Origin of the sequence: Spiroplasma endosymbiont of Dromius quadrimaculatus, assembly GCF_964031155.1 — a bacterium.
Taxonomy (GTDB): Bacteria; Bacillota_I; Bacilli_A; order Mycoplasmatales; family Nriv7; genus Nriv7.
The window spans coordinates 1153429-1268771 of the sequence record NZ_OZ035010.1 but is presented as its reverse complement, the minus strand read 5'-3'; the positions used below and the strand labels follow the sequence as shown (position 1 = coordinate 1268771).

The following is a 115343-nucleotide window of genomic DNA, read 5'->3' as shown; positions in this document are numbered from 1 at the left end:
TGAAGAAGTTAAATTAAGAAACTATGAAAGTTCATTGCAAGCATCATTATTAGGTGATAAAGTATTGCCAGATATGTATTTAACTTTATTAGAAGTTGGAAAAGCATATATTCATTTATATCGGCGTTTTATTAAAATTAAACAAAAATATTTTCAATTAGATAAGTTTTATGCAACTGATAGTCATTTATTAATGAATAAAACAGAAAATAATAAGTATACTGTGGTGCAAGGGATTGCAATGGTAAAAGCAGCTTTTCAGCCATTGGGAGCAGAATATTTAACGATGTTAGATATCGCTTTATTACCAGGGCGAATTGATTATTTTGAAGATACTAACAAACGCAGTGGGGCATATTCGTCATCAGGTAAAGGTGTTGAACCAATTATTTTAATGAATTGAGATGATTCATTACGATCTGTTGCTACCTTAGCACATGAATTAGGTCATTCCGTACATACATTATTTTCTAATAAGTATCAACCGCCTAATTTAGCACAATATCCGATTATTTTAGCAGAAGTGGCATCAACTTTTAATGAGCATCTTTTATTTAAATATCTGTATACGCAAGCTAAAGAAAAAGATGAACAAATTTATTTATTGGAAACAAGAATTAATGATTTAATGGCTACTTTCTTTCGTCAAATTCAGTTTGCTAAGTTTGAATGGGAAGCTCATAAAATAGTTGAACAAGAGCAGCCGATTAATGCTAGTATTTTAGCAAAACTGTTTAAAGATGTTTCAATTGAGTATGGTTATGATGTTTATGATGAAATTGCTGATGATGGCATTTATGTTTGACCACGAATTTTACATTTCTTTAATTCCCCTTATTATGTTTATAAATATGCTACTTCGGTGACAACTTCGTTTAAGTTATATGATGATTTTGAAAAGGGCAATAAAGATAACATTTTGAATTTTCTTAAAGCAGGGGGTCATAAAGAACCAATGTTAATTTTGCAAGATGTTGGTATTGATTTAGCACTGGAAGCAACCTATGTGCCGTTAATGGAGCATTTGGAGCAACTATTGGATGAATTGGAAAAATTATTACAGCTTTAAAATAACAACTAAATTAACTTGTATAAAAGATGTTAAAAGTCAGAAGTAAACTTCTGACTTTTTTAAATTAGTTTTTAAAATGGGTCACAATGTCATTTTTAGAAAATAGTTTCAATGGAAATCATTTAATTTTAGATATAATAATGTCATTATAAGGTTAAGAAAAATATTTATATTTTAAGGGGTTGATAGTTTTTAAATTTATCAAGGAAAGTTTAAAAAATATAAGTAATTAAAAATAGAGAGGTAGTTGCTAAATGCTTAGTCTAAAATCAGGTGAGAGACTTATACAAAAACCAGTTTTTTTAAAAATATTTTATTTAAAACTAGCAATATATTTATTATTATATATTTTGTTGCTAATTCCGATTTCTAATCGCAATGAAACATTTTATAATTTTTTTAAATTAAAATCAGCGGTTGGCGAATATGCTGATTATGAAGTTAGTACAATTATTAATTGAACATTTTATAGTTTTTTAACAATGGTGCTATTGACAATGATATATAAAAATTATTTGCGATATCGCTTTTTTGCTTTATTAGTGCTAGTTCTAATGTATGTAACATTGGTAATGACTATTCTTTTGGTATTAGTTAAGGGGGATTTCTGTGTAAAAAAGACAACAGGGTTACTTTTAACTTCAATCATAAGTTTATTAATTTATTTGCCAGCATTAACTCTTAATCTTGCGTATTTACAATTAAAAGATAAATAAAATTATTTAATAGTTGGAAGGACATGAATAGTTATGTTGGGGGAAAAATTATTATTAATTATTATTTTGCCAGTCTTTATGAATCATATTCCTAATATGAAACCAATATTTAATTCTAATTTAAAAAAAGAAAATAAAAATTTAACTTGAAAAAGTATTGAGACTTTAAGAAATGATTTATTTTATGAAATAAGTAAGTTGGATACCAATAGTAAAGAATTACTACGACAATCTTATTATTATAAATTAATCAGTAATCAAGATTTAATTGAATTTTCTGAGATTAATAATTTTGTTAATCAACTTATCCAAATAGATGTTTTAATAAAACAGTTTCAGGTAAATAATCAATTATTTATTGCACCGGATATGAATATTATTAAAAATCCCTATTGCATTTGAAAAGATGAAATTGGTGAACCATTAATAAATGAGTTTGATGAAAGTATTGTTAAAATGTTAATGGCTAACGAGATTCGTTATTTAGATCGCAAAATTATAACTAAAACAAATTGAGATGGTTATTGAACTACAGCATATTATTATAATTTTTATATTAATAATTGTGATTTGCTGACATATTATATATTTCAAACTGGTAATTTTGATGATTTATCTTCTATCCAAGAAGAGGCATTGTTTTCAAGAATTAAAACTTTAAAAAATTTCAATTATTGAGAATTAATTGATAATTCTGATAGCTATGTGAAAGAAATTGTTAAAAAAACATTAGGTGGATTATTAACGATTGTTAATTATTTACCAATTCCTGGGAAACTATTTATTAGTGCCTTAAAAGGTGTATTTTTTGCTTATAGTGCTTTAGATAAAATGGATAAAAAAAATTATTTATATTATGTTTGAGGCTCATTATTTATAAGTCAAAAAAAATTAGATATTTTAAAATATATGATTACTGCTAGTAATAATTTTAATAACGGGATTAATGTTTTTTGACGACAAGGTTGACTAGATGATCAAAGTTTAATTGTTAAACAAATGAGTCCGAGTGAAAAGCATATTAAAACATATAATAAGTATGATATTGTAAAAACTCGTTATACTGATTGTACAAAGCAGTTAGTATCAAATCGTTCACGATGAAGATGTTATGATACTTGAACAAATTCGTGGGATGAAGGTAACGGTTTATATCCGTTTTTGTAAAAACTAAAAATGTAGAATTATGAACATCAACATAATTCTACATTTTTTATTTATTTACTTTCTTGTGTTTCTTTTCTTCTGCTTTTTCTTTTTCTCTTTGGTGATAAGAATAGTGAGCTGATTCAGCATATCGTAAGATTGGCTTTTCCAGAATTAACATTACACCAAAGGTGATGAGATATTTTACAAAAATGAACCCCCCATAAATGCCATAAAAAATTAGCATTTGTGTTTTTAGTGGTTGCTTGGATATTTCTTTGATTGGGTCATGAAGAGAAAAATTCTTACACTTATTAATTATTATCATTGGATTTATTGTCATTGGATGAGTGTGTGTATGAAAACCTAAAGCATCAGCAGCTCACAATTGAGCATTTACAGCAGCAAATAGTGCAGTTGCTAAACAACAAATAAGAATACTGGTGCATTTAGTATAAATGTTTTCTTTGTGAAATAATCTTTTCCATATTCAGTTTAATAGAAAATATAGTCCAATAACGAGGGCATTTAACATCATTCCCATTGTGGCACTAACAACAATATTACCGTGAACAATGTGGTGGGGAATTATCATATGTAATCAAGGTTTAATTGCACCAATTAGCATTGCAAATCAAGGACCAATTAATGGAATAACTAATAAAATTAGGGTATCACCAATTTCAAAGTTGGCTGCTGGTAAGTTAGGTAAGGGAATAGGAATTTCTAGCATTGATAATGCTAGTGCTAACCCTAATGCCATTGATGAAATGGTAATTTTAAATATAATATGTTTTTCTTTGAGCATATTTTTCTCCATAATCTTAATTGATAATAATTTTTAGTACTAATTATTTATAATAATTATAAATTGGATAATATGTATTGTCAATCAAAATTGGTGTAATTTAATAATTGGCGAGGGTAGTAGGACTCGAACCCACAACATTTAGTTTTGGAGACTAACGTTCTACCATTGAACTATACCCTCAATGTTATATTCTAATTATAAAGAAGTTTTAGTTAATTTTTTAATTAATCTATATATTTTATTATTGAGTAATTAAAAAATTACGCTAAGAATATAATTCTTAGCGTAATGTGACAACATTATTTAAATATTAAGATTTAATGATATTTTTAAGACTTTTAATCTCTTTATTAATTTCATTAATGAATTTTTCGTAATCTTTTATTTGTGTATTGATATTTTCATCATCAATTAATGTTTCTACCTCATAGGTAATGTTAAATCAAAAGCTTTTTTGATAGAAATATTCTTTATGGTTAACATTCCCAGCAGAAAAGAATTCATCCATCGATTGACCTTTGCCTCAGTCTAAATCGCCAGAATAGGCGTTAGTTCAAACATAACCAGTACCCTCATAATTAAGGATAGCATTTCATGTTACTGTAAAAGCTTTTTGTTGTTGAAAATGATTTTTAATGATGTTTAGTTGTTTAATACCTTGACTAGTTTCTTGACTTCAAATATTTTCATAATGGATAGAATCTTTATTGGTATTATAACCAACATTTACTTCTTTGATTTTAATTGAATCTATTTTGATATTTGGTGCTTTTAATTGAGGGATATTGATATCAATGATTCTTTTTTCGTTGTTACTTTTATAATATATTTGTTTTTCGTTTTCATCATATCAATAGTTAATAAATTCATTTTTTCCGATATGAGTTACTTTCTCATACTTACCTGAATTTTCTTTAAGTTTTTTATTAAGATCAGTAATTATTTTTTCATAATCTAATTTTTGTTGCTTAATTTGATTATAACGATTACTATCAAAAATAACTTTTATGTAAGGTAATTGGTAATCAACAAATTCATTATCATCATTAAACTTTAAGGTTAGTTTTGATTTTACAATAAAGTTTTCTTGAATTTCTTGGTTTCAATCAAATAATTCTTCGTTATGAAAAAAATTACCTGCAGAAAGAAGTTTGTGCGGATCTATAGTTGCTCGGCTGTTATCTAGTAGGTTATTAAATTTTATTTGTATTATCCTTTCAGCAGTGTTTTGAAGTTCACTAATTTTGGTTTCACCTTTCGCAAAGTTATATGGTAGGGAATTTTTTTCATTATAATCTTCAATAAGTTTTTGAATTTTCAATACAACAGCCAATTTATTGTTGTGGTTGTCTAATGTTTTTTTATCTTGTTCTAATTGCTCTTTATCTTTTTCTAATTGCTCTTTATCTCTTATTAATTTATTTTTTTCTTTTTCTAATTCTTTATTTCTATCTTTTAATTTTTCTTTTTCTTCTTCGGTCGTATCCTTATCGTTTATTAATTTATGGTTTTCTGTTATTAGTTCATCTCTTGCTGCTATTAATTGATCTTTTTCTTTTATTATTTTTTCTTTTTCTTTTATTAATTGATTTTTTTCTGCTATTATTTTTTCTTTTTCTTTTATTCATTTATTTTCGGTATCTTTATTATTAAAGTATCCGATTCATTCGTTAATAAAAGAACTTACTTGATTAATTTTTACTTCAAAATCTGAGAGTTCAGTTTCATCGGTTCAAAAATCTTTATTTGTAATATTAGCGTTTTTACTAGTAAAGTTAAGTTTATCGTAAGCATTAAAATCATTTTGATATTTATTAAATAGTTTTAAGAAAATTTCTTCAATTTGGTTAAAATTATCTTTAATTGCTTTAAAATATTGGTTTCTTTTTTGTTGTAATTCATCTTCTGATATTTCTGAAGCGGCTAGTTGATATTCTGTATTGTCAGTAGAACTAATAATATGTTTAATTGACATCAAAGCGTTAATTAAGTCAACTTTAACTTTTTCAATTTTCTTAAAATTGTTTATTACTGTTGCGTCTTTGATATTATTTAAGAATTTTTTAAAATTTTCTAAATTTTTTTTAATTTGTTGGTAATTTTCATCACTAATTTTGTGGTCAAAGGTATCAACAATTTCTGAAAATAAACTATGATTTTGTTTATTATATTTCATCATTGTATCTCTGATTTTTTCTAATAGGGGGGCAATACTAATCTTATCTAAATTGGTTTGCGTGCTAGCAATTTTATCTAAAATATATTGTTGTAGTTCTTGGGTTAAATCGTTCATTGCTTTACGGTCATCATTTCCATAACCGGTGTTAGAACTAATTATATTTAATAATCTTGTACATACTTTATCTCAGTTAGAAAGTGCTATGAGATATAAATTTAGCAGTTCTTTTTGATAGTTGTGGGGCATTTGTGGATTTTTAATAAATTCGCGATTTATTTCTAATTCAATATCATTAATACGGTTTGTTAGACCTTTAATTACTTCTTGGTAGGCGTCTACTCTTTGTTGTAAACCATATTGGGTATTATTTAAAGTAGCTTCAGCCGAGTCAATGAATGAATTACTAATTTCGTGGACTTTCTTTTCAATTAGTCGTTTAATATTTAAATTAAATCCAGTTAGTACTTCTAATAATTCACTAATCTTATGACTGCTTTTTTCAATTTTTTTAATTTCATTTTGAACAAAATGTAATTTTTTAGGAAGAAAAGCATTCTGATGTTGACCTTCTTTTTGATATGTAGAAATTTCTTTTTCCGTTCATATAAATAAGTCCTCTAAATTTCAAGCAGTGTTTAAAAATAAATTAAGGATATTTATTTGTTGACTTTTTGTAATATCAAGATTTTCATAAATATCTTGATGAACGATAGTTTGTAAATGCTGTAATGGTTTTACATAAGTAGTTTCAAAATGTAATTCAAAGGAATTTTCTTGAAAAAATATTGAATCGGCATTTTTTACAAAATCTAAAAATGATGCTTTAAAATGAGTCATATTATTGCTGAGAAAATTTAATGAATTACAAAACTTGCTAATATTTTTGTTAGTATCTCATTCAAATTCGGTGTCACAAATACTAGGTTCTGCTTTAACTATTGATAATTCTGAGTTCATAGTTATACCTCCGGCGTAATTTAAATTTTTAGTACTGTTACTAAAAATTTACCTTTGATGACATCACTCCAAACTTAGTTGATTTAAAATTATTATAGCAGATATTTTTTTTCATTAACAAAATCACTTTTAGACTTTTTTGAAAATAAATAATTTGGGTTATTTCTTTAAGGATATTTTGATAATAACTTTACACATTCGCAATAACTCTATAAGAGTTGTAACAGTTAAATGTAATTTTAGTTCCCTTGTTAATGAGAAAAGATTTAAAAATTATTTAATTATATTTAAATAATTTTGGACGCATAAAGTTTTGTTAGGTAGGAAAAGATTTGAATAAGTATTAAGACAGTCAGTAATGATTGTCTTTTTATTTTATAAGGTGTTAAAAATTTGTTCTTTGAAAATTAAATACAAGTGAGTTAATAATGTTGGTATGTATTAAAGCACGATAAATTGTGGGTGGTCGCCATAACCAAAAGAAGTTTACCAGTTAATAGATAACATCCTATTAGCTATAGCAATTTGTTTCGTTTTGCAATAAAAAAATGAATGGGTGGATTTCCTAAAAATATACACGCTATTAAATTAGTTCCAAGGGTAGGATGCGGATGTTAAAGTGTAGAAATTTCTATATAGGGGTATGCTAAGTTTAAAATTATTAAAATCTTTATCTAATTAAAAAACAAAATTAAATAACAAAGCTTGTTAAACACTTAAATCTGCGATATATAAGTGTTTAAAAAACTAAGTTAACTAACTTAGTTAATATAACTTAGTTTATAACAAATAAGAAAGGTAATTTACTATGAAAAACATTGAAAACATTTTCTTAAATACTAAAAAATATCTTTTAAAAGAAACACAAAACGCAATGCTTATTAAAGCACCAAAAATTCCGTGATTTAATGAACAAATCGGTATTTGGTTTCCAAAGCGATTTGTTTATAAAGGAAAATACGAAAATTCAATTTGCATTGGAATAATAAAAGATAGTAAATATCAAGTAATTTCAATTAATCAACAAGAGCAAGAAACCAAGTTAATTAAAGGCCAAGAATTATTAGGCTTCTTCATTGCCGAAAAAGAAAACAATAAAAAAGATATAAATTATAACTATTTTAAAGGAGTTTAAAAATGAATATTGCGATTGGATTAATATTTATTATCACTTGCATAATGCTATTGGCGTATTTTGCTTATAAAATTTATGCCAAAATAAAAATGCGAATTAAATTTAAAAATGCCATTAAAAATAATACTGGTAATTTCACAAAAGACGAAAAAGTATTTATTGCTCGCTTTGAAGAATGAGTTAAAGCTCCTAATTCAAAAGAAAATAATGAGAATAAAAAATAATGTTTTGAAAAATTATTATGGAATTTTTAGAACTGTTTGTTCCGATAGAAAAAATGCCTGCACAAGTTGCATTTATTGCCGGATTAATTATTATCATTACTTTTCTTTTCGCATTAATTTCAATTATGTATTTACCAATAAAAATGATTTTTGGGAGATAAAAAATGACAGTAAATTTAAAAGAATTTAATTGAGAACAAATTAAACAAACTTTCTGAGATTTGTTTATCCAAATTACAAATATTCCGGCTCATATTAGTGGTGGTAAAGAAATTGATTTAACCCAAGAAACACTTTGACTTTTAATGGCAAACATTGCTTTTTGATTCTTAACAGCGATTATGGTGTGATTTATTCTAATGCTACTTTGAAAAACCATATCAGTATTTAGATAGAAACAAAAGTAATGTCAAGAAGTTACATTGTAATGCATTCACAAAGAAATTCAAAATTAATTAGTAAAAAATACAGTCGTGTTAAGGTTAATCGTGGTTTTAATAAATTTAAGAAAAACTTTGAATATAAATGATGAATGTTTTAAAAAGAAAGGGGGTGATTATATGATTGGAACTTTCTTAACAGAAGCACCAGCAGTAACAAAGATAACAGCTAGTGACGCGATGACTAAATTATGAAATGCGATTATAACAGCGTTTACTAAAATGTGGGAAATTATTGCTGTTAATATGCCACAAGTCGGTAATTTCTTTGCTGACTACTGAATATTCATTTTTCCATTTATTTTGGCAATATTCTTTATTTGCTTTAAAATGTTTGAAAAATTACTTGGAGCTGTACGCTAACAAAAAAATAAAGTGAGGTGCAAGATGAAATTTTGCAAATGAATAATAGAAAAAAATAACCATTTTATTGAATTGAATCGCACCTCATTTTTAATTTTATGACATTGAGGAGCAATTTGATATATTTACAACGGTTATTTTAAAAACATTGTAAGTTATTTATTTTTAGCAGGTTGTATTTTAATTTTTATTTTTAAAATCAGTAATTTAACACAAATTAACAAAGTTATTAATTTCTTAAAAAATTCACCATTAAATATTGTTATTGGTTCATTAGGAACTGGAAAAACCGCCTTTCTAGTATACGCATCAAAATTATTAAAAAAGAAGAAATATCATATCGCATCAACATTTCCATTACTAGAAACCCAAAAATTAAGTTTAGGACATATGGGATTATTAAATTTTGATTATCCGGTATTGCCAGACAAAACCTTACTTTTATGAGATGAAACCAACTTATTTTTAGAAGGAACTGATTGAGAAAAAAATAATACCAAAAACGAAGAAACCGGTATTCAAGAATATTTCGCTCTGGCACGCCATTTCGGTCATATTGTGCTAGCTAGCGGTCAAAGAGATAAACATATTTGAGTTAAAGTTCGTGATATTGCCAATAATGTGATTGTGGGCATTCGTAAAAAACCCGTTAATATTTTTCGCCCCTACTTAAAAGTCATCTATGGCACCTTTACTAGTATTGAAGAATATGAACGCTGACGAAACACTTTAATTGATGCTAAAAATAGTAAAAAGGGTCGTCGCATTAAATACCGTGATATTCCTGAACTTGATATTTATTTTTTTAAACTAAAAATTCCTCTACCAATATTAAACACTTACAATTCTTTTTACCTAGCGTTTTTAAGAGATTACTTAAATTCAAAAGTAAATCCTGACTATGAAGATAAATACTATAATGACACAGCAATTGATTTAGAAGACTTAGAATACTTAAAAATGGATAAATTCAGCAAATTTTTAAGAAAAATGAAAGAAAAGGAATAATAAAAAATGGAAAATCTCGCAAAAATGGCCGACTTTCTCGCTCAAATGCTTTATAAAGTTTTTGACTTAATTTGAAGTTTAGAAGTGCCGGGAACGAATATTCAACTGATATTTCCTTTATTCTTAACACTGGCTGTAGAATTTCTTATGGCAATTATTCTTGGATTTGGTAGTCAACAAGTTAATTTAGAAAAACAACGCCAATATGCGGTTAAAAATAAAGGGCGTTTAAGTGCGTGAGGAAAAACTAAAAAACAAATAAAACCAATAAAAACAAAACAAGGTAACTAACAATGTTTAAACTAATTATTATTTTTATCTTAATAACTGTGCTTGGACTATTGGCTGGTAGTCATTTTGAAACTTTAACAAACTATATTAGCGAAGGCCTTGCCAATTTTAAAAAGTTTATTACTAGCAATTTAACAATTTTAGAATTATTTAAACCAATGGCACGAACATTTTCGCAACACCCAATCTTTACCATTCTTGGTGTTACTTGTGTACTGATTGCTTTATTTATTGTGATTAAAGGACGATAAAAAACATGAAAGGAGAATTAAAATGAAAAAACTTTTAGGAAAATTACTTAAAAAAGATAATTCAAAAGAAAAAACACCATTAAGATTAAAAATTAAAAATTCTTTTAAAAAGCAGTGGTTAAAAGTATCATTAAGTATCATTTTCATCTTTATAAGCTTATTAATTTGTGCATTAACAGCAATCGATACTAAATGAATAACCGGAACAAGTAACGAATTTAATGATTTTATGAATAAACAGATGGTTGATTTTTTTGGTAAGTTCAATACTAGTATTATGCTAGCAGGAATATTTGTTTTTTGATGAGGCGGAGCAATATATTTTGCAATTAAATTTGAAAAATTAGTCCGCTTTATTATTCAAAAAATTAAAGCAAAAAGAGCCTTGAAAAATGAAATGAAAAAAACTAATTAATTCTTTAAAAAAATATTGATGGAGAATTTTGCCTTACATTTTTATGATTATTATCTTTTTCATTCCATTTTTAAAATTGGAAATTAATGATTTGAAATTATTATATGAAAAATTTGAAGCATTAATTTCACTTATGATATTAGGATATTTAGATATATGCATTACAATAGCGGTAATTATAAATTGTAGCATTGAGTGACTTATTAAAAAAATTAAAGAAAAAAGAACAATGAAAAATAAAATATTTTAAAAAGGAGTGATAAAAATGTTTATGAAAATATTTACCGTATTAATTATTAGTTTCAATAACATTTTTACCATTCCCCAAAACATTAACAATGATGAAATAACAACACAATCACTAATTAGAAATAAAAAAGAAAGTAATAAAGTTTATAATTTTGAAATCAAAAACTTAGAAAAAGTAGAGTTTTGAATTTCAAATACAAAAATTGTGCGAGCCCAAATATATAAAAAAGATAATAGCAGTTTAAATGAAAAATTACCAGAATTAAAAAATTTAAACAACTTTACTTTTCTATTTACACAAAAATTTCAAAATAATCAGAGTAAACAAAAAGAAATTAGACAATTAATAACTACACACGGAACAAAAATAGAAAATGAAGATGATAAATGAGTAATTAACAAAAAAATAACAATTAAAGCACAAGGCACAGATTTAAATGTTTGAACCAATAATAATCTTACAAAAGATTACTTTTTAGAAAATATCAATGAATTTAAAATTGAAATTGAAAAAAATAGTACTGATATTGACTTGCCAACAACAACTATTAAATTTGATGGCAACCATAACTATAATGATGTTATCGAGAATCTTGATTATTTAATGATTCATCGCGGTGATTTTGACAAATTCAATTATTCTTATCTTTATTGAACACCAGTATTTAATTTCATTGATACCTTAGAAAAAGGTTATTACAAAGAATTTACGATTAAAAATCATGGTTTTAAAAACGAAAGCTATTTTTATCACAAGAATTCAACTACTTTATCAAACTCAGAAATAATCGACCCGACAAATGCAACCAAAATCGAAATTATAAAAAAAATTAAAAAAAGACTTAATGAAAAAATTAACAATCTTGCTGGCGTAAATAATGCAATTGAGGGCATCGACTATAATACTGAAATTAAAGATAATGACAACAATTACTTAGATGATAGGACTACTTTTGATTTAACAACAGACAATGTCGCTGACAGAACATTTACCGTTAAATTCACTGCAATTGAAACGAGTACACAATTGCAAGGAACAAATACGCTTAAAGTGGTCATTGCGAAACAAGAGGATACTAACGATAATTTCCTTAAAATTAAGGCATTTAACAAAACCCTAATTGCTGGAAATAACTATTTACAATTATTACACGGTGAAAATAAAATATGAAAATATGACACCAAAAGGGCTAACGATTATTACCTAATTAAGTACCTTTTTGGAACCTTAAATTACCTTAATGTTAAATTTAGTTTTCTACGCTATGACCCTGATTTACGAAATGACATTTACCTTTATTTTAAAAACAACATTCCTAGTATTAATAACAGCGATTATAAAAATATTTTTGATGAAATCTATGAAATTCTTGGTAACTTCTTTGCCAGTTTATTTTATGCTACTTTTGATATGGATGAAAAAACTCATACCGAAATTGATTTTAAGGGTGTAGATAATTACAACAAAGATTACTTTATTCAAATTGGTTTCTTTTATCGTTCGTTAATTACCTTTTATCCCAAAAAATATTTAATTAATGTTATTGGTAATTCGGAATTATTACTAAGAAGTTATTTTTTTACTTTTGATAAAAAAACGCACCAAGAAAAATTTAATGCTATTAACAACACCAATAGCATTTATCAAATTGATTTTAATGTCCTTAAATCTTATGATAATAAACTGATTACCTTGCCAACCAGCAAGACTGCTAACAGTATCAATTACCTCAATACCGACATTGATATTCGCTATGGCATTAATATTTTTACCTTAACTTTTCCTTTATACCATAAAACAAATACCTTTAATTATAATTTTAAAATTTATGACTTTAATGTATTAAATTCCACAGCCTTTATTCCCGATGGTTCCACCAACTCAGAATGAGACGACTTAATTCCGCCAACAAATTGTAAATATTCAGGGCGGTGGATACCCACATTTAACGATATTGGTTGTGCCATTCAGAATTCTGGCATCAAAATGTTAAACTGAATGCTGACCGCTTCACAAGTCATTACCATTTTACGACCATTAGCAATCATTGCGAAAGCAACAGTTAATTTTTCAACTGCTATTTTCCCAGTTTTTAAAACGGTACCTGCGTTTTACTATACCTTTCAGTTTTTAATTGGTTTTGCCATTTTTCTAATGATTTTACGAATTTTTGTATAATATATATATATATATATATATATTGAAAAATAAAATAATAAAGGAGTTAAAATAATGAAAATTTTAAACATAATAACTCTTTCAGGACTAACGGCATTGCCGATAGTTAGTTGTTCCAAAAAAGCGAATGAATCAGTAGAACAAAAAAATAAAGTTTATGATTTTAAAATCATAAACTTAGAAAAAGTAGAGTTTTGAATTTCAAATACAAAAATTGTACGAGTCCAAATATATAAAAAAGATAATAGCAGTTTAAATAAAAAATTACCAGAATTAAAAAATTTAAACAACTTTACTTTCCTATTTACACAAAAATTTCAAAATAATCAGAGTAAACAAGAAGAAATTAGACAATTAATGACTACACACGGAACAAAAATAGAGAATGAAGATGATAAATGAGTAATTAACAAAAAAATAACAATTAAAGCACAAGGTACAGAGTTAAATGTTTGAACCAATAATAATCTTACAAAAGATTACTTTTTAGAAAATATAAATGAATTTAAGTTAATTACTTAGAGACACAGTTAATTGTACAGTCCCTGTCCCAATTAAAGTTATTGCATATTTAAAGCTCATAATTTTTTATTTTATTTTTTTCAATATCAAAAGTAATACCAAATGTATCTGTTGAAAAAATTAAAGAATTACTTGATTGAAAATAATCATTTATTTCTATAAAATGACAAATTAAAAAAGAAATTAAAGTATTTCTATCTTGTTCATTATATTTTTCAAAAAGACTATAATCACTTATTGGAAATTTATTTATATCACTTACAATATTAATGATTGTTTCAATGTGTGGTTTAATTTCTTTTTCTCAAATTTCTTTGTTAAAACTAATTTTTAATTGATCAGGTTGTAAAAACTTGTATCATTTTTCAATACTGTTATTTTGTGCATTATTTATTAAAATATAATCAAAAAAATAACTATAATAAAAATCTGTCGATAAAAATGCTTTCAATCCACCACCTAGTTGTTTATCAATCGTTACATATTTAGTATTATCTAATTTAAAATAGTCATCTACAGTTTTATAATTATATACGACACCTCCAATTGTCATATTTCTATCTTGTTCATTATATTTTTCAAAAAGACTATAATCACTTATTGGAAATTTATTTATATCACTTACAATATTAATGATTGTTTCAATGTGTGGTTTAATTTCTTTTTCTCAAATTTCTTTGTTAAAACTAATTTTTAATTGATCAGGTTGTAAAAACCTGTATCGTTTTTCAATACTATTATTTAAATTATTATCATCGTCATCATCATTGTCATGTAATTTATATATTTGATTACTTTTTATTTTTTTTATATTATTAAAAGTTACATTGATATTTCCAAAATAATTATTATTTTGACTCGTAATTGTTGCTGAATTTGTAGTTACTCTTGTAACTACTAAATCATTAACTGTTAATCCAGAATTTGGATTTGCTCTTATTACTTCTGTAATAATTGTTTGAAATGAATTATTTGGTATATCACCCAAATCAGTATTAGTAATAACGGATGATAAATGTACAGTAAGTGAATCAAAAACAACATCAATTGTTCCAAAATAATTATTATTTTGACTCGTAATTGTTGCTGAATTTGTAGTTACTCTTGTAACTACTAAATCATTAACTGTTAATCCAGAATTTGGATTTGCTCTTATTACTTCTGTAATAATTGTTTGAAATGAATTATTTGGTATATCACCCAAATCAGTATTAGTAATAACGGATGATAAATGTACAGTAAGTGAATCAAAAACAACATCAATTGTTCCAAAATAATTATTATTTTGACTCGTAATTGTTGCTGAATTTGTAGTTACTCTTGTAACTACTAAATCATTAACTGTTAATCCAGAATTTGGATTTGCTCTTATTACTTCTGTAATAATTGTTTGAAATGAATTATTTGGTATATCACCCAAATCAGTATTAGTAATAACGGATGATAAATGTACAGTAAGTGAATCAAAAACAACATCAATTGTTCCAAAATAATTATTATTTTGACTCGTAATTGTTGCTGAATTTGTAGTTACTCTTGTAACTACTAAATCATTAACTGTTAATCCAGAATTTGGATTTCTTCTTAAAATTTCTTCTATAATTGTTTCAGGTCTATTATCTGATATTGCTTTTAAATTAGTATTTTCAATAACAGATGATAAATAAGGTAAACTAAAATGTAAAAAAACTTGATGTCCAGAAAAATTAATTCCAGGATTAATTCCAAATCTAAAACTGTTAATATCAGTAGAATAAATAAGTTTAATTTCGTCAGAAATTAAGTTTCTTAAATCATTATTTGTTAGTCCAGAGTTTGGATTTATATTTAATATAGCTTTAATGATTGTTTCTATTGACGAATCATTTATTGTGCCTAAATCAGTATTAACAATAACGGTTGATAAATCAATTTTTGTAATAGTAAAAGTTATTGTTATCGTATATTCGTAATCAAAATTTCCAGTACTATGAAAATCGTGTAATGAAGAACTGCTGTTAGTTGATTGATTAAATAAAATTTCAGCTGAATTTCTTGTAATATTTCTAACTTCTAGTCTTATATTTCTACCACGATAATTTAAATTGTTTATTTCATGTAATCTTTTAATAATGTTATCTTTTGAATTTGTTTCTAAATGACCTAAGTTAGTATTAGTAATAAATGTTCTTAAACTTAAATATCTGGGCATAAAAATTACATTTACTGAAAGTAAATAATTAATATTTGAACTTTCTATTAATGCTGACCCAGTTGTTATATTTGTAACTATTAAATCATCAACTGTTAATAAATGATCTAAATCATTTCTTTCTATAAATTGTCTTGCGATTGTTTCGGGTCTATTATTTAAAATATTATTTAAATTTAAAATAGCATTTTCATTTATTATACCTAAATTTCCATTAAGATTAACTATATCAGAATCAAAATTAATAGTAAAAGTTAAAGTTCTTGGAAATGGTGCAAATTCTCAATTTCTAAAATGAACAATAGCTAAGTTGGTTGTAATCTTTTCAAATTCAATATTTTCTAAAAAATCTTGTCTTGATAAAATTGGATGATTAATTTCATTTCACTTAATCTTTTTATAACACTGTTTATATTAACTTTTTTTATTTTACCAATATTAATTGTTGTAATTATATTTTTTAATGACGGCGGGGTTTGTCTTTTGTTTCTTTTTAAATTATTGGTTTGTAAAAAGTTGTTTTCAGTATTATTTTTTAATATTTTCTCTATTTTAGTTGAGACATTACTAAGAATACCTGGTATTCCACTACTTGCCATTGTTATTGTACTTAATAAACTAAGTAATTTTTTCATTTATTAAATCCTTTTTATGAATTTTTACTAATTAATAAAATTTACAACATCTTTTCCTTTCTCCAAATCTTAGTCTTGAATCTCCTTACTTTGGAATTTCATTATATATCAACAAACAAAAATTTCTACTTTTTAGATCATAAACTAACGAAATTTAACTTTGTTAAAATTACTAGTAAGAAAGGTAATTTATTATGTTAGAAATTAATAATAATGTAAAAACCTTAGAAAATAAGCATTGATTAAACTTATTTACAACCCACAAAAATATGTACACCAATAAATGCGAACAATTAGCTAATGAATATGAAAAATTAGATGAATACTTATATAAATATCATTTTCGCTTAAAACAAGGTTATAAAGTAGTTCATTTTGCTGTAAGAACAATTATTACAATTTTTGGTGATGTTACTTTTAAACGACGCCGATATAAATATTGAAATCAAAAATCAGGGAAATTTGAATATGTATGTTTGTTGGATAAAGAAATTGGTTTATTGCCCAAACAACGCATTTATTTTGATGTCCAATTTAAAGTTTTAAGTCTTCTGGGTGATGGCAAACGCTATCGCGATGTTTTAGATGCTCTAAATCATTGTTATATTTCAAAAGGTAGTATTTCAAATATTTTAAATAAATACGATATTGCTGAATATTTTCAACTAGCAGAAAAAGAAACTAAAAATAGAATTGATGTTAAAAATAAGGATTTATATATTCAACTAGATGAGACATTTTTAGCGACATTAGATAAGAAAGTTAAACAAGACCAAAGAATTCGTTTAGTTACTTTTCATACCGGACATAAAGAAAAAAATTACAAAAATGCTCGTAGAGAATTGGAAAACAAACGAGGTCATTTTCTAATGTTAAAAGTTGGTAAACGAATAAATACGATGGATTATCGTGATTTATTAATTAAAGAATTACAAAAACATTATGTAAATATTAATTATGACAGAATAATTGTTTGTGGCGATGGTGATACTTGAATTAGAGAAATTGCCAATAGTTTTGGCAATGTTAGATATATTTTAGACGGTTATCACGCTATTAAAAAATTAAAACAAACCGCATTTAATATTATTTTTGAAAATCGCAAAGTAGCATTAAATAGTTGAATTAAATTATATAAAGATGGAAATCATCAAGAATTAATCAAAAACATTCGTAATGTTGTTAAAAATGAATTAAATAAAGATATTAAAACAAGTTTAAGAAAAGCGAGTAATTATTTCAGTAATAATAAGCATGGTATTCATAATCAAAATTTAGAATGAAATATTGGTTGTAGCATTGAAAGTGATGTATCACATTTAATAAAACAACAATTAGGATATGGAGCAAAAATATATAATCATAAGAATTTAAATAACCTATTACATTTAAGAATGGCAAATTTAAACAAATTAAATGTATTACATTATATTAATGAAAATATTAATTCAGAAATAGAAATCAGAAAAGAAATATATAAAACTTCATTATGAAATAAATATAATAATAAAAATGCTGATAGTTGAATTAATAAAGGTAGTATTGTATATACGAATAAATATAGAAAACATAAATTTAGATAATTAGTGAAAATTTAATAATAATTAATAATTTTTTAATTTTTTATTGTGTAAAAATTCAATAATATGATAAAATCATAACGAATAAAATGACAATAACAAGAAAGGCAGGGTTAGTTTAGTAATTAAATAATATAATTAGCTGATTGTTTTACTTCTTCAAAGCAATACCTAAGAAAACTAAACGCGACCCCTCCTAATAGTAGTTATGTTGAATTGTGACAGTAATAATGTTATTATATATAAGCCTGAAAAAAATAGGTTAATGTGGGAGAGATATCGTTGACCACAGCGAGAACAATTATGTATAGGAGGTGTTGCTCGTGGCTAAAAAAATTAAAAGAATTGCTAAATTACAGTTTAATGCGGCACAAGCTAAGCCAGGTCCGGAATTGGCTTCATTAGGGATTAATATGCCACAATTTTGTATTGCTTTTAATGATGCAACAAAAACAAGAATGGGTGATATTGTCCCTGTTGTTATTACTGCTTATGATGATAAGTCATTTGATTTTGTTTTAAAAACAACGCCAGCAGCTGTTTTATTAAAAAGAGCAGCTAATATTGAAAAAGGTTCAAGTAGTAGTAAAAAAGAAAAAGTAGCAACGCTTACTGAAGATAAAATCAGAGAAATTGCTGAATATAAAATGGTTGATTTAAATGCTAATGATATTGAAAAGGCAATGAAAATTATTGAAGGAACAGCAAGAAATATGGGAATTGTTGTTGAAAAGCTATCAAAAGAGGAACAAAAATAGTTATGGTAATTGTTAAAAAGAGTCGTTATTCTAAAAATTATCAAAAAGTATCCCAAATGTTTGATAAAACTAAAATATATTCAATTGATGAAGCTGTTTCATTAGTTAAAAAAACTTCAATAACAAAATTTGATGCTACGGTTGAGTTAGTTTTTCTTTTAAATGTTGATCCAAGACATGCTGATCAACAACTTCGTGGAGCGTTAGTGTTACCGGCAGGAACTGGTAAAAAACAAAGAATTTTAGTATTAACTAATAGTATGAATCAAGTGGCGATTGATAATAAAGCTGATTTTGTTGGTGGTAAGGATTTAATTGAAAAAATTCAAAAAGAAAATTGATTTGATTTTGATGTTATTATTGCAACACCAGATATTATGGCTGAATTAGGAAAGATTGGTAAAATATTAGGACCTAAGGGTTTAATGCCAAATCCAAAAACAGGAACGGTAACTACTGATGTGCAAAAAGCAATTGCAGAAATTCGTAAGGGTAAAATTGAATATCGTGTTGATAAGCAAGGTAATGTTCATGTAATTATTGGTAAGGTTTCTTTTAGTGAAGAGCAGTTAAAGGAAAATTATCAAGCGATTTATGAAACGCTTAGAAAAGTTCGTCCCGCAGCCGTTAAAGGTGCTTATGTAAAAAATATTAGTATTAGCACTACTATGGGACCAGCGATTAAAGTTGCTATTGAGCATTAATGATATAATATAATGTTTTAAAGTGGTAGAGAAGATTTTTCTCTACTATTTTTTTATATTATTTTACTATCTTTGCGATTAGTTAGTAGTATTGCTAATAACTGGTAATTTTGATATAACTATAATAAGTAATTATTTTAAGGTAATGCTATTGAGGTGTACATTCGTAATGAAAAATAATCAAACGAAGTATGATGTTATTATTATTGGAGCTGGATTTTCTGGTTTAGCGGCAGCATTACGCTTAAAACCTTATAAGTTAAAAGTATTAATTTTAGAAGCTGATGATGATATTGGTGGTCGTAGTTGAAATAAAGTTTTAGATGATGGAACAATAGTTGAATTAGGTGGTCAATGAGTTGGTTGACAACATCAAAGGATGTTATCGTTTATTAATAAATATAAGTTACAAAAATATACAACACCGCCTTTTCCAGAAGGTAAAACATTGTTTCAATATAATGGTAAAATTATTGATGAGTTTCCTGAAGAGGCAATGTTGTTAGTTAATAATTTTGATAACTTAACAAAAGAAATTGATTTAGAAAAACCGTGAATGCATCCTAATGCTAAATTATGAGATAATATTACCTTTGAACATTGATTAGAAATGCAAGATGCAACAGTAGATGCTAAAAAAATGGTAGGAAGAATTATTGCTGGGGGATTATTATCTCGTGATACTAGTCATATTTCAATGTTGCAAGCATTATTTTATGTTGCTAGTAATGCTGGGTTTGATGTTGCTACCAGTTCTGAAAAAGGTGCTCAGCATTATCGTGTTATTGGTGGTAGTTATAAAATTGCTAGAAAAATGGTTAGTGATTTAAAAGGAACAGATATTATTTTAAATGAACCAGTAACAGTTATTAATTATGATCAAGAATGTGCTACTGTTTTATCAATGAATAATAATGTTTATCAGGGAAAGTATTTAATTATTGCAATTCCCCCTGTGCTTGCTAGTAAAATTCATTATCATCCAAGTTTAGGTTCACAATACTATGGTTTATTACAAAATTTTCCTGGTGGTGATGCTCTTAAAGTTCATTTTGTTTATGAAAGACCTTTTTGAATTGAAGATAATAATTCTGGCAATGTTTATTTACAAGAAGGATGACTTACCGAAGTAACAGATAATACCACACCAAGTGATCCGCATGCTATTTTGACAGGATTTATTTATGGTAATAAAAAAAGAGAATTAATTCAAAAGGATTTAGAAGAAAGAAAAAAGTTATTACTGAATGAGTTAGCATTATTTTTTGGTGAAGAAGCTAAAAATATTTTACAATATATTGAATATGATTGATTAAATTCGCCTTGAACGGGTGGATGTTTTTCAGGTAGTTTAAGAATTGGTTGTTGAACTAGTTATGGACCATATTTAAGGCGCCCAATTGGTGCAATTCATTGAGCAAGTACAGAGTTAAGTATTCATTTTAATGGTTATTTTGAAGGAGCAGTGTTATCTGGTGAAAGAGCTGCTGATGAAATTATTAAGGAATTAAAAATTAAAAAACCTAAAATTAAAAGAAAAATTGTTAAAAAGAAATAAATAATAATTATATCAAACATTTGTATTGATATTTTTGTAATTTTATTTCACAATTAAAGTATTAATTTGTAATAAAATAGCAGTTTGGGTATGTGTTCTGCAATAAAAAAGGTTAATAACGCAAAGTTTAATACTTAAACGGCGTTATTTTTATTTGGGAAGGATAGTTTTTATTATGAATAGTGATTTAAGTTTAGTAAACTCTAGTAGTATTTTAGAACCAATGCAATGAGAGGAGCCAGAAATTATCCAGATAGAAGAGGTTGCGACTAAAGCTTTAGAATGAGCATATCGCTTAACTAATCTGTTGCATTATGATTTTGTTGCTAATGTAACTGATATTGATGTTAGCAATTTAGGTTTTATTAGTTCTTCGGTTGATAAAGTAGAAGAAATTAGTAGTGCTTTTGAAAATCAACAAGTACATCAAGCTTCGGCTCCGTTAGTTAATAATACTTCTGATGTTATAAAGTTAAATTCTCAGTTTTATAGTTATACTTGTACTAATGAAAAGTGAAGTCAAATTTCAAAAGGGATTAATGTTATATTTGCACCAAATGTTAAATTTACTGAATCAATAAGTGGAATCTTAAAAGTGAACCTTAATTGGGCTAATACTGAAATAAAAAAAGAAATAATAACAACAGATTTAGCAGCACCATCACAGTCAGTCCCCGTACCGCCACATTCTACTAGATATGTTAAGTACATTTTAACTAGAAAAAAAACTAAGTTTAAGTTATATTTAAGTGGAGTTATTAGTGGTAATATTTTTGGGAAAATTAATCTTAAATCAGGAGAGAAAATTGATTATAGTATTTCTATTGGTTTTGCAGCGTATTGTTTAGAAATAATGGATCAATCACCAGCTGGTGTTTCTCGTAATAAAGATAAAACTAAGATGAATTTTAATGGTTTTGGAAAAATTGAAAGTATTGACGCATCAAATCTGATTGTTTTTATTGATGATAATGAATAGGTTTTTTATATGCCAATAAAAGATAGGTTTTTCAGTGCTGATCAAGTCCAAATATTTCAAGGAAATCTAAAAATAATTCAGCAAATTTCTCAAAAATATAAAAATATTAATATTAAACCAGAATATATAAAATTTAAAAATATCATTGATGATGTTATTAAAATTGAACTTTGAAAAATAATTTTTAATAACTTAAATATTAAAATTCAAGTTACGAACTTAGATTATTGATATAAAGGTTGAACAAATAAGCATATGAAATTGCATTATGAGCAAGCTTTTTTAAAACCAACAATTGAATTACTGTATTATCCATTTATATTATCTGTTGTTAGTGATATCGTTCTTTATTATTCTGAGAATTTGAAAAATATCAATCGTGAAAAATGTATTAAAAATGCTTTAGATATTATCAATGTTCTTCAAGAATTAATTGTAACTGGTAAAACAGTTTTTAAATTAGATGGTTATTTTCAAAATATGCTTAAAAGTTGAAATCTTGTAAAAATTTTTGAGAATGCTAAATTACAAAAATATGATCAGCATGTTTTGCTATTAGATTATTCTACTATTAATTATAAATATTTGTATTTTGCTAATTTATTATCAATTTATGACAAAGTTACTAATGTAATTCAGAATAGTTTACCGCGATTATATACTATCCCTGATGAATATGTTTTATTTGAAATGGTAACTAATAAAGCAAGTCCCTTTAAAATTTGGTTTAATCATCAAATTAATCTTAAAGTATTACCGATCTGACGAGTAATGTTAACAAGTACAATGCTGTCAAAAAGATATGATTTTTTGTCGCCTTCTAATTTTGATTTGAAAATTAAATTAAGTGAACTTGAAACAATAGGAAAAGTTAAAATATATTTTGATAATAAAATATTTGATTTTAATGATCATAAATTAATAATTTTAAATACACAAAAAGATGCCTTTAATTTAGTTTGAAAATTAACTAATGAAATGTGTGGTGGCCGACACTTTAAGCTGGAAATGGAGCATTTTCAACCACAAAAAAAGTTGTTAAATAATTCAATAGCGATAGAAAGTGGTGAATCATTTAATTTTAAAATTATAATGCTTGTTGATGTTGGTGAATTTAAATTTAAAATTAAGCATGTTTTAACTTTTGAACAATTAATGAATATTGTAGCAGGCATATTTAGTAATGTTTTTGATTTTAATGAGCATCATTTAATGGTTACAAGCACACAAAGGGTTGTTTATAATTTTATTCTTGAAAAAATTTCTTTCATTGTTGGTAAATATCTACGTTTTAAAGTTGAAATTCAGAATTTTCAAGCAACAAAACAAATTTTTGAAGATGAAAAGTATGATATCATTGAAAATAAGATTTCATTTAATTTTATTATTATTAAAGAAAATTTATATTTTTCTTTTATTTTTGAAGCAAAAAATATCTTAACATCTTTAAAAGTATTAGAAAAGGTAAAGCAATATTTTTTAAAAACATTTGATTTTAATGAACATAAGTTAACAGTTTATGATACGATGCGTGATGCTTATAATATTGCTAAAATTTTAATTAAAAAAATTATTGGTGAAAAAATTAGTTTTGAAATTGTTCCAAATAATATTAGTCTTGATAAAAAAATTGCAGGAACTTCTTTAAAAGTTCTTGCGGGTGATTTTATTAATTTTAATATGAATATTTTGGGCAATACGATAAATTTTGATTTTAAATTTGCATATACTATTGTGAACAATTATATTTTATATAAATTTTTTCAACAAGTTTTTGATTTAAATTTAAGTTCAATTAATTTAGTAAAGGATGCTTTTGTGATCTTAAAAACAAAATTGCTTGCCGATTTACCCAAAGTTTATTCTTTAATTAAAAATATTTCTTTTACTACAAAATATAAAAGATTAGAAAATCTAAATTTGTTTGATTTGATGTTAGCAATTAATTCTAAAAATATTTGGGAAACAAAATCATTAAAAATGAGTTTTGAAAACTTATTATTTAAAATTAAATTAACTTTTCAAGAGCAGGAACATATATTTATTATTTATTTAAGTAATGTTAAATTAGTACAAAGTCATTTGGTTCAAGTTGTTAAAATGTTTTTTGCTCAAGAATATTATTGAAATATTTTAACGATAAATACGGGTATGGATGTTTTAGATAAAGCTAAAATTGAGTTAAATAAAATGTTAGGTGAAGAATTGGCTAAGTTAGTAGAATTAAACTTAAAGGATCCTAGAGATTTTAATTTATTGAATCAAGTTGGAAATAATTTTTGAAATATTGTCATTAAGGTAAATGATGAAGAAATTCTTGATTGTGAAAATGATCTTAAAATAAAATTAGTAGGGATTAAAGATGATCATCAAATTTTTAAAGATAAAGTGATTGATTTTTTAATTAATGATGTAAAAGACTGAGGTTTAACTACTGAACATAATGGTTGGTTTGTTTTGAATAAAGCAAGAGCAGAATTAGAAAAATTGATTGATACAGATATTATGCGAGTTAAAATTGAATTAATTCATTCTGATGAGGAAGATTTACAGAAATTTTATAACATTAAAAATTCTTTAGGTATTAATTATTGATATGTATCTCTTGAAATAGATAATTTAAGGGTTATTAATCCAAGTATGTTTTTTACAATTAGAATATGAGCAATACTAAGTCGCAACGAACTTATCGTTAGAGTTATAAATTTTTTAAATCAAGAACATGATTGAGATTTAACTGATGATAATGATGGTTTTAAAGTAATTGAAATTGCTAATAAACAATTAAAATTATATTTAGAAGATGATATGGCACTTTATAGTCGTGTTGAATTAAGGTTAAAATATCTTGAATCTTATAGTTTTAAAAATAAGATTGAAAGTAGTGAATGAGCAATATTTTGTCTTGTTGATAATGAAGTAATTCCAAATCCTAATGATAAGATTAAACTGCGTTTAATAAATATTACTAAGAGTAATTATAATATTATTATTAGTAAAATTATTGACTTTTTTGCTAATGATATTGAATTTACTATTCATGGGTTATTCACAAATAATGTTAGAGCAGATGCTTATAATTTTGTTAAAAATTGAATTACTGAAAATTTTACTTATAATTTAGTTTTTGAATTAAAAATGCAAGGTGACAATGATAGTAAAAGTATGTCTAGTCCCATTATCAATAATTCACGATTAATTCCGACAGGGGATTGATTTGATTTTAATATAAAAATTGGTAGTAAGACAGGAAAATTTAGATTTAAAGCTAAAAATATTCCTAAAAATATGTATGAGTGTTATGTTATTAAAATTAAAGAATTATTCGCTTGTGAATTTAATTATTCACAGCATCTGTTAACAATAAATAATACCAGAGAAGATTGTAAAAATTTGGTTTCAAATTGAATCAGAGAAATTATTTATGATGTGCCATTTGCTTTAGAAATTGTTGGCAGTTCTACAGTTGCTATTAGAAATAATTCCCGAGTAGTTTCTAATGGTGATTATATTGATTTTCAGGTTGAAATTGGTTCGGAAAAAGGAGAATTTAAACTTAAAGTAAAAAATGTTGCTAAAAATGAAAATCAAGGAGTAGTTTTTAAAATTATTCATTATTTTGAACAAGTGTTTGATTTTAATACGCACCAGTTAACGCAGTCGCATTCAAAACAAAATGTTTTTAATTTAGTTAACTATTGAATTACTCATATTTTTACTCATAATTTACCATTTAATTTAACAATAGCCGATCCAGATCCGATTAATACTTATCTTATTAATAATTCACCAGAAGTTCCAACTGGTGATTGAGCTAAGTTTACTATTTTTATTGGTGATGAGGGAAGTGATTTTATATTTAAAATTAAGAATGTTGGGATTAATATTGATAAAAATTTAATTTTAGAAATAAAATCATATTTTAGTAATAGATTTTTTCAATTTAATGAACATAAATTAACAACAAATAATACAATTTTGGATGTGTATAATTTTGTTTATAACTGGATAGAATTGAAATTTACTAAAGGGATTCAATTTGCTTTATATTTGAAGGAAATTGATATTTTAAAAATTGGTAGTGTTGATAATACTAGAAAATTATCAAGAGTAGAGTTTATTGATTTTATTCTTTTTCTTGGTGAAGAAAAAGAAGAATTTATTTTTAAAGTTAAATCTGTAAAAGTCGTTTAAAGGTTCTTATATTTTATAAGAAATATTGTTAATAAGTTTTATTGTTAACATATTTAAAAAGGAGATAATTTTTTATGGAAAATTTACAAACAGTAATTAGTGAAAGTGATGTACCACATTTATTGCAGAAACGCGTATCACAAGAGTTAAAGATTGAAGAAATTGCAAGTAAAGCTTTAGAGTGAACATATCGATTAAATAATTTATGTCATTTTAACTTATTTGAGAAAGTATTAGATCTTGATATTAGTAATTTAAAATATGTTAGTAATACAATTAGTCAAATAGAAGTTATTGAAAGTAAGCGAGATAAAGAGCAATTATTAGTAAATGATGGGTATCAACCGTTAATTAATGATGATAGTGATGTTGAAAAGATATTTACATTGTCAAATTATAATTATTTTTTTAAAAAAAGAAATACATATCAAATAATTCAAGGAATTAATCTTGAAAGTCCAGTAGAATGAACTAATCTTGATGCTAAATTTAATTTTATTTTAGAAATTAAAAATCCATTGTTAATGACTGATATTAAAGTAATTGAAAAACCAGAAACGATAATAGTATTAGGAAAATATTTTAATGTGCCACCGCATAGTACTGTTTATGCCCATTATTTTTTGTGACAAACAAAGGCAACATATAAGTGTAATTTAAAAAATATGATTAGTGGTAATATTTCTGGAAAAATTCATCTTAAAACAGGAGAAATAATTGATTATATTATTCCCATTGGTTTTGGAATATATCTTTTACAAAAAATGGAACAAACGACAATTAATATTTTAAAGGTTGAAAATGACAACTTAATTGAATTTAATACTGAAGCAATAATAACGACTATTGAAGGATGTAAGTTTAAGTACTGAATTTTATAATCAGAAGGTGGGATTTTAATGTTAGATTTAAGTTCACTATTTTCACATTCGACAATTTATCAATTTGAAAAGCATAATAATTTAAAATCAATAGTTAAACATATTTCTAAGAAATATAAGAGTATGGCTATTAATCCTAATGATATAAATTTTAAAAATATTATTTTAGATATTACTAGTCTTCATCTTTGAGAACAATTATATGTTGATTTAAATATTAATTGAAAAGTGGAAAATGTGCCATTAAAATTTTTCTTATATAAAGAGCATTGGACAGCAACACTTAAAAATCATTATGAAAATCTTTTTAAAAAGTCACAAGTAGAGTTAATTTATTATCCATTTATTTTGTCAGTTATTAGTGATATTGTTTGCTATTATGGCGATATTTACCATTTTAAAGGTAGTAAACAATGTATTAAAAATGCTTTAGATATTATCAATGTTGTTAAAAAATTAGTTACAAGTGGCAGAACTGTCTTTAAAAAAGATGGCTATTTTGCAGAAATGATTAATAATTGAAATATTGAAGAAATTGCTCAATTAGTAGAAAAACAAGAATATAGTAAGCATATTTTATTATCAGCATATCTTAATATTAAATATGAAGATTTATTTTGTAACATTTTATTAAAACTTGAACAATATTTTCAAGAAGTTACTAGCAGGCCTAAAACTGATAATAATATCAATATTATTTCTAAAACCTGTGAAGTGTATTATAAAGGAGTTGAAAAGTTAAGTCCGTTTTGAATTTCTTTTAATTTTAAAATAAATAATGATGAAAGTGATGCAAATATGATTTCATTTGCTTCATATGCTGAGATGTTAAAAAAACATAATTTCTTTTTACTAAGTGATTTTGATTTACAAATTGAATTTGCCGAAAAAGACTTGTTAGAAAAAATTACAAATTATTTTTCTAATACGATATTTGATTTTGATGAGCATCAATTGACAACGAATAATAAGCGACAAGATGTTTATAATTTAATTTATAAATGTATCAGGCAGATAACTAAAGGTGATTGATTTAATCTGCAATTAGATGGTTCTATGGAAGAATTTATTAGTAATAGTTCACAAGAAGTTCCAACTGGCGATATTTTTAATTTTAAGCTTAAAATAATTTCTAATGTTAATCAAAATAGTACTAGTCAATTTAGTTTCAAAATTAAAAATGTTTTAATCATTCCACAAATTGTGGAGAAAATCCAAGAGCATTTTCAAGAAGGATATGATTTTGATAAACATAAATTAATTACGATAAGTAAACAACAAGATGTTTATAATTTTGTTATGCAAGAAATTTATAAAGTTGTTGGTAAAAATAATGATTTTAGTCTTCAATTAAATAATTTTCAAGCAGAAGAAAAAATTATTAGTGATGATATTGTAATGCTAAATACGGTTTCTTTTGAGTTTGTTGTTGCTATCGGTACAGAATATAGCAATTTTATTTTTATTGCCAATAATGTTTTAACAGTTTTAGAATTATTAACAAAAATTGTAGTATTTTTTGATCAAACATTTAATTTTAATGTTCATAATTTGACAATTCATCATACTTTACAAGATGCTTATAATATAGCTAACAATTTAATTAAAGAAATTTCTAATGGTGCATTACAATTTGAACTTAGTTCTTTAGAACCATTGACTAGAAATATTAAGGGTAATTCTGAAAAAGTATTTAATGGTGATCAACTTCATCTACAATTGAAAGTATTGAATATTAGTGTGCCCTTAATAAGAATATTTTATTTTAAATTTATTAATACTAATTATAATATTATTGTTTTAAGATATTTTTTTGAACAACAACTTATTTTTAATTTAGATTATTTAAAAAATTATAGTGATATCTTTGAAAAAATTAAACAAAGATTAGCAATAAATTTGTCAAATATTTATTCTGGTTTAAATAGATTTAATTTTAATATTTTTCTTGATGAATTTATAGGTTTTAATATGACATTAAAAACCATTGATATTTGAAGAAATTTTAAATATAACAAAGTGATGTTTAAATTTAAATTTTATTTTGAAAATAAAGAATATCTGCCGATTATTGATTTAAAAAATATTGTATTATCACAAAAAAATTTAGTTGATATTATTAAACAATTTTTTGCAGAGCAATATGATTTAAATATTTCAGTTAATAATACTTGCGATGATGTTTTAAAAAAAATTAATATTAAATTAAAAGAATTTTTAGGTGAAAAATATTTTAATAAAGTTGAAATTAGTTTAGATTCTGCAATAAATTTTGATTTAAAAAATCAACCTAGTACTGATGAATGAGCAATTAGGGTTAAGGTTAATGATGAAGTTTTTGAAAATGAAATAAAAATCAGATTAAAAAATATTAAATCTGATTTTGAACAACTTTGTATGAAAACAATAGATTTTTTTGATATTGTTAAAAATTGAGACATAACAACGGAACATAATGGTTGATATATTTTAGAAAAAGCTAAGGAAGAATTAAAAAAGATAATTGGTAATGATATTAATAGGATTGAACTTAGTTTATTATATTCTGAAAGTTATCAGTTAAAAAGTATTTTGGGTCTTAATTATTGATATTTAAAACTTAAAATTGATAATAAAGAAATTGTTGATAAAAATCAAGAAAATGCAATTAAACTAATAGCAATAATCAGTCACAATGATTTAGTAATTAAAGTTAGAAATTTCTTTAACCAACAACATGATTGAAATATTGTTTCTTCAAATGATGGTGTAAAGGTTTTGGCAATGGCTAATAAACAATTAAGATTATATTTAGGAAACAAAGAAGTTGATTATAGTCGTGTTGAAATTAAATTAAATGATTTCCAAAAATCTGAATTGAAATTTGAAAATTGTGATGCTTATTGAAAAGTTATTGTTAAAGTTGATGGGAAAGATATTTTAACTAATACTAATGATGAAATTGGTATTAAATTAAAAAAAGAATTTAACTTTGAATATAATAATATTCTAATTAATAATATTGGGAATTATTTTGATACATATCGAAACTTTAAATTTAATATGCACGGATTAATGATAACAAATACTTGGCAAGATGTTTATAACTTAGTTAAACAGTGAATTATTGATAAATTTACTGGTGATTTAGAATTTACATTAGAACTTCAAAATTTTAAGCCAACAGAATTTTTAAAAACTCATTATAGAGCAATTTGAGGTTTAACTAATTATTACACTTTTAATTTTATTATAAAAATTGGTACTCAAAGTAAACCTTTAAGCGTTAGAATTAGTAATATTGCTAAAAATATTAACGAAGGTAATATTTTTAAAGTTATAGAATATTTTGAGCAAGAATTTAGTTTTTCTCAACATCAATTAACAATAAAGAATCATACAAATGATGTAAAAAATCTAGTTGAACAATGAGTTAAAAATATTATTGGTGATGTATCATTTATATTAGAAACTGAAAATCGTTATCTTACTGATTGAGCTCCTAGTATAAAAAACGGTGATATTATTGAATTTCAAATTAAAATTGGTGAAGAAAATGGTAATTTTACATTTAAGGCTAAAAATGTTGTGAGAAAAGAAATTAATCAAGTTATTTTTCAAATTATTGAATACTTTGGATCTCAATTTGATTTTAATGAACATAATTTAACAACAGGTCATATGCAACAAGATGCTTATCAAATGGTTAGTTGATTAATTAAGCATTTTACTAAGGATTTATCATTTCAATTAACTCTTAAAAATAATCAATTATTAAAGAAAAACATTATTAATAATTTAAAAACAGTTCAAAATGGTGATAGTATTGATTTTCAATTTCAAATATTCCATCATGTTATTGACTTTAAATTTAACATTAAAGATGTTCAAGGAAAGATTGTTAGAAATTTTATTAGAAAAATTCAACAATTTTTTAATAAGACATTTGATTTTAATGAACATCAACTTACAACGCAAAATATAAGACAAGATGCTTTTGAATTAGTTAAAAAATTAATAATAGAAAATTTTAGTTATAATTTAGTTTTTAAATTAGAAATGAAAGTTGCTGATGAATCCAAAAATATGTCTACACATATTGTTAATAACTCTTATGAAGTGCCAACTGGTGATTGATTTGATATGAAAATTTTTATTGGTAGCGAAGTTGGCGAGTTTAGATTTGAAGTTAAAAATGTTTTGAAAAATCTTGATGAAATTTGAATTACACGAATTCAAGAATTTTTTAATAAGACATTTGATTTTAATGAACATCAGTTTACAACGCAAAATATAAGACAAGATGCTTTAGTATTAGCTAAAAAATGAATTAAAGATAAATTTCTTGGTGATATACCTTTTGAATTGATAGCAAGAGTTCCTAGTTTACCAAGTACTAATAATATTATTAATCATTCCGAAGAAGTTCCAACAGGTGATATTTTTAATTTTGTTATTTTTGTTGGTAAAAAGGCAGACATTTTTGATTTTAAAATTAAAAATGTTGGGTCCTAATAAATAAAAAGAAAGCAGACATGCTATCATTGTCTGGCTATTTAACTAAAATATTTTGAATCTTATGACTTTAAAAATACAAAAGTAGTAATTAAATAGTAGTTTTTAGAAAAATAGCAGTTTGGAACTGTGTTCTGTGATAAAAAAATTCTAATGTCACGAATTAAATTAATCCGTGACATTATTTTATATTTTGAAAATGGGGGTATAATTTTCTTTATGAAAAATTTAAAAATAATAGATGATGATTTAAATCAAATAGTAAATAAACTAAATAATAATATTCCATCATCGCCATTTGAAGATGAAATGCCAACAAAATTATTATTAGTTTAACAAATTTCTCAAAAATATGAGCAATTAAATATAAATCCGAATGATATAAATTTTAAAAATATTATTAGCGATGTTACTAAATTAGATTTTTGAAACCAGTTATCTAATAATTTAAAGATGACAATAAGTAATATTAATGTTTCATATTTGTATCAAGGATTTAGTGGCTTTGATATGATAAATAATTATGAAGTCGGTTTTAAAAAACCGATAATGGAAATATTATATTATCCATTTATTTTGTCAGTTATTAGTAATATTGTTAGATATTATTCTAAAAATATTGAAGTTATAAATAGTGATAAATGTATCCATCGTGCTTTAAATATTATTACGGTTATTAAACAATTAATTGACAGTGAAAAAATTTCAATTAAAAAAGATGGCTATTTTGCTAAAATTATTAATGGTTGAGAATTAGATAATATTGAAACATTAGCTAAATTGCAAAAATATGATCACCATACTTTATTATCAGATTATTATGATATTGAATATGAAGATTTATATTATGGTAATATTCTAAAATTAGATGAAAAAGTAAAACAAAAAATAAGTGTTAATATGAAAACAGAAAAATTATATTCTATTGTTGATGAAATTGGTTTATTTTATCGAAAGTCAAATCAATCAAGTCCATTTAATATTACATTTAGTCATCAATTTTTTTATGATGGTGATGCTTTATTAGCAAAAAAATATGTTTTTTTACCACCTACTAGTTTTGATTTAAAAGTTTCAATAAAAGAAATGGCAACAATAGAAAAAGTTAAAGATTATTTTAATAATCGAAAATTTAATTTTGATGAACATAAGTTAACAATTAGAAACCGTCATCAAGATGTTTATAATGTCGTTAATAAGTTAATAAATAATATTGTTGGTGGTAGATGATTTAGTTTAGAAATGAAAAATTTTGTTTTTGACCAACGAATTGGTAGTGAAGCAGAAATTAATCCTAATAGTTCATTGTATCCTTCTCTTGCTTCATTGCAACAAATTGCTGGTTATAAAACATTTATTTTTAATATTAAAATGTTTTCTTGTAGTAGTGAATTTTCATTTAACCTTCAAGAACTTTACACGATGGATAGTTGATATTTAAAGATTGAAGAAACTTTTGATCAAGAATGAGATTTTAATGAACACAAATTAAGCATTGTAAGTACGGAACAAGATGTTTATAATTTTGTTTTTAATGAACTTCATAAAATTATTAGTAAAGACCAAAAATTTCAATTTATTCTAAAACATTTTAAAAACCAAGGTTATAATTTAATGAAAAAAGTTCAAGAGGGAAAAACTAGTGTTTCATTTGAGTTTTTAATTTCAAAAGGAATGCGATTTAAAGAATATTTATTTAAAGCAAAAAATATTTTAACAGTTTCACAATTATTAGAAAAAATTAAGAACTATTTTAAAAATCAGATATTTGATTTTAATGAACATCAATTAACCCGCTATCATAAGGTACAAGATGCAAATAATTTCGTTAAAAATTTAATTCAAGGAATTATTGGTGAAACAATAAGATTTGAATTGAAGGCAATTGATTGTAGTTTAGATGATAAATTGCAATTTTCTAAGAAATTTAAAGATAATCGTAATATTAAATTTAAAATTAAAATTTTAGATAATGAAACTAATTTTATTTTTAAATTTAAAAATATTGAATTAAATCCCGCTAGTATTGCAAATTTCTTTCAACAAGAATTTGATTTTAATTTAAATTCACAACATAAAATTAGCGATGTGATAAAAATATTGAACGAGAAATTAGTGGCACAAGAATTGTTGGGATTTAAAGACAAAATTAAAAATTTTCATTTAAGTGAAAAATATCAGTTACAAAGTCAATATGAATTTGGTGACATTAATATGTTAATGAATAATAATTGAGCAATGCTGAAACTTGGTAAAACAGAATTTAGAATAAGTTTTAGTATTGATGAAATAGCATATACATATCCAGTTTATTTAAAAAATATTGAATTAACACATAAACATTTAGTTGCGGTAATTAAAAACTTTTTTGTTCAAGAATATGATTGAAATATTTTTGAAAGTAGTAGTTTTAGTGATATTTTAGAAAAAACTAAAGTTAAGTTGCAAGAAATATTAGGCGAAAAATATTATTCGCAAATTGAAATAAGTTTAAAAGATTCCCAGATGGCTAGTGAAAAAATAAATAAGAAAACAGAAATATTATTCGTACTTAAAGTTGATGGTACAAAAATATTTGATTTAAATGAAGATTTTAAAATTAAGTTAATAAATATAAGTTCAAATAATGAACATTTTGTAAATAAAGTAATATTTTTCTTTAATAAAGTGCATTTTTGAAATCTAACAACGGACCATAATGGTTGATTTGTTTTTAATCAGGCTAAAGAAGAACTTAAAAAATTCGTTGATAAAGATATTGATAGAATTGAATTTAAATTAAAACATATTCAAAGTTATGAATTAAAAAATAGTTCAGGAATTAATAATTGAGATATAATATTGAAAATTGATGGTAAAGAAATTTGTGATCGTAATCTTAAAATTAAAGTAATAGCGTCATTAAGTTATAATGAGCTTTTAAAAAGAACAAAAGCATTTTTTGATTTAGAACATGATTGAAATATTAATTGTCAACATAATAGACAACAAGTAGTTTTAGTAGCGTATGAAAAATTAAAACACTTTTTGTGAAATCAGGATTTTAATTATAATCGTATTGAAATTAAATTACAAGATTTGCAATCTGCAAATCAAAAAGTTGCTTTGAATAAAGATAGTTTACTAATTAATCTTAAAATAGATGTACAAGAAGTATCTACTTCTAATAATAAAATTAAATTAATAAATATTGGAAAAATTGATGGGGCCGCTATTTTAGATGAAATTGAAAATTTATTTGCTAAGGAAATTGGTTTTACAAAGCATCAATTAACAACAAGTAATACAAGAAAAGATGCTTATGATTTAGCAATGAAATGAATTAAGGAAATTTTTCCTAATGTTCCTGAAATTGAGCTTCTTGTGAAAGAAAACGCCAAACCACTTAAAATAATGAGTAAAAATAAACCATTATCAAAAACTCTTACTAATCAGTCAAAAAAAGTAAAAACTGGTGATTATTTTTATTTTGATATTATTATTGATAATTTATGAAAAGACTTTAATTTTAAAGCGATTAATATTGCTAAAAATCCTGACCAAGGAAATGTTTTTAAAGTTAAGGAATTTTTTGCCCAAGAATTTGATTTTTGGCAACATAATTTATCAGTAAATCAAAAAGGTATTGATGTTTATCATTTGGCTAATAAATGAATTAAAGAAATTTTAGGAAATATATCATTTTCATTAGAATTAAAGGATGATAATAGTGAATTTCATTATATTACTAATAATTCAGAAGCAGTAATCGCTGGCGATTGTTTTGAGTTTACTATTTTTATTGGTGATGAAGAAACTGATTTTAAATTTAAAATTAAAAATGTTATTCAAACTGAGGCACATAAAGTAATTTTAACAATTAAAGAATTTTTTAATCAAGAATTTGATTTTTGGCAACATAAATTAACAGTTGGTCATACTAGGTTAGATGCTTATCAATTAGTTAAAAGATGAATTTTGAATAATTTTTCTAGTAATTTAACATTGCATTTAAAAATGAAAGGTTCTAAAATGTTAACTCGTGCTGATAATATCCCCCAATCATTAAGTTGTGGTTGTTTTAATATTAAAAAAACAATATCACATTTAAAACCTTGTGTTAATGCAGTGGAATCAATATCTGATGCTGTTCCCGGTTTAGAGTCGGTATCAAAAACAGCGAAGTTAATAAAAGTTGGTTATACTATTGCTGAAAATTTAAATCTTATTAGTAAACAAGAACCTAATGCTAATTTAATGAATAGTGTTTCCGAAATCGGAAATATTGTTCACAATGTTTATACTTTAATTGGAAATTGAAGTTCGAATCAATTTACTAATAATCAAATAGTTCCTGTTGAAGCAAAAGATTATGATTCCAGATTTCACAATGTTCTTAATAATTCTAAAGAAATAGTTAATGGTGATTATTTTGAGTTTGATATTGCTGTTGGCAATGTACAAAGTGATTTTAGATTTAAAGTTAAGAATGTTAATAAAAATGTTAATGAAATTTTATTTTTAAGAATTAAAGAATTTTTTGACCAAGAATTTGATTTTTCAGATTTACCATTAACAATAAAAGGTAAAGGAAAAAAGTTGGTGGATGATATTGGTAACTTAGTTAAAAAGTGAGTTGAAGAAAAATTTGTTGTTGATTTACCATTTAAATTAGTGATGGAACCAAATAATCTCTATAAAGATTTTAGGGTAGTAAATAAAACTTCATTTAAGTTTAATATTTTTATTGGTGGTGTAATGGCAGACTTTAAATTTAAAGTTAAAAATATTAAAACAATAAATAAAAACATAAAATAGTAAGTATTTTTAAACTACTAAAAATAGTGGTAAAACTAAAATTTTAATATGTAATATACCACAGACTTATGACAAACACAAGAGGGTTTTTAAAAAGGGTCGCGTTTAGTTTTCTTAGGTATTTTTAAAAAAAGAAAAAATAATCATTTACTATAAATTATTTCAATATGCAAATTAAGTATATATATCCTATGTACGATTTTTGTTGTAAAAAATTATTTTAATATTGTTTTTGTAAGCATTTTACTTAGTTTTTATAACCTTTTATTAAGATTATGTTTGTTAATATTAAATATTTTGTTTTATTACTTATTTTTTAAATAAAAAGGTAATCAATTTTTAGTTGCTTTTCTTTCAAAATTATTTAAACCTTTTCCTACCTAACAAAACTTTATGCGTCCTTTAAAAAGGACGCATAAAGTTTTGTTATTATTGCAATTGCAATATATTATTTATTGAATATAATGTATAGATAATAAAATTAAAAAAGAAGGGATGTTTTAAGAATGATTAATAATTCTAATTTAAAAAAAGAAACTAAAAATATAAATCCAACTAATATTGGCCCTGATGGATTAATGCGAGCAGGACTAATTATAACGATTGTTAGTTCGGGAATTATTTTATTTCTTGCTCTAATTTTATTGCCGTTTACTTTAATTGGAGCCGGAGTTATTGGATTTATATTTGGTGTATTTTGAATTATCAATATTATTTTAGTAATTTTGGCAGTGATGGCGATAATAACTAATAGTTTAGTATTAAGTAAAAAGAGTCAAAATTATATTTTGGCAGGTATTTTTGGAATTTTTTTTGGTTTTATTATTGGTGGCATTTTAGTTCTTTGTGGTAAATTTAAATCTTTAGTATTAGCAAGTCCTGAATCTAATATGAATTCTTCGAATATTAAATAGAAATAGTAAACACTTAAAAGGAGAAATTAATTTATTAATTTTTGTAATGTTTGAAATGGCGTTTTAGTGTTTAATGACGAATGACAGCGTTCAAAGTTATAAAAGTAATAATATTTGTTTAAATAATGTTGAAGTTCATTTTGATTTAATTTTTTATCCTTGGAATAAAATAATTTGTTATAATGTTGGTGGAATCGTTCAATCTTCCCATTGGATTGAGGCGAACGAATTGGTGTTGTTTCGTGAACGATTCCGCTTTTTGAAAGAAAGGTTGTAAAAGGCCTTTCTTTTACTTTATATGCTTTTTTATTGCTTCAATTAGTAGTGGTAAATTCCGGAGCATTATCAGTACGAAGGCGTTTAATGGTTATGCCAAGTTCACTAAAATCTTTCATTGCTCTTTGCACGGCATTAATTGCGTTATTAGTTCCTAAACTATCATAAACATATCCAAATACTATGCGTGTTATTTCGTCAATGAAATCATAAATGTAATATTTTTTATCAACCGGAAAATTTGATGTGGTAATAATTTTAGCATCCATTTGTAAAAGACCAATCTCGGAAACTTCATAACGCTTAAAATGGCGTTTGGTTTGTTTAATTTGTTGTTTTAATTCTTTTCAACGAGGGTCAGATTTAATTCAGCGATAAAAAGTTTTGATATTTTTAGGAACTTCTGAATTTTTAACATCGTGAAAACCGATTTTTAAATTGTTAAATAAAGACCACATTCCGCCGGCTTTGATATTTTTGTAATTAAAATATAAATCGCATACTTTTTCACGAGAATTTAAACTATATTGATAATTAAGATTTTGTGGTTTTGTAGTTTTAAACAACAACAAATCTAAATTGTCAGAATAATAAGCGGTCATAATTTTTTGTGCCCAACGATAAAAAGTTTTTGTTGCACCCTTAAAATATTTTTTAATAAGTTTTGTTAAAGTAGTTTCTTCCATATAAAAATAAGTACATAAATTTAAATAGGCAGTAATGCGTTTTTTAGTTTTATAGTAATAAGGATTACGGCAATTAGCACTTAATCAACTTTGTGCTTTTGCTTTTAAATCAGCTAAATCAGTTTGGGAAATAATATATTTCATTTTAAAACTCCTTAAATTAAGAAAACCGCATTACAAAAAATACGATTTTCAAAAATATTTATTAAATTACTAATTTTTTTTATTAGGTATTTCCGCCGAGAATGAAGTGATATGAAACATTTTCGTGTTAAGACCTTGTGGAACTTTCTTATTAAGAAATACTTTAAAATTAATTAAATTATCAATAAAATAAAATTCTTTAAAAGGCTTGGACTTATAAGAACCATTAGAACGATAAAAGTTATTAATTTGATTATAACCAGCACTATCTTTGTCAACAAATAATTGAAGGGCGGGTCTTTGAACAAAATCGCCATTACCTATTTGAATATCAAAATCACTAGAAAGCTTTAAATCAGTAGCATCAATTTCTAAATGATATGAACTCTGGCCATAACCACTAATTACTCAAGCACTTTTACCAATTTTAGAAAATTGTAATTTATATGTTTTTAAATCATTGCTATTTTTACTACATCCAAAAATAAACAGTATACATACTAAATTTAAAGCTGATAAAAATTTTCGCATAAAGAAAAATCCTCCTTTCAAAGGAATTATATTATAAAAAATAATGGCAATATTTAAGAGAACTTTTTTAATATCATTAATAAGATTGCTAAGGGTACTACAAATTCAAATAACATCTGAAACGCCGGGATAACTTCAAACACCGGAAAAGCAGTTTTGGTAAAATTAATTGTTGTTTTGGCAATATCAGCAAGAGGGCGAATTAAAAGATTAATTCCAGAAAGACCAAGTAATCAATTCAACACACTAACAGAAGCGTGTTGAGTGCCACATGATATTGCACTAAATAAACCTCAATAAGAACAGTTGGGCGTAGGGATTAAATCATCCATATTACCACTTATTCCACCACCAATAAAAGCCGTTGAATTCAAAATGTTAAAATCGTATAAAGAATAATGATATTCAGTACTTTCATTTTTCTTTTTATATAGTGGAAAAGTTAGCGTAAAAATATTAATTCCATACATCACATCAACTTTGGCATTGTAAAAATAAAGTTTATTACTAGTAACATTCCATAATTGGTTATCATATGCTTTTAACACATTAAAATCTATTTGATAAGAACTTTTACCAGTATTAAAACCATTGTTAATTTGTTTATCTTTAACAAAGAAATAAGAACGAAAAATCATATTCTTACTATTTTCGATTGTTGAACCAAAGTTAATCAAATACTGTTTGGGATAAAAAGTAATTAAGGAACGATAGAAAAAACCCATTTGTAAAACATTTTTAGGAATTTGTTGCATCCCTTTGTAATCTAATTCTACATAAGTAGAGGCATCTGTATCAAAACTCGCATAAAAGAATTGTACAAAAAATTCACATAAAACTTTATAAATTTTATTAAATAAACCATTAATAAAATCAACAGTTAAATCTTTTTGATAATGGAGCATAAAATCTTTAAAATCAGTCTTTAATTTGTCATCATAGCGTAAAAAACGGAAAGTATTACCATAATAATTAACTTGTCCAAAAAAGGTATTAATAAAATCTCCTCCAAAACTTGTTTGCGAGGCAGATTTTCAAAGCAATTTACCATTTTCTAAAAACTCATTATAACCCACAATGCTACCATGCTCAGTTTTTATAGTAATAACATCACCAAAACTAGAAAAGGAAAGTTCTCTAAAAATAACTTTTTCAATAAAACCGGGTGGATATGAATTTTTGCGACTTAAATTAAATTTACTATTTTGTTTAAAACCATTTAATTTAATTGATATTTCATTCATATATTTAAAATTATCATCAAAGAAATTAAAAACAGGGACTCAATATAAATAACTATAATTAAATTTATCAAAATCTCGTCGTTGTATCATCAAATAGTCTAACTTATCTTGAAACTGAGTATATTGATATTCGCCATCATTTTTAGTTATTTCCGTAGGTAATGGTTGTTCGTTATCTTTTTCTGGTAAAGGAGGCATTTCCGCCGAGAATGAAGTGATATGAAACATTTTCGTGTTAAGACCTTGTGGAACTTTCTTATTAAGAAATACTTTAAAATTAATTAAATTATCAATAAAATAAAATTCTTTAAAAGGCTTGGACTTATAAGAACCATTAGAACGATAAAAGTTATTAATTTGATTATAACCAGCACTATCTTTGTCAACAAATAATTGAAGGGCGGGTCTTTGAACAAAATCGCCATTACCTATTTGAATATCAAAATCACTAGAAAGCTTTAAATCAGTAGCATCAATTTCTAAATGATATGAACCCTGGCCATAACCACTAATTACTCAAGCACTTTTACCAATCTTGGAAAACTCTAATTCACAACTTTCACCACATTGACTGGGGTTTGTAGCTCGTTTTTCTCGTTTCATAAAAAATTGTTCCATATTAGGTTTTGGTGGTTGTTTTGTATCAAAGAATGCCCCTAACGGTACCAAACTAATAAACATTATAATAAATCAAGAAATAATCTTATGCATCTCATCACGCCTTAAAACTCTTTTTTATCGCTTTAAAAGCATCAGAAAATTTATATTGATTATGTTGCGGACATTCACAATTCAAAACTTGCATTTGATGCTGTCTAAAAACTTTATTAAAGTAATAACCCCTAATAATTAACTTAATACCAGTTATTAACAAATAAACGATTAATAATCAAAAATACACTTTAAGAACTACATTTTGAAAATCAAACAATATAAAATCTTTAAAAAACTCATCTGTGTTAGTTCGAATTTTTGTTAAAAATATTCAAATTAGAGTAATAAAACTATGAAATATAATAAAAAAATGTATAAAACCTAAAACACTTTTAAATCATTTAATACCTAATATTTTCTTTAACTTTTTCATTTTTTAACTCCTTAAAATTAAATATATTGTTGATAAAATACAAATCGTTCCTAAGATTTGGAAAATCGGATGTTGAGAAAATAACCTAATCATTGGTTTAAACAAATCTAAAATTTTAATATTATTTGATAGAACTTTATTAAAATATTCTAAACCCTCACGCACATAGGCTCATAAACCTAAAAAGTCATTTAAAGCAAAAATAGAAAAAACAGCAACAAGAATAAATAAAATTATTAATTTAAACATTTTAAATACCTACCTTTTTATTCGCCGTCCATGTTGGTCAACTCACGGTCTATTTTTAGGACTATTACCACTAAATTTCTTAATTGGACCACTAGATGATTGTTTCTTAGTTCCTCAATTAGCAACTGATTTTCGATATTTTTTACGAAAGCCAACTTTTGGTCGTTCAATATGAATACCTAAAATGCCACCGATTATAAGATTGATAACAAGCATAATTAGCGGAAAAATAATAATACGAATATCTGTTCCCGGAATCGTTAAAGTTCAAATTAAATCAAAAACTTTATAAAACATATCGCCAATCAAACTAGCCATTTTTTCTAAGTTTTCCATTTTTTAAACTCCTTTACTTATTTTTCTTCTTTAGATTATTTTTTAACTTAGTAAGTATCTTGCTAAATTTCTCCATTTTCAAATATTCTAATGCTTCAATATCCATTACATTATCATTTCAAAATTTATGCTGATAATTATCATTCAAAGCACGATTACTTAATTCACGCAAGAATGATAAATATTTATTATCGTAAAGGTTTAAAATTGACATCGGAATTTTCAATTTAAAGAAATAAATATCTAATTCCGGAATGCTACGATACTTGATTTTGCGACCTTTTTTATCATTTTTTGCATTAATTAGAGTTAATCGTCATTGTTCGTATTCGCTTACGGATTTAAAAGTACCATAAATAACTTGCAAATAGGGTCGAAAGATACTAACTGGTTTTTTTCTAATACCAACAATTATTGAATTCGCAATATCACGAACTTTAACTCATATATGTTCGGCTCGTTGTCCGCTCGCTAGTACGATATGGGTAAATTGCCGAGCTGAAGCAAAATATTCTTGTAAACCTTGGGTTACCTATCATTTTCTTTATAGTCAGTTCCTTCTAAAAATAAGTTAGTTTCATCTCATAACAGCAAATGCTTTTCTTCTAATATCGGATAATTATAATCTAATAAAGACATATGCCCTAATGAAAGCATTTGTTTATCAGTAATCGGAAAAGTAGAAATCGTTTTCCAACCACTTAATAAGTAAGAAGCTAAAACCATTAAAGCGGTTTTTCCGGTCCCTAAAGCACCAATTACTAAATTTAAAGGTGAATTTAATAAGAAATTAATAAAACTACGACGAGCAAAGAAATGAGAAATTTTAGTATATAAAATATACAAAGCAATTAATAAATAAATAATATCAAATAACATTCGTCAACTTTGGGGATTATAATAATGCAAAATCGCACCATAAAATCACGCAATAATAAATAAAGTGCGATTTAAAGCGACAAAATCATATAATCTTAAATTTATTTTCTTAAACAATAGCATCAGTTAAATCACACTTTCTTTATTTTTATTACTATCTGCCGGGCATTAATTTTTCAAACATTTTGAAAGCGATTAAAAATAAACCAATAATCACACCAAGCAAGAAAACTCAATATGTAGCAAAGAAATTAACGACATTCGGCATATTACCACCAATAATATCAGTTCAAATATTACCAAATGCTTTAATTAATGCTTTTCATAAATTAGTAACCGCTTGTTCGCCAGTAACAGCTGGTGCATCTACTAAGAAAGTTCCGAACATATAATCACCCCCTTTCTAAACAAAATATGATTTAACCTTATAAAATAAAATAACCATAAATAAGACGATGAATACTAATACCATTCAAAACGCAATATTTGCTATTAAAAGTCAAAGTAGTTCTTTGGTTAAATCAATTTCTTTGCCACCAGTAATACGAGCTGGAATAGTTGTAATTTGAATAAATAAATCCCAAAAATACACTTTTATTTGTTCTCAATCTAAATCTTTTCAAGCAACTAAAAACATAATAATTACCGCTTAAAAGGTCAAAAGAGTAGAAAAATAATTGCTGAGAAGAGCATTACAATTATTAAAATTGAAAACAAAAATACAACTTGAGGTGGTAAATCGGCAGTTGGATAAATTAATTCAATTAACTCAATAATTATTTTTTTAAACATTTTCTAAACCTACTTTTTAATTTCTTTTTCATCTTGTTCTAACAAATTTCGTTTAAACTTTGCAATAAATATTCGTTGTGAATAAGTAAAATCTTTTGGTAGCTGTTTTGCTTCACTACCATATTTCTTTTTATCTTTAAAAAACCGATAAATATTAACTGCAATATAATATGCTAGTAATAATGTTAAAATCGTAAAAAATACTAATCCAAATATACTCATCTTTCTTTTCTCCTTAATTTTCTAATTCATATTTTTTTAAACAATTATGTTCAACAAAATCAACACAAAGTCAATTATCACCAACTAAATCAGTTCTAACAGAATCAACTGCAGATTTAGACGCTCAAATTTTTTGTTCTAATCCAGTTTTTTTATTAATAGAATATATAAACTCTTGACAATAATCTTTACCAGGCTCATCCACACTAACTCACATTTTCATTTCTAAAACTCCAAAACTATTTTTTACTACACCAAATCAAATAAATTGCAATAACTTAGTTAAATAACTCAACTCATCCATAACTAGCGGGCGGAGCATACGCTTTCCGCACCGCTTCGCCACTATAAACATCAACCAAGATGTGTTTTTTTTACCTTTATTCTTAAGGCACCTTAAAACACCTTTAAAATTAATTTTTAAAATAATTAAAACTTACATCCTTTTTATCGTTCTCTTTTTCAGCAATAAAAAAATTTAACAATTCTTGTCCTATAATCAAATTAGACTCCTGCTCTTTTTTGTTAACTGAAACCAACTGATACTCACCATTTCTAATTATTCCAATACAAATAGAATTTTCATATTTGCCTTTATAAACAAATCGTTTTGAAAATCAAATACCAATAGGATTACTAAATCACGGAATTTCTGGTGCTTTAATAAGAATTGCGTTTTGTGTTTCTTTTAAAAGATATTTTTTAGTATTTAAAAAAATATTTTCAATATTTCTCACATACATACCTTCCTTACAAATATATTTAGTTATATTAAACTAAGTTATATTTAACTTAGTTATCTAACTAAGTTAAATATTTATTTTTTTAAACATTTATGTTTAACAAAATTTGTTAGTAAACTTTGTTTACTAATTAACTTAGTTTATTACTATCAAGGCACAAAAAAATACAAGGCATAACTAAAAATAATAAATATTAATTTAACCTTATATTTCTTGTAATAAATAAATGAGCTCGTATTTATTTATTAATTAAAAGCAAGTTTGTAGAAACCAAAATCTTGTCATATGTATATGGTTTCTACATAAAATTTTAAAATATGTAATATACCACAGACTTATGACAAGTACAAGAAGTTTTTTTAAAAAGGGATGATAAATTATCAAATAATTCAGAAAATTTTTAAAAATAATTTATAATTAAATTCCAAAGCAAAGGAATTACAGATTAAAATTTGGAGAAAGGTTGTTAATTATTTGGTAAATTTTATTAATTAGTAAAAATTCACGAAAGGAATTTAATTAATATGAAAAAACTTTTAAGATTATTAGGAACAATTACGATTGCTAGTAGTACAATGCCAACTGTAATTGCTACTAGTTCATTACAAAAAGAAATTAAAAAAGTTGGTGATTTAGATGAATTAAATTGAATGTACTTAACTACAATAAGAAATAAAAGAAACACAGAAAATGGTAAAACTAAACCTGTATTTAAAACTGATGGAGCTGATAAACCAACAGAACAACAAATCAAAAATAGAGTAAAAGAAAAAAATCAGTCAGTAGATATAACAAAAATTAAAGTTGAAAATATTACTGTAAATAGTGCAGTAGTTAGTATAGCTGGTTTTAGTGGTAAAATAACAATTAATTTTACAGTTGATAAGTCTGTACCAATAAATAGAATTATTAAAAATACTAATTTAGGAGAAATTGATATAGATGGCTTTGGTGGTAATTATGATGAAAATTTATTGAAACACTTTTTAAAAAATTTAAATCCGCAGTTAGATAGTACTAAAATTAAAGTTGAAAATATTACCCTAAACACGGCTAAGATTACCTCAATTGATACAAGTATTTATATTGGTGAAACAAATATTAATTATACTAGACCATTAAGATTGCTTATTAAAAAAATTGAATTAGGCCCAATTAGAACTAATGGAACTGATAAACCATCGGAACAGCAAATTAAAGATAAATTAAAAGAATTAAATAACAACTTAAAAAATATAATAAATGATTTTGAAATTAAAGATATAACACTTAGAGATGCAAAAATAACTTATAGTAAAAGAAAAGACTTTTATAGTGGTAGTGTAAAAGTTAATTTTTTATCTAATGTTAATTTAAATAAAATTATTACAAATACCACTTTAGGCGAATTTGAAACTATTAATTTATCTAATCCCACAGAACAACAAATCAAAAATAGAGTAAAAGAAAAAAATCAGTCAGTAGATATAACAAAAATTAAAGTTGAAAATATTACTAATAACAGTGCAACTATTAATTCTTATGATACAATTGTTTATACTGGAAATATAGGTGTTAATTATACTATTTCAATAAAGTCGCTTAATTGAGAATAATATTTAAAAAATAATAAAACAACTCAAAAAAGGAAAACAACAATAATGAAAAAAATATTAAGTATTTTAGGAGCAATAGGTTTAATTGAAATAAGTGCAAGTAGTTTAGTTGCTTGCGGTTATAGGATAAAACAAAATGAAGTTAAAGACTTATCCGAAATTATTCCATTTAAAAGTAATTTAGGAATATTAAAAACTAGTGGTGCTAATATTCCAACAGAGCAACAAATCAAGGATAAATTAAAAGAGCTATATCCTAGTATAGATATAAATAAAATTAATATTTTAAATATTACTTTAACTAGTGCTCAAATTAAATCAAATGATTTAAATTTTTATACTGGAAATTCAAATGTTAATTATACTATTTCAATAAAGTCGCTTAATTGAGAATAATATTTAAAAAATAATAAAACAACTCAAAAAAGGAAAACAACAATAATGAAAAAAATATTAAGTATTTTAGGGGCAATCAGTTTAATCAAAACTGGAACAACAAGTTAAATATTTTGTAAAAAATAATTATTCAAACTTCTAGAAATTACTTTGTTAAAAATTTTTGTAATGTTTGAAATGGTGATTTATTTTGTAATGCTGAATGACAGCGTTCAAAGTTATAAAAGTAATAATATTTGTTTAAATAATGTTGAAGTTCATTTTGATTTAATTTTTTATCCTTGGCATAAAATAATTTGGTATAATGTTGATGAAACCGCTCAATTTTACCATTACTTTGAGGAGAACGGATTGGTGTGGTTTCATGGACAATTCCGTTCCTCGAAAGAAAGGTTGTAAAAGGCCTTTCTTTTACTTTATATGCTTTTTTATTACTTCAATTAGTAGTGGTGAATTCAGGGGCGTTATCAGTGCGAAGGCGTTTAAGGGTTACGCCAAGCTCGCCAAAATCTTTCATTGCTCTTTGTACGGCATTAATTGCGTTATTGGTTCCTAAACTATCATAAACATAGCCAAATACTATGCGTGTCATTTCGTCAATAAAATCATAAATATAATATTTTTTATCAACCGGAAAATTTGTTGTAGTAATAATTTTGGCATCCATTTGTAAAAGACCAATCTCGGAAACTTCATAACGCTTAAAATGGCGTTTCGTTTGTTTGATTTGTTGTTTTAATTCTTTTCAACGAGGGTCAGATTTAATTCAGCGATAAAAAGTTTTAATATTTTTCGGAACTTCCGAATTTTTAACATCATGAAAACCGATTTTTAAATTATTAAATAAAGACCACATTCCACCGGTTTGAAGATTTTTGTAATCAAAATATAAATCACATACTTTTTCGCGAGAATTTAAACTATATTGATAATTAAGATTTTGTGGTTTTGTAGTTTTAAACAATAACAAATCTAAATTATCAGAATAATAAGCGGTCATAATTTTTTCTGCCCAGCGATAAAAAGTTTTTGTTGCATTCTTAAAATATTTTTTAATAAGTTTTGTTAAAGTTGTTTCTTCAATATAAAAATAAGTACATAAATTTAAATAGGCAGTAATGCGTTTTTTAGTTTTATAGTAATAAGGATTACGACAATTAGAACTTAATCAACTTTGTGCTTTTGCTTTTAAATCTGCTAAATCGGCTTGGGAAATAATATATTTCATTTTTAAACTCCTTAAATTAAGAAAATCGCATTACAAAAAATACGATTTTCAAGAATATTTATTAAATTTTTAATTGATTAGGCAATTGTTGTTCATTATCTTTTTCAGATAAAGAAGGTAAATGAGCAGTAAACTCTCGAATATAATATTGAGAATCACTAATGTCTTTCCAACTCTTAAAAGCAAAAATTATTTCAACATTAACAAGTTCAGAAATTTGCCAACCTTCAACAGAAAAATTCTGAGTATTAGAAAAATTACCAACAACTTTACGAGTTCGAAAGCCATTTTTTTCAAAAAAACGCTCTATCAAATTGCCAGATTGACGATTCTCAAGAAGAAAACTAGTTTTAACTATATCAGACGAAAAAGAAACATTATCATCAAAAAAAGTAATTCTACCCGCAGAAGGAACAGGGAAACTCTCAATATTAAAAAATGTATTTTTAAGAACACTAAATTCAAAACCACAACCATCCCCACAAATATTTTTTTCTCCTAATTCAGAAATATTTGCTTTATTACATCCAGAAACAAACATTACACACACTAAATTTAAAGCTGATAAAAATTTTCACATAAATAAAAATCCTCCTTTCAAAGGAATTATATTTTATATAAAAATATTGGAAACATTTAAGAAAATTTTTTTAATATCATTAGCAAAATTGCTAAGGGTACTATAAATTCAAATAACATCTGAAATGCCGGAATAATTTCAAACACCGGAAAGGCAATTTTGGTAAAATTAATTGTTGTTTTGGCAATATCCGCAAGGGGGCGAATTAAAAGATTAATCCCTGAAAGACCAAGTAATCAATTCAACACACTAACAGAAGCGTGCTGAATACCACAAGATATGGCACTAAATAAACCCCAATAAGAACAGTTGGGTGTAGGAATTAAGTCATCCACATTACCACTTATTCCACCACCAATAAAAGCTGTTGAATTCAAAATATTAAAATCGTATAAAGAATAATGATATTCAGTGCTTTCATTTTTCTTTTTATATATTGGGAAAGTCAGTGTAAAAATATTAATTCCATACATTACATCAACTTTAGCATTATAAAAATGCAGTTTATTACTAATGGAGTTTCATAATTGATTATCATATGCTTTTAACACATTAAAATCTATTTGATAAGAACTTTTACCAGTATTAAAACCATTGGCAATTTGTTTATCTTTAACAAAGAAATAGGAACGAAAAATCATATTCTTACTATTTTCCGTTGTTGAACCAAAGTTAATTAAATACTGTTTGGGATAAAAAGTAATTAAGGAGCGATAGAAAAAACCCATTTGTAAAACATTTTTAGGAATTTGTTGCATTCCTTTATAATCTAATTCTACATAAGTAGAAGCATCCATATCAAAACTCGCATAAAAAAATTGTACAAAAAACCCACCTAAAACTTTATAAATTTTATTAAATAAACCATTAATAAAATCAACAGTTAAATCTTTTTGGTAATAAATCATAAAATCTTTAAAATCAGTTTTTAATTTATCATCATAGCGTAAAAAATGGAAAGTATTACCATAATAATTAATTTGTGCAAAAAAGGTATTAATAAAATCTCCTCCAAAACTTGTTTCCGAGCCAGATTTTCAAAGCGATTTACCATTTTCTAAAAACTCATTATAACCCACAATGCTACCATGTTCAGTTTTTATAGTAATAACATCACCAAAACTAGAAAAGGAAAGTTCTCTAAAAATAACTTTTTCAATGAAACCGGATGGATATGAATTTTTACGACTTAAACTAAATTTACTATTTTGTTTAAAACCATTTAATTTAATTGAAATTTCACTCATATATTTAAAATTATCGTCAAAGAAATTAAAAATTGGGACTCAATATAAATAACTATAATTAAATTTATCAAAATCTCGGCGTTGTATCATCAAATAGTCTAACTTATCTTGAAACTGAGTATATTGATATTCGCCATCATTTTTAGTTATTTCCATAGGTAACGGTTGCTCGTTATCTTTCTCTGGTAAAGAAGGTAAATGAGCAGTAAACTCTCGAATATAATATTGAGAATCACTAATGTCTTTCCAACTCTTAAAAGCAAAAATTATTTTAACATTAACAAGTTCAGAAATTTGCCAACCTTCAACAGAAAAATTCTGAGTATTAGAAAAATTACCAACAACTTTACGAGTTCGAAAGCCATTTTTTTCAAAAAAACGCTCTATCAAATTACCAGATTGACGATTCTCAAGAAGAAAACTAGTTTTAACTATATCAGACGAAAAAGAAACATTATCATCAAAAAAAGTAATTCTACCCGCAGAAGGAACAGGGAAACTCTCAATATTAAAAAATGTATTTTTAAGAACACTAAATTCAAAACTACAACTTTCACCACATTTACTAGGATTTATGGCTCGTTTTTGTCGTTTCATAAAGGATTGTTCTATATTAGGTTTTGATGATTTTTTTCTATCAAAGAACGCCCCTAACGGTACCAAAATAATAAACATTACAATAAATCAAGAAATAATCTTATGCATCTCATCACGCCTTAAAACTCTTTTTTATCGCTTTAAAAGCATCAGAAAATTTATACTGTTGATGTTGCGGACATTCACAATTAGCAACTTGCATTTGATGCTTTCTAAAAACTTTATTAAAATAATAACCCCTAATAATTAACTTAATACCAGTTATTAAGAAATAAATAATTAATAATCAAAGATAAATATTAAAAAATACACTTTGAAAATTTAATGGTATAAAATTTTTAAAAAATTCATCCCCTTTAATTTGAAGAATCGTTAAAAATACTCAAATTATAGTAATAACACTATGAAGTATGATAAAAAAATGTATAAAACTTAAAACGCTTTTAAATCATTTAATATTTAATATTTTCTTTAACTTTTTCATTTTTTAACTCCTTTCAAAATACTGTTTATTCAACAGGTCCTCTTAAAATTAAATATATTGTTGATAAAATACAAATTGTTCCTAAAATTTGGAAAATCGGATGTTGAGAAAATAACCTTATCATTGGTTTAAACAAATCTAAAATTTTAATATTTTTTGATAAAACTTTATTAAAATATTCTAAACCCTCACGAACATATGCTCATAAACCTAAAAAATCACCTAAAGCAAAAACAGAAAAAACAGAAACAAGAATAAATAATATTATTAATTTAAACACATTTATTTACTCCTTTGATTTCACGATTTAAAATTTTTATTTTGTCTAACTGTAGTAATTTGACCGCTTTTTTTGTGGTGAAAATTACCAACTTGTTTATTAACTCCTCAATCAGCAACTGATTTTTGATATTTTTTACGAAAACCAGCTTTTGGTCGTTCAATATGAATACCTAAAATGCCACCAATTACGAGATTTATCACAAGCATAATTAGCGGAAAAATAATAATGCGAATATCTGTTCCAGGAATGGTTAAAGTTCAAATTAAATCAAAAACTTTATAAAACATATCGCCAATCAAACTAGCCATTTTTTCTAAGTTTTCCATTTTTAAACTCCTTTACTTGTTTTTCTTCTTCAGATTATTTTTTAACTTAGTAAGTATCTTACTGAATTTTTCCATTTTTAAATATTCTAATGCTTCAATATCCATCACATTATCATTTCAAAATTTATGCTGATAATTATCATTCAAAGCACGATTACTTAATTCACGCAAGAATGATAAATATTTATTATCATAAAGGTTTAAAATTGACATCGGAATTTTCAATTTAAAGAAATAAATGTCTAATTCCGGAATGCTACGATACTTGATTTTGCGACCTTTTTTATCATTTTTAGCATTAATTAGAGTTAATCGTCATTGTTCGTATTCGCTTACGGATTTAAAAGTACCATAAATAACTTGCAAATAGGGTCGAAAGATACTAACTGGTTTTTTTCTAATACCAACAATTATTGAATTCGCAATATCACGAACTTTAACTCATATATGTTCGGCTCGTTGTCCGCTTGCTAATACAATATGGGTAAATTGGCGAGCCGAAGCGAAATATTCTTGTAAACCTTGGGTTACTCTATCATTTTCTTTATAATCAGTTCCTTCTAAAAATAAGTTGGTTTCATCTCATAACAGTAAATGTTTTTCATCTAAAATTGGATAATTATAATCTAATAAAGACATATGCCCTAATGAAAGCATTTGTTTATCTGTAATCGGAAAAGTAGAAATCGTTTTTCAACCACTTAATAAGTAAGAAGCTAAAACCATTAAAGCAGTTTTTCCAGTTCCTAAGGCACCAATTACTAAATTTAAGGGTGAATTTAATAAGAAATTAATAAAACTACGACGAGCAAAGAAATGAGAAATTTTAGTATATAGAATATACAAAGCAATTAATAAATAAATAATATCAAATAATATTCGTCAACTTTGAGGATTATAATAATGCAAAATCGCACCATAAAATCACGCAATAATAAATAAAGTGCGATTTAAAGCGACAAAATCATATAATCTTAAATTTATTTTTTTAAACAATAGCATCACTTAAATCACACTTTCTTTATTTTTATTACTATCTATCTGCCGGGCATTAATTTTTCAAACATTTTGAAAGCAATTAAAAATAAACCAATAATCACACCAAGCAAGAAAACTCAATATGTAGCAAAGAAATTAACGACATTCGGCATATTACCACCAATAATATCAGTTCAAATATTACCAAATGCTTTAATTAATGCTTTTCATAAATTAGTAACCGCTTGTTCACCAGTAACAGCTGGTGCATCTACTAAGAAAGTTCCGAACATATAATCACCCCCTTTCTAAACAAAATATGATTTAACCTTATAAAATAAAATAACCATAAATAAGACGATGAATACTAATACCATTCAAAACGCAATATTTGCTATTAAAAGTCAAAGTAGTTCTTTGGTTAAATCAATTTCTTTACCACCAGTAATACGAGCTGGAATAGTTGTAATTTGAATAAATAAATCCCAAAAATACACTTTTATTTGTTCTCAATCTAAATCTTTTCAAACAACTAAAAACATAATAATTACCGCTTAAAAGGTCAAAAGAGTAGAAAAATAATTGCTGAGAAGAGCATTACAATTATTAAAATTGAAAACAAAAATACAACTTGAGGTGGTAAATCGGCAGTTGGATAAATTAATTCAATTAACTCAATAATTATTTTTTTAAACATTTTCTAAACCTACTTTTTAATTTCTTTTTCATCTTGTTCTAACAAATTTCGTTTAAACTTTGCAATAAATATTCGTTGTGAATAAGTAAAATCTTTTGGTAGCTGTTTTGCTTCACTACCATATTTCTTTTTATCTTTAAAAAACCGATAAATATTAACTGCAATATAATATGCTAGTAATAATGTTAAAATCGTAAAAAATACTAATCCAAATATACTCATCTTTCTTTTCTCCTTAATTTTCTAATTCATATTTTTTTAAACAATTATGTTCAACAAAATCAACACAAAGTCAATTATCACCAACTAAATCAGTTCTAACAGAATCAACTGCAGATTTAGACGCTCAAATTTTTTGTTCTAATCCAGTTTTTTTATTAATAGAATATATAAACTCTTGACAATAATCTTTACCAGGCTCATCCACACTAACTCACATTTTCATTTCTAAAACTCCAAAACTATTTTTTACTACACCAAATCAAATAAATTGCAATAACTTAGTTAAATAACTCAACTCATCCATAACTAGCGGGCGGAGCATACGCTTTCCGCACCGCTTCGCCACTATAAACATCAACCAAGATGTTTTTTTTTATTTACCTTTATTCTTAAGGCGCCTTAAAACACCTTTAAAATTAATTTTTAAAATAATTAAAACTTACATCCTTTTTATCGTTCTCTTTTTCAGCAATAAAAAAATTTAACAATTCTTGTCCTATAATCAAATTAGACTCCTGCTCTTTTTTGTTAACTGAAACCAACTGATACTCACCATTTCTAATTATTCCAATACAAATAGAATTTTCATATTTGCCTTTATAAACAAATCGTTTTGAAAATCAAATACCAATAGGATTACTAAATCACGGAATTTCTGGTGCTTTAATAAGAATTGCGTTTTGTGTTTCTTTTAAAAGATATTTTTTAGTATTTAAAAAAATATTTTCAATATTTCTCACATACATACCTTCCTTACAAATATATTTAGTTATATTAAACTAAGTTATATTTAACTTAGTTATCTAACTAAGTTAAATATTTATTTTTTTAAACATTTATGTTTAACAAAATTTGTTAGTAAACTTTGTTTACTAATTAACTTAGTTTATTACTATCAAGGCACAAAAAAATACAAGGCATAACTAAAAATAATAAATATTAATTTAACCTTATATTTCTTGTAATAAATAAATGAGCTCGTATTTATTTATTAATTAAAAGCAAGTTTGTAGAAACCAAAATCTTGTCATATGTATATGGTTTCTACATAAAATTTTAAATAAGTATTGCATTTGTGTTAAAAACATATTATTATTATCTTATGCTATCAATAGTCTATAGACAGCAACGGGGAAACCTTAATTATGTTGCCGAGGATTAAAAGGTATAGGATTTTGGATTACAAAAACTCTTTTAAACTCGGTATTACATACCGAGTTTTTTTATGTAAGATAGATATTGATTTCAGAATTAAACGGTTATGTTTAAGAAATTAGGAAGGGGTGGATGAATGCGACCAGCAATAGAAACTAAAAATAATATTGTTCAAGAGATTAAAACAAAGATTGCATCGTCAAAGTCAACAACTATTATTCATTATCATGGATTTTCTGTTCAAGATTTAACTAATTTAAAGTTACAGTTAAGAAGTGAGAATTTTAGTTTAAAAATTTATAAAAATACATTAGTAAGAAGAGCATTACAAGAGTTAAGTATTAATAATTTAGATGATGTCTTATTAGGTCCTAATGCATTAGTGTTTTCGGCAACTGATGAAATTGTGGCGCCAAGATTATTAGCTAATTTTGCTAAGGAACATAAAAATTTAGTATTAAAAAGTGCTATTTTGGATGGTAAAGTAGTGTTATATGATGAATTACAAGTATTAGCCACATTGCCTTCAAAAAACAGCCTTATTTCAATGTTTGCTTCAGCAATTATTAGTCCATTAATTAATGTTGCTTTAGCAATTAAAGCCATTGCTGATAAACAACTAACAGAATAAACTGATATATAAAAATAAAAGGAGAGAATTATATTATGGCAGAAAATAATCCAATAAAAAAAGATACCCAAGAAGAAATAGAAAATAAAATTAACGAAGAAAAAACTGGTAGTGTTAAAAAAGGTAATAAAATAACAAAACAAGATATTATCGCTTCGCTAGCAGAGATGAAATTAATTGAACTAAATGAATTAGTAAAAGCAATTGAAGAACATTTTAATGTTACTGCTAGTGCACCAGTGATGATGCAAGCACCTTCACAGGGTGATGGTAATGTTGCACCGACAGAGGTAAATGTTATTTTAACTAAACTTGGTGATTGTAAAATTGCAGTTATTAAAGCAGTAGCCGAGATTACCGAAAAACCTTTAATGGAAGCTAAAAAATTAGTTGAGGGTGAAAATCCAGTAATTAAAGAAAAAGTTAAACCAGAAGAAGCCGAAAAAATTAAGGAAAAACTTGTTGCTGCTGGTGCTGGGGTTGAAATTAAATAAATTTTAAAAATAACTAAAAATGTAATGTACCACAGATGTTTTGCACAATCAAGAAAAATTTTAAAAAAAGAAAAATTAATTTATTAATTCTTGTAATTTTTGAAATGGCGATTTATTTTGTAATGCTGAATGACAGCGTTGGAAGTTGTAATAGTAATAATATTGATTTAAGAAATGTTGTAGTTCGTTTTGATTTATTTTTTTATCTTTAGCATAAAATAATTTGGTATAATGTTGATGAAACCGCTCGATTTTACCGTTACTCTGTGGCGAACGAATTGGAGTGGTTTCATGGGTAACACCGTTCCTTGAAAGAAAGGCTGTAAAAGGCCTTTCTTTTACTTTGTATGCTTTTTTATTACTTCAATTAGTAGTAGTAAATTCCGGAGCATTATCAGTGCGAAGGCGTTTAATTGTTATGCCAAGTTCACTAAAATCTTTCATTGCTCTTTGCACGGCATTAATTGCGTTATTGGTTCCTAAACTATCATAAACATAACCAAATACTATCCGTGTTATTTCGTCAATGAAATCATAAATATAATATTTTTTATCAACTGGAAAATTTGATGTGGTAATAATTTTGGCATCCATTTGTAAAAGACCAATATCGGATACTTCATAACGCTTAAACTGGCGTTTTGTTTGTTTGATTTTCTGTTTTAATTCTTTTCAACGAGGGTCAGATTTAATTCAACGATAAAAAGTTTTGATATTTTTCGGAATTTTTGAATTTTCAATATCATGAAAACCCATTTTTAAATTGTTAAATAAAGACCACATTCCACCAGCTTGAATATTTCTATAATCAAAATATAAATCACATACTTTTTCACGAGAATTTAAATCATATTGATAACTAATTTTGTTAGGTTTTTTATATTTGAAAATTAAACTATTAAAATCATCATTTTGATAAGTAGTAAGAATTTTATTAGCTCACTGATAAAATGTATTTCGTGTACTGTGAAAATGCTTTTTTACTAATTTATTTAAAGTTATTGGTTCTAAATAAAATTGATTACATAAATTTAAATAACTAGTAACTCGTTTTTTAGTTTTGTGATAATGTTTGTGATTATAAATTGTTCTTAATCAACTTTGGACTTTTGCTTTTAAATCGGCTAAATCAGCTTGGCAAATAACATATTTCATTTTTAAAACTCCTTAAAGTAAGAAAACCGTATTACAAAAATACGATTTTCAATAATATTTATTAAATTACTAATTTTTATTAGGTATTTCAGCAAAGAATGAAGTTATTAAATATTGACTAAAACCTAAATCTTTATTTTTAGAAAATGTAATTTTAACATTAACAATTTTATCAATAGTATATTTATTACTTTCACTTTTACCATTACGCTCATAAAAAATGCGAATGTCTTTAAAACCATCAATCGGTTTATAAGAAGTTAAAGGTTCCGCAGAATTAGAAACATCAAAAGGTAATTCATTTTTAATAGAACTAATATTTAATCATCCGCCTCAATCATTGCTAGTAGAACTCGTAAAATTACTATTCAAAATTTCAATAAAGTTTAATTCATATTTTTTTGCATTATCAGTAATTAGAGTATTGTTACCTCTATTACACCCAGAAATAAACATTATACATACTAAATTTAAAGCTGATAAAAATTTTCGCATAAAGAAAAATCCTCCTTTCAAAGGAATTATATTTTATATAAAAATATTGGAAATATTTAAGAGAACTTTTTAATTATTATTAATAAAATTGCTAGGGGAATTAAAAATTCAAAAAGATATTTAAATGCCGGAACAACTTCAAACACCGGAAAGGCAGTTTTGGTAAAATTAATCGTTGTTTTAGCAATATCCGCAAGGGGGCGAATTAAAAGATTAATCCCTGAAAGACCAAGTAATCAGTTCAACATACTAACAGAAGCGTGCTGAATGCCACAAGATATGGCACTAAATAAACCTCAATAAGAACAGTTGGGCGTAGGAATTAAGTCATCCATATTACCACTTATTCCACCGCCAATAAAAGCTGTTGAATTCAAAATGTTAAAATCGTATAAAGAATAATGATATTCAGTACTTTCATTTTTCTTTTTATATAGTGGAAAAGTTAGCGTAAAAATATTAATTCCATACATCACATCAACTTTGGCATTGTAAAAATGTAGTTTATTACTAGTGGCATCTCATAATTGGTTATCATACGCTTTTAACACATTAAAATCTATTTGATAAGAATTTTTACCGGTGTTAAAACCATTGGCAATTTGTTTATCTTTAACAAAAAAATAGGAACGAAAAATCATATTCTTACTATTTTCTACTGTTGAACCAAAGTTAATTAAATATTGTTTAGGATAAAAAGTAATTAAGGAACGATAGAAAAAACCCATTTGTAAAACATTTTTAGGAATTTGTTGCATTCCTTTGTAATCTAATTCTACATAAGTAGAAGCATCCATATCAAAACTAGCATAAAAGAATTGTGTAAAAAAACCACCCAAAATTTTATAAATTTTATCAAATAAATTAAAATAATATTTACTTGTCAAATCTTTTAAATAAAAAAACATAAAATCTTTAAAATCAATCTTTGATTTATCATCATAGCGTAGAAAATGAAAAGTATTATCATAATAACTAATTTGTCCAAAAAAAACATTAATAAAATCTTCAGTTCAACCTTTCTTTCAAATAAATTTAATTAATTGTTTATCATTTAAATAAAAAGTAACCATTCCTAAAGAAATCTCAATTCTAAAAACATCACTAAAACTAGAAAATTCTAAGCTATCAAAAAAATATAACGAGTTTTCAGGTTCAAAACTGCGAATTAAAGTAAATTTACTATTTTGTTTAAAACCATTTAATTTAATTGACATTTCACTCATGTATTTAAAATTATCATCAAAGAAATTAAAAATTGGGACTCAATAAAGATAAGAGTAATTAAATTTATCAAAATCTCGTCGTTGTACCATTAAATAATCTAATTTATCTTGAAACTGATTATACTGATATTCACCATCCTTTTTGGTTATTTCTGAGGGTAACGGTTGCTCTTTATCTTTCTCAGGTAGAGACGGCATTTCAGCAAAGAATGAAGTTATTAAATATTGACTAAAACCTAAATCTTTATTTTTAGAAAATGTAATTTTAACATTAACAATTTTATCAATAGTATATTTATTACTTTCACTTTTACCATTACGCTCATAAAAAATGCGAATTTCTTTAAAACCATCAATCGGTTTATAAGAAGTTAAAGGTTCCGCAGAATTAGAAACATCAAAAGGTAATTCATTTTTAATAGAACTAATATTTAATCATCCGCCTCAATCATTGCTAGTAGAACTCGTAAAATTACTATTCAAAATTTTACCAAATTCCAAATCACAACTATCTCCACATTGAGCAGGATTGGTGGCTCGTTTTTCTCGTTTCATAAAAAGGATTGTTCCATAATAGGATTTGGTGATTGTTTTGTATCAAAGAAAGCACCTAGAGGGACTAAACCAATAAAAGCGATAACCACACAACCACGACATAAATTTATACATATCTATTTGTCCTTTCTTTTGCGTTTAACTTCTTAAAATAAAGTATATTGTTGATAAAATGCCAATTGTTCCAATGATAATAAAAATTGGGTGTTGCGAAAATAATCTAATCATTGGTTTAAATAATTGTAGAAATTCACTGTTAGCCACAATAACTTTATTAAAATATTCCAACCCTTCATTTACAAAACGCCATAAACCAAGAAATTCATCAAAAGCAAAAATAGAAAAAACGGTAATTAAAAGAAAAATTATAACTAGTTTAAACATTATTTTTTACCTCACTCTTTAACAGATTTGTTAGCTCTTGTCTTTTTATAACTTTCTTTGGCTTGCATTCCAATACCTAAAATAGCAACAAAGACAAAGTTAACAATTAAAGAGATTAAAGGAATAATGATAATCCGAATTCCGGTGCCGGGAATAGTCATACTTCAAATTAAATCAAAAACTTTATAAATAATATCTGCAAAAAATGATGCCATTTTTTCTAGATTTGCCATAATTAAGTATCCTTTCTTAGATTAAAATAATATGATAGTTAATTCCTATCTTTCAAATTACTTTTTAGTAATTCCATAATACGACTAAATTTTTCCATTTTAAGGTATTTTAATATTTCTAAATCAACTTCAGTAGTTTCATAAAACTTATCTTCATAAGTGTCAACAACAATGCGATTAGCAACGGGGCGTAAAAAAGATAAATACTTATTGTCGTAACACTCTAAAACGGACATTGGAATTTTTAATTTAAAAAAGTAGATATCTAATTCCGGAATATTACGATATTTAGTTTTACGACCTTTTTTATTATTTTTAGCATCAATTAAACTCGTGCGTCAGCGTTCGTATTCTTCTACAGATTTAAAAGTGCCATAGACAACCTTTAGGTAGGGGCGAAAAAAATTAACTGATTTCTTAGTAATACCAACAATAACTGAATTAGCAATATCTCTAACTTTAACCCAAATATGTTCAGGGCGTTGGCCACTGGCTAGAACAATATGACCAAAATGTCTAACAAGAGCAAAATATTCTTGTAAACCTTGGGTTGATTTATCATTTTCTTTATAATCGGTTCCTTCTAAAAATAAATTGGTTTCGTCTCATAACAATAAATGTTTTTCTTCTAATATTGGATATTCATTATCCAATAACGACATATGCCCCAAAGATAACATTTGTTGGTCTAAAATTGGAAATGTTGAAGCCGTCTTTCATTTTTTCTTACATAAAAGTTTTGAAGCAAAAACTAATAAAGCAGTTTTTCCAGTTCCCAATGAACCAATCACAATATTTAATGGTGATTTGAATAAAAAATTAATAAAAGATTTACGATTAACTCATTGCATAAATTTAGTAATTAAAATTAAACAATTTAAGATAATACCGATGATATGAAAAAATGAAACTCAATATTGTGGATTAATAACAACAAGAAAAGCATAATAATATCAAGAAATAATAAAGAAAGTGCGATTTAAGCTAACAAAGTCATTGATTTTTTCACAGATATTTTTTAGAAATTTAAGCATTATCGCACTCCTTTATTTTTTTAATTACTATTAACGAACTCTTAATAGTAGTTTTTCAAACATTCCAAAAGCAAATAAGAATAATCCAACAATTGCCGGAAATAAAAAAATTCAATAAGTAGCAAAGAAATCTACTACTAATGGCATTTGCCCACTGATAATGTCGCTTCAGATTTTTCCAAAAAGTCCTACCATACTATCTCACAAATTACTAATGGCTTGTTTTCCGGTAATTGCTACTGGTGCATCAGCTAAGAAAGTTGTAAACATATAATCACCCCCTTTCTTTTCAAAATATTTATCCTATATTTATTAACAAAAATAAGATTTAACTTTATAAAATAAAATCAACATAAATAAGATAATAACTGTTGTTAGTAATCAAAAAGCGATGTTGGTTGTTAAAAGTCAAAGTGGTTCTTCAGTTAAATTAATTTCTTTACCACCAGTAATATGAGCTGGAATAGTTGTAATTTGGATAAACAAATCTCAGAAAGTTTGTTTAATTTGTTCTCAATTTAAATCTTTTCAAACAACTAGAAACATTGAAATAAACACTTAATCGGAAGAAAGAGAATACCAATGAAACTGGCAAATAACACAATGATTACAAGAATTGAGAACAAAAATACTACTTGGGGCGGTAAATCGGCAGTTGGATAAAGTAAATCAATTAACTTAATAATTAAATCTTTTAACATTTATTTTATCCTTTCGTTTGAGTTTCTTGATTTTGTTTGTCATTTTTTTCAGTTAAATAAGATAATTTAACAATGAAGCGTTTTTCTTTTTTACTAAAATCCCCTTTAATTTCTTTTGCTTGTTTACCATACTTTTTAACATCGTTCATTCAACGCCACAAACCCCAAGCAACAGCAAAAGCGAGTAATAAGGTTAATAAGATAAAACATATTAGACTAAATATTGCCATTATTTTTCAATTTCCTTTCTATTTAAAGTTTTATTTTTCAAAGCTCTTTTTTCCTTAATCTTCTTAACAATAAGTCAAACTAATTTTTCAACTTGAAAAGCAATAAATATCGCACTACCAAATCAATAAACAAATAATCCAAGCAACATAATTGCGGTATTTAAACCAAAAAACTTATACATATCTTTTTCAATAAAATCAATAAATTCACCATTTGTTCCCATCACTCACTTAGTATCCAATAAAGTTAAAGCTCAAAGTATTAAGTTTATAAAGATAAAAACAATGCTAAGCAATATTTTTAACCAATGATTTTTAAATCAATTTTTAATTCTTATTTTTAATTGCATTTTTTCTTTCATTTTTTAACTCCTAATGTTTCGTTTTTCTTAGTTGATTTCTAAATCTTAAACTTTCTAACGAAGTATAATTTTCACTTTCAAAGCCCACATAATTAATATTTTTAAATTCATAGATTGCTCCGCACATTTTAGTTTTAAATTTATTAACTTTTGATTTTAAGTACTTTACAAATTCAGAATTTACGGTTCTATTAACAATATTATTCAAAGTATCGGTAAATATTTGTTTTCTAGTAATGGGGTTTTGACAGTTATAAGAGAATTGATAAGCCTTGATATATATTTAAATCATACTGATTTAATGATTTTTCATTCAGGACATTTTTAGTTATATATTTGGAGCAATATTTTACAACCATTTCATTAGTGTTTTCACGAACTCTAATATTTTTATTAATTCCGTAAGGTCAAAATTGTAAAATAATTTTATGGGGTATTTTTTCGGTGATTAAAATATGAAAATGAATAACGCCTCTTTTCTGATATTCATATGTATACAAATACTTAATATTTTTATTTTTAACTTTAAATCAATATTTTAATTTTTTAAAAAATTTATTTAAATCACGCTTACATTTTCTAATGTCAAATTCATTAACATCAGCATAAGTAAGAGTTAAGAATGTAAGTTTTTTACAGTCTCAAAAATTATGATATGCCTTCCGAATAACATTAGATTTTGCACGAATATTACTATTAAGCAGTTTTGTATCACAATTACCTTTATTTTTTAAACCGCTAACATTGCGGTTATTTGCTTTGATGCGTTCTAAAGGCATAACAATATTACGAATATATTGACCGTAATAAATGGTTTTCATATAAAAATCAGTCGGATTTTGAGGTTGTAAATTCATATTTTATGCTCCCGTTTTAGATTTTCGCCAGTTGTGTTATTTAATCAAGTAATAGTCGGCTTCGCCGACTAACCCGCTAGCGGGCGGGGCATACGCTTTCCGCACCGCTTCGCAGACCGAAGTGATTATCAATTAACTGGACAAGTTTTTTTGATTTTTTGATAATTCAATTTTTTGCAAGTTAACTATTTTGGGGTTTTTTTCAAAAGTTAATTCGCAACTAAAAAATGATTTAACATTTTCTTTTAACAGTTTATAAATTTCTTGTTGTTCTAAATTGTTATCATCAATTCATAAGGCTTTTTGTTCGCCAGTAGGCTCAAATAAGTCATTTTCATAACGCAAAAATTCGGCAGAATAACCTGACATCGTAGAACCATCTTTATTTTTAAATATTTTTCTTTTTATACTAACTAACTTAACATTATATTTCATTTTTCTTTTTCCCTTTCGGATTTAAAATTTTTTTAATATGATTAGTAAATTTTTGGTCGCAAACATCGTGATTCCCTAAGTTTCTAATATGCAAACACCAGCGACATATTTTATAATTTATCGTTTCTTTCAAAATTAAAAACCGTTTTCATCACAAGAATTACAGATTCCAACTGTATTTTTATTACCAACGATATAGCTTTCGTTGTCGCATTCAATACAAAATATTACTGCCAAAAAAATATACCCCCAAATAATTTATAAAAACCAAATGTGCAAAACATCTGTGGTTTCTACAAAAAATAACTAAAAAAGTATTTACATCTTATATTAGGATATGTTAATATAGAGGTGTCCTATTCAAGGACATTCTACACAAAAATGTCCGATAACTAAGATAAAGGCGTGCGATATTAATTCGCACAGCACTGTTTTAAGTAGCTTAGTCCTGTGCGGTATTGGGGCCGAAATGTTCCTCACTAAAACCTAGCAAAGGTATATTTGCTAGGTTTTTTGTTTGTCAAATAATGGGCGGATTATCGTTATCTTGAAAAGATGTTTCAACTTTAAATATTATATGATTATTTTGACATTTTTGTGTCATAATTGTTGTAGTTAAGAATGTATAAATAACTAAATAATTCAAAGTGAGGAATAATGATGAGTAAGTTTTTATTTTATAAACCATTATTAGTAATTGCTTCGTTATTTATTAGTACTAATGGTACAAAATTTTTATTTGCTAATAAGTTAACCGGAAATAATGATTTAGTGGCAGTAACTTCTAATTCATTAAAATCACAACCAAAAGCAGGAATTCTTAATAATAATTTTTGTGGATATCAATATAAATATGGTGAACATATAAATGATGTTGATTATTTCTTTTTAAGATATCCGAAAAGTTCATTTAATAAAATTGAAAGAAAAGGCAAATCAACTTGAAATTTTGATTATAAAGTTGAAGGTAAGGTACAAACATCTTTTCTATGAGTGGAGAAATACTATATTACTGATTATTTTGTTGATAATTGCGATGCCTTAGTGCTGTCATCATTAATATCTGATCACTATTCTTTAAAAGATATTGTTATTCCTTTTAAACATTATAACCAACTTTTAGAACACAATGGTTATCTTAACCCGAAATTTCCTAATGAAGCATTACAATTGGATTTTAAAGAAGAAAGCAATAAAATTTTAAAAATTATTGAGCAAATTGCTTCACCAGTTATTGGATATATTCCGGTTGTTGGTAATATTATTAGTAAAGTTAGTGAAGTTGTTGATGCGATTACGGGTGCTCTAAATGTTTGAGATAATAACTGAATATATACTGCTAATAATATTAGTTTTACTAAAAGATTATTAACAGCAATTCAATTTACATTGTCAGGAAATCTTAATTTCTATTATAATCTGGACTCAAAAACACCGCGAAGAACGATTTCTGCTAATGCATTTAAGGAGTTTACTAATAATTTTACCGAAGGTTTAGTTTTAAGACATAGCATTAAAATTGATAATTGGGATAAAAAAATTTTAAGTGAAAAAGTAGTGGTATATAATAATAATGATTTAAATTCAGTAAAACTTGAAATTGATACTTATAAATTATCCGAAGAAAGATATGTTAGAGTAGCGCTAGTTGATTATTATGAAACTACATGTAAAATGCATCGTTGACATTGTGTTAGTGATAATGACCCGGGATGTTGTATGAGTTGAGAAACAATTCCCATTTATAAATATGTTACTTGAGATAAATGAGATTGAAGTTTTAAACTTTGAAATATTTAATTTTTAAGGAGGATTTTTGGAATGATAAGAATTCGAAAATCACTATTAATAATAATATGTTTTTTTCTAACGATGGGATTAGTATCTTTTTATCGTAATAATTTTAATATCAATATTAAAACTGATGGCATATATTTGAAATCTGAAATTAATATTGATGTTTTAAAACAAGTGGCTGCTAAAAATCTTAGTAGTGATGATTTAGAAAAAAATGATTTTGATCCCTGAGGTTTTGACTTTAATAATGTCAAAATTTTTTATAATAATGTTAAGATTACCTCAGAAATATTAAACATTTCATTAAAAGAAGGAAAATATTTTAAGTTTGCTTATCAAATTTTTAAAGTTAATCAACTTGTGAAATTAGGTTGTTCAAGGATATATGTTTTGTCAAAAGAAGAAGCTAATGCCATTAATAAATTAGAAGAAGTGGATGAAGTATTGATTAATAATCCAAATGTGATGAATATTAAAAAATTTACTGAGTTTTATAAAATTTTAATTAATGAATATCCTTTATATAGTTCAAAAGTTAAAAATATTCAAATGTTAGTAGGAAAAAGTGCTGCTTTTTCTCGTGTTGTCTTAGGAGAAAAAGATACAATAGTTCCCAATTTTTTTGCTTTTTATAGTTATGATGGTTATTTTTTTGGTAGAAAAGTAATTCATTGAACATATTTTAATGATTCGCTAAGAACGATGAAACAAGTTCTTAATAAAATTTCTCCTCAAACTATTGGAACAATTTCGTTAGATTTAAGTAATAAAACAAGGGAACAATTGAATAAAAAATTTATTGAAATATTATGTGAAAAAATAAGGGGAATTATTGGTAATAACTATCCATTTGAAATTATGGAAAAAACAAGTTTATTATGGCAAGGCCGATGAGAGTGCAATAAAAAAGATTTATTAGTTCATTTAAATCCCAATCACCAAATTGCTACAATACAGTTTGATAATGGTTATAATTATAATTTATTTGTTAATACCCAAATGCAAGGAATAATTAAGCAAGATAAATTTTGTTTTTAATTTTTTTATATAGAATAAAATTATTATTTATTTCATAATATATAGGAGAGATTATCGGAATTGTAAAATGATTGATGTTTACAGTTACCATAATCTTTCTTTTTATTTATAAGTATCAATTTTTTGAATTAACCTATGTTATACTAATTTTAAATAAAATGTATAAATAGGGAAAGGAATAAAAAATGGATAAAAAATATTATTTAGGTTTAGATTTAGGAATATCATCTGTAGGGTGAGCTGTTATGTGTGAAGAAGGGGATGAGTATTATATTGATGATTTTGGTGTAAGACTTTTTGAAGTGGCTGAAGATCATAAAAAAGGAACAACTCATGCTGAAGAAAGAAGAACATTTCGTGGGGCCAGAAGATTAAATCGACGAAGAAAACAAAGAATTAAAGAAATCAAAGATTTTTTAAGAGAAAATAATATTGTTACAGATGAACAATTAGCAAATTTTTATCGCGAAAAGAAAACTACTAATTTAATTAAATATAATGAAGACCAATATTTTAATTTTAATCCTTATGGATTACGAGTAAAGGGATTAACTGAAAAATTAACTGGTGAAGAGTTGGGTGTTATTTTAATTCATATTGCCAATAGTCGTGGTTATAATGATAAGTTTTCTTTTAATAAAGAAGATAAAAAGCAAGCAACTAAATTAGATAGTGCGTTAAATAAAGCTAATTTATTAATTCAATCTCATAAAACAATTGCTTCAGCAATTGTTAATGAACAAGAATTTAAATCAAAAGAAAATGCGAATTTAATTGTTGTTCGTAATCGTTTATCAGCATCTGTTAAAAAGAAAAGTACTAAGAACAATGAAAATCAAGAAAAAGATAATACTAATAATAAAGATGCTGTTGGCTATAAATTTTTGTTTGCTAGAGAAGATTATCGGAAGGAATTAAATTTAATTTTAGAAAAGCAAACAGAATTTTATCCGCAATTAAAAGACAAAGTATATAAGTTAGTTGAAGAAATAATTTTACGACAACGAGATTTTGAGTCAGGACCAGGACCTAAATCTGAAATTCAATATGAAAAATGAAAAAATTATATGAAAACACAGCCAAGAATGAAACAAAGATTTTATCCTAATTTTTTAAGTTTAAAAGCTAAGTGCAACTTTTTTAAAAATGAAGAACGAGGCTTTATGTCATCATTAATCTTTGATATTTATCATTTGGTTGTTGAATTATCTAAATATACAGTTAGATTTTCAGAAGAAGAAAACAAAAAAGTAGCACAAGCAGTTTTTAATTTTGTTATTAACAGTAAAGAAAAAATTGATAAAACTGAAATTAAAAAGAAAATTGAAGCTAGTTTAGACAATAAACATAAAATTTCTACTTCAGATAGTGCTTGAAAAAATATCAAATTATTTTTAGAATATACTAAGTTATTGAAAACTGTTTTTTCACTAAATTTATTTGAACATATTAATTTTCATGATTTAAAAGATAATTTCTTTCATCAATTAGGCGAACAATTACATAAAAATATTACTCCTAAAAGAAGAGAAGAATGTATTAATAAACTTTTAAAAGAAAATAATCTTGATATTAGTAAAGAAAATATGAATAATTTTTTAGGATATAAAAAAGTTTCTACGGGGAATGTATCATTTTCTTATATGCAAGAAGCAATTAATGCGTTTTTAGATGGGATTCCTTATGGCAAATTTCAGGATGCTTTTATTAAGAAGCAAGAATTAAATGAAAAAGATATTCAAGAAGACATAAAAAATAATCCTAAGCAACTTAAAGCATTGTTTTCACCAATTATAGAAGAAGATTTATGAAAAAGTTCAACAGTTTTTCGTGCTGTTAATCAAACAAGAAAAGTTTTAAAAGCATTACATCAGAAGTATGAACAGTTTGCAGTTATTAATGTTGAGGTTGCTAATGAATTAGCTAAATCTTTTAAAGACCGTAAAAAAATTGAAAAACAAAATGATATATCTTTTGCTGAAAATAAAAAGTTTGAGAATGAATTAGAAGCAAAAGGAATTAATGTTAATCCTACTAATGTTTTAAAGTATCGTTTATGAAAACAACAATTGGGAATGTGTTTTTATTCTGAAGAAAAAATTGACCTTAATATGTTAACAAATACTAGTTTGTTACAAATTGACCACATTATTCCGCAATCTAAAATTGCTGATGATTCTATGCAAAATAAAGTTTTAGTATTTGCTAAAGAAAATCAGCAAAAGGGTAAACAAGTACCATTGCAATGATTAAAAGACCAACCAGAAAAGTTAAAAAGATTTCAACAATTTTGTAATTTTTTACTTTCAAATCGAAAAATTTCTAAAAATAAATATAATTATTTAATGACAGAAACTTTAGATGATGAAACTTTAAATGATTTTGCATCGCGTAATTTAAATGATACAAGACATATTACAAAATATATTGTTAATTGATTAAAGAAAGAATTTAAGCGATGAGATATTGAAACAAAACAAAGTTTTAATACAAAGATTCAATCAATTAATGGAAAAGTGACATCAAGATTTAGAAGAATCTGATTAAAAGAGAGTCCTTGGGGATTAGATACCAAGGTAAGAGACATAACACCATTTCATCATGCCATTGATGCGATTATATTAACGCAATTTATTAACTTTTCTTATGTTACATTTGCTAGTGATATTGCTAATATTTCTAGTTTAAAACAAAGTTTAAATCATAATAGAATTAGTCAGCAAGATTACGAACAATCTTGTTCAGAAATTTTAATGAAGTGAAAAGTAGCTAAGGATAAATCAGTTGCATACAAAGATAAAGCTAATTGAACAACAAAAGTTAACTTATTTGTTCCTAATGCGGTATCACGACTACAAGATATTATTATGACAAAATATAGTTCTAATGTTGCATTTTCGCCACTAGTTCAAAATTTAAAAGATATAGTTGATGCCAGAATGCCGGTTTTATTAAAGACTGAGAAAGTAAATGTTGATGTGAAAATTAATGCAACCGAGACAAAAACTTATTCACAACGAGTTCCTAAGTATGTAAATGTTTTAAGCAAAGAAGAATATTTAGAGAAAGTAAGACATATGCAAGGCGATATTCATTATCCATTTATATCGTATAAAGTAGATCGGAGATTAGGAGGTAATTACTTTTCATCAGAAAATCTAGTTAAAAAAACAAAAGCTATTAAAAATAATGAATTACAAGAATCATATTTTCAAGACTCCAAAGGTGCAATATGAGAAGTTAATAAGTATTATGGAGTAGTGATGAATTATGAGAATGATAAATTAAAACCGATTTGAATTAGAAGAATAGAAACAAAAGATAATTTAAAACAGTTTGCTAATAGCAAAATAATTAGACATAACGATGTAATTGAATATTTTGATAAGAAAGAAAATAAAAAGAAAATTAAGATATTTAAAGGGAAAATGGGTGCAAGTGTATATGCACATACAATGGGAACAGTAAATATTCAAGATTTAAAGAGAAGTACGGATATTTTTGAAAAACCAAATTATTATGATGGACTTGGTAACTGAGTAGATAATAAAATTCTAAATATAAATATTTTAGGAAAAGAAATATAATGAAATATTATATTTCTTTTATTTTTATTTATTATTATGTATAATAATTTTGAGATTGATTCAGATATAAGTTATTTAGCGATTATTTCACATAAAAAAGTATTTTATTGTTTCCTTCATTTATTTTGAGGTTTCAGTCATCAGACATTTTTGTGTAGAATAGAACAACATATATTTTTATCCAAATGATGAAAAAGTTTCAGTCATCAGACATTTTTGTGTAGAATAGAACCCGAAAACGACAGAAAACTAAGGAGGTAATGTTTCAGTCATCAGACATTTTTGTGTAGAATAGAACAAGATATTGATGATTATGGTGTGTGGCGTGGTTTCAGTCATCAGACATTTTTGTGTAGAATAGAACAAAAATTTATCAATCAGAGAACAAGAAGCTGTTTCAGTCATCAGACATTTTTGTGTACAATAGACATTAGTAGATCAATATTTTTAATAATTAGATATTTTGTGTGGCATAAAATTATTATTTATATCATAATATAATTGTCATTTTGGTTGTGAAGTAAAGATGTTTCCATCACAGCCACTATGATGTCATTTTGATTATTTTTTATATAATTTTTATAATTAATTTTTTTGTGTATAATACAAATATTAAACTATTATGGAGGATTTACTAATTGAAAAATTTTTATTGAAGACAGTATATAGCTAGTATAATTTTACTAGTTATTGCTTTAATATGTGTTGTCATTGGATTAATATTAATTGCAACATATACTGAAATGGATGAGATATTTACTCACAAAAATATTAATGGTTTTAAAGTCATAAAAGAGTATGGTTTAAATCTTGTTTTACGAGCTTGACCCCGACATTTAACATCAGGGATTATTTTTTCAGTAATTTTAGCACCTATTTTTGGTGGCTTAACTGTTATCTCAATATTAGTATCGTATGTATTTGGGAAAGATTAATAATTTTTTATGAAGTTTTTATTTATTACTGAACAGCTAAATTTAGCTGTTCTTTTTATTTATTAAAAATATATATTTTATGAAATTTATTGTTAAAATAAATTTTAGATTAAGATTTGTACAAATATTTGTACAAAAAAAGAAGGGAGCAACCAATGTCGTGAAAAACGATTTTAATTAGTAAATCCGATAAGATTTCCTTGAAAAATGGACAACTACTAGTAACAACACAAGAAAAGCAATTATCATTTGCCATTGAAGATATTAACTGTGTTATGTTAGAAAACAATTACACATTAATTACCACGCAAATATTATCAAGACTAGTTGCGAATGATGTTTTTATAATTGTATGTGATGATAAACATAATCCTTCAGGAATTGTTTTATCATTGAATCAACATTGAAGACCACTAGAAATTTTTGAACGCCAAATGCAAATGACACAGGATTTTAAAGACCATTTACGAATGTTAATTATTAAGCAAAAGATTAGTAATTATATTGTTGTTTTAGAACAATGTAATGGCAGTGAAAAGTCATTGAATACTCTAAAGGCATTTTTTAATACTGTGCAAATGGGCGATGCTACTAATCGCGAAGGATTGGCATCAAAAGTATTTTTTCGTGAAATTTATGGTAGTGCCTTTATTCGCCACGAAGATGATGGAATTAATAATGCTTTAAATTACGGTTATAAAATTATTGCTTCAGCAATTACAAGAAGTTTAAATAAATATGGTTTAAATAGTTATTTAGGTATTTTTCATCGCGGTAAAACCAATCCTTTTAATTTATCATATGATTTCATTGAACCTTTTAGACCATTAATAGATTGGTGAGTGTATATGAACAACGAAATGCTTGTAGAAAAACTATCGTATAATCAACGCCTTGAATTAATAAATGTTTTAAATTATGAAATTTCTTTAGATAATAAATTAATGACAATTACAACGGCAATTAATTTTATGATTAAAAGCTTTGTTACTTGTTTAAAATTAGAAATGCCAACAAAATTGTTACTGCCGACATTACTTCAACAATATTGAGAAAATGAATAGTTTAAGATATCGCCATATGAGATTAATTGTAATGTTTGATTTACCAACAGTTTCTAAGCAAGACCAAAAAGTATATAATGAGTTTCGTAATTTTCTTTTAAAAAATGGTTATTATATGATTCAATTTTCAATTTATGTTCGGTTATGTGTTCATCACGATGATTTAAGAAAACATATCAAAAGACTAAGTTTACATATTCCAGAAAAAGGAAATATTAGGTGTTTAACAGTAACAGAAAAGCAATATGAAGAAATGCAAATATTTGTTGGTACTAAATCTTATCAAGAAGAATATATTAATTTAAAACCAATAGTAGAATTGTAAGGGAATAAAGATGAAAAAAATTTTATTTAGCAATCATATTTTTGATATGCAAACTTTAAATGTTCAAGATAATGTTTGTTTTATTTTGGGTGATAATAGTTCAGGTAAAACGCAAATCTTGAACACACTTCATTCAGGTTTTAAAGGTAAAACTAAAACCGTTAAAGTAGATGAACAATATATTAATGCTGGTGATTATCAAGTGGTTTTTTTAAAAGAATTTTTTGATATTCAAACAGAAATAAAAATTAGTCGGACATCAGAATTTCGAAATGAAATTATTAAGATTTTAAATAAATTCACTATTAATGATGATAAATATGAAATATTACTAAAAAAACTTAGTAAAATTAGTAATGAAATTGAAACAATAATAAATGATAATTTCATTAGTAATTTATCATCAATAGCTAATGAAAATATTAAGTTAAGAACTAAATTAGAATTAAATTCATTGGAAAATGTTATTGATAAATTGTTAAAAATTGATATTTATGATGAAAAACGAGCAGATAATTCAATAATTGATGATAGTAACTATAGTAGATTTATTTTAAGAATGTTAATTTTAAATATTTTGTCTTCATACTTAGAGCAAGATAATTATCGGCCAATAGTATTTCTAATTGATTTACCCGAATTATATGGTACTCCTAAGTTACTAGTAAAAGTAAATAGTTTTTTAAAGAAAATGACAATGGAAAATAATGTTTTCTTATTTATTGCTACTAATAGTCCTTGATATTTAGAAAATTTTTGTCCACCAATAGAGTCGATTAATTTAATAAAAAAACAAAATATTTACAAATTCAATAATAGTGAAAAAACAATTATGGAAGCGGTTATAATGAATTCATTTTATGAAAGCAGTAGTAATGATTTTGTATGATATAAAAGTAATATTGGTCGTGTTTTTGAAGCAGAAGATTTAATTAAAGAAAAACAATACTTCTATAATTATGGTTTTAGTTATTTTACTAATGCTATATTTACTGATGAAGTCATATTAATTTATAAGAAGCAAAATTGCCTTAAAAATGAAAATAACTATATTTTTTATGTTGCAACCGAACTAAAAATTCAATTAATGCTTTTTTATTTATTACAAAAATTCAATATTAAATGTGTTTTAGATGAAAGCATTAAGGAAATTAATAAAATTAGATATTTATTAGATTTAAATTAGGATAAGAAAAAAACTCTATTAATATTAATAAAGTTTTTTCTTGCCACATACTATATATTTTTAAGAAAACATTATATAATATGCTTGTATAAAATGAACTTTAGTAGCAATTAACTTTTAAAAAGGATTTGTGAAGTTTAGATGAAAAACATATTTAAAGCGATGTTTCTATCAATAATAACTGTTACTAGTAGTTTATCGCTGGCAAGTTCATATAAAAAAGCAAAACCAAGAACGCATATTAGTGTTAAGCCGTTAACAAAAGCGATAATTCTTTTAACACTAGGCATTGATGGTAGTTCTTTAAATACGAGAGATGTCATTGCTGATGGTTTAAAATTGTTACAAAAGCAAATTAAAGAATTAGATGCTAATATTAAGTTGGAATTAAAAAAACCGCAAATAGCAAATCAACGATTAAGAGAAAAAACTAATAAGGTTGCTCTTAAAATAAGTTTGGATAAAGTGTCGTTAGATGTTACTGCTGTAATTAAAAATGTTAAGAAAGGTAGTATTTTAACAGTAGATGAACGCATTACTGGCGTTATTACGGGAATTGGAACAACGATGGATGGTTCTGAGTTTCATAATAAAAATTCATTACAAGATATTATTAAAAAGTTAAATAATTTAGCAACGGCAATTGATAATGAAGCAGTTATTACTTTAACCCCTAAAACGCAAAAATTGCAAGGTTTACTAGTAGTTAGTAATAATGTTATTAATATTAGAGTTGCTATTTCTAATAAGTTTCAGGATGTTATAATTACGGTTAATAATGTGCAAAATAAAGTTGCTTTGGAACAAAAAGAAGTAATGGAAAAAGCATTAAAAATTTTACAAGAAGATATTGATGGTTCAAGTTTAACAACCAATAGTAATTTTGAAGCTGCTTTAACTTTAATTAAAAGAAAACTAGGAAATTTAACCCAAGAACTTAATATTGATTTACAATCACAAGTTGTTAAAAAACAAAATTTAACTGATGCTACTAACTTGGTTGCGATTAGATTAAAAATTGGTAGTTTTACTGAAAATATTACAACTAATTTAGTTAATGTTAATTTATTCCAACAAGATGAAGCAAGTTTGATTCAACAAATTAGAGAAGCATTAGTAAAAATTACGGGTTATAAATTTACAAATGAAAATACTGTTAATGATGCTTTTAATCATATTAAAGAAATTATTCAGGATATTAAAAAAGATGCGGTTATTACATTAAATACCTTAGGTGATACGACTTTAAAGCAAGATAATCTTATTAATATTACTTATTCATTAAACAATAATAAAGCTGGTAAAAAATATACTTACGATGTGGAATTAAAAAATGTTGGTACTAAAATTGAAAAAGTTTTTGACCAAATTGAAAAAAAATTAGAAAATATTGATGGTAGTCAGTTACTTGATAGTAATAATAATTATGAAGATGCCATTAATTTACTTATTAAAGAACAAATTAAAAGTATTTCATCAGAAACAACAGTAGAATTAGTTAGTAATAATGATATGTTACAGTCAGGAAATAATAGTTTTAAAATAAAATTACTTCTTGGTGAAGTAACAAGAGAAATTAATATTAACATTAGTAATGTTGCTATTTCTAATCAACAATGACTTAATATTATTGAACAAAGAATTATTACTGAGAGTTTAAAAGAACAATTATTTACTACTGATATGACAACAGTAGATGTATTAGATGTTATTAAAAATGATATTCGAATTATTAATGAGCATGCAAAAATATCATTACCAGAGAAAGAATCAACTGTAAGAAAATTACAAGAAAATGAAGATCTTGTTAAAATTAAAATTGAGTTAGGTAATGACTCAAAAATAATTGCCGTTAAAGTTAAAAAGATTATTATATCTAATATTGATATATTAGAAGCAAAAATTATCGCGTTACGCCATCAGGGATTTTTAGAAATTGACAATTGAGATACTGATAAAACTTATCAAGATGTTATTAATTTTATTACTAGTAAAATTGATAATAAAGATATTAAGGTTAAATTAGTAAGTAAATTAAAAAATGCTAATGATAAATTGGAAACAGGTGATACTACTATTGCTTTACAATTAGAATTAAATGAAGATATTGTAAGTACTAATGTTCTTGTAAAAGATATTAAAGTATCAAATAATGATATTTTAACAGCAACTATTTCGAAACTTGATTTAAGTATTATTAATTGAAATACAAATAAAACTTATCAAGATGTTATTAACTTTATTAATGATCAACTAAAAGTTATTAATCAAGATATTAAAGTAGAATTAGTAGGGAAAAATACTAATTCTAAAATAGATATTGCTGACAATAATGTTGAATTGAAGTTAGTTTTAAATGGTGGTGAAAAAACGATTAATGTTAAATTTACTAATACTACCCTTTCGGATTATGATTTAATTCAAAAAATTAATAATGAAGTTAATAAAATTTTTGATAATAAAACAACAGCAACAACACATCAAGATGTAATTAATGAGTTAAAGGAACGAATTAAATTATTAATATCTAGTAATGATGCTTTAAAAGTTTCATTATAGTTAGAGGGTAGCAACTTGTCTGATAAACTAACAATTGGTAGTAATCAATTGAATGTTATTATTCAAGTAAATAAAGAAACTATTAATCTACCACTTGAAATAAATAATGTTGTCAAATCTAATGAACAAGTTCTTAATGAAATTAAAGAACTATTAAAAGATGAGTTAGATTTACAATTAAATAGTAAACAAACAGGACAAGAAGCTTTAAATAAATTAATTGCTAAGATTAAAGATAGTATTAGTAATAATGTTGAAATTACATTTCGTAATAAAAATGATGCTAATAATAAAATTGCTGTTAAAAATGATGAATTTGATATTGATGTTAAAATTAATCAACAAATTCCAGAAATGTTGAGATTTAAATTAAAAAATATTACTGAATCTAATGAAGACTTGTTAAATCGGATTATTACTAATTTAAATGTTGTTGTTGATAATAAAACAACAATAACAACCCAACAAGAAATTGTTGCCGAAATACAATTAAGAATTCAGAAATTGCTGGGAAAAGAAAATTATGATCGTTTAGAAATAAAATTAGAAAATGAACAAGAAATTAATAATAAATTAATTCCTAATGATAATAATATTAAAATTATTATTAAAGTTGCTGATGAACAACAAATTATTAATATTAATGTTAAAAAAGTTATTGCGTCGAATAATGATATTTTAACTAAGGCTATTGCTGATTTAGATAAAGATATTACTAATTGAGATACTAACAAAACTTATCAACAAGTCCTTAATTTTATTAAACAAAAGATTAATAATGAAAATATTAATGTAACCTTTAATAATAATCAACAAGCTGTTTTAACTAAATTGCCGAAAGGAACATATTCTTTAGAACTTAAATTACAGTTAGGAACAGAACTTCAAGTTATTAAGGTTAATATTATTAATTTAAAACAATCATCTGATGATATTTTACAAACTTTAACTGATAAATTAGTGACAACAATTGAAAATAAAACTACTTCAGATTCATATCAAAAAATTATTGATGAAATTTCTCAACAATTAGCAACCATATTTGACGATGATGAAATTACTCAATTTAAGGTTTCATTTCCTAATATTAAAAACTTACAAGATAAATTAAAAATTACTGATAATGAATTGTTATTGCTTATTAAATTTCAAGAACAAGAATATAAAGTTAAGCTTAATCTTAAAAATATTATAATTTCTGCTGATGAGTTAGAACAAGTTATTGCTAATTATTTAGAAAATAATTTAGATTTAGACTTAACAACTAGTAACAAAACAGGTGATGTTTTACAATTAATTCAAAATCATTTTAATAGTGCAAGACTTGAAATTTTAATTAAAAATCTTGCTGACCAAAATCGTAATTTGCAACTGGAAACTGATAATATTATGATTACAATTAATATTGATAATAATAAGTTGGTAACGAAAACAATAAAATTAATTAATATTAAAGAATCAATTCAAGATGTTCTTAAACGGTTGGATAAAGAACTTAATAAGGATTTTATTAATTTGACAACTGATAATACTTATGAAAATGTTTTAGAACAATTACAAGAACGAATTCAAGATTTCTTTAATGGTAATAATCCGCAGTTTGTAATTACCATTCAAGATAGTCTTAATTTAAAAGATAAATTAACTGATGGAAAAAATGCTGGTGTTTCTTTTATTATTACGGTTGGTGCCGAAAGGATTGCCATTAAAGTTAATCTGCTTAATGTTATTAAATCTAATAATGATATTTTACAAACAGTTTTTAATGAATTAGATAAAAAAATTATTAATTGAGATACTAGTAAAACATATGAAGATATTCTTAATGAAATTAATACCCGCATTAATAACCCTAACATTAAAGTAAGTTTTAAAGAAAAAATTGCTTTAAATAAAAATTTATCTTTAGATAATAATGTTTTTGAATTAGAGTTATTATTAAATAATAGTAAAAAAACAATTACGATGGAAGTACCAATTGAAACGCGTTCACATAAAGATTTATTAGATTTTATTAAGGAAAACATTAATATTAATAATAAAACAACGGATACTTTACAACAAGATATTTTAAATGAAGTGATATTAAGTTTAAGAGATTTTTTAAATGATAAAGAAAATCGTCGCGTGATGGTTAGTTTAAATGATAGTAATTTAGCTGGTAATAAATTACTTGTTGGTACTGATAAAGTTGGATTAAAAATTACTATTGATAATATTGATGCGTTGTTAGTCATTAATGTATCTAATACGATATTATCAAAAACGGATATGTTAGCACAAATTGAAAATTTGTTTCAAGAAATGATAACAGCACAATGAACAACTGATAATGTTCGTCAAGATGTTTTACAAAGGATTAAAGAAAAACTGCAACAATTATTACCTAATGACAATGCTCGGATTACTATGGAGTTAGAACAAAATTCATTAGCAAATAATAAGTTAACTGAAGATTTAGATGAATTAGGTTTTAAAGTTATTATTGATGATGCTAAAGGAGAAATCCTTTCTTTAAAATTAAATAATATTATTAAAAAAGAACAACAAGTTTTAAATGATATTATTGCGCAAATAAATAAAAATATTGCTAATAAAACAACAGATAGTTCGTATGGTGATATTTTACAAGAAATTATTGCTAGTTTAACGATTGATGCAAAAGTTAAGATTTCATTAGAAAATCCTAATGATATTGATAAAAAACTGGTTGTTAATAACAATACTATTAAAATTAAAGTTGCGCTTGGAGAATTAACAGAAGTTGTAACGATTGTTGTTAATGATGTTATTGAATCTCATAATGATATTTTAGCAAACCTAGTTAATAGTTTAAATCAAACGATTGTTAATTGAAAAACTGATAAAACCTATCAAAATCTAATTGATTATCTTATTACTAATGTTAATAATGAAAATGTTATTATAACTTTTGAAGATAAAAATATTGTTCCTTCGCAAACATTAGCAATTGGTAATCACAGTTTAGTAATGTTATTACAATTAGTCGAAAATGTTAAAAAGGTAACAATTAACATTATTGATGTTCAAAAAACTGACCAAGAAAAAATTGATGAAACTATTCAAGCAATTAAAACTACTATTATTAATAAAACAACAGATAGTTCGTATGGTGATATTTTACAAGAAATTATTGCTAGTTTAACGATTGATGCAAAAGTTAAGATTTCATTAGAAAATCCTAATGATATTGATAAAAAACTGGTTATTAATAATAATACCATTAAAATTAAAATTGCCCTTGGAGCAATAACAGAAATTATAACTATTAATGTTAATGATGTGATTGAATCCGATAATGATATTTTAACTAATTTAGTTGCTAAGTTAGAAAAAAATATTATTGGTTGAAAAACTGATAAAACTTATCAAGATGTTTTGGAATATGTTATTAACCATATCAATAATAGTAAAATTGTTGTTTCTTTTAAAGATAATCAGATTGTAACAACAAATTCGTTGCAAGCAGGCGAACATAATTTGGATATTGAATTACATTTAGGAGCAAATAAGCAAGTAATTACTATTAAAATTGTTGATGTTCAAGAAACGGATCGTGATGTGATTGCTCGTATTATTAATGGTATTAATTCTAAAATTACTGGAAAAACTACTGATAGTTCATATGAAAGTATTTTAAATGAAATTAAAGTTTTATTTAAGGATGTTGATCAAGAAAAAATATTATTACAAGATTGAACTGAAAATAAGGTTAAATTAAAACAAGGTGATAATAAAATTTCATTAATTATTAAGTCAGGAATGGAATCAAAGGAATTAGATATTAATATTGTTAATGTTATTTTGTCAGTTAATGATTTACAAAAGCAATTAATGGCACTTTTAAAAGAACCAATAAAACTTGAAAATATTACTAGTGATAGTTTAACTGAAGTTGTAATTATTGCTTTGCAAGATTATCTTAAAGAAAAATTAGGTACTAAGACTTTTTCACAAATTGATGATATTTCATTATTGTTAAAAAAAATTGCCAAAAATAAAATTTCAACGCTTCAAGGTTGGGATGAAGGTAATCTTTCTTTAGTTATTAAAATTAAAGCAGATGGCATTGATGAGCAATTAACACTTAAACTTAAAGATATTTTAATGACAAATGAATATCGTTTAAATAAAACAATTAATAAAATTAAAGCATTAGGACATATTTCGGGAAAAACTACTAAAAATACCATTGCTGAAATTTTACAAGAAATTCAAGAACAGTTTAAAGACCAATCGGAAATTAGTATTAGTTTAAAGGATCTAGCAATTACGAAATTAAATGCTGGCGATAATAATATTATATTAACTGTTATTGTTGGTAATACTGCATCGCAAGAAGTTAGTATTTTAGTAAAAGATGTTTTTGATTATGAAGGATATCAAACAAGTCTTATTAATAGATTACAATTAGCGTTGGATAATGCTAATTTAAATACGGGAATGTCATTTGGCGAATTAAAGAAAATTATTACTAATGTTCTTTTTGAAAATGAAACAATTGTCATTGAAAATGGTTTATATGGTGAAAGTTCATATAAACCATTAAATGAAAATGCTAAACTTAAAGCAGAATTTATTAAAATGTTTATTAAAAATGTTAGTATCAATCAAAATAATAATAAAATACTATTTGATGGTTTTGACTTAAAACTAAATATTAAACTTGCTGATAGTGAATTAATTAATGCCGTTATAACAAATATTAATAAAGAAATTACTGGAAAAACAACTAGTACGAATATTAATGATATTTTAAGAGAAATCCAACAACAGTTTAAGAATGATGGCAGAATTAATATTAATTTTAAAGAAGGAACAATTTCTAAGTTAGAAGTTGGTAATAATAAACTTATTTTATTTATTAAAGTTGGTGAACATACTTCTCAAGAAATAGAACTAATTGTTAAAGATGTTTCCTTATCAATTGAAGATTTGCAAAATAAAATTGCGAAGTTTTTATTACAAGACTTTGATTTTGATTTGAATAGTGACAATAAATATGCGGATGCTTTAAATAAATTGCAAGAAAAGTTAAAGTTAGAAATTGGTGCTGAAAACTTTAATCGCTTAAATGATTTTAGGATTGATGAGCAGTTAATGAAATTTGCTGATCGGGCTAATACTCATATTAAAGATGCGACATTAGTTGTTCATTTTAATATTGATAAAATCCAACAAGACTATAAAATTAACTTAATCAATATTAAAATGACAAATGAAATGTTATTAAAAGAAGTAATAAATATTTTAAATGAAAGTCAAGATTTAGAACTTACTACCGATAATACTTATGGTAATGCCATAGAAAAACTAAAAGCAAAATTAAAATTAAAGTTAGGTAATGAAGCTTTTAATCGTATTAAAGATTTTGATTTATCAGGTTTACAAAAAGCATTTACAGAAGTAAAACTAGGGGCATTAAATGCTGATGATAAGCATATTAATATTGAATTTAAAGTGGGAACAACAATAAAATCATTAAAAGTTAAGCTTATAAATATTCAAAAAACTGATCAATTTTTGTTTGAAGAAGTTAATGATTTTTTAGCAAAGGATATTGATTTAAAATTAACTACTGATGACTCTTTTACGACAGCAATTGAAAAACTTAAAGATAATTTAAAAAATAAATTAGGTGCCGAGAATTTTAAACGAATTAAAATATTGACAATTAGTTCTGATAATCAAAAATTTAAAGATGATTTATTAGGAAAATGATTAACTAATAGTAAGATTAAAATTAATTTTGCAATTGGTGAATTTAGCAACGAAGTTAAATTAAAATTTGTTAATATTTCTAAATCGCAACAATATTTACAAGATGAAGCAATTGCTAAGAAAGTTATTAATTTTTTAGAACAAGATTACGATTGACAATTTTCATGAACAGATAGTGGTGAAAAAGTTTTTAATGCTTTAAAACAAAATTTAGAAAAATATTTGGGAAAAGCGGATTTTGCTCGGATTGATAAATTAGCGTTTGAGAATGAAGATAGTTATAATATTTTTTTAGGAACAAATATGCGGTTTGGTAAGAGTTCATTGGCTTTAAAAATTAAAGTTGGTAATTTACCAGAAGAAACAAATTTAAAAATTAAGTTACAAGATATTAAGTCAATTGAATATGAAGAAATTGCTGATGCCATTGGGAATTTAAAACTTCAAGATGTTAAAGATAATGTTATTAATGCTCAGGATAAGCAAAAAATAATTAAATTTTTTAAAGAAAAATTAAATTGAGATGTGAAAATTAAATCTTCAATTATTGCTATTAATGTAATTTCATATGGTGGAAAATGATTTAAATTAACAATTCTTCCAGTTGTTGGTTTGAAAGTAATTCCGTTTTATGCATAAGACCAAAATATTTAGGAAATGAGTTTTCTAATGGAAAAATCAAGAAAATTTCTAAATTTAGTTACTTGTGAAGTTATTTATGAAACTCAATCATTATCAAAAGTATGTACTATAGCACAGACATATGTTAGTTTCAAGAGTTTTTTAAAAGTTTGTTTAAAAAAAATTGAATGGCGTATCTTTTATTGTTCAATGATTCCTTTGAAAGTTATAAAAGTAATAATATTCATTTAAATATATTTGCAATTCATTAGTATTAAATCTTTTGATATCATCTAACAATAATTCTTATGAAATCTTTCTATCTTACCATTACTTTGGGGTGACCTTATTGGTGTTGTTTCATGTATAATCTTATTATCTTTTGAAATAATAGTTGTTTGATTACCAACAACTATTATTTTTTAAATCAATAACTTACTGTTAAGATTAATATGGAAAAAAACTAATTTAGTGGTGAGGAGATTATTTAATATTAAATAATTATAACTGAATAAATTGGTTTATTTTTTAATAGCGAGTGCATAAAGTAAGGTAGAATGTGGACATTAAAGTGTATAAATTAGAAAAATAAGATAAAATAAGTATATATTTTAAAATAAGAGGTATATATGCATAAAAATTATCCTAGTAATGTCAGCAAAGAGCAATTTGAAAACATAAGATCAATTTTAGAAAACAGCAAAAAGAAAACAAAACCAAGAATTTTAGATTTATATGAAGTGTTTTGTGGAGTGTTATATGTATTAAAAAGTGGTTGTTAATGAAGGATAAGAATGTTGCCAAAAGATTTTCCAAAGTGACAGACCCTATACTACTATTTTCAAATTTGAAGTAAAAATAATGGCAAAAATCCTAGTTTGTTGCAATTAGTTTTAAAAAGAAATAGTTAAAATGGTTTGTATCAACAATCATTGCCAAGAAAAAACTAGTTTTTTTATATATATTGATTCGCAAAGTGTTAAAAACACAGATACTGCTGAAAATAAAGGTTATGATGCTGGTAAAAAGATTTCAGGAATAAAACGCGTCATATTGTTGTTGATTTTCAAGATTTATTGTATGCAATTAATATAACAACCGCAGAAAGCACGGATCGTAATAGGACTATATATAAAATATAATGAATTAAATTCTTTTGTAGTACTACCTAAAAGATGAGTTGTAGAACGAAGTTTTGCTTGATTAGAAAACTTGATATTATTTAAACTAATCCTACTTATTGAAGACAAAAACAAGCATACCAAGAACTTATTGCAGAAATCATGTAAAATTAATGTAAATTTTTTGGAGGAAATTATGAATGATAATAAAAGAAAAAAATTATTGTATTTACTAGTAGAGTAGCTTTAATGTCAGCAGTTCCAATTTGTTTAGGCATAATTTTTTTATTAAATCTACCAATTAAAAAAGAAAGTCAAAAATTAAAAGAAAAAAATTTACCAAAAATTATTACAGAAAATAAAAAAAATTTAGAAACTATTAAAACTAGTGGTCTTGAAAAACCGACTGAAGAACAAATTAAAAATTTACTTGGAAACAAGTTTGATATTGATATAAACAAAATTCAAATTAAAGAGATTACATCAACAACTGCTAAAGTAATCTCAAAAGATAATAAAGTTTATACTGGTGAAGTTACAATTAACTATATAATTGATAAATCTATTAATTTAGATTATCTTGTTCCTAATATAAAAAATAGAAAAAAAGTAGAGACTTTTCGTAATAATTTTTTTTCAAAATTACAAGATATAGTTAAAAATGATAAATTTTTAACTAAAAATGGTTGATTTAAAAAATATGAAAATTTATCCGATATGAATAAATTTATTCATGAATTAGATGAAAAACTTATATATAAAGCAAATCAAGAATCTATTAATGAATTTAATAAAATAAAAAATAACACTGATAATTTTTCTGATTTTGCTAATTTAAATAAACAACTTAAAAAGGAAGCTTTTATAATAGAGAGTAGGTCTACTTTAGTTGGAATAAATTGAGAATTATTATTAAATTTATTATTAAATAATAATGAAAAAATGAAAGATAAAATTAAAGAAAATTTAGTTTATTTTTATAATATAATGGCTAAAGTCTATGGAAAAAATAATCTTATGCAAATGGTAGAAAAAATTGATTTACAACAGTCTTGAACAAAAAGTCTAGCATATGCAGAACATCCTTATAATAATCGATACAACTTAAAAACTATTGTTCTTAACTGTTCTCTTGCAAACCGTAGTTATGAAGTGATACTTTGAACTATAGTTCATGAATATGGTCATATGTTAGATTTTTTTTGTAATAATGTTTGAATAAAGACATTAGGGGAAAATTATATGATAAATGCATTAGCAGAAAACACTAGAATTACTGATGATAATTATAAAAAATTATTAGCATTTGGAATTATTAGAAGTAATTATGGAGCAATATCATATAAAGAACTTTTTGCTGAAGCTTTTGCAAATTGAATTGTTACTCCAGAAGAAAATCGTGATGTTGCTTGAGAAAAATTAGATAAGTTTTTTAGAATTGATTTACCAAAAATGATTGTAAAAAAGTAATAGACATTTCGGACAAATTATTTATTCATATTGTCCCTGCAAAATTTTATTTTTGTTTAAATTTTGTTACTGTATTATCAAACGATTGTTGATAACATTTTCCACTACAATATATAAATTTATTATGATATTAAAGAATTAAATGTATATTCTTTTTCACATGATGATAGGTAACATTTGAATAAGGACGCATAAAGTTTTCTTAGGTGGGAAAAGATTTGAATAAGTATTAAGACAGTTAGCAGTGATTGTCTTTTTATTTTATAAGGTGTTAAAAATTTGTTCTTTGAAAATTAAATACAAGCGGAGGAATATGACCCTTTGCTAATGTTTCTGCAACTGTTGGAGGTGGAGGCTCTTATGGTTCTTCCAAAACAGATACATCTTCAGAAACAAAAACCTTGAGTAATACATTTGATTTTTCATATAGTAAAACAAATGAATATAAAGAAGATTTAAAAGTGGAATTACCGTCACAAGAAATTGAAGTTAACCCAAATCAAAAGATTAAGGTTACTGCTTCATTAGATGAAGTTTTGGCACAAGTAACATTAAAATTAACACAAAATATTTATGGCGAAATTACTTCACAAATAACAAATACAAGTAATGAAGAAAAATCATTTAAAATTTCAATTAAAGAAATTATGCAAAAATTAAAACAACATAATCTTTTACCACAAGAAATTACTATAAATAATGATGATAGTATAACTTTTAATGGAAATGCAAATAGATCATTAAAACAAGGATTTGATGGTAATATTGAGTTTCATGAAGTAAAATAAAAATGAGAAATTATTAAGTCTTTTAGAAGTAGAAGTAATCACTTTAATTGAGACAAGTATAATCAGTTTAATTTCTCGTGAAAAATAAGTAAAATATTCAAACCAGCAATTAACTAAAATTGCTGGTTTTTATTTTTTCAAAATAGGAGAGCCTGTCCAAAATTCTGTGTCTCGATAATTCATTCTGAATTATACTTAAAAAAAGGAGAACAGAAAATGACAAAATAAAAAAATGAAAAAGTTGTTTAGTTGTTCAAAAGTGTTGTTATCGTAAAAAGCCATCTTTTTATGGGTGGTTTAGAGTTTTTAAAATATTGAACGATGCCAATTCAAAATTGGGGTAGTGCAATTTCACATTTAATGATAAAACTTGAGGACAGGACAGAGTAGAGTGAATTTAAGTTAATTACTTAGAGACACAGTTAATTGTACGGTCCCTTTTTAAATTTAGTTATTTAAGGAGTTTCAATTTCAAAATTATTTGTTTCATTTAATCTGTAATTTGTTTTATCGAAAAAATCTTTGAAATTATATAAATCTGTGCCGTGTGCTTTAATTGTTATTTTTTTATTGATTACTCATGTTTTATAAGTGCTATTTTCTTTTATTTTCTGTCCATGTGTTGTTATTAAGTTTCTAATTTTTTCTTGTTTATCCTGATTATTTTGCAATTCTTTTGTAAATTGGAAAGTAAAATCATTTAAGTTTTTTAATTCTGGTAATTTTTCATTTAGATTGCTATTATCTTTTTTATATATGTTAACCTCTGCAACATTATTTGTTGAATTCAAAATCCAAAAATTCACTTTTTCTAGGTCTATAATTTTAAAATCATAAGTTTTATTTTTGTTATTTTTTTGTTCTACTGATTCATTTGATTTTTTAGAACACCCTATTATTGGTAGTGTTATTAATCCTAAAATAGCGGTTATATTTAAAAATTTCATAAAATTAACTCCTTTATTTTGTTTTTTCAATATATATATATATATATATATATATTATACGAAAATCCTTAAAATCATTAGAAAAATGGCAAAGCCGATTAAAAAATGAAAGGTGTAATAAAAAGCTGGTACTGTTTTAAAGATTGAAAAAATAGCGGTTGAAAAGTTAACTGTTGCTTTTGCAATAATTGCTAATGGTCGTAAAATCGTGATGATTTGTGAAGCGGTGAGTATTCAGTTTATCATTTTGATACCAGCATTTTGAATGGCACAACCAATATCATTAAATGTTGGTATTCATCGTCCGGAATATTTGCAATTTGCTGGTGGAATTAAATCGTCTCATTCTGAGTTGGTTGAACCATCGGGGATAAAGGCTGTTGAATTTAATACATTAAAGTCATAAATTTTAAAATTGTAGTCAGGGGCATTATTTTTGTTATAAAGTGGAAAAGTTAAGGTAAAAATATTAATACCGTAACGAATATCAATATCGGTATTGAGATAATTAATACTGTTAACAGTCTTGTTGGTTGGTAAGGCGATGAGTTTATTATCATAAGATTTAAGAACATTAAAATCAATTTGATAAATGCTATTGTTGCTTTTTCCCACATTATAATTTTCTTGGTGCGTTTTTTTATCAAAAGTAAAAAAATAACTTCTTAGTAGTAATTCCGAATTACCAGTAACATTGATTAAATATTTTTTGGGATAAAAGGTAATTAACGAACGATAAAAGAAACCAATTTGAATAAAGTAATCTTTGTTGTAATTATCTACTCCCTTAAAATCAATTTCGGTATGAGTTTTTTCGTCCATATCAAAAGTAGCATAAAATAAACTGGCAAAGAAATTACCAAGAATTTCGTAGATTTCGTTAAAAACATTTTTGTAATCGTTATTGTTAATACTAAAAATATTGTTTTTAAAATAAAGGTAAATGTCATTCCTTAATTCGGGGTCGTAGCGTAAAAAACTAAATTTAACATTAAGGTAATTTAAAGTACCAAAAAGATACTTGATTAAGTAATAATCATTAGTCTTTTCGGTGCCGTATTTTCAGATTTCCTTTTCACCGTGTAATAATTGTAAATAGTTGTTACCTGCGATTAAGGTTTTATTGAAAGCTTTAATTTTTAAAATATTCTTATTAATTTCATCTTCACTACTAGAAGTTTTATGATAAAAATAGCTTTCATCTTTAAAGCCGTGGTTTTTAATGGTAAATTCTTTATAGTAACCTTTTTCTAAAGTGTCAATGAAATTGAATACTGGCGTTCAATAGAGATAAGAGTAATTAAATTTATCAAAATCACCACGATGAATCATTAAGTAATCAAGATTTTCGATGACATCATTATAGTTATGGTTGCCATCAAATTTAATAGTTGTTGTTGGCAAGTCAATATCAGTACTATCTTTTTCAATTTCAATTTCAAAATTATTTGTTTTATTTAATCTGTAATTTGTTTTATCGAAAAAATCTTTGAAATTATATAAATCTGTGCCTTGTGCTTTAATTGTTATTTTTTTATTAATTACTCATGTTTTATAAGTACTATTTTCTTTTATTTTTTGTCCATATGTTGTTATTAAGTTTTTGATTTTTTCTTGTTTATCCTGATTATTTTGCAATTCTTTTGTAAATTGGAAAGTAAAATCATTTAAGTTTTTTAATTCTGGTAATTTTTTATTTAGATTGCTGTTATCTTTTTTATATATGTTAATCTCTGCAACACTATTTGTTGAATTCAAAATCCAAAAATTCACTTTTTCTAAATTTTTAATTTCAAAATTATAAATTTTATCATTTTGTCTTTTATTTCTAATTAATTGTGATGTTGGTTTGTCATTATTAATGTTTTGGGGAATGGTAAAAATGTTATTGAAACCAATAATTAACAGGGTAAATATTTTCATAAACATTTTTATCACTCCTTTTTAAAATATTTTATTTTTCATTGTTCTTTTTTCTTTAATTTTTTTAATAAGTCACTTAATACCACAATTTATAATTACAGCTATTGTAATGCATATATCTAAATATCCTAGTATCATAAATGAAATTAATGATTTAAAATTATTATATGAAAAATTTGAAGCATTAATTTCCAATTTTAAAAATGGAATGAAAAAGATAGTAATCATAAAAATGTAAGGTAAAATTCTCCATCAATATTTTTTTAAAGAATTAATGAGCTTGTGTGATTTCATTTTTTAAGGCTCTTTTTGCTTTAATTTTTTGAATAGTAAAGCGGATTAATTTTTCAAATTTAAGTGCAAAATATATTGCTCCGCCTCATCAAAAAACAAATATTCCTGCCAGCATAATACCACTATTAAATTTGCCAAAAAAATCAACCATTTCTTTATTCATAAAATCATTAAATTCGTTACTTGTTCCGGTTATTCATTTAGTATCGATTGCTGTTAATGCACAAATCAATAAGCTTATAAAGATGAAAATGATACTTAATACTATTTTTAATCATTGCTTTTTAAAAGAATTTTTAATTCTTAATTTTAATGGCATTTTTTCTTTTCGATTATCTTTTTTAAATATTTTGCCTAAAAGTTTTTTCATTTTAATTTTCCTTTCATATTTTTTATCGTCCTTTAATCACAATAAATAAAGCAATAAGTACACAAGTAACGCCAAGAATGGTGAAGATTGGATGTTGCGAAAATGTTCGTGCCATTGGTTTAAATAGTTCTAAAATTGTTAAATTGCTAGTAATAAACTTTTTAAAATTGGCAAGGCCTTCGCTAATATAGTTTGTTAAAGTTTCAAAATGACTACCAGCCAATAGTCCAAGAACAGTTATTAAGATAAAAATAATAATTAGTTTAAACATTTTTAGTTACCTTGTTTTGTTTTTATCGGTTTTACTTGTTTTTTAACTTTTCCTCACGCACTTAACCGCCCTTTATTTTTAACCGCATATTGGCGTTGTTTTTCTAAATTAACTTGTTGACTACCAAATCCAAGAATAATTGCCATAAGAAATTCTACAGCTAGTGTTAAAAATAGAGGAAATATTAGTTGAATATTCGTTCCTGGTACTTCGAGACTTCAAATTAAGTCAAAAACCTTATAAAGCATTTGAGCCAGAAAGTCGGCCATTTTTGCGAGATTTTCCATTTTTTATTATTCCTTTTCTTTCATTTTTCTTAAAAATTTGCTAAATTTATCCATTTTTAAGTATTCTAAGTCTTCTAAATCAATTGCGGTGTCAGTATAGTATTTATCTTCATAGTCAGGATTTACTTTTGAATTTAAGAAATCTCTTAAAAACGCTAGGTAAAAAGAATTGTAAGTGTTAAGTATTGGTAGCGGAATTTTTAGTTTAAAAAAATAAATATCAAGTTCAGGAATATCACGATATTTAATGCGACGACCCTTTTTACTATTTTTAGCATCAATTAAGGTGTTTCGTCAGCGTTCATATTCTTCAATGCTCGTAAAGGTACCATAGATGACTTTTAAGTAGGGGCGAAAAATATTAACGGGTTTTTTGCGAATTCCCACAATCACATTATTGGCAATATCACGAACTTTAACTCAAATATGTTTATCTCTTTGACCGCTAGCAAGCACAATATGACCAAAATGGCGTGCCAGAGCGAAATATTCTTGAATACCGGTTTCTTCGTTTTTGGTATTATTTTTTTCTCAATCAGTTCCTTCTAAAAATAAATTGGTTTCATCTCACAAAAGTAAGGTTTTGTCTGGCAATACTGGATAATCAAAGTCTAACAAGCCCATATGCCCTAAACTTAATTTTTGGGTTTCTAGTAATGGAAATGTTGATGCGATATGATATTTTTTCTTTTTTAGTAATTTTGATGCGTATACTAGAAAAGCGGTTTTTCCAGTTCCTAATGAACCAATAACAATATTTAATGGTGAATTTTTTAAGAAATTAATAACTTTGTTAATTTGTGTTAAATTACCGATTTTAAAAACAAAAATTAAAATACAACCTGCTAAAAATAAATAGCTCACAATGTTTTTAAAATAACCGTTATAAACATATCAAATTGCTCCTCAATGTCATAAAATTAAAAATGAGGTGCGATTTAATTCAATAAAATGGTTATTTTTTTCTATTATTCATTTGCAAAATTTCATCTTGCACCTCACTTTATTTTTTTGTTAACGTACCGCTCCAAGTAATTTTTCAAACATTTTAAAGCAAATAAAGAATATTGCCAAAATAAATGGAAAAATGAATATTCAGTAGTCAGCAAAGAAGTTACCGACTTGTGGCATATTAACAGCAATAATTTCTCACATTTTAGTAAACGCTGTTATAATGGCATTTCACAATTTAGTCATCGCATCACTAGCTGTTATTTTTGCTGGTGCATCCACTAAGAAAGTTCCAATCATATAATCACCCCCTTTCTTTTTAAAACATTCATCATTTATATTCAAAGTTTTTCTTAAATTTGTTAAAACCACGATTAACCTTAACACGATTGTATTTTTTCCTAATTAATTTTGAATTTCTTTGTGAATGCATCACAATGTAACTTCGCGACATTACTTTTGCTTCTATCTAAATACTGATATTGTTTTTCAAAGTAGCATTAGAATAAATCACACCATAGTAGCTGTTAAGAATCAAAAAGCAATATTTGCTATTAAAAGCCAAAGTGGTGCTTCGGTTAAATCAATTTCTTTACCACCAGTAATATGAGCCGGAATGGTTGTAATTTGAATAAATAAATCTCAGAAAGTTTGTTTAATTTGTTCTCAATTAAATTCTTTTAAGTTTATTGTCATTTTTTATCTCCCAAAAATAATTTTTATTGGTAAATACATAATAGAAATTAACGCGAAAAGAAAAGTGATGATAATAATTAATCCGGCAATAAACGCAACTTGTGCAGGCATTTTTTCAATCGGAACAAACAGTTCTAAAAATTTCATAATAATTTCTCAAAACATTATTTTTTATCCGCGTTATTTTCTTTTGAATTAGGGGTTTTAACTCATTCTTCAAAGCGAGCAATAAATACTTTTTCATCTTTTGTGAAATTACCAGCATTATTTTTAATGGCATTTTTATATTTAATTCTAATTTTTATTTTGGCATAAATTTTATAAGCAAAATATGCCAATAACATTATGCAAATAATAATAAATATTAGTCCAATTGCAATATTCATTTTTAAACTCCTTTAAAATAGTTATAATTGGTATCTTTTTTGTTATTTTCTTTTTCAGCAATGAAGAAACTTAATAATTCTTGACCTTTAATTAACTTGGTTTCTTGCTCTTGTTGATTAATTGAAATTACTTGGTATTCATTATTCTTGATTATTCCGATGCAAATGGAATTAGCATATTTTCCTTTATAAACAAATCGCTTTGGAAACCAAATGCCGATTTGTTTATTAAATCACGGAATTTTCGGGGCTTTAATAAGAATTGCGTTTTGTGTTTCTTTTAAAAGATATTTTTTAGTATTCAAGAAAATGTTTTCAATGTTTTTCATAATAAATTACCTTTCTTATGAATAAACTAAGTTATATTAACTAAGTTTAGTTAACTTAGTTTTTTAAACACTTATATATCGCAGATTTAAGTGTTTAACAAGTTTTGTTAGTAAACTTCGTTTACTAATTAACTTAGTTTGATTTTATGGGTGCAAAAAAATATAAGGCATAATTAAAAATAATAAGTGTTAATTTAACCTTATATTTCTTGCAATAAATAAATGAGCTCATATTTATTTATTGATTTTGTGTAAAACTAACATAAGTGTGTGCTTTACACATGTTAGATAAGCTTGCTTATTGACATCAAAAATTAACTACTAGTACAATAAATGGTGATGAACAGTTAAAAACATATTTAAAACATCAAGTAAGGGTCAAAGCATTAAATTTAGAAATTGTTAAAGCGATTAATGATATTAATAATAAAGATTATTCAATTAATAATTTAAGAGAGAAATTACATCAATATGATTTAATTATGCGGGAATTACAAGAAAGTGATGTTCAATCTTGAACTGAAAAGTTTGTATTTTCAATATCATTATATGAGCAGTATATGGAATTTAATAAATTAGTTTATGCCGATTTAAAAAGTAATATTCATAGTTATCTTGGAATATTTGTTGATGAAATGAATAAACAATTACAAAAATTAATCATTAATATGGAAAGTAATAATGAACAAGACTTTAAGATGATAGTTTCTTTTAAACAAAGATTACAACAATTTCAAGAAGATATTTTATATTTAAAACGGGATGATTTTATTAGTGAATTTCCGATTAAATTTATGGAAATTAATAATAATTTGCATCAAGCAATGCTTTTGTTAGCAACCCAAGAAAAGCAAATGATAGCTTCTTTTATTAGTCATTTTAAAGAGTGAAAAGCAACGATTATTAAGCAAAAGGAAAAAATAACCGAAAGTGGTGTTTGAGAAAAGCTTGAAAAGTTAAATCAAATGTTTAATGCTTCATATACTAATCTTAAACAAGTAGAAAAAGCATCACAGGATTTTAATTTTAGTGTTGTTCATAAATTGGTGAAAGAAATTCAAGATGTTATTAATACTATTGAATACAAAGGAATTAATGCTATTGTGATTGAGAATAAAAAAAATCCTAATATTATAACTCATTATATGTCGGATGATCAATATGCTGCTAAACGAGCGAAACAATATGAAACAACATTTTATATTGATATTTTTATTGGTCTTCCTGTTGGTGTGGGAACAGCTACGAAAATTGGTACTAAAGTAGCTAAAGTGCTTGTTAGTAGAGGAAAAATTGTGTGCTGAGTAACAACTGGAATAGCATCAATAGGAACTGGTGTTGTTGCGGGGGCTGTTGCCTCAATATTAGTTAATGTTGTTTTTGGTGAACTGTTGGATTCGTTTATTAATAATGATTGAGTTTCTCAGGGAGCAGGAGTTAGTTATAAGATTAATAAACATTATGATTGATTAGGAATGTATAAAGCTATTGCCATTAAAAAAACAATAAAACCGCAAAAAATGAAATATCTTACTAAATTATAATAAAAATTTGGGAGTAAATTATGGGAAATCTATTTTATAAATCTTTGTTTGTGGGAATGTTATTTATCCAACCGGCAATGATAAGTTATCAAACATTAATAAATGGTAATGAGCATTTGGTAGAAATTATTGATGAAGTAATATCTGATGAAAAAAGAATTGAAAAAGTAATTAATGACTATAAAAAAATATTTGATAAAAAAATGAAGACATTAGAATATTTGTGCGCAGAAAACATTTATAGTGGCATAATGAATATTCTTTATGAGCAAACAATAAAGGTTAATGAATTAAAATCAACTGTTGGCATATTTGTAAATAATGCTGTTAAGGAGATGTTGCAAAAACTTGCTTATTGGCATCAATTGGTAGCATCTGATGCTGCTAATGGTGATGGAGAATTAAAAAAAATGTTGCAACATAAAAAATCTGTTGTTGATTTAAATGAAACTTTTATTGAAGATATAAATTATCTTAAAGAAGGCTATCATAATCTTAAAGATACTAAAAATGATCCTACAACAATAGTTTATTTACGAGATAAACTCCATCAGTATGATTTGATTATGCGGGAGTTACAAGAAATAGATGTTAAGTCGTTAACTAATTTTAATGTTTTTTCAATTAATTTATATAGTGAATATATGGAATTTAATAAGTTAGTTCATTCAGATTTTAAAGTTAATTTGCATTCTTATATTAGTGAGTTTTTAAATCAAGTGAATAAAAATTTAGCACAATTAAATGCTAAAATTATCGCGATAAAAAATAATCGCATTGATTCTGAAACCGATTTTAAGAAAATGATTTTACTTCATAAGGAGTTTAAAGAATATCGTGATGATATTGAATATTTAAGAAGAGATGATTTTCAATTAGAATTACCTGTTAAGTTTATGGAATTAGATGCCTATTTATTTAAAACTAATACTTTATTAGGCGATTTAGAAATGAGGTTAGAACAATCTTTTGTTAGTCATTTTACAAAGTGAAAGGAAACCTTTATTCAACAAAAAGATAAGATAACTGAACTTGGAGTTTGAGAAAAAATTGTTAAATTAAATAAAATGTTTCAAGACTCATATGAACATCTTAAAACAGTAGAAAAAGATTGTGGTAATTTTAATGTTAATTTTAAAAATGTTAATAATTTAGTACAAAGTGTTCGCGATGTTATTAAAACGATTGAGTATAAAGGTGTGAATGCGATTAATGTTGCTGATTCTAATAATTCTCATATGATAACGCATTATATGGCTGATGATATGTATGCAGCAATGCGGAGTAAACAAGTTATAAAAACTGTTGCGATTGATATTGTTGTTGGTGTGCCAATATCGGTTTATACGGGAACGAAGGTTGGGACTAAGGTTGCTAAATTGCTTATTAAAAATGGCAAAGTAGTTAGGTGATTAGCAACAGGCGTTTCATCAACTTTAGTTGGTGGTATTGCTGGTGCAGTGGTATCAATATTAGTAGATATTGTTTTTGGTGATCTTTTGGATGCATTAATAAATACCGAATGAATTTCTCACGGAGCGGGAATTAGTTATACAATTAATAAAAATTTTGAGTGATTAGGAATATATAAAGCAATCGCAATGAAAAATACTTTAAAGGCACAAGCAATGAAATATTTAGATAAGTTTTAAGTGTTAAAAATATTTAAATTAACCTTGTTATTTTAATATTAATATTTCATAATAATTTTATTAAGTTTAAAACTTATCGCAGTTTGGGAATGGGTTCTGTTTAAAAATGATTAATAACGCCATTGGCGTTATTTTTAAATTAATTTAAAAGGAGAAGCTAAATTTGCCACAAGAGTTCCAAGAGCAATTATTAACAATAAAAAAAGAGTTTGACAATTATTTCAACTATTCAATTGATGAATTAACAAGACTAAAAGTAAAATTTCTTGAATTACAACAAGGTTTAGATATTAGTGATGAAAAAGAACAATTAAATAATTATATGCGTCGCATAAATTATCGGATTAAAGCATTAACAATTAATTATCAGGCAGAAGCGCAAAAAGAAATTTTTAATCGTTTAGAACAATTAATTAATCGTGGCGATATTTTAGCAATTGAACAATTTTTGCAAAATACGCCAATAGATTTAAATATTAATGCTTCAATGCTTATTAATAAGAAAATTGAAAATTGATTTCAAAAAATTGATTTTCATAAAACATTGGCAGTATTAGAAATACTAATTAATTATGGTTTTAATGTTAATGTTTGAAATAACGATGGTGAAACGCCACTTCTATTGCCGTAAGAAAAGAATGGCTAGCATTAATCCAATTATTGTTGGATAATGGTGCTAATGTTAATGCTGGTACTGTCTATCTTGATGATGATGATAGTGATTTAGAAAGTGAAGATGATGCTAATGTTAATGCTGGTAATGTTAATATTTATGAGAGATATTTAGATAATGAGTATAATACAGCCCTGCATTATGCAGTTAAAAGCAAAAATATTGCTGTTATTGAGTTGTTGCTTGCTAGTGGTGCGGATGCTAATCTGCAAAATAGTGGCGGTACAACACCATTTTCTTATGCAATTGAGGAACAAGAAATTGCAATCATTAAATTATTACTTGCTAGTGGTGCTAATGTAAATTTACAGCGTGAGTTAGGTAATCCGCCCCTGCATTATGCAGTAAGCAAAGAAAATCTTGAAATTATGCAATTGCTCTTTGCTAGTGGTGCGGATGTTGATATTAAAAATAGTCTTGGTGAGTCGCCTATTTACTGAGCCTTAGGAAGTAAAAATATTGCTGTTATTCAGTTGTTGCTGGATCGGGGTGCGGATGTTAATATGAAAAGTAGGATGTTTGGTTCGCCGATTTTTGAAGCAATAAAAAGGGAAAATATTGCTGTAATTAAATTGTTACTTGATAATGGTGCCGATGTTAATAATATTCTTAAATATTCTGAGTTTAATGCTTTTTTTGTAGCCGTTCGCGAAAGTACTTTAGAAATTGTACAATTGTTAATTGATAATGGTGCTAATGTGAATGCAACTGATAGTCGTGGTTTTACAGCAATGATGTTAGCAGCTAGAGTATCGCATTTAGAAATGGTACGATTGTTGATTAAAAATGGTGCGGATGTTAATATTAAAAATCCTTATAATGAGAATTGCCTTTTTCCAGCTGTGGAATCAAAAAATGTTGAAATGGTGCGATTATTAATTGATAGTGGTGCGGATGTTAATATTAAAAATGATTGTGGCAAGACGCTGATCCAATTAGCAAATGAATGTAAAATTAAATATGAGGATACTTATGGTGCTCGTATCGGATGGAAATTATCAGGCGAATGTGAGGAAGACCGTATTCATCGCGAAATTGTTGCTTTATTAACAACTAATGCTTCGTTATTAGCAGAAGATGTACTGAGTAATTCACAATTTAAACGCAGAAAAATCGAGTAGGAAATAATTTTATTAAGTTAAAAACTTATCACAGTTTAGGAATGGGTTCTGTTGAAAAATGATTAATAACGCCGATGGCGTTATTTTTAAATTAATTGAAAAAGGAAAGATAAATGTTACCAGAATTATTAGAAAAAAAATTATTAAAAAATATAATAGAAGTTAAGAGTTATTGCAACTATTCTGTTGCTGAATTAAAAACTTTAAAAGGAGAACTTATTAATTTACAAGAAGAATTAGATTGTTATCGTGCAAAAGAAACTGTTGTTTTTATACAAAAGACTTTAATATCGGATTTATCAAAAGAAATTCGTTTAGAAATCGATAAGAATGGGGCGTGGATGCAAGAATTAACAAACCAAAAAGAGAAATTGACAAATTATATTGACCGGATAGATTATCGGATGAAAGCATTAACAATTAATTATCGCGAAGAACAGCAAAAGCAAATTTTTAATGATTTAGAACAATTAATTAATGGTGCCGATATTTCAGCAATTAAACAATTTTTAGAAAATACCCCAATGGATTTGAATATTAACTCGCCAATGTTTATTTTTAAAAAAGTTGGTGAAAATCGTTTTCAAAAAATTGATTTTCATAAATCATTGGAAGTATTAGAAATATTAATTAATTATGGGTTTAATAGTAATTTTTTAAATGAGTACGGTTATGCTTCACTTCATATTGCGGTAAAAAGCGGATGTGTTAAAAGAATCCAATTGTTATTGGATAATGGTGCTAATATTAATTTCCTAAATAGTATCGGTAATGCCCCACTTTATTGTGCAGTAAAAAGCAAAAACATTGAAGCAATTCAATTATTGTTAGATAATGGCGCTAATATTAATATTTTGAATAGTCGCGGAGCAACGCCGCTTTATTGTGCAGTAGAAGATAAGGTTATTGGAGCTATTGAATTGTTACTGAAATGGGGTGCTGATGTTAATATTAAAACGCGTTTTAATGAGAGTTGTCTTTTTGTAGCAGTATTGTCAAAAAATGTGGCATTAGCACAGTTGTTGCTTGATAATGGTGCGGATATTAATATTTTAAATACTCAGAATGAGACGCCACTTTTTTATGCCGTAAAAATTGAAAACATTGAACTTGTTAAATTGTTGTTGGATCAGGGTGCGGATATTAATATTCAAAATCGTGCTCGTAGAACGCCGCTTTTTTATGCAGAAAAAAATAAAAGCATTAAAGTCATTGAATTGTTGTTGGAACGGGGCGCTAAGTAGAATAGCAGTTTGGGAATGGTCTGCAATAAAAAAAGATTAATAACGCAAAGTTTAATACTTAAACGGCGTTATTTTTAAATTAATTTAAAAAGGAGAAGGTAAATGTTACCAGAATTATTAGAAGAGCAATCATTAACAGTAAGAAAAAAATTGGTAATTATGCTAATTATTCTCTTGTTGAATTAACAAATTTAAAATTAAAACTTATTGAATTACAATCTGAATTAGGTATTTATTGTCAAAAAGCAGTTTTGCTTTTTTCAGAATATTACTTAAAATCTGGTTTATTACAAAATATGAGTTCAAAAATCGAGTATACTATTAGGAATAGTATTCAAGAATTAACAAATCAAAAAGAGCAGTTATATAATTACATTGATGATATTGAATATGGAATTAAAATATTATCAATTGAGTTACCAGAATTATTAGAAGAGCAATTTTTAATAATAAGAGAAGAATTACGAAATCATGCTAATTATTCTCTTGATGAATTAACAAATTTACGAGTAGGACTTGTTGAATTACAAAACCAATTAGCGATTTGTTGTCAAAAAGAATCATTTTGTTTTAATTTATTATTCAATATTAATGGCCAAATGGATAATATTGTGATTAGTATTCAACAAATAAAAGCATCTAAAAATCAATTAGATAATGATATTAATCAGATTGCCGAGCAAAAGCTTATATTTAGTAGTGCCGAGTTAGAAAATGTCCTTAATGAAATACAATTATTGGTAGTACGAAAACAAGAAGTTGTTATTGCTTTAACTAATATTCCTGAAATCATTAACCAGATTGATTATCGGATTAAAGGATTAGCTATTAGTCCACAAGAATTAGAAGAAAAAATATTAATATTAAGAAAAGAATTAGGTAATTATGTTAATTATTCTGTTGCTGAATTAATAAATTTACGAGTAAGATTAGTTTCGTTACAAAAGGAATTAAAAGTCAATCTTGAAAATGCAGTTGCGATTTTAACAAAATATTGCTTAGAATTTAGTGTCATTGATAATATTAGTGAAAAGGTAAATAACATTAAGATTAGTATTGAACAAATGGAAAAACAAAAAGAGCAATTGGCGAATTATATTGATCGGATTGATTATCGCATTAGAGCATTAGCAACTAATTATAATGCAAAAGAACTAAAGGAAATTTTTAATTATTTAGAACAACTAATTAATAGTGGTCAGATTTTAGCAATTAGTGAGTTTTTAGAAAATAAGCCAATAGATTTAAATATTAATGCTCCAATATTTATTAATGAAGAAATTAAAAATTGTTTTCAAAAAATCAATTTTCATAAATCATTGCGAGTATTAGAAATATTAATTAATTATGGTTTTAATATTAATATTCAAAACAAGTATGGGGAGTCGCCACTTTTTGAAGCAGTAAAAAGTAAAAATATTCCTATTATTGAATTGTTGCTGGATAGTGGTGCTAATGTTAATATTAAAAATAAGTATAATAATACGCCACTTTTTTATGCAGTATGAGATGAAAATATTGCTGTTATGGAATTGTTGCTGGATAGTGGTGCTGATATTGATATTTGCAATAATGATGGCAATTACCCGCTTCATTATACAGTATGAGGAAAAGATATTAGAGTTATGCAATTGTTGTTGGATCGGGATGCTAATATTAATATTAAAAATAGATACGGTGAGACGCCACTTTTTTGTGCGGTAAGAAGTGAAAATATTCAGTGAGTCAAATTGTTGCTGGATCGTGGTGCTGTTGCTAATATTAAAACTAAGGATGATGAGACCCCACTTTTTGAAGCAGTAAGAAATAGAAATATTCCTATTATTAAATTGTTGCTTGCTAGTGGTGCTAATGTTAATATTAAAACTAATCTTGGTTATTCGCCCCTTTCTTATGCAAAAAAATGGCAATATATTAAAATTATTAGTTTGTTAACTAAATAATAGTTAAAAAGGATGGATGTAATGACAAAAATAAAATATTGTTGTTAACTTGTTATTTTCCTTTTATTATTTCATAATAATTTTATTAAGTTAAAAACTTATTACAGTTTGAGAATGGGTTCTGTTGAAAAATAATTAATAACGCCGATGGCGTTATTTTTAAATTAATTTAAAAAGGAGAAGGTAAATGTTACCACAAGAATTACAAAAACAATTATTAACAATAGAAAAAGAATTTAGTAATTATGTCAGCTATTCGGTTGTTGAATTAACAAGTTTAAAAATGAAATTTGTTGAATTACAAAAATCGTTAGACACCGCTGATGAAAAAAAACAATTAGATAATTATATGCGTCGCATTGATTATCGGATTAGAGCATTAGCAACTAATTATAATGCACAACAATTAGATGAAATTCTTAATCGTTTAGAACAATTAATTGCTAGTGAAGATATTATCGCAATTGGAGAATTTTTAGAAAATACGCCAATAGATTTAAATATTAATGCCCCAATATTTATTAATAATGAAGCGATTGAAAATCGTTTTCGAGAAATTGAATTTAATAAATCATTGCCGGTATTGAAAATATTAATTAATTATGGGTTAAATAGTAATTTTTGAAATAACTATGGTAATACGCTACTTCATATTGAAGTACTAAGAAAAAATATTGAAGCAATTCAATTATTGCTTAATAATGGTATTAATATTAATATGAAAAATCATAAAGGCGAGTCGCCACTTTTTTGAGCTGTAAAAAATCAATCAATGGCGATTATTGAATTGTTGCTGGATTGAGGTGCGGATGTTAATATTAAAAATAGTCTTGATGAGTCGCCACTTCATTATGCAGTATTACAGGAAAATATTGCTGTTGTGGAATTGTTGTTGGATCGGCGTGCGGATGTAAATATTCAAAATGATGCTGGTGAGTCGCCAATTTTTGGGGCAATAGAGCTTATGAATATTCCAATCATTGAGTTGTTGCTTGCTTAGGGGTGCTGATGTTAATATTAAAGGTAATGATGGTAAGACACCACTTTATTATGCATTACGAAATCGTGACATTGAATTCATTAAATTCTTGTTGGATAGTGGTGCTAATATTGGAATTGATTCATTGCAATTAAAGCAGTTTGCTGATTATTAGGAAATAAGAAAAATTGCGATTTGTAGAAATATTTACAGTGATTTTAATCATTTAAAATAAATAAAAATAAACTAAGAATTATCTAAAAATTCTTAGTTTTTCTTTCTTAATTTAATTGACATCACGATAAAATCGTATATAATCGTTTTGTAATTAAACTTAATGTTTACTAATACTAAACAAAGAATGGTGGTGTTTTATGGATATTGGTAAGAAAATTAAAGCATTACGGTTAAAACAAGATTTAACAATTGATGAATTAGCACAACGATGTGAATTAACTAAGGGGTTTATTAGTCAATTGGAACGAGATTTAACATCACCAAGTATTGAAACATTACAAGATATTATTTCGGTATTGAATTGTTCTTTAAGTGATTTTTTTAAAGATGATGAAAAAAATAAAAGTTATGTATTTTCTAGTGATACGATGTCAATTTTAGAAGAAACGGATTATCATATTAAGTGACTTATTGCTACGAGTCAAGCTCATAATATGGAACCAATTTTAATAACATTAAAAGCAGGAAAAAGTTCACCAAAAGTTAATCCTTTTATTGGGGAAGTGTTTGGATTAGTTTTGACTGGTCGGGTTGTTGTCATTGTTGGTAATAAACAGATTACTGCCAATACGGGCGATGCTTTTCATTTAGAAGTTAATGAAGAACATTATTTAAAAAATAATATGTTAAATGGTGACAGTAAAGTTCTTTGAATTACAACACCACCAAGGTTTTAAAAAGATATTTACTATTTAGGAGTGATGAAAAAATGATTGATACAGTAATTAAACCTAATATTTTAGAATTACGAAATATTACGAAAGATTTTTCTGGTGAAGTGGTTTTAAAGGGAATTAGTTTAAATATTAAAGCTGGTGAATTTATTACTTTATTGGGACCGAGTGGTTGTGGAAAAACTACTACTTTAAGAATTATTGGTGGTTTTGATGACCCTAATAGTGGTGAAATTCTTTTTGAAAGTCAAAATATGCTTCGGGTGCCAATTCATAAACGCAAAATTAATACAATTTTTCAAAATTATGCGTTATTTCCGCATTTGAATGTTTATGAAAATGTTGCTTATGGTTTAAAAATTAAAAAATTAAAAATTGATGTTATTAAAAAGGCAGTTTTAGAAGCATTGGAATTAGTTAATTTAGTTGGTTTTCAAGATAAGGATATTGATGAATTATCTGGGGGTCAAAAACAACGCGTAGCAATTGCAAGAGCATTAGTTAATAAACCTAAAGTTTTATTATTAGATGAACCATTAGCAGCTTTAGATTTAAAATTAAGACAACAAATGCAGTTAGAATTAAAACGATTACAAAATGATTTAGATATTACTTTTATTTTAGTAACGCATGATCAAGAAGAAGCATTTACAATGTCTGATCGGATTGTTGTGATGAATGAAGGACAAATTCAACAAGTAGGAAGTCCAGAAAATATTTATAATGAACCAGAAAATAAATGAACAGCTAAATTTGTTGGGGCATCAAATATTATTGAGAATGCAGTATTTGTTCACGATAATTTAGTTCATTTTGATGGTCGTGATTTTCGTTGTTTAGATAAAGGATATGGTACTAATGAAACTAATATTGATATTGTAATTCGTCCGGAAGATATTGATATTGTTGGTGAAAAGAGTGGATATTTTCGTGGTACCGTTAAGAGTGTAACTTTTAAAGGTGTTTATTGAGAAATTGTTATTGCAACGCGAAAACGAAATTTTTTGGTGCATTCAACAGATACAGTTATTGTTGGTAAAAAAGTTGGTGTTAGGTGGTCAGTAGAAGACATTCATGTAATGTGAAAAGAGGTTGAATAAGGTGAAAAAAGATAAAGATAAAAATAACTTTTTTAGTCGGATAACACATAATGTCAAAATTCGGTTTCAATGACTACAAGAAAATTTTAAAAAGAATTTACAAAATATTAAGGAAAATCGTTTTATTAAAAAAAGTAATAATAGTTGAGTGCCATTAATGATTCCTTATGTTATTTTAATGATATTATTAATTGTTGCACCACTTTTTATTCTCTTACTATATTCCCTAATTAGCCCTACTAATGATGTTTTAATTTTTGATTTTACAATAAATAATTTTAAAAGTTTTTTTTATGAGCAATCATTTTTAGCATCATTAGGTCGTTCATTATTATATGCAACTGTTGCGACATTTTTTGCCATTCTTATTGGTTATCCCGTAGCATATTTAATGGCCTTTTCAAAGTCAAAATTAGTATCAAAAAATATTTGAATATTAGTAACATTACCAATTTGAATTAATATGTTAGTAAAAACTATTGGTTTAAAAACAATGTTTGATTTAATTGAAAGAATAACTAATGTGCATTTATTAGGAACACCAATAGCAATCGTTATTGGAATGATTTATATGTTTATTCCTTTTGTTATTATTCCTATATTTAATAGTTTGGATAAAATGGATCGTAGTTGAATTGAAGCGAGCAAAGATTTAGGCGCTAGTCCTTATCAAACATTTTGAAGAATTACTTTTCGTTATTCAATGCCAGGAATTATTACCGGAATTATTTTTATGTTATTACAAGCGGCAACAAGTTTAATTGTTGTTAAGTATATGGGACAAGAAAAAATTACTTTAATATCTTCTATTATTGAAGCATATTTTTTTCAAGGCGCTAATTTTGGTTTAGCAGCTGCAATTTCAGTATTTTTAGGATTTATAATTTTATTATTAGTTATTGTGTTGCGCTTATTAGGGAAAAGAATTTATGGGTAAGGTAGGACGAAATAATGATTAAAAAAATCTTTAAAAGTTCTTATTTACTTTTAGTATTATTATTTATTTATGTGCCCATTAGTATTTTAATTTTTTATTCTTTTAATGATGAGCGAAGTTTAACACATTTTAATGGTAATTTTTCGTTAACTTGATATGAAAAGTTTTTTCAAGATCGGTTGTTTCTTGAATCAATTATTTCTAGTATGTTAGTAGCGGTTATTGCAACAATTGTTTCAGTTATTATTGGAACTTTAGCTGCCATTGGTATTAGTAAAGCTAAAAAAGTAACGCAATCGTTAACATTAAATATTTCTAATATTCCTTTAATTAATGCTGATGTTGTTACAGCGGTATCGTTAATGATGTTATTTATGGCTTTAGGTTTTAACTTTGGTCTTTTTAGTTTAATTTTAGGACATATTTCTTTTAATATTCCTTATGTAATTATTACGGTTTTACCACGATTAAGAAGAGTTCACCCATCAATTATTGAAGCATCATTGGATTTAGGTGCTAGTCCGAGATATACTTTAAGAAAAGTTATTTTACCTTTAATTTGACCCGCTATTGTTGCTGCTAGTGTTATTTCTTTTGCGATGTCGTTTGATGATTTTATTATTTCTTATTTTACAGGTGGCAATGTAACTAATGTTGCTACATATATTTATACTTTAAAACGACTAACGCCGGTTGTTAATGCTTTTGGCACAATATTAATTTCAATTGTGGCGATTTTAGTTTTAAGTTGAAATTGTTATATCATTATTAGTACGCAGATTAAGTCACGAAATCATAAAATTTTAACAGAAAAATATCGGGCTAAAATTATTATTAATAGTGAAAGAAAACTATTGCAGTTATATTTGCAGTTAAATAATCTTAATCTTGTAAAAAATCTTAATATTTTAAAATTAAAACGAAAAATTTTTCATTTAGAAATTAAAGTAGATAAAGAAAAGTTATGAATTAAATCAAAAAAAGCACAAATTATTCGTCGCGATAAACGACAAGAACGAATTAGTGAGAAAAGAAGAGAGAAATATTATTGATTAGTTCGTTGACCTTGGCGAGCAATTATTATTGTGGCATTAAGTTTTACCTCATTAGGAGCTTTAACATTTGTTTATGTGCAAAATAATCTTTATGATTTTAAATTAGGAATTTGAGGAGAATATATTAATAGTTCGGTTGTGGAAAGATTTGAAACGGCACATAACATTAAGATGAAAGTAGAAACTTATGATAAGAATGAAGTTTTATATAATAAAATGTTTACTACTGATTATGATGTTATTGTTCCTTCTGATTATATGGCTTCAAGACTTATTGCTGAAAATAAGGTTGAAAAATTGGATTGAAGTCGCTTAATGCCAATTGGTAATGATCAGGTTTCTAGTGGGAATAGTTGTTCAGATTTAGATGGTACCAAGCCAGTAGATAGTTTATGAACTTATCTTGATTGTGGTATTAAAAAAGTAATTTCTGTTGCTGGTTATAAAACAGAAAAGGGCTTATTAAGTGATTATGCTGTACCTTATTTTTGAGGTGATTTAACAATATTATTGAACTTTGAAAAACCAGAAACTAAAAATTGATTAATTGAAAAAGGTGTTGAAATTTTAATTACTAATGATGAAAAAAAAGAAGAATATTTAAATCCGACAACAGTATCATGAGAATTAATATGACAAGCTGCCCGAGAAGGTAAAAATGTTTTTGCATTAAGTGATTTTCGTAGTTTATATGGTTTAGCATTTCAAAGAATTAATCAAACAGTTAATCCTGAAAGAAAAGAAGATGTTGAATTTGCAACAAAATTATTAAAGGAATTAATTGTTGATTACAAGAATAATGTTACTTTACAAAGTGATGAAATTGTTAATAGTCTTTCAGCACCATATGATCCGGAGTCTAGTCGTTTATTTGATATTGCCGTAATGTATAATGGTGATGCTGTTGCTTCGTTTTATGATAAAAATCAAAATATTCGTGATCGTAATTTTAAAAGTGTGCGACCACGAAAAGCAATTCCAAAGATTGATTCGACAACAGGAATATCTAATCTAGATGTTTTAACACCGCAAGGAACAAATGTTTGAGCTGATGTGGCGATGATTACTAAACATAGTTCTAATAAGGATTTAGCATATAAGTTTTTACAATTTGTTTTACAAGATAAAGTACAAACAGAGTTATCATTAGAATTTGGTTATAATACGCCTTTGTTTAAAGATACACAAGATATTGTTAATGATGAGTATAAATCTGTTGCTAGTATTTATTTACCAGTTGCTAATTTTATTAATGGTCAGTGAGTTACTGATATTCAAACTGCTGATGCTGGTTTTCAAAATAAATTTATTAAGGAAATTACTGATTCTTATACACGGGTAATAAGTGCTGGTTTAGGTGGTTATTAGATTATCAGGAATGACAATTAACAAATTTGTCATTCCTTTATTTATTTTTTAAAAATAGCTTATTAATTAAATTTCAAAGTAAAAAAATTGCAGATTAAAGATTTATCCTCGCTTGCTTGGTTTTTTTATGATGTTCCTAGTAGAAGAGTTTTATTTAGTTGTTGTTGCTGTGATTTTCTTAAACTAAGCAAGGTTAACGATAATTTTAATCTAATTTAAAAAAAGACTGAAATAAAATTCAGTCTTTTTCTTAGTTTTAAAATATTTGGTTGATAATTATCAATTAAGTGAGTTTATTGAAACACTATAATTAACTATTACTGTGCCAGTATAAAACTGAATCAAGTGAACTAATTTTTGCACTGTTATTAGTAATATTTTCAATTTTGATTTTATTAATATTTAACTGCGGATTTAATTGTTTTACTTTTTCTTTGATTTGTTGTTCTGTTGGATTTTTTAATTCCTCAGTTATAAATTCACCTAGATTAGCATTGACAATAATGGATGATAATTTAAAAGAATTGTTATTTCTTTCAATTATTTGGGGTTGATTTTTTTCTTGATATATTGATATTGAAATAATAACAAAAATCCTTATTAAAATTAAATTAATAATTCATCATTTTTTAATGTCATAATTATATTATATTCTTTTTTTAAAAATTCTACCTAGAATTTAATTTATAAATTTTTCGCATTCAAAACAAAATATTATTGCCAAAAGAATATACCCTAAATAATTTATAAAAACCAAAGGTACTAAACATCTGTGGTTTCTACAGTTTTTAATAAAATATTATTGTAGTTTTATAATTAATGTGTAATAATATTTATTGTATATATGGCACTGTGGCCAAACTGGTTTAAGGCATTGGACTGCAACTCCTTGATTATCGGTTCGAATCCGATCAGTGCCTCCATAAGATATTAAGTAAAATCACAGTTAAGTGATTTTTTTAATTAACCAATAGGTAATAAAAAATAATTTGTGATATTACTAATTAAAGTTATGAAATATGAAATTTTTGTTGTCAACAGAGCGGTAATAATATATAATAACTTTGTTATTTAATGACACCATAGGCGCCCATAGCTCAATTGGACAGAGTGCTTGACTACGGATCAAGAGGTTGCGGGTTCAACTCCTGTTGGGCGCACCATTTTATTTTAATACGGGAAGTAGCTTAGCTTGGTAGAGCGCTCGGTTTGGGACCGAGAGGTCGTAGGTTCGAATCCTATCTTCCCGACCATATTTGGCGAGATAGCTCAGTTGGTTAGAGTGTTCGGTTCATACCCGAAAGGTCGAGAGTTCAAGTCTCTCTCTCGCTACCAAGTTATGTTTACGGTTTGAAAACGACTTTATTTTCTAAATAAAGTCGTTTTTTAGTATTTCTTTTCTTTTGGTTCTAAACTTTCCATATATTCAACAAAGTTTTGTACTTCTTCATAAATTTCTTCATAAGCGTGTTCTTCCGAATAATGTTCGTTAATGTATTCTAGTAAGTGTTCAAGAGTATATTGAAGTTCTTCATTGTCAATTTCTAATTCTCAAAAGGCAATTAAATTGTTAGGAAGATAAATGCTGTCATATTTGATAATGATTCTTTGTAATACTTCTCTAATAACATCAAAGCATCGCTGTAAGGGATTATCTTTTAAAAAGTATTTATAATATACAGGATATAATAAGTAATCAAAGAGATAATATTTATTTAAGGGAATATTAAAGTGACTATTGGCAAGATGATTATTTTTCATTGACATTTGGTAGTATAACCATTTAACTAGTCGTAAAGTTTGCAAATAATAAGTATTAGTGATTTTATTTTTTTCTTGAATGTTTATTATTTCAATTTGTGGGAAACGAGTATAAAAATCACGACTTCTTAGGCGATAAAAAATACCTTCTAAATATGTCTTTTTACTACGAAGTGAATAATTATCAAAATGAAAATAACGAAAGGTTGGAATTAACCTGAGATGAAAGCCAGGAAAAATTTGTTTAAATAAAATAAATCCTAAATCAAAGTAGAAATCATTTTTGTCTATTAAATCTCATTTTTGAGTAATGAAGTGTTTAATTGCTTTACTAAAAAGAAAGTATTTAGCATCCTTTCAGCGTGGAAAATCTTGTTTAAATTGACTTATTTGGCGTTTTGTAAAGCGATAACCACTAGACGGCATTTCTCAATGGTATCATTCATAACACATTAATAGGACATTAGAAGTCGTTATTGTTTTGTGAGTAATATAAAATGTAATTTCATTTTTAACATCAATTGTTGTATTTCAAGAGCATTCTTCATCTAATAAAATTTCAATACAATCTTTTTTGTTATTAAACTGAAAATTTTTAAAAATTTCTTTTAGTTGTTGATGAATTTCAAGAATTGTATTCATTTTTTGAGATGGATTACCATATATTTTAAGTTGTTCTTTAGTCATAATTTGCCACCTCTCGTTTACTATCGTTAATCTTATTATCTATTAATAGTAATAAAAATAAAAGTAAAAGTTTTAGTTATTTTTCTAATTGTTAATCAGATATTTTGCAAATAGTAAAGCAGATAAATATTTTTTATTGTATAATTATTCTAAATTCAAAATGGTTTTTTTAGGAAAGGATATATTTATATGAATAAAGATAAAGATGATGAAAAAAATAATTCTTCTAAAAAATTTAAAGGTGGTTTTTTTAAAGTAGTTGCTTTTTACTATAAAAGATATTTATGACAATGTTGTATCATAATGCTTTTTACAGCCTTAGGGTCGATTTGTGTCATTATCACCCCAAAAATAACGCAAAAATTAGTTAGTCCTGATGTTTTACAAGGACCCTATGGCATGTTAATTAGTTATGTAATTATTATCATTAGTCTTTATCTTGCTTCCGGAGTTTTTAATTTCTTTCAAAGTTTTTTAGGAGGCATTGTTGCTAAAAAGATTGAAATTGATATTCGAAATAAAGTGTTAAATAATTTAGTTGATTTAGATATGCAATTTTATACGAATAAAAAGACTGGTGAAATTTTAACTAAAGTTATTGCTGATACTGCTACTATTGGTGACCAAGCACAACAAATACCAATTAGTTTTCTTTCAGCAATTTTTACTTTTGTTGGAGCAATTGTAATTCTTTTAACTATTAGCATTAAATTAACTATTGTTGCTTTAATCGCAGCATTAACAATTTTAGTTACATTATTAGTAATGTTTGGTATTTTTAAAAAAATAACTTATAAAGTTCGCAAAGTTTTGACAAATATTAATGGTGATGTTACTGATCGCATTAGTGTTATTCGTTTAATTAAATCATCAGGAATAGAAACTTATGAAAAAGAGCGTTTTGTGGATATTCATAAAATTTATTATAAAACTTCACTTAAACAAGTAACATTATCATCAGTAATTGTTTCTTTTATGATAATGGGAATTTCTAGTTTGAATATTATTATTTTATTAGCAGGGATAATAATGATGCATAATCAAACTTTGGTTGCAGATAATTCTGAAGCAATTCCAATTATTATTTCATTTGTTTTAGGAATTAATATTTTAATTTTTCCAATTATGACATTAGTTCGTACTTTTAATAATTTAGCTAATGCATCAACATCGTCAATTAGAATTAATGAATTATTAAATGAAAAGCCACAAATTAATCGTAATTTAGAGCAACCAATTATGAAGACTGTTACGGGAAATATTATTTTTGATAATGTTAGTTTCTATTATCCTAATAGTGATCAACTTATTTTGAATAAATTTAACTATCATTTTGAACAAGGTAAGTCTTATGCTTTCGTTGGTGAAACGGGAGTAGGAAAATCAACAATTTCTAAACTATTATTAAGGTTTTATGATCCTTCTATGGGAACAATTTACATTAATGCTGATCAAGATTTAAAAAAAATTAATTTAACTTCTTATTTACAACATGTTTTGGTTATGTTGAACAAGAACCCCAAATTTTTTATGGTACTTTCTTTGAAAATATTAGTTATGGAGTTTTTAAAGTTACTAAAGAAGAAGTTATTGTTGCTTGTAAAAAAGCAGAGTTGCATGATTTTATTATTGGTTTAAAAAATGGTTATGATACTATTTTAGGTGAACGGGGATTTATTTTATCTGGTGGTCAAAAACAAAGATTAGTAATTGCAAGAATGTTTTTAAAAAATCCTGAAGTTTTAATTTTAGATGAAGCAACAAGTTCTTTAGATAATATTGTGGAAAAAGAAATTCAAGAAAATCTTAATCAATTAATGAAAGGAAGAACAACCTTTATTATTGCGCATCGTTTATCAACGATTAAAGATGTTGATGAAATTCTTGTTTTAGAAAAAGATAAAGGTGTTGTTCAAAGTGGTAATTTTGAAACATTAAAAAATCAAGAAGGTCGCTTTAAAGCATTATATACTGCAGGATTAATGGCTTAGTTTAAAAAACTAAAAGTTGATTTATAAAATTATATGATAATGAATCTAAAAATCGGATAAAATGGTGGTTATAAAGTGAAATTAATTGATGTTGATAAAATTGCTCATATTATTAAGCAAGTTGTATCAATAACACCAGGTGTTGTTGCATTTGCTTATAGTCGTGAAAATAAAGAAAATGAGGATGCCATTGCTTTAGAAAAAGACATTACCCCAGCAATTGATGTTAAAAAAATTGAACAAAATCATTATGGGGTTAAAATTCATATTATTAGTTCAATTCATACTAATATTTTTGAAGTTTTACAAGAAGTTCAACATCGTGTTAAATATGAATTGGAAAAGCAAATGGAATTTGATAGTAATTTTAAAATTGATATTTGCATTGATGATTTAATTAGTGAATAATATTTATTAAGAGGTAGGTGAAATAAAATGAAAATTGATGCAAAATTATTTAAAATCATGCTTATTAGTGCTGCTAATAACTTATATAATTATCACTTAGAAATTGATAAATTAAATGTTTTTCCTGTTCCAGATGGTGATACGGGAACAAATATGAATTTAACAATGGAAAATGCTATCAAAGAAATTAAAAAATATGAAACTTCTAGTATTACTGAAATAGCAAATGTGTTTAGTCGCGGTTTGATTATGGGAGCTAGGGGAAATTCAGGAGTTATTTTGTCCCAAATTTTTCGTGGTTTTAGTAAAGGATTAGTTCATGAAGAATTTATCAGTACTAGCGATTTACTAAAAGCATGAACTTATGCTAAACAAGTAGCTTATAAAGCAGTTATGAAGCCTGTTGAAGGAACAATTTTAACTGTTATTAGACTTGCTATTGATGATACTAAACTTGAAACTAAGGAAACAATATTGCCATTAAAATTTATGGATAAGTTTTTGGAAAATGCTAACAATGCATTAACACATACTCCTGAGTTATTGCCAATTTTAAAAGAAGTTGGTGTTGTTGATTCAGGTGGTTTTGGATTAGTTAAAATTATTGAGGGAATGGTTTATTCATTAGAAAAAGGGAAAGAAATTAAAAAGAAAAAGAATTTAGTAGCTAGTGATAATAAAGAAGTTGCTATTAAATTAGATGATGAAAATTTTGGTTATTGTACAGAAACGATTGTTATTTTAAGTGAAATGAAACAAAAAAATTTTCCTTTAGAAAAAGTTCGCTTTTCGTTAGAAGAGCAAGGTTGTAAATCAATCGTTGTTGTTCAAGATCAAGATATTTTTAAAGTTCATGTTCATTCGTTAATGCCAGGGCAAATATTAGTTTATTTACAACAATTTGGTGATTTTCAAAAAGTAAAAATTGAAAATATGGGTTTGCAAGCAAAAAAGCATAGTACAGAAATTAAAGAAATTCGTAGTTTAAATAACCCTTGAGCAATTATTACTGTTGCTGCTGGTAAAGGTTTAGCAAAATATTTTATGAATGACTTACAAGCATCGTATGTAGTTAGTGGGGGACAAACAATGAACCCATCAACTGATGATTTTTTAAAAGCGATTGAATTAGTTGATGCTAAAGATGTTTATATTTTACCAAATAATTCTAATATTATTTCAACTGCACAACAAGCAGCGAAACTAGAAAAGAAATCTAGTGTTTATGTTATCCCTACAACTTCAATTCCAGAAGGAATGCTTAGTATTCTTAGTTTTAATAAGGAAGAAAAAAGTGCTAAAAAAAATTTTAATAATATGAAAAATGCTATTAAAAAAATTGTGTCAGCAAGAATTACTAATGCTGTTAGAACAACAACTATTGATGGTGTTGCTGTGAAAGAAGGAAATTATCTTGGTATTTTAGATAAAAAAATTTATACTCAAGAAGCAGATTTAGTTTTAGTAGCAAAAAAATTACTAAGTAAAATGATTAGTAAATCATCATCGCAATTGGTAACAATTTTTATTGGTGAAGATGCTAAACGCCAAGATTTACGACTAATTGAAAAGTATATTGATGAAAACTTTGATGTTGAATATGAAAAAATTGAAGGTGAACAACCAGTATATCCTTTCATATTTGGTGTTGAATAGATATAATTTAATTGTTAAAAAGAGGTGAAGTTTGTGAAAATTGCAGTAGATGTTATGGGCTCAGATTTAGGACATAAACCACTAATAAGTGGTGTCATAAAATTTTTACAACAATATAATGACATTGATATTATTTTAGTTGGTAACGAACTGATAATTAAAGAATATTTAATTGGTTCTAAATTAAATGAAAAGTTATTATCGCGGATTAGTTTTAAAAATGCTAATGAAGAAATAATGATGACTGATAGTATTTTAGATATTAGAAGAAAAAACGATAATTCAATGAGTAAAGCAATTGAATGTGTTGCTAATAAAGAAGCTGATGCAGTATTAACAGCAGGGGCTACGGGTCCTTTTTTAGCAGCTAATCATTTTATTTTAAAAGAAATAACTGGTGTTAGTCGTCCAGCTTTTATGGCAATTATGCCAACAAAAATAAAAAATAAGCAAGTTGTGCTTATTGATGCGGGCGCTAATGTTGAAAATGATAGTAATGATTTAGAAATATTTGCTATGATGGCAAATATTTATGTTCAAAAAATTTGAGAATTATCGCAACCAAAAGTAGCATTATTAAATATTGGTACAGAAGAGAAAAAAGGTAAGGAATATCATCAAGAAACTTATATAAAATTAAGTAACAATTCACAATTAAATTTTGTTGGTAATATTGAACCTAATAATTTTATGAATGGTGATATTGATATTGTTGTAACTGATGGTTTTACTGGTAATATTTCCTTGAAAGCGGTTGAAGGAACGGCACGGAATTTATTGCAAGTTTTACGAAATCAGTTTACTAAGAATATCTTTCGTAAGTTAGCATCATTATGTTTGAAAAAAGCATTTAATGAAGTTAAAGAAATTTTTGACTATCGAAATACGGGCGGAGCAATTTTAATTGGTGTTAATGGCATTGTTTTTAAAGCGCATGGTAGTAGTGATATTAAAGCATTTTTTAGTACTTTAAAATTAGTTCGGAAAGCGCTTTTAGAAGATGTATTATCACTAATTAAAAATAATGTTGTTAAAGAAGAAGGAAAATAAGGATTTATGTTTATTGAAGAAATTAAAATTTTGTTAAAAACATTTAATTTAGAACCACGAAATATTAATTTATATGAGGAAGCTTTGACTCATAGTTCATATGCTAATGAAAAGCAATTAAATTATAATTATCAACGATTAGAATTTTTAGGTGATGCGGTGTTGCAAATGTATACAACATTATATTTATATCGAATAAATGATGATTTAAATGAAGGCGAGTTAACAATTTGGCGAAGTCAAATTGTTAGAGAAGAAACCTTAGCACAAGTGTGTAGATTTTATAAAATGAATGAATATATTCGCTTAGGTAAAGGCGAAATTCAAACGGGTGGTCGTGAAAAAGATAGCATTTTAGGTGATGTTTTTGAAGCGATTGTCGGTGCTATTTATTTAGATTTAGGCCAACAAGCGGTTAATACATTTTTAATGCAAACATTATTTAATAAAATTAAAGATAAAAGTATTTATTTAGTTAAAGATTATAAAACTTTATTACAAGAATATTTACAAACTGAACGCCAAGATCCTATTGAATATAAAGTTATTTTTGAACATAAAGATAAAAATAGTTATCAATATGTTGCTATTGTAAAAAGTGGTGACATTATTTTTGGTAAGGGAAGTGGTAGTTCACATAGTAAAGCTGAACAAGCAGCTGCAAAAGATGCTTATTTAAAATTAGTTAAGGTTGTTAAATAAAAAGATAGCAATTAATGAGGTAATTAGATGTTAAAGTTATTTAAAAGTATTATTTATAGTTTTTTTCAAAACTTTTTTCAAGTAATTAGTTTACTAATTGTTATTTTAATAATGTTAGTTATCCTTTTAGGGATATTTTCATCAAATGATTATGTTAAAAATCAATATGCTAAAATTTATAATAATGCTGCAATTTATGATAATACAATTAGTTCATCTAAAGATTTAGTTTTTAGAAATGATTCTAAACTTTGAAAAAATAAAAATTATTTTACTTCTGAAAATAAACTTGATATAGAAATTTTTAAAAAAGCAACTCTATCAATAAGTCATCTTACTGAATTTGATAAAGAAGAAATTTTAACAATGAATCACGATGTTCAGCAATATTTAAATGCTAATATTTCAACAATTTATAAGGTAACATATTGTGATGAACCTAATAAGATTAAAATTGGTTGT

The 115343-nt window shown here is 25.4% G+C and carries 116 protein-coding genes, 5 tRNA genes, 2 pseudogenes, 1 CRISPR repeat array and 1 other annotated feature (2 of these 125 only partly in view); of the genes and pseudogenes, 66 read left to right on the top strand and 57 right to left on the bottom strand.

Going from position 1 to position 115343, the window contains the following annotated elements; translation table 4 throughout:
• From pepF to AAHM88_RS07035, 3 genes are all read left to right on the top strand, one after another.
• Window positions 1-1069, top strand: partial view of an oligoendopeptidase F gene (gene pepF, locus AAHM88_RS07045; protein WP_342262725.1) — the 3' portion only. It extends 719 nt beyond the left edge of the window; 1069 of the gene's 1788 nt are visible here — the last part of the coding sequence; its start codon lies beyond the left edge, outside the window; it ends in the stop codon at window positions 1067-1069.
• 257 nt (window positions 1070-1326) lie between these two features.
• Entirely contained in the window at window positions 1327-1788 is a 462-nt protein-coding gene (locus tag AAHM88_RS07040) for a hypothetical protein (protein WP_342262724.1), read from the top strand.
• Window positions 1789-1821: 33 nt separating this feature from the next.
• On the top strand, window positions 1822-2955 hold the full coding sequence (locus AAHM88_RS07035; protein ID WP_342262723.1) for a hypothetical protein: 1134 nt from the start codon (window positions 1822-1824) through the stop codon (window positions 2953-2955).
• Window positions 2956-3001: 46 nt separating this feature from the next.
• On the opposite strand, the gene AAHM88_RS07030 is transcribed toward AAHM88_RS07035, so the two are convergent.
• The 3 genes from AAHM88_RS07030 to AAHM88_RS07020 form a co-directional block, all read right to left on the bottom strand.
• Window positions 3002-3742 (bottom strand): hypothetical protein, encoded by a 741-nt coding sequence (locus AAHM88_RS07030; protein ID WP_342262722.1) that lies wholly within the window; start codon window positions 3740-3742, stop codon window positions 3002-3004.
• Between the two features lie 108 nt (window positions 3743-3850).
• Window positions 3851-3925, bottom strand: a tRNA-Trp gene (locus AAHM88_RS07025).
• 130 nt (window positions 3926-4055) lie between these two features.
• Complete coding sequence (locus AAHM88_RS07020) at window positions 4056-6881, bottom strand: hypothetical protein (protein WP_342262721.1); 2826 nt, start codon at window positions 6879-6881, stop codon at window positions 4056-4058.
• Between the two features lie 808 nt (window positions 6882-7689).
• Between AAHM88_RS07020 and AAHM88_RS07015 the strand changes: the two genes are divergently transcribed.
• Genes AAHM88_RS07015 through AAHM88_RS06955 form a run of 13 tightly spaced genes read left to right on the top strand, consistent with a single transcriptional unit; the run spans window position 7690 to window position 13958 of the window.
• Window positions 7690-8016 carry a hypothetical protein gene (locus AAHM88_RS07015; RefSeq protein WP_338967555.1) on the top strand — a complete coding sequence of 109 codons (327 nt, stop codon included), beginning with the start codon at window positions 7690-7692 and terminating at the stop codon, window positions 8014-8016.
• Between the two features lie 2 nt (window positions 8017-8018).
• Window positions 8019-8240: a hypothetical protein gene (locus AAHM88_RS07010; RefSeq protein ID WP_342224501.1), complete on the top strand. Its 222-nt coding sequence runs from the start codon at window positions 8019-8021 to the stop codon at window positions 8238-8240.
• Window positions 8240-8401 (top strand): hypothetical protein, encoded by a 162-nt coding sequence (locus AAHM88_RS07005; protein ID WP_339023857.1) that lies wholly within the window; start codon window positions 8240-8242, stop codon window positions 8399-8401. The genes AAHM88_RS07010 and AAHM88_RS07005 overlap by 1 nt, the downstream gene beginning before the upstream one ends.
• Before the next feature lie 3 nt (window positions 8402-8404).
• Window positions 8405-8635 (top strand): hypothetical protein, encoded by a 231-nt coding sequence (locus tag AAHM88_RS07000; protein WP_338966797.1) that lies wholly within the window; start codon window positions 8405-8407, stop codon window positions 8633-8635.
• 11 nt (window positions 8636-8646) lie between these two features.
• Complete coding sequence (locus AAHM88_RS06995) at window positions 8647-8781, top strand: hypothetical protein (protein ID WP_338966796.1); 135 nt, start codon at window positions 8647-8649, stop codon at window positions 8779-8781.
• A 19-nt stretch (window positions 8782-8800) separates the two neighbouring features.
• A complete protein-coding gene (locus AAHM88_RS06990) occupies window positions 8801-9043 on the top strand; it encodes a hypothetical protein (RefSeq protein WP_338967559.1) in 243 nt (80 codons plus the stop codon).
• A 24-nt stretch (window positions 9044-9067) separates the two neighbouring features.
• Window positions 9068-10051 (top strand): hypothetical protein, encoded by a 984-nt coding sequence (locus AAHM88_RS06985; protein ID WP_342262267.1) that lies wholly within the window; start codon window positions 9068-9070, stop codon window positions 10049-10051.
• 6 nt (window positions 10052-10057) lie between these two features.
• Window positions 10058-10342 (top strand): hypothetical protein, encoded by a 285-nt coding sequence (locus tag AAHM88_RS06980; protein WP_342223871.1) that lies wholly within the window; start codon window positions 10058-10060, stop codon window positions 10340-10342.
• Window positions 10343-10344: 2 nt separating this feature from the next.
• Window positions 10345-10593 carry a hypothetical protein gene (locus AAHM88_RS06975; protein ID WP_338968164.1) on the top strand — a complete coding sequence of 83 codons (249 nt, stop codon included), beginning with the start codon at window positions 10345-10347 and terminating at the stop codon, window positions 10591-10593.
• A gap of 22 nt (window positions 10594-10615) precedes the next feature.
• The gene (locus AAHM88_RS06970) at window positions 10616-11008 is read left to right on the top strand and encodes a hypothetical protein (protein WP_342262266.1); all 393 of its coding nucleotides are present in this window, start codon (window positions 10616-10618) and stop codon (window positions 11006-11008) included.
• A 43-nt stretch (window positions 11009-11051) separates the two neighbouring features.
• On the top strand, window positions 11052-11258 hold the full coding sequence (locus AAHM88_RS06965) for a hypothetical protein (protein ID WP_342262265.1): 207 nt from the start codon (window positions 11052-11054) through the stop codon (window positions 11256-11258).
• Window positions 11259-11273: 15 nt separating this feature from the next.
• The gene (locus tag AAHM88_RS06960; protein WP_342262264.1) at window positions 11274-13436 is read left to right on the top strand and encodes a hypothetical protein; all 2163 of its coding nucleotides are present in this window, start codon (window positions 11274-11276) and stop codon (window positions 13434-13436) included.
• Window positions 13437-13490: 54 nt separating this feature from the next.
• Window positions 13491-13958, top strand: coding sequence for a hypothetical protein (locus tag AAHM88_RS06955; RefSeq protein ID WP_342262720.1), 468 nt, complete (start codon window positions 13491-13493; stop codon window positions 13956-13958).
• Between the two features lie 49 nt (window positions 13959-14007).
• On the opposite strand, the gene AAHM88_RS06950 is transcribed toward AAHM88_RS06955, so the two are convergent.
• Together AAHM88_RS06950 and AAHM88_RS06945 are read right to left on the bottom strand one after the other, a co-directional pair.
• Window positions 14008-16149 carry a hypothetical protein gene (locus tag AAHM88_RS06950; protein WP_342262719.1) on the bottom strand — a complete coding sequence of 714 codons (2142 nt, stop codon included), beginning with the start codon at window positions 16147-16149 and terminating at the stop codon, window positions 14008-14010.
• 341 nt (window positions 16150-16490) lie between these two features.
• Window positions 16491-16784: a hypothetical protein gene (locus AAHM88_RS06945; protein WP_342262718.1), complete on the bottom strand. Its 294-nt coding sequence runs from the start codon at window positions 16782-16784 to the stop codon at window positions 16491-16493.
• Between the two features lie 194 nt (window positions 16785-16978).
• Between AAHM88_RS06945 and AAHM88_RS06940 the strand changes: the two genes are divergently transcribed.
• From AAHM88_RS06940 to AAHM88_RS06890, 11 genes are all read left to right on the top strand, one after another.
• Complete coding sequence (locus AAHM88_RS06940; protein ID WP_342262717.1) at window positions 16979-18367, top strand: Mbov_0401 family ICE element transposase-like protein; 1389 nt, start codon at window positions 16979-16981, stop codon at window positions 18365-18367.
• Window positions 18368-18687: 320 nt separating this feature from the next.
• The gene (rplK, locus tag AAHM88_RS06935) at window positions 18688-19122 is read left to right on the top strand and encodes a 50S ribosomal protein L11 (protein WP_342262716.1); all 435 of its coding nucleotides are present in this window, start codon (window positions 18688-18690) and stop codon (window positions 19120-19122) included.
• Window positions 19123-19124: 2 nt separating this feature from the next.
• Window positions 19125-19826, top strand: a complete 702-nt coding sequence (gene rplA / locus AAHM88_RS06930) for a 50S ribosomal protein L1 (protein WP_342262715.1) — start codon at window positions 19125-19127, stop codon at window positions 19824-19826.
• Window positions 19827-19995: 169 nt separating this feature from the next.
• A complete protein-coding gene (locus tag AAHM88_RS06925) occupies window positions 19996-21384 on the top strand; it encodes a flavin monoamine oxidase family protein (protein ID WP_342262714.1) in 1389 nt (462 codons plus the stop codon).
• Between the two features lie 175 nt (window positions 21385-21559).
• The gene (locus AAHM88_RS06920) at window positions 21560-22363 is read left to right on the top strand and encodes an ETX/MTX2 family pore-forming toxin (RefSeq protein WP_342262713.1); all 804 of its coding nucleotides are present in this window, start codon (window positions 21560-21562) and stop codon (window positions 22361-22363) included.
• Between the two features lie 9 nt (window positions 22364-22372).
• Window positions 22373-26557, top strand: a complete 4185-nt coding sequence (locus AAHM88_RS06915) for a hypothetical protein (protein ID WP_342262712.1) — start codon at window positions 22373-22375, stop codon at window positions 26555-26557.
• A gap of 74 nt (window positions 26558-26631) precedes the next feature.
• Window positions 26632-27438 (top strand): hypothetical protein, encoded by an 807-nt coding sequence (locus AAHM88_RS06910; RefSeq protein ID WP_342262711.1) that lies wholly within the window; start codon window positions 26632-26634, stop codon window positions 27436-27438.
• An 18-nt stretch (window positions 27439-27456) separates the two neighbouring features.
• On the top strand, window positions 27457-31932 hold the full coding sequence (locus AAHM88_RS06905) for a hypothetical protein (protein WP_342262710.1): 4476 nt from the start codon (window positions 27457-27459) through the stop codon (window positions 31930-31932).
• A gap of 153 nt (window positions 31933-32085) precedes the next feature.
• The gene (locus AAHM88_RS06900; protein WP_342262709.1) at window positions 32086-32268 is read left to right on the top strand and encodes a hypothetical protein; all 183 of its coding nucleotides are present in this window, start codon (window positions 32086-32088) and stop codon (window positions 32266-32268) included.
• Between the two features lie 117 nt (window positions 32269-32385).
• Complete coding sequence (locus AAHM88_RS06895; RefSeq protein WP_342262708.1) at window positions 32386-36729, top strand: hypothetical protein; 4344 nt, start codon at window positions 32386-32388, stop codon at window positions 36727-36729.
• 506 nt (window positions 36730-37235) lie between these two features.
• A complete protein-coding gene (locus tag AAHM88_RS06890; protein WP_342262707.1) occupies window positions 37236-37643 on the top strand; it encodes a hypothetical protein in 408 nt (135 codons plus the stop codon).
• Between the two features lie 26 nt (window positions 37644-37669).
• Here the strand turns inward: AAHM88_RS06890 and AAHM88_RS06885 are convergent, their stop codons facing one another.
• From AAHM88_RS06885 to AAHM88_RS06825, 13 genes are all read right to left on the bottom strand, one after another.
• Window positions 37670-38749 carry an integrase core domain-containing protein gene (locus AAHM88_RS06885; protein WP_342262706.1) on the bottom strand — a complete coding sequence of 360 codons (1080 nt, stop codon included), beginning with the start codon at window positions 38747-38749 and terminating at the stop codon, window positions 37670-37672.
• A gap of 69 nt (window positions 38750-38818) precedes the next feature.
• The gene (locus tag AAHM88_RS06880) at window positions 38819-39280 is read right to left on the bottom strand and encodes a hypothetical protein (RefSeq protein WP_342262705.1); all 462 of its coding nucleotides are present in this window, start codon (window positions 39278-39280) and stop codon (window positions 38819-38821) included.
• A gap of 53 nt (window positions 39281-39333) precedes the next feature.
• The gene (locus AAHM88_RS06875; protein WP_342262704.1) at window positions 39334-41235 is read right to left on the bottom strand and encodes a hypothetical protein; all 1902 of its coding nucleotides are present in this window, start codon (window positions 41233-41235) and stop codon (window positions 39334-39336) included.
• Entirely contained in the window at window positions 41228-41611 is a 384-nt protein-coding gene (locus AAHM88_RS06870) for a hypothetical protein (protein ID WP_342262703.1), read from the bottom strand. Before AAHM88_RS06870 ends, AAHM88_RS06875 begins: the two co-directional genes overlap by 8 nt.
• 3 nt (window positions 41612-41614) lie before the next feature.
• Entirely contained in the window at window positions 41615-41860 is a 246-nt protein-coding gene (locus AAHM88_RS06865) for a hypothetical protein (protein WP_338967003.1), read from the bottom strand.
• Window positions 41861-41869: 9 nt separating this feature from the next.
• Complete coding sequence (locus AAHM88_RS06860; RefSeq protein WP_342262702.1) at window positions 41870-42196, bottom strand: hypothetical protein; 327 nt, start codon at window positions 42194-42196, stop codon at window positions 41870-41872.
• A 13-nt stretch (window positions 42197-42209) separates the two neighbouring features.
• Entirely contained in the window at window positions 42210-42563 is a 354-nt protein-coding gene (locus AAHM88_RS06855) for a hypothetical protein (RefSeq protein WP_342262701.1), read from the bottom strand.
• 161 nt (window positions 42564-42724) lie between these two features.
• Window positions 42725-43198, bottom strand: a complete 474-nt coding sequence (locus tag AAHM88_RS06850; RefSeq protein WP_342262700.1) for a hypothetical protein — start codon at window positions 43196-43198, stop codon at window positions 42725-42727.
• A 31-nt stretch (window positions 43199-43229) separates the two neighbouring features.
• On the bottom strand, window positions 43230-43463 hold the full coding sequence (locus tag AAHM88_RS06845) for a hypothetical protein (protein ID WP_342224170.1): 234 nt from the start codon (window positions 43461-43463) through the stop codon (window positions 43230-43232).
• Between the two features lie 15 nt (window positions 43464-43478).
• Entirely contained in the window at window positions 43479-43712 is a 234-nt protein-coding gene (locus tag AAHM88_RS06840; protein WP_342262699.1) for a hypothetical protein, read from the bottom strand.
• Window positions 43713-43876: 164 nt separating this feature from the next.
• Complete coding sequence (locus AAHM88_RS06835; RefSeq protein WP_215825617.1) at window positions 43877-44089, bottom strand: hypothetical protein; 213 nt, start codon at window positions 44087-44089, stop codon at window positions 43877-43879.
• A 13-nt stretch (window positions 44090-44102) separates the two neighbouring features.
• Window positions 44103-44444, bottom strand: coding sequence for a hypothetical protein (locus tag AAHM88_RS06830; RefSeq protein ID WP_342262689.1), 342 nt, complete (start codon window positions 44442-44444; stop codon window positions 44103-44105).
• A gap of 58 nt (window positions 44445-44502) precedes the next feature.
• Window positions 44503-44826, bottom strand: a complete 324-nt coding sequence (locus tag AAHM88_RS06825) for a hypothetical protein (RefSeq protein ID WP_215826176.1) — start codon at window positions 44824-44826, stop codon at window positions 44503-44505.
• A gap of 530 nt (window positions 44827-45356) precedes the next feature.
• On the opposite strand from AAHM88_RS06825, the gene AAHM88_RS06820 reads away from it, so the two are divergent.
• Genes AAHM88_RS06820 through AAHM88_RS07470 form a run of 3 tightly spaced genes read left to right on the top strand, consistent with a single transcriptional unit; the run spans window position 45357 to window position 46931 of the window.
• Entirely contained in the window at window positions 45357-46427 is a 1071-nt protein-coding gene (locus tag AAHM88_RS06820; RefSeq protein ID WP_342262698.1) for a hypothetical protein, read from the top strand.
• 45 nt (window positions 46428-46472) lie between these two features.
• Window positions 46473-46823, top strand: coding sequence for a lipoprotein (locus AAHM88_RS06815; RefSeq protein WP_342262697.1), 351 nt, complete (start codon window positions 46473-46475; stop codon window positions 46821-46823).
• A 45-nt stretch (window positions 46824-46868) separates the two neighbouring features.
• The gene (locus AAHM88_RS07470) at window positions 46869-46931 is read left to right on the top strand and encodes a lipoprotein (protein WP_425289542.1); all 63 of its coding nucleotides are present in this window, start codon (window positions 46869-46871) and stop codon (window positions 46929-46931) included.
• 37 nt (window positions 46932-46968) lie between these two features.
• Here the strand turns inward: AAHM88_RS07470 and AAHM88_RS06810 are convergent, their stop codons facing one another.
• The 12 genes from AAHM88_RS06810 to AAHM88_RS06755 all read right to left on the bottom strand — a co-directional run bounded on the left by AAHM88_RS06810 (window position 46969) and on the right by AAHM88_RS06755 (window position 54205).
• Complete coding sequence (locus tag AAHM88_RS06810; RefSeq protein ID WP_342262696.1) at window positions 46969-48051, bottom strand: DDE-type integrase/transposase/recombinase; 1083 nt, start codon at window positions 48049-48051, stop codon at window positions 46969-46971.
• A 61-nt stretch (window positions 48052-48112) separates the two neighbouring features.
• Window positions 48113-48631, bottom strand: coding sequence for a hypothetical protein (locus AAHM88_RS06805; protein WP_342262695.1), 519 nt, complete (start codon window positions 48629-48631; stop codon window positions 48113-48115).
• A 56-nt stretch (window positions 48632-48687) separates the two neighbouring features.
• On the bottom strand, window positions 48688-50583 hold the full coding sequence (locus AAHM88_RS06800; protein WP_342262694.1) for a hypothetical protein: 1896 nt from the start codon (window positions 50581-50583) through the stop codon (window positions 48688-48690).
• Window positions 50576-50959 (bottom strand): hypothetical protein, encoded by a 384-nt coding sequence (locus AAHM88_RS06795; RefSeq protein WP_342262693.1) that lies wholly within the window; start codon window positions 50957-50959, stop codon window positions 50576-50578. Before AAHM88_RS06795 ends, AAHM88_RS06800 begins: the two co-directional genes overlap by 8 nt.
• Before the next feature lie 25 nt (window positions 50960-50984).
• Window positions 50985-51239, bottom strand: coding sequence for a hypothetical protein (locus tag AAHM88_RS06790; protein WP_342262692.1), 255 nt, complete (start codon window positions 51237-51239; stop codon window positions 50985-50987).
• A 2-nt stretch (window positions 51240-51241) separates the two neighbouring features.
• A complete protein-coding gene (locus AAHM88_RS06785; protein WP_342262691.1) occupies window positions 51242-51568 on the bottom strand; it encodes a hypothetical protein in 327 nt (108 codons plus the stop codon).
• A 12-nt stretch (window positions 51569-51580) separates the two neighbouring features.
• A complete protein-coding gene (locus AAHM88_RS06780) occupies window positions 51581-52564 on the bottom strand; it encodes a hypothetical protein (RefSeq protein ID WP_342262690.1) in 984 nt (327 codons plus the stop codon).
• A 41-nt stretch (window positions 52565-52605) separates the two neighbouring features.
• On the bottom strand, window positions 52606-52839 hold the full coding sequence (locus AAHM88_RS06775; RefSeq protein WP_342224170.1) for a hypothetical protein: 234 nt from the start codon (window positions 52837-52839) through the stop codon (window positions 52606-52608).
• 15 nt (window positions 52840-52854) lie between these two features.
• Complete coding sequence (locus AAHM88_RS06770) at window positions 52855-53088, bottom strand: hypothetical protein (protein ID WP_342224171.1); 234 nt, start codon at window positions 53086-53088, stop codon at window positions 52855-52857.
• A 164-nt stretch (window positions 53089-53252) separates the two neighbouring features.
• Window positions 53253-53465, bottom strand: a complete 213-nt coding sequence (locus AAHM88_RS06765) for a hypothetical protein (protein WP_215825617.1) — start codon at window positions 53463-53465, stop codon at window positions 53253-53255.
• A 13-nt stretch (window positions 53466-53478) separates the two neighbouring features.
• Window positions 53479-53820: a hypothetical protein gene (locus AAHM88_RS06760; RefSeq protein ID WP_342262689.1), complete on the bottom strand. Its 342-nt coding sequence runs from the start codon at window positions 53818-53820 to the stop codon at window positions 53479-53481.
• Window positions 53821-53881: 61 nt separating this feature from the next.
• On the bottom strand, window positions 53882-54205 hold the full coding sequence (locus AAHM88_RS06755) for a hypothetical protein (RefSeq protein WP_215826176.1): 324 nt from the start codon (window positions 54203-54205) through the stop codon (window positions 53882-53884).
• Window positions 54206-54563: 358 nt separating this feature from the next.
• Window positions 54564-54700, top strand: a sequence feature (ribosomal protein L10 leader region).
• Window positions 54701-54726: 26 nt separating this feature from the next.
• On the opposite strand from AAHM88_RS06755, the gene rplJ reads away from it, so the two are divergent.
• Window positions 54727-55251: a 50S ribosomal protein L10 gene (rplJ, locus tag AAHM88_RS06750; RefSeq protein ID WP_342262688.1), complete on the top strand. Its 525-nt coding sequence runs from the start codon at window positions 54727-54729 to the stop codon at window positions 55249-55251.
• 167 nt (window positions 55252-55418) lie between these two features.
• Window positions 55419-55745, top strand: a complete 327-nt coding sequence (rplL, locus tag AAHM88_RS06745; protein ID WP_425289541.1) for a 50S ribosomal protein L7/L12 — start codon at window positions 55419-55421, stop codon at window positions 55743-55745.
• A gap of 75 nt (window positions 55746-55820) precedes the next feature.
• Here the strand turns inward: rplL and AAHM88_RS06740 are convergent, their stop codons facing one another.
• The 13 genes from AAHM88_RS06740 to AAHM88_RS06680 all read right to left on the bottom strand — a co-directional run bounded on the left by AAHM88_RS06740 (window position 55821) and on the right by AAHM88_RS06680 (window position 63412).
• On the bottom strand, window positions 55821-56900 hold the full coding sequence (locus AAHM88_RS06740) for an integrase core domain-containing protein (protein ID WP_342262686.1): 1080 nt from the start codon (window positions 56898-56900) through the stop codon (window positions 55821-55823).
• 69 nt (window positions 56901-56969) lie between these two features.
• Window positions 56970-57395, bottom strand: a complete 426-nt coding sequence (locus AAHM88_RS06735) for a hypothetical protein (RefSeq protein ID WP_338968428.1) — start codon at window positions 57393-57395, stop codon at window positions 56970-56972.
• Between the two features lie 56 nt (window positions 57396-57451).
• Window positions 57452-59176, bottom strand: a complete 1725-nt coding sequence (locus AAHM88_RS06730) for a hypothetical protein (RefSeq protein WP_342262685.1) — start codon at window positions 59174-59176, stop codon at window positions 57452-57454.
• A 138-nt stretch (window positions 59177-59314) separates the two neighbouring features.
• Window positions 59315-59560 carry a hypothetical protein gene (locus tag AAHM88_RS06725; RefSeq protein WP_342189582.1) on the bottom strand — a complete coding sequence of 82 codons (246 nt, stop codon included), beginning with the start codon at window positions 59558-59560 and terminating at the stop codon, window positions 59315-59317.
• A complete protein-coding gene (locus AAHM88_RS06720; RefSeq protein WP_338966805.1) occupies window positions 59560-59793 on the bottom strand; it encodes a hypothetical protein in 234 nt (77 codons plus the stop codon). Before AAHM88_RS06720 ends, AAHM88_RS06725 begins: the two co-directional genes overlap by 1 nt.
• 38 nt (window positions 59794-59831) lie before the next feature.
• Window positions 59832-60827, bottom strand: a complete 996-nt coding sequence (locus AAHM88_RS06715; protein WP_342262684.1) for a hypothetical protein — start codon at window positions 60825-60827, stop codon at window positions 59832-59834.
• 30 nt (window positions 60828-60857) lie between these two features.
• Entirely contained in the window at window positions 60858-61097 is a 240-nt protein-coding gene (locus AAHM88_RS06710) for a hypothetical protein (protein ID WP_338966925.1), read from the bottom strand.
• A 42-nt stretch (window positions 61098-61139) separates the two neighbouring features.
• Window positions 61140-61373: a hypothetical protein gene (locus tag AAHM88_RS06705; RefSeq protein ID WP_338966808.1), complete on the bottom strand. Its 234-nt coding sequence runs from the start codon at window positions 61371-61373 to the stop codon at window positions 61140-61142.
• Window positions 61374-61533: 160 nt separating this feature from the next.
• Window positions 61534-61758: a hypothetical protein gene (locus tag AAHM88_RS06700; RefSeq protein ID WP_338966809.1), complete on the bottom strand. Its 225-nt coding sequence runs from the start codon at window positions 61756-61758 to the stop codon at window positions 61534-61536.
• Window positions 61758-62120, bottom strand: coding sequence for a hypothetical protein (locus tag AAHM88_RS06695; RefSeq protein ID WP_342262683.1), 363 nt, complete (start codon window positions 62118-62120; stop codon window positions 61758-61760). Before AAHM88_RS06695 ends, AAHM88_RS06700 begins: the two co-directional genes overlap by 1 nt.
• A gap of 10 nt (window positions 62121-62130) precedes the next feature.
• On the bottom strand, window positions 62131-62328 hold the full coding sequence (locus AAHM88_RS06690) for a hypothetical protein (protein WP_342262682.1): 198 nt from the start codon (window positions 62326-62328) through the stop codon (window positions 62131-62133).
• Window positions 62329-62371: 43 nt separating this feature from the next.
• Window positions 62372-62977 carry a rolling circle replication-associated protein gene (locus AAHM88_RS06685; RefSeq protein WP_342262681.1) on the bottom strand — a complete coding sequence of 202 codons (606 nt, stop codon included), beginning with the start codon at window positions 62975-62977 and terminating at the stop codon, window positions 62372-62374.
• A 132-nt stretch (window positions 62978-63109) separates the two neighbouring features.
• Window positions 63110-63412, bottom strand: a complete 303-nt coding sequence (locus AAHM88_RS06680; protein ID WP_342262680.1) for a hypothetical protein — start codon at window positions 63410-63412, stop codon at window positions 63110-63112.
• 660 nt (window positions 63413-64072) lie between these two features.
• On the opposite strand from AAHM88_RS06680, the gene AAHM88_RS06675 reads away from it, so the two are divergent.
• The 12 genes and pseudogenes from AAHM88_RS06675 (at window position 64073) to AAHM88_RS06620 (ending at window position 85645) form a co-directional block, all read left to right on the top strand.
• Window positions 64073-65212 carry a hypothetical protein gene (locus tag AAHM88_RS06675; protein ID WP_342262679.1) on the top strand — a complete coding sequence of 380 codons (1140 nt, stop codon included), beginning with the start codon at window positions 64073-64075 and terminating at the stop codon, window positions 65210-65212.
• A 21-nt stretch (window positions 65213-65233) separates the two neighbouring features.
• Window positions 65234-66247 carry a hypothetical protein gene (locus AAHM88_RS06670; RefSeq protein ID WP_342262678.1) on the top strand — a complete coding sequence of 338 codons (1014 nt, stop codon included), beginning with the start codon at window positions 65234-65236 and terminating at the stop codon, window positions 66245-66247.
• A gap of 185 nt (window positions 66248-66432) precedes the next feature.
• Complete coding sequence (cas9, locus tag AAHM88_RS06665) at window positions 66433-69834, top strand: type II CRISPR RNA-guided endonuclease Cas9 (RefSeq protein ID WP_342262677.1); 3402 nt, start codon at window positions 66433-66435, stop codon at window positions 69832-69834.
• Between the two features lie 130 nt (window positions 69835-69964).
• A CRISPR array of direct repeats spans window positions 69965-70264; the repeat unit is 36 nt; unit sequence GTTTCAGTCATCAGACATTTTTGTGTAGAATAGAAC.
• Between the two features lie 208 nt (window positions 70265-70472).
• The gene (locus AAHM88_RS06660; protein ID WP_342262676.1) at window positions 70473-70769 is read left to right on the top strand and encodes a hypothetical protein; all 297 of its coding nucleotides are present in this window, start codon (window positions 70473-70475) and stop codon (window positions 70767-70769) included.
• Window positions 70770-70924: 155 nt separating this feature from the next.
• Window positions 70925-71833 carry a type II CRISPR-associated endonuclease Cas1 gene (gene cas1, locus AAHM88_RS06655; protein WP_342262675.1) on the top strand — a complete coding sequence of 303 codons (909 nt, stop codon included), beginning with the start codon at window positions 70925-70927 and terminating at the stop codon, window positions 71831-71833.
• 16 nt (window positions 71834-71849) lie between these two features.
• Window positions 71850-72158 (top strand): CRISPR-associated endonuclease Cas2, encoded by a 309-nt coding sequence (gene cas2 / locus AAHM88_RS06650; protein WP_342262674.1) that lies wholly within the window; start codon window positions 71850-71852, stop codon window positions 72156-72158.
• Between the two features lie 10 nt (window positions 72159-72168).
• Complete coding sequence (locus tag AAHM88_RS06645; protein ID WP_342262673.1) at window positions 72169-73344, top strand: hypothetical protein; 1176 nt, start codon at window positions 72169-72171, stop codon at window positions 73342-73344.
• A 141-nt stretch (window positions 73345-73485) separates the two neighbouring features.
• The gene (locus tag AAHM88_RS06640) at window positions 73486-75903 is read left to right on the top strand and encodes a hypothetical protein (protein WP_342262672.1); all 2418 of its coding nucleotides are present in this window, start codon (window positions 73486-73488) and stop codon (window positions 75901-75903) included.
• A 15-nt stretch (window positions 75904-75918) separates the two neighbouring features.
• Window positions 75919-82284, top strand: coding sequence for a hypothetical protein (locus tag AAHM88_RS06635; protein ID WP_342262671.1), 6366 nt, complete (start codon window positions 75919-75921; stop codon window positions 82282-82284).
• A gap of 611 nt (window positions 82285-82895) precedes the next feature.
• A pseudogene (locus AAHM88_RS06630) lies at window positions 82896-83631 on the top strand (IS5 family transposase).
• Between the two features lie 5 nt (window positions 83632-83636).
• Entirely contained in the window at window positions 83637-84857 is a 1221-nt protein-coding gene (locus tag AAHM88_RS06625) for a hypothetical protein (protein WP_342262670.1), read from the top strand.
• Window positions 84858-85258: 401 nt separating this feature from the next.
• Window positions 85259-85645, top strand: coding sequence for an ETX/MTX2 family pore-forming toxin (locus AAHM88_RS06620; protein WP_342262669.1), 387 nt, complete (start codon window positions 85259-85261; stop codon window positions 85643-85645).
• Window positions 85646-86100: 455 nt separating this feature from the next.
• On the opposite strand, the gene AAHM88_RS06615 is transcribed toward AAHM88_RS06620, so the two are convergent.
• The 13 genes from AAHM88_RS06615 to AAHM88_RS06555 are packed head-to-tail and all read right to left on the bottom strand — an operon-like array spanning window position 86101 to window position 92099.
• On the bottom strand, window positions 86101-86592 hold the full coding sequence (locus AAHM88_RS06615; RefSeq protein ID WP_342262668.1) for a hypothetical protein: 492 nt from the start codon (window positions 86590-86592) through the stop codon (window positions 86101-86103).
• A 54-nt stretch (window positions 86593-86646) separates the two neighbouring features.
• Entirely contained in the window at window positions 86647-88521 is a 1875-nt protein-coding gene (locus tag AAHM88_RS06610; RefSeq protein ID WP_342262667.1) for a hypothetical protein, read from the bottom strand.
• Between the two features lie 15 nt (window positions 88522-88536).
• Window positions 88537-88743, bottom strand: a complete 207-nt coding sequence (locus AAHM88_RS06605; RefSeq protein WP_342262666.1) for a hypothetical protein — start codon at window positions 88741-88743, stop codon at window positions 88537-88539.
• 43 nt (window positions 88744-88786) lie between these two features.
• The gene (locus tag AAHM88_RS06600) at window positions 88787-89179 is read right to left on the bottom strand and encodes a hypothetical protein (RefSeq protein WP_342262665.1); all 393 of its coding nucleotides are present in this window, start codon (window positions 89177-89179) and stop codon (window positions 88787-88789) included.
• A gap of 22 nt (window positions 89180-89201) precedes the next feature.
• Window positions 89202-89450, bottom strand: a complete 249-nt coding sequence (locus tag AAHM88_RS06595) for a hypothetical protein (protein ID WP_338968164.1) — start codon at window positions 89448-89450, stop codon at window positions 89202-89204.
• A gap of 2 nt (window positions 89451-89452) precedes the next feature.
• Entirely contained in the window at window positions 89453-89737 is a 285-nt protein-coding gene (locus AAHM88_RS06590) for a hypothetical protein (protein WP_338967899.1), read from the bottom strand.
• Between the two features lie 6 nt (window positions 89738-89743).
• Window positions 89744-90727 carry a hypothetical protein gene (locus tag AAHM88_RS06585; RefSeq protein ID WP_342262664.1) on the bottom strand — a complete coding sequence of 328 codons (984 nt, stop codon included), beginning with the start codon at window positions 90725-90727 and terminating at the stop codon, window positions 89744-89746.
• 24 nt (window positions 90728-90751) lie between these two features.
• Entirely contained in the window at window positions 90752-90988 is a 237-nt protein-coding gene (locus AAHM88_RS06580; RefSeq protein WP_342224377.1) for a hypothetical protein, read from the bottom strand.
• A gap of 19 nt (window positions 90989-91007) precedes the next feature.
• On the bottom strand, window positions 91008-91142 hold the full coding sequence (locus tag AAHM88_RS06575) for a hypothetical protein (protein ID WP_338968593.1): 135 nt from the start codon (window positions 91140-91142) through the stop codon (window positions 91008-91010).
• Window positions 91143-91153: 11 nt separating this feature from the next.
• Complete coding sequence (locus tag AAHM88_RS06570) at window positions 91154-91384, bottom strand: hypothetical protein (RefSeq protein ID WP_342262663.1); 231 nt, start codon at window positions 91382-91384, stop codon at window positions 91154-91156.
• 3 nt (window positions 91385-91387) lie between these two features.
• Window positions 91388-91549, bottom strand: a complete 162-nt coding sequence (locus AAHM88_RS06565) for a hypothetical protein (protein WP_342262662.1) — start codon at window positions 91547-91549, stop codon at window positions 91388-91390.
• Window positions 91549-91770 (bottom strand): hypothetical protein, encoded by a 222-nt coding sequence (locus AAHM88_RS06560; protein ID WP_342262661.1) that lies wholly within the window; start codon window positions 91768-91770, stop codon window positions 91549-91551. Before AAHM88_RS06560 ends, AAHM88_RS06565 begins: the two co-directional genes overlap by 1 nt.
• 2 nt (window positions 91771-91772) lie before the next feature.
• Entirely contained in the window at window positions 91773-92099 is a 327-nt protein-coding gene (locus AAHM88_RS06555; protein WP_342262660.1) for a hypothetical protein, read from the bottom strand.
• A 281-nt stretch (window positions 92100-92380) separates the two neighbouring features.
• Here AAHM88_RS06555 and AAHM88_RS06550 point away from each other — a divergent pair, with 281 nt between their 5' ends.
• The 16 genes from AAHM88_RS06550 to AAHM88_RS06475 all read left to right on the top strand — a co-directional run bounded on the left by AAHM88_RS06550 (window position 92381) and on the right by AAHM88_RS06475 (window position 107961).
• Complete coding sequence (locus tag AAHM88_RS06550) at window positions 92381-93643, top strand: hypothetical protein (protein WP_342262659.1); 1263 nt, start codon at window positions 92381-92383, stop codon at window positions 93641-93643.
• 20 nt (window positions 93644-93663) lie between these two features.
• Window positions 93664-95295 carry a hypothetical protein gene (locus tag AAHM88_RS06545; RefSeq protein WP_342262658.1) on the top strand — a complete coding sequence of 544 codons (1632 nt, stop codon included), beginning with the start codon at window positions 93664-93666 and terminating at the stop codon, window positions 95293-95295.
• 163 nt (window positions 95296-95458) lie between these two features.
• Window positions 95459-95926, top strand: coding sequence for a hypothetical protein (locus AAHM88_RS06540; protein WP_342262657.1), 468 nt, complete (start codon window positions 95459-95461; stop codon window positions 95924-95926).
• Window positions 95927-95955: 29 nt separating this feature from the next.
• Complete coding sequence (locus tag AAHM88_RS06535) at window positions 95956-97089, top strand: ankyrin repeat domain-containing protein (protein ID WP_342262656.1); 1134 nt, start codon at window positions 95956-95958, stop codon at window positions 97087-97089.
• A gap of 113 nt (window positions 97090-97202) precedes the next feature.
• Window positions 97203-98333, top strand: coding sequence for an ankyrin repeat domain-containing protein (locus tag AAHM88_RS06530; RefSeq protein ID WP_342262655.1), 1131 nt, complete (start codon window positions 97203-97205; stop codon window positions 98331-98333).
• A gap of 251 nt (window positions 98334-98584) precedes the next feature.
• On the top strand, window positions 98585-100276 hold the full coding sequence (locus AAHM88_RS06525; RefSeq protein WP_342262654.1) for an ankyrin repeat domain-containing protein: 1692 nt from the start codon (window positions 98585-98587) through the stop codon (window positions 100274-100276).
• A 187-nt stretch (window positions 100277-100463) separates the two neighbouring features.
• Window positions 100464-101276 (top strand): ankyrin repeat domain-containing protein, encoded by an 813-nt coding sequence (locus AAHM88_RS06520; RefSeq protein ID WP_342262653.1) that lies wholly within the window; start codon window positions 100464-100466, stop codon window positions 101274-101276.
• Entirely contained in the window at window positions 101257-101430 is a 174-nt protein-coding gene (locus AAHM88_RS06515; RefSeq protein ID WP_342262652.1) for an ankyrin repeat domain-containing protein, read from the top strand. The genes AAHM88_RS06520 and AAHM88_RS06515 overlap by 20 nt, the downstream gene beginning before the upstream one ends.
• Before the next feature lie 199 nt (window positions 101431-101629).
• Window positions 101630-102169, top strand: coding sequence for a helix-turn-helix domain-containing protein (locus AAHM88_RS06510; RefSeq protein ID WP_342262651.1), 540 nt, complete (start codon window positions 101630-101632; stop codon window positions 102167-102169).
• 47 nt (window positions 102170-102216) lie between these two features.
• Window positions 102217-103266: a spermidine/putrescine ABC transporter ATP-binding protein gene (gene potA, locus AAHM88_RS06505; protein ID WP_215827083.1), complete on the top strand. Its 1050-nt coding sequence runs from the start codon at window positions 102217-102219 to the stop codon at window positions 103264-103266.
• A 1-nt stretch (window position 103267) separates the two neighbouring features.
• Window positions 103268-104203, top strand: coding sequence for a spermidine/putrescine ABC transporter permease (potB, locus tag AAHM88_RS06500; RefSeq protein WP_342262650.1), 936 nt, complete (start codon window positions 103268-103270; stop codon window positions 104201-104203).
• A gap of 14 nt (window positions 104204-104217) precedes the next feature.
• On the top strand, window positions 104218-106626 hold the full coding sequence (locus tag AAHM88_RS06495) for an extracellular solute-binding protein (protein WP_342262649.1): 2409 nt from the start codon (window positions 104218-104220) through the stop codon (window positions 106624-106626).
• A gap of 846 nt (window positions 106627-107472) precedes the next feature.
• A tRNA-Cys gene (locus tag AAHM88_RS06490) sits at window positions 107473-107549 on the top strand.
• Window positions 107550-107712: 163 nt separating this feature from the next.
• A tRNA-Arg gene (locus AAHM88_RS06485) sits at window positions 107713-107789 on the top strand.
• 13 nt (window positions 107790-107802) lie between these two features.
• Window positions 107803-107879, top strand: a tRNA-Pro gene (locus AAHM88_RS06480).
• A gap of 5 nt (window positions 107880-107884) precedes the next feature.
• Window positions 107885-107961 (top strand) — tRNA-Met (locus tag AAHM88_RS06475).
• A 51-nt stretch (window positions 107962-108012) separates the two neighbouring features.
• Here the strand turns inward: AAHM88_RS06475 and AAHM88_RS06470 are convergent.
• Window positions 108013-109074: a hypothetical protein gene (locus tag AAHM88_RS06470; RefSeq protein ID WP_342262648.1), complete on the bottom strand. Its 1062-nt coding sequence runs from the start codon at window positions 109072-109074 to the stop codon at window positions 108013-108015.
• Window positions 109075-109263: 189 nt separating this feature from the next.
• Between AAHM88_RS06470 and AAHM88_RS06465 the strand changes: the two are divergent.
• From AAHM88_RS06465 to AAHM88_RS06435, 6 genes and pseudogenes are all read left to right on the top strand, one after another.
• A pseudogene (locus tag AAHM88_RS06465) lies at window positions 109264-111065 on the top strand (ABC transporter ATP-binding protein).
• Window positions 111066-111140: 75 nt separating this feature from the next.
• Window positions 111141-111473, top strand: a complete 333-nt coding sequence (locus tag AAHM88_RS06455) for an Asp23/Gls24 family envelope stress response protein (protein WP_342262646.1) — start codon at window positions 111141-111143, stop codon at window positions 111471-111473.
• 27 nt (window positions 111474-111500) lie between these two features.
• Window positions 111501-113129, top strand: a complete 1629-nt coding sequence (locus AAHM88_RS06450; RefSeq protein WP_342262645.1) for a DAK2 domain-containing protein — start codon at window positions 111501-111503, stop codon at window positions 113127-113129.
• Between the two features lie 33 nt (window positions 113130-113162).
• Complete coding sequence (plsX, locus tag AAHM88_RS06445) at window positions 113163-114179, top strand: phosphate acyltransferase PlsX (protein ID WP_342262644.1); 1017 nt, start codon at window positions 113163-113165, stop codon at window positions 114177-114179.
• Window positions 114180-114185: 6 nt separating this feature from the next.
• Window positions 114186-114881: a ribonuclease III gene (rnc, locus tag AAHM88_RS06440; protein WP_342262643.1), complete on the top strand. Its 696-nt coding sequence runs from the start codon at window positions 114186-114188 to the stop codon at window positions 114879-114881.
• Between the two features lie 27 nt (window positions 114882-114908).
• Window positions 114909-115343, top strand: the beginning of a protein-coding gene (locus tag AAHM88_RS06435; protein ID WP_342262642.1) for a hypothetical protein. The gene runs 531 nt beyond the window's last position; 435 of the gene's 966 nt are visible here — the first part of the coding sequence; the start codon lies at window positions 114909-114911; its stop codon lies off the right edge, out of view.